102 protein-coding genes and 4 pseudogenes (2 of these 106 cut by a window edge) are annotated in these 114,962 nt (G+C 59.7%); 70 read left to right on the top strand and 36 right to left on the bottom strand.

The annotated features are described in order from the left end of the window. Positions 1 to 476 (top strand): annotated as a pseudogene (locus ACYZTS_RS16800) (aldehyde dehydrogenase (NADP(+))); it begins 1,100 nt to the left of the window's first position. Between the two features lie 336 nt (positions 477 to 812). Here ACYZTS_RS16800 and ACYZTS_RS16795 read toward each other — a convergent pair. Then, positions 813 to 1,220 (bottom strand): hypothetical protein, encoded by a 408-nt coding sequence (locus ACYZTS_RS16795; RefSeq protein ID WP_461990593.1) that lies wholly within the window; start codon positions 1,218 to 1,220, stop codon positions 813 to 815. Between the two features lie 241 nt (positions 1,221 to 1,461). Between ACYZTS_RS16795 and ACYZTS_RS16790 the strand changes: the two genes are divergently transcribed. Beyond that, positions 1,462 to 2,073, top strand: coding sequence for a LysE family translocator (locus ACYZTS_RS16790; protein WP_461990592.1), 612 nt, complete (start codon positions 1,462 to 1,464; stop codon positions 2,071 to 2,073). 128 nt (positions 2,074 to 2,201) lie between these two features. Here the strand turns inward: ACYZTS_RS16790 and ACYZTS_RS16785 are convergent, their stop codons facing one another. The 6 genes and pseudogenes from ACYZTS_RS16785 to ACYZTS_RS16760 form a co-directional block, all read right to left on the bottom strand. After that, complete coding sequence (locus ACYZTS_RS16785) at positions 2,202 to 3,287, bottom strand: NAD(P)/FAD-dependent oxidoreductase (protein WP_461990590.1); 1,086 nt, start codon at positions 3,285 to 3,287, stop codon at positions 2,202 to 2,204. 376 nt (positions 3,288 to 3,663) lie between these two features. After that, a pseudogene (locus tag ACYZTS_RS16780) lies at positions 3,664 to 3,744 on the bottom strand (transposase); the annotation flags it as partial. Continuing rightward, on the bottom strand, positions 3,734 to 7,198 hold the full coding sequence (locus tag ACYZTS_RS16775) for a GAF domain-containing protein (protein ID WP_461996459.1): 3,465 nt from the start codon (positions 7,196 to 7,198) through the stop codon (positions 3,734 to 3,736). The pseudogene ACYZTS_RS16780 and the gene ACYZTS_RS16775, both read right to left, overlap by 11 nt. 307 nt (positions 7,199 to 7,505) lie before the next feature. Next, a pseudogene (locus tag ACYZTS_RS16770) lies at positions 7,506 to 7,601 on the bottom strand (adenylate kinase); the annotation flags it as partial. An 89-nt stretch (positions 7,602 to 7,690) separates the two neighbouring features. Further along, positions 7,691 to 8,704, bottom strand: a complete 1,014-nt coding sequence (gene ilvA / locus ACYZTS_RS16765) for a threonine ammonia-lyase, biosynthetic (protein ID WP_461990588.1) — start codon at positions 8,702 to 8,704, stop codon at positions 7,691 to 7,693. A 271-nt stretch (positions 8,705 to 8,975) separates the two neighbouring features. Further along, entirely contained in the window at positions 8,976 to 9,245 is a 270-nt protein-coding gene (locus tag ACYZTS_RS16760; RefSeq protein WP_461990586.1) for a hypothetical protein, read from the bottom strand. A 516-nt stretch (positions 9,246 to 9,761) separates the two neighbouring features. Here ACYZTS_RS16760 and ACYZTS_RS16755 point away from each other — a divergent pair. Together ACYZTS_RS16755 and ACYZTS_RS16750 are read left to right on the top strand one after the other, a co-directional pair. Further along, positions 9,762 to 10,244, top strand: coding sequence for an HIT family protein (locus tag ACYZTS_RS16755; protein WP_461990585.1), 483 nt, complete (start codon positions 9,762 to 9,764; stop codon positions 10,242 to 10,244). A gap of 35 nt (positions 10,245 to 10,279) precedes the next feature. Beyond that, complete coding sequence (locus tag ACYZTS_RS16750) at positions 10,280 to 10,954, top strand: NADPH-dependent F420 reductase (protein WP_461990583.1); 675 nt, start codon at positions 10,280 to 10,282, stop codon at positions 10,952 to 10,954. Positions 10,955 to 10,959: 5 nt separating this feature from the next. Here ACYZTS_RS16750 and ACYZTS_RS16745 read toward each other — a convergent pair whose 3' ends face one another. Continuing rightward, the gene (locus ACYZTS_RS16745; RefSeq protein WP_461990581.1) at positions 10,960 to 11,862 is read right to left on the bottom strand and encodes a LysR family transcriptional regulator; all 903 of its coding nucleotides are present in this window, start codon (positions 11,860 to 11,862) and stop codon (positions 10,960 to 10,962) included. A 128-nt stretch (positions 11,863 to 11,990) separates the two neighbouring features. On the opposite strand from ACYZTS_RS16745, the gene ACYZTS_RS16740 reads away from it, so the two are divergent. From ACYZTS_RS16740 to ACYZTS_RS16715, 6 genes are all read left to right on the top strand, one after another. Continuing rightward, the gene (locus tag ACYZTS_RS16740) at positions 11,991 to 12,830 is read left to right on the top strand and encodes an HTD2 family dehydratase (RefSeq protein WP_461990579.1); all 840 of its coding nucleotides are present in this window, start codon (positions 11,991 to 11,993) and stop codon (positions 12,828 to 12,830) included. Positions 12,831 to 12,893: 63 nt separating this feature from the next. Next, the gene (locus ACYZTS_RS16735; RefSeq protein ID WP_461990577.1) at positions 12,894 to 14,057 is read left to right on the top strand and encodes an acyl-CoA dehydrogenase family protein; all 1,164 of its coding nucleotides are present in this window, start codon (positions 12,894 to 12,896) and stop codon (positions 14,055 to 14,057) included. Between the two features lie 10 nt (positions 14,058 to 14,067). After that, on the top strand, positions 14,068 to 15,417 hold the full coding sequence (locus ACYZTS_RS16730; protein ID WP_461990575.1) for an MmgE/PrpD family protein: 1,350 nt from the start codon (positions 14,068 to 14,070) through the stop codon (positions 15,415 to 15,417). 22 nt (positions 15,418 to 15,439) lie between these two features. After that, positions 15,440 to 16,639 (top strand): CaiB/BaiF CoA transferase family protein, encoded by a 1,200-nt coding sequence (locus ACYZTS_RS16725; protein WP_461990573.1) that lies wholly within the window; start codon positions 15,440 to 15,442, stop codon positions 16,637 to 16,639. Between the two features lie 28 nt (positions 16,640 to 16,667). Next, positions 16,668 to 17,492, top strand: coding sequence for an HpcH/HpaI aldolase/citrate lyase family protein (locus tag ACYZTS_RS16720; protein WP_461990571.1), 825 nt, complete (start codon positions 16,668 to 16,670; stop codon positions 17,490 to 17,492). A gap of 165 nt (positions 17,493 to 17,657) precedes the next feature. Beyond that, positions 17,658 to 18,656 (top strand): TRAP transporter substrate-binding protein, encoded by a 999-nt coding sequence (locus tag ACYZTS_RS16715; protein WP_461990569.1) that lies wholly within the window; start codon positions 17,658 to 17,660, stop codon positions 18,654 to 18,656. Between the two features lie 63 nt (positions 18,657 to 18,719). On the opposite strand, the gene ACYZTS_RS16710 is transcribed toward ACYZTS_RS16715, so the two are convergent. Further along, positions 18,720 to 19,544 carry an alpha/beta fold hydrolase gene (locus tag ACYZTS_RS16710; RefSeq protein WP_461990567.1) on the bottom strand — a complete coding sequence of 275 codons (825 nt, stop codon included), beginning with the start codon at positions 19,542 to 19,544 and terminating at the stop codon, positions 18,720 to 18,722. A 593-nt stretch (positions 19,545 to 20,137) separates the two neighbouring features. On the opposite strand from ACYZTS_RS16710, the gene ACYZTS_RS16705 reads away from it, so the two are divergent. Both ACYZTS_RS16705 and ACYZTS_RS16700 read left to right on the top strand, forming a co-directional pair. Continuing rightward, positions 20,138 to 20,437: a hypothetical protein gene (locus ACYZTS_RS16705; protein ID WP_461990565.1), complete on the top strand. Its 300-nt coding sequence runs from the start codon at positions 20,138 to 20,140 to the stop codon at positions 20,435 to 20,437. 104 nt (positions 20,438 to 20,541) lie between these two features. Next, a complete protein-coding gene (locus ACYZTS_RS16700; protein ID WP_461990563.1) occupies positions 20,542 to 22,107 on the top strand; it encodes a methyl-accepting chemotaxis protein in 1,566 nt (521 codons plus the stop codon). A gap of 147 nt (positions 22,108 to 22,254) precedes the next feature. Here the strand turns inward: ACYZTS_RS16700 and ACYZTS_RS16695 are convergent, their stop codons facing one another. Continuing rightward, entirely contained in the window at positions 22,255 to 23,124 is an 870-nt protein-coding gene (locus ACYZTS_RS16695; RefSeq protein ID WP_461990561.1) for a LysR family transcriptional regulator, read from the bottom strand. 99 nt (positions 23,125 to 23,223) lie between these two features. On the opposite strand from ACYZTS_RS16695, the gene ACYZTS_RS16690 reads away from it, so the two are divergent. The 4 genes from ACYZTS_RS16690 (at position 23,224) to ACYZTS_RS16675 (ending at position 25,646) form a co-directional block, all read left to right on the top strand. Further along, positions 23,224 to 24,186 carry a DMT family transporter gene (locus tag ACYZTS_RS16690; protein ID WP_461990560.1) on the top strand — a complete coding sequence of 321 codons (963 nt, stop codon included), beginning with the start codon at positions 23,224 to 23,226 and terminating at the stop codon, positions 24,184 to 24,186. A 125-nt stretch (positions 24,187 to 24,311) separates the two neighbouring features. Next, the gene (locus ACYZTS_RS16685) at positions 24,312 to 24,725 is read left to right on the top strand and encodes a response regulator (protein ID WP_461990558.1); all 414 of its coding nucleotides are present in this window, start codon (positions 24,312 to 24,314) and stop codon (positions 24,723 to 24,725) included. 47 nt (positions 24,726 to 24,772) lie between these two features. Next, complete coding sequence (locus ACYZTS_RS16680) at positions 24,773 to 25,390, top strand: LbetaH domain-containing protein (protein WP_461990556.1); 618 nt, start codon at positions 24,773 to 24,775, stop codon at positions 25,388 to 25,390. A 130-nt stretch (positions 25,391 to 25,520) separates the two neighbouring features. Continuing rightward, the gene (locus ACYZTS_RS16675; RefSeq protein WP_461990554.1) at positions 25,521 to 25,646 is read left to right on the top strand and encodes a hypothetical protein; all 126 of its coding nucleotides are present in this window, start codon (positions 25,521 to 25,523) and stop codon (positions 25,644 to 25,646) included. A 109-nt stretch (positions 25,647 to 25,755) separates the two neighbouring features. On the opposite strand, the gene ACYZTS_RS16670 is transcribed toward ACYZTS_RS16675, so the two are convergent. Beyond that, the gene (locus ACYZTS_RS16670) at positions 25,756 to 26,253 is read right to left on the bottom strand and encodes a YciE/YciF ferroxidase family protein (protein WP_461990552.1); all 498 of its coding nucleotides are present in this window, start codon (positions 26,251 to 26,253) and stop codon (positions 25,756 to 25,758) included. Positions 26,254 to 26,481: 228 nt separating this feature from the next. Here ACYZTS_RS16670 and ACYZTS_RS16665 point away from each other — a divergent pair, with 228 nt between their 5' ends. From ACYZTS_RS16665 to ACYZTS_RS16640, 6 genes are all read left to right on the top strand, one after another. After that, a complete protein-coding gene (locus ACYZTS_RS16665; RefSeq protein ID WP_028624430.1) occupies positions 26,482 to 26,874 on the top strand; it encodes a low affinity iron permease family protein in 393 nt (130 codons plus the stop codon). 182 nt (positions 26,875 to 27,056) lie between these two features. Beyond that, positions 27,057 to 28,556, top strand: coding sequence for a glycolate oxidase subunit GlcD (glcD, locus tag ACYZTS_RS16660; protein WP_028624431.1), 1,500 nt, complete (start codon positions 27,057 to 27,059; stop codon positions 28,554 to 28,556). Beyond that, positions 28,556 to 29,620 (top strand): glycolate oxidase subunit GlcE, encoded by a 1,065-nt coding sequence (gene glcE / locus ACYZTS_RS16655; RefSeq protein ID WP_461990549.1) that lies wholly within the window; start codon positions 28,556 to 28,558, stop codon positions 29,618 to 29,620. The genes glcD and glcE overlap by 1 nt, the downstream gene beginning before the upstream one ends. A 3-nt stretch (positions 29,621 to 29,623) precedes the next feature. After that, entirely contained in the window at positions 29,624 to 30,865 is a 1,242-nt protein-coding gene (gene glcF / locus ACYZTS_RS16650; protein WP_461990547.1) for a glycolate oxidase subunit GlcF, read from the top strand. Beyond that, a complete protein-coding gene (locus ACYZTS_RS16645) occupies positions 30,862 to 31,263 on the top strand; it encodes a heme-binding protein (RefSeq protein WP_461990545.1) in 402 nt (133 codons plus the stop codon). Before glcF ends, ACYZTS_RS16645 begins: the two co-directional genes overlap by 4 nt. 374 nt (positions 31,264 to 31,637) lie before the next feature. Then, positions 31,638 to 32,132, top strand: coding sequence for a PaaI family thioesterase (locus tag ACYZTS_RS16640; RefSeq protein ID WP_461990543.1), 495 nt, complete (start codon positions 31,638 to 31,640; stop codon positions 32,130 to 32,132). Between the two features lie 157 nt (positions 32,133 to 32,289). Here the strand turns inward: ACYZTS_RS16640 and ACYZTS_RS16635 are convergent, their stop codons facing one another. Continuing rightward, entirely contained in the window at positions 32,290 to 33,174 is an 885-nt protein-coding gene (locus tag ACYZTS_RS16635; protein ID WP_461990541.1) for a LysR family transcriptional regulator, read from the bottom strand. Positions 33,175 to 33,307: 133 nt separating this feature from the next. On the opposite strand from ACYZTS_RS16635, the gene ACYZTS_RS16630 reads away from it, so the two are divergent. Both ACYZTS_RS16630 and ACYZTS_RS16625 read left to right on the top strand, forming a co-directional pair. Next, entirely contained in the window at positions 33,308 to 34,096 is a 789-nt protein-coding gene (locus ACYZTS_RS16630; protein ID WP_461990539.1) for an SDR family NAD(P)-dependent oxidoreductase, read from the top strand. A gap of 83 nt (positions 34,097 to 34,179) precedes the next feature. Then, entirely contained in the window at positions 34,180 to 34,797 is a 618-nt protein-coding gene (locus tag ACYZTS_RS16625) for a nitroreductase family protein (protein WP_461990537.1), read from the top strand. Between the two features lie 73 nt (positions 34,798 to 34,870). Here the strand turns inward: ACYZTS_RS16625 and ACYZTS_RS16620 are convergent, their stop codons facing one another. The 4 genes and pseudogenes from ACYZTS_RS16620 to ACYZTS_RS16605 all read right to left on the bottom strand — a co-directional run bounded on the left by ACYZTS_RS16620 (position 34,871) and on the right by ACYZTS_RS16605 (position 40,143). Next, positions 34,871 to 35,920, bottom strand: a complete 1,050-nt coding sequence (locus ACYZTS_RS16620; RefSeq protein WP_028624439.1) for an NAD(P)H-dependent flavin oxidoreductase — start codon at positions 35,918 to 35,920, stop codon at positions 34,871 to 34,873. 114 nt (positions 35,921 to 36,034) lie between these two features. Next, positions 36,035 to 38,284 (bottom strand): annotated as a pseudogene (locus ACYZTS_RS16615) (ATP-binding protein). Beyond that, positions 38,281 to 38,895 carry a biliverdin-producing heme oxygenase gene (locus ACYZTS_RS16610; protein ID WP_461990534.1) on the bottom strand — a complete coding sequence of 205 codons (615 nt, stop codon included), beginning with the start codon at positions 38,893 to 38,895 and terminating at the stop codon, positions 38,281 to 38,283. The pseudogene ACYZTS_RS16615 and the gene ACYZTS_RS16610 overlap by 4 nt, the downstream one beginning before the upstream one ends. A gap of 192 nt (positions 38,896 to 39,087) precedes the next feature. Further along, positions 39,088 to 40,143 (bottom strand): GlxA family transcriptional regulator, encoded by a 1,056-nt coding sequence (locus ACYZTS_RS16605; protein WP_461990532.1) that lies wholly within the window; start codon positions 40,141 to 40,143, stop codon positions 39,088 to 39,090. A 107-nt stretch (positions 40,144 to 40,250) separates the two neighbouring features. Between ACYZTS_RS16605 and ACYZTS_RS16600 the strand changes: the two genes are divergently transcribed. The 6 genes from ACYZTS_RS16600 to ACYZTS_RS16575 all read left to right on the top strand — a co-directional run bounded on the left by ACYZTS_RS16600 (position 40,251) and on the right by ACYZTS_RS16575 (position 46,479). Continuing rightward, positions 40,251 to 41,303, top strand: coding sequence for an ABC transporter substrate-binding protein (locus ACYZTS_RS16600; RefSeq protein ID WP_461990530.1), 1,053 nt, complete (start codon positions 40,251 to 40,253; stop codon positions 41,301 to 41,303). 15 nt (positions 41,304 to 41,318) lie between these two features. Further along, complete coding sequence (locus tag ACYZTS_RS16595; protein ID WP_461990528.1) at positions 41,319 to 42,377, top strand: ABC transporter ATP-binding protein; 1,059 nt, start codon at positions 41,319 to 41,321, stop codon at positions 42,375 to 42,377. Next, entirely contained in the window at positions 42,374 to 43,216 is an 843-nt protein-coding gene (locus ACYZTS_RS16590) for an ABC transporter permease (RefSeq protein WP_461990527.1), read from the top strand. The genes ACYZTS_RS16595 and ACYZTS_RS16590 overlap by 4 nt, the downstream gene beginning before the upstream one ends. Then, entirely contained in the window at positions 43,213 to 44,001 is a 789-nt protein-coding gene (locus tag ACYZTS_RS16585) for an ABC transporter permease (protein WP_028624446.1), read from the top strand. Before ACYZTS_RS16590 ends, ACYZTS_RS16585 begins: the two co-directional genes overlap by 4 nt. Before the next feature lie 57 nt (positions 44,002 to 44,058). Then, complete coding sequence (locus tag ACYZTS_RS16580; protein ID WP_028624447.1) at positions 44,059 to 45,072, top strand: proline racemase family protein; 1,014 nt, start codon at positions 44,059 to 44,061, stop codon at positions 45,070 to 45,072. A 339-nt stretch (positions 45,073 to 45,411) separates the two neighbouring features. Then, entirely contained in the window at positions 45,412 to 46,479 is a 1,068-nt protein-coding gene (locus tag ACYZTS_RS16575) for an alpha/beta fold hydrolase (protein WP_028624448.1), read from the top strand. Positions 46,480 to 46,539: 60 nt separating this feature from the next. On the opposite strand, the gene ACYZTS_RS16570 is transcribed toward ACYZTS_RS16575, so the two are convergent. The 3 genes from ACYZTS_RS16570 to ACYZTS_RS16560 all read right to left on the bottom strand — a co-directional run bounded on the left by ACYZTS_RS16570 (position 46,540) and on the right by ACYZTS_RS16560 (position 53,568). After that, positions 46,540 to 47,565, bottom strand: coding sequence for a UV damage endonuclease UvsE (locus ACYZTS_RS16570; RefSeq protein WP_461990523.1), 1,026 nt, complete (start codon positions 47,563 to 47,565; stop codon positions 46,540 to 46,542). 1,215 nt (positions 47,566 to 48,780) lie between these two features. Continuing rightward, complete coding sequence (gene treS, locus ACYZTS_RS16565) at positions 48,781 to 50,847, bottom strand: maltose alpha-D-glucosyltransferase (protein ID WP_461990522.1); 2,067 nt, start codon at positions 50,845 to 50,847, stop codon at positions 48,781 to 48,783. Positions 50,848 to 50,994: 147 nt separating this feature from the next. Next, complete coding sequence (locus ACYZTS_RS16560; RefSeq protein WP_033050970.1) at positions 50,995 to 53,568, bottom strand: bifunctional diguanylate cyclase/phosphodiesterase; 2,574 nt, start codon at positions 53,566 to 53,568, stop codon at positions 50,995 to 50,997. 195 nt (positions 53,569 to 53,763) lie between these two features. On the opposite strand from ACYZTS_RS16560, the gene ACYZTS_RS16555 reads away from it, so the two are divergent. Next, positions 53,764 to 55,083, top strand: coding sequence for an SDR family oxidoreductase (locus ACYZTS_RS16555; protein WP_461990520.1), 1,320 nt, complete (start codon positions 53,764 to 53,766; stop codon positions 55,081 to 55,083). Between the two features lie 77 nt (positions 55,084 to 55,160). Here ACYZTS_RS16555 and ACYZTS_RS16550 read toward each other — a convergent pair whose 3' ends face one another. Continuing rightward, a complete protein-coding gene (locus ACYZTS_RS16550) occupies positions 55,161 to 55,562 on the bottom strand; it encodes a VOC family protein (RefSeq protein WP_028624383.1) in 402 nt (133 codons plus the stop codon). Between the two features lie 187 nt (positions 55,563 to 55,749). Beyond that, entirely contained in the window at positions 55,750 to 57,543 is a 1,794-nt protein-coding gene (locus ACYZTS_RS16545) for a thiamine pyrophosphate-requiring protein (protein ID WP_461990518.1), read from the bottom strand. 162 nt (positions 57,544 to 57,705) lie between these two features. On the opposite strand from ACYZTS_RS16545, the gene ACYZTS_RS16540 reads away from it, so the two are divergent. Then, positions 57,706 to 59,130, top strand: a complete 1,425-nt coding sequence (locus ACYZTS_RS16540) for a M15 family metallopeptidase (RefSeq protein WP_461990516.1) — start codon at positions 57,706 to 57,708, stop codon at positions 59,128 to 59,130. 3 nt (positions 59,131 to 59,133) lie between these two features. Here the strand turns inward: ACYZTS_RS16540 and ACYZTS_RS16535 are convergent, their stop codons facing one another. Both ACYZTS_RS16535 and ggt read right to left on the bottom strand, forming a co-directional pair. Continuing rightward, a complete protein-coding gene (locus ACYZTS_RS16535) occupies positions 59,134 to 59,673 on the bottom strand; it encodes a cysteine hydrolase family protein (RefSeq protein ID WP_461990514.1) in 540 nt (179 codons plus the stop codon). A gap of 103 nt (positions 59,674 to 59,776) precedes the next feature. Next, complete coding sequence (gene ggt / locus ACYZTS_RS16530) at positions 59,777 to 61,504, bottom strand: gamma-glutamyltransferase (protein ID WP_461990512.1); 1,728 nt, start codon at positions 61,502 to 61,504, stop codon at positions 59,777 to 59,779. Positions 61,505 to 61,637: 133 nt separating this feature from the next. Between ggt and ACYZTS_RS16525 the strand changes: the two genes are divergently transcribed. After that, positions 61,638 to 62,153 carry a methylated-DNA--[protein]-cysteine S-methyltransferase gene (locus ACYZTS_RS16525; protein ID WP_461990510.1) on the top strand — a complete coding sequence of 172 codons (516 nt, stop codon included), beginning with the start codon at positions 61,638 to 61,640 and terminating at the stop codon, positions 62,151 to 62,153. 109 nt (positions 62,154 to 62,262) lie between these two features. Here ACYZTS_RS16525 and ACYZTS_RS16520 read toward each other — a convergent pair whose 3' ends face one another. Together ACYZTS_RS16520 and ACYZTS_RS16515 are read right to left on the bottom strand one after the other, a co-directional pair. Beyond that, complete coding sequence (locus ACYZTS_RS16520) at positions 62,263 to 62,856, bottom strand: NUDIX domain-containing protein (protein ID WP_461990509.1); 594 nt, start codon at positions 62,854 to 62,856, stop codon at positions 62,263 to 62,265. 40 nt (positions 62,857 to 62,896) lie between these two features. Then, entirely contained in the window at positions 62,897 to 63,340 is a 444-nt protein-coding gene (locus tag ACYZTS_RS16515) for a hemerythrin domain-containing protein (protein ID WP_028624376.1), read from the bottom strand. A gap of 141 nt (positions 63,341 to 63,481) precedes the next feature. Here ACYZTS_RS16515 and ACYZTS_RS16510 point away from each other — a divergent pair, with 141 nt between their 5' ends. Continuing rightward, positions 63,482 to 63,913 carry a GNAT family N-acetyltransferase gene (locus ACYZTS_RS16510; protein WP_028624375.1) on the top strand — a complete coding sequence of 144 codons (432 nt, stop codon included), beginning with the start codon at positions 63,482 to 63,484 and terminating at the stop codon, positions 63,911 to 63,913. Between the two features lie 147 nt (positions 63,914 to 64,060). Here ACYZTS_RS16510 and ACYZTS_RS16505 read toward each other — a convergent pair whose 3' ends face one another. Then, entirely contained in the window at positions 64,061 to 64,411 is a 351-nt protein-coding gene (locus ACYZTS_RS16505; protein ID WP_461990506.1) for a hypothetical protein, read from the bottom strand. 163 nt (positions 64,412 to 64,574) lie between these two features. Between ACYZTS_RS16505 and ACYZTS_RS16500 the strand changes: the two genes are divergently transcribed. The 9 genes from ACYZTS_RS16500 (at position 64,575) to ACYZTS_RS16460 (ending at position 69,600) form a co-directional block, all read left to right on the top strand. After that, on the top strand, positions 64,575 to 64,820 hold the full coding sequence (locus tag ACYZTS_RS16500) for a hypothetical protein (protein WP_028624373.1): 246 nt from the start codon (positions 64,575 to 64,577) through the stop codon (positions 64,818 to 64,820). A gap of 20 nt (positions 64,821 to 64,840) precedes the next feature. Further along, complete coding sequence (locus ACYZTS_RS16495) at positions 64,841 to 65,170, top strand: DUF6388 family protein (RefSeq protein WP_461990504.1); 330 nt, start codon at positions 64,841 to 64,843, stop codon at positions 65,168 to 65,170. 28 nt (positions 65,171 to 65,198) lie between these two features. Beyond that, a complete protein-coding gene (locus ACYZTS_RS16490; protein ID WP_461990502.1) occupies positions 65,199 to 65,903 on the top strand; it encodes a YoaK family protein in 705 nt (234 codons plus the stop codon). Between the two features lie 225 nt (positions 65,904 to 66,128). Then, positions 66,129 to 66,521: a sulfurtransferase complex subunit TusD gene (gene tusD, locus ACYZTS_RS16485; RefSeq protein ID WP_461990500.1), complete on the top strand. Its 393-nt coding sequence runs from the start codon at positions 66,129 to 66,131 to the stop codon at positions 66,519 to 66,521. 1 nt (position 66,522) lies between these two features. Beyond that, positions 66,523 to 66,885: a sulfurtransferase complex subunit TusC gene (gene tusC, locus ACYZTS_RS16480; protein WP_461990498.1), complete on the top strand. Its 363-nt coding sequence runs from the start codon at positions 66,523 to 66,525 to the stop codon at positions 66,883 to 66,885. Then, the gene (tusB, locus tag ACYZTS_RS16475) at positions 66,885 to 67,178 is read left to right on the top strand and encodes a sulfurtransferase complex subunit TusB (RefSeq protein WP_461990496.1); all 294 of its coding nucleotides are present in this window, start codon (positions 66,885 to 66,887) and stop codon (positions 67,176 to 67,178) included. Before tusC ends, tusB begins: the two co-directional genes overlap by 1 nt. Next, complete coding sequence (locus ACYZTS_RS16470) at positions 67,175 to 67,510, top strand: TusE/DsrC/DsvC family sulfur relay protein (RefSeq protein ID WP_028624367.1); 336 nt, start codon at positions 67,175 to 67,177, stop codon at positions 67,508 to 67,510. Before tusB ends, ACYZTS_RS16470 begins: the two co-directional genes overlap by 4 nt. Further along, complete coding sequence (locus ACYZTS_RS16465) at positions 67,507 to 68,508, top strand: glycosyl transferase family protein (protein ID WP_461990494.1); 1,002 nt, start codon at positions 67,507 to 67,509, stop codon at positions 68,506 to 68,508. The genes ACYZTS_RS16470 and ACYZTS_RS16465 overlap by 4 nt, the downstream gene beginning before the upstream one ends. A gap of 90 nt (positions 68,509 to 68,598) precedes the next feature. Next, on the top strand, positions 68,599 to 69,600 hold the full coding sequence (locus ACYZTS_RS16460; protein ID WP_461990492.1) for a glutathione S-transferase family protein: 1,002 nt from the start codon (positions 68,599 to 68,601) through the stop codon (positions 69,598 to 69,600). A gap of 157 nt (positions 69,601 to 69,757) precedes the next feature. Here the strand turns inward: ACYZTS_RS16460 and cysG are convergent, their stop codons facing one another. From cysG to ACYZTS_RS16430, 6 genes are all read right to left on the bottom strand, one after another. Beyond that, positions 69,758 to 71,152 carry a siroheme synthase CysG gene (cysG, locus tag ACYZTS_RS16455; protein ID WP_461990491.1) on the bottom strand — a complete coding sequence of 465 codons (1,395 nt, stop codon included), beginning with the start codon at positions 71,150 to 71,152 and terminating at the stop codon, positions 69,758 to 69,760. Next, positions 71,153 to 72,433: a serine--tRNA ligase gene (gene serS, locus ACYZTS_RS16450; protein WP_461990489.1), complete on the bottom strand. Its 1,281-nt coding sequence runs from the start codon at positions 72,431 to 72,433 to the stop codon at positions 71,153 to 71,155. 15 nt (positions 72,434 to 72,448) lie between these two features. Next, positions 72,449 to 72,823, bottom strand: a complete 375-nt coding sequence (crcB, locus tag ACYZTS_RS16445; protein ID WP_461990487.1) for a fluoride efflux transporter CrcB — start codon at positions 72,821 to 72,823, stop codon at positions 72,449 to 72,451. Beyond that, positions 72,823 to 74,145 carry a replication-associated recombination protein A gene (locus ACYZTS_RS16440; RefSeq protein WP_461990485.1) on the bottom strand — a complete coding sequence of 441 codons (1,323 nt, stop codon included), beginning with the start codon at positions 74,143 to 74,145 and terminating at the stop codon, positions 72,823 to 72,825. The genes crcB and ACYZTS_RS16440 overlap by 1 nt, the downstream gene beginning before the upstream one ends. Positions 74,146 to 74,346: 201 nt before the next feature. Continuing rightward, positions 74,347 to 74,970 (bottom strand): outer membrane lipoprotein periplasmic chaperone LolA, encoded by a 624-nt coding sequence (gene lolA, locus ACYZTS_RS16435; RefSeq protein WP_028623973.1) that lies wholly within the window; start codon positions 74,968 to 74,970, stop codon positions 74,347 to 74,349. Positions 74,971 to 75,036: 66 nt separating this feature from the next. Further along, positions 75,037 to 77,448: a DNA translocase FtsK gene (locus tag ACYZTS_RS16430; RefSeq protein ID WP_028623972.1), complete on the bottom strand. Its 2,412-nt coding sequence runs from the start codon at positions 77,446 to 77,448 to the stop codon at positions 75,037 to 75,039. Positions 77,449 to 77,948: 500 nt separating this feature from the next. Here ACYZTS_RS16430 and aat point away from each other — a divergent pair, with 500 nt between their 5' ends. The 3 genes from aat (at position 77,949) to infA (ending at position 79,711) form a co-directional block, all read left to right on the top strand. Continuing rightward, positions 77,949 to 78,629: a leucyl/phenylalanyl-tRNA--protein transferase gene (gene aat, locus ACYZTS_RS16425; RefSeq protein WP_461990483.1), complete on the top strand. Its 681-nt coding sequence runs from the start codon at positions 77,949 to 77,951 to the stop codon at positions 78,627 to 78,629. 55 nt (positions 78,630 to 78,684) lie between these two features. Then, a complete protein-coding gene (locus tag ACYZTS_RS16420; RefSeq protein WP_028623970.1) occupies positions 78,685 to 79,392 on the top strand; it encodes an arginyltransferase in 708 nt (235 codons plus the stop codon). 100 nt (positions 79,393 to 79,492) lie between these two features. After that, positions 79,493 to 79,711 carry a translation initiation factor IF-1 gene (infA, locus tag ACYZTS_RS16415; protein WP_002553999.1) on the top strand — a complete coding sequence of 73 codons (219 nt, stop codon included), beginning with the start codon at positions 79,493 to 79,495 and terminating at the stop codon, positions 79,709 to 79,711. Between the two features lie 232 nt (positions 79,712 to 79,943). Here the strand turns inward: infA and clpA are convergent, their stop codons facing one another. Both clpA and clpS read right to left on the bottom strand, forming a co-directional pair. Beyond that, the gene (gene clpA / locus ACYZTS_RS16410; RefSeq protein ID WP_461990481.1) at positions 79,944 to 82,214 is read right to left on the bottom strand and encodes an ATP-dependent Clp protease ATP-binding subunit ClpA; all 2,271 of its coding nucleotides are present in this window, start codon (positions 82,212 to 82,214) and stop codon (positions 79,944 to 79,946) included. A 30-nt stretch (positions 82,215 to 82,244) separates the two neighbouring features. Then, on the bottom strand, positions 82,245 to 82,628 hold the full coding sequence (gene clpS, locus ACYZTS_RS16405; RefSeq protein ID WP_020799529.1) for an ATP-dependent Clp protease adapter ClpS: 384 nt from the start codon (positions 82,626 to 82,628) through the stop codon (positions 82,245 to 82,247). Positions 82,629 to 82,853: 225 nt separating this feature from the next. Here clpS and ACYZTS_RS16400 point away from each other — a divergent pair, with 225 nt between their 5' ends. Then, positions 82,854 to 83,147: a cold shock domain-containing protein gene (locus ACYZTS_RS16400; protein WP_461990479.1), complete on the top strand. Its 294-nt coding sequence runs from the start codon at positions 82,854 to 82,856 to the stop codon at positions 83,145 to 83,147. Between the two features lie 54 nt (positions 83,148 to 83,201). On the opposite strand, the gene icd is transcribed toward ACYZTS_RS16400, so the two are convergent. Then, the gene (icd, locus tag ACYZTS_RS16395) at positions 83,202 to 84,458 is read right to left on the bottom strand and encodes an NADP-dependent isocitrate dehydrogenase (protein ID WP_461990477.1); all 1,257 of its coding nucleotides are present in this window, start codon (positions 84,456 to 84,458) and stop codon (positions 83,202 to 83,204) included. Between the two features lie 493 nt (positions 84,459 to 84,951). Between icd and ACYZTS_RS16390 the strand changes: the two genes are divergently transcribed. The 23 genes from ACYZTS_RS16390 (at position 84,952) to ACYZTS_RS16280 (ending at position 114,525) form a co-directional block, all read left to right on the top strand. Next, complete coding sequence (locus ACYZTS_RS16390) at positions 84,952 to 87,177, top strand: NADP-dependent isocitrate dehydrogenase (protein ID WP_461990475.1); 2,226 nt, start codon at positions 84,952 to 84,954, stop codon at positions 87,175 to 87,177. A 227-nt stretch (positions 87,178 to 87,404) separates the two neighbouring features. Then, positions 87,405 to 87,851, top strand: a complete 447-nt coding sequence (locus tag ACYZTS_RS16385; protein ID WP_461990473.1) for an NUDIX hydrolase — start codon at positions 87,405 to 87,407, stop codon at positions 87,849 to 87,851. 59 nt (positions 87,852 to 87,910) lie between these two features. Continuing rightward, positions 87,911 to 89,056 (top strand): tRNA 2-thiouridine(34) synthase MnmA, encoded by a 1,146-nt coding sequence (gene mnmA / locus ACYZTS_RS16380; RefSeq protein ID WP_461990472.1) that lies wholly within the window; start codon positions 87,911 to 87,913, stop codon positions 89,054 to 89,056. Further along, positions 89,053 to 89,676: a high frequency lysogenization protein HflD gene (gene hflD, locus ACYZTS_RS16375; protein ID WP_461990470.1), complete on the top strand. Its 624-nt coding sequence runs from the start codon at positions 89,053 to 89,055 to the stop codon at positions 89,674 to 89,676. Before mnmA ends, hflD begins: the two co-directional genes overlap by 4 nt. A 115-nt stretch (positions 89,677 to 89,791) precedes the next feature. Further along, positions 89,792 to 91,162, top strand: coding sequence for an adenylosuccinate lyase (gene purB, locus ACYZTS_RS16370; RefSeq protein ID WP_461990469.1), 1,371 nt, complete (start codon positions 89,792 to 89,794; stop codon positions 91,160 to 91,162). Between the two features lie 86 nt (positions 91,163 to 91,248). Beyond that, positions 91,249 to 92,418 (top strand): ribosomal protein uL16 3-hydroxylase, encoded by a 1,170-nt coding sequence (locus ACYZTS_RS16365; protein WP_461990467.1) that lies wholly within the window; start codon positions 91,249 to 91,251, stop codon positions 92,416 to 92,418. Further along, a complete protein-coding gene (locus tag ACYZTS_RS16360; protein ID WP_028623960.1) occupies positions 92,411 to 92,836 on the top strand; it encodes a GNAT family N-acetyltransferase in 426 nt (141 codons plus the stop codon). Before ACYZTS_RS16365 ends, ACYZTS_RS16360 begins: the two co-directional genes overlap by 8 nt. A gap of 288 nt (positions 92,837 to 93,124) precedes the next feature. Then, positions 93,125 to 93,886 carry a secretin N-terminal domain-containing protein gene (locus ACYZTS_RS16355; protein ID WP_461990464.1) on the top strand — a complete coding sequence of 254 codons (762 nt, stop codon included), beginning with the start codon at positions 93,125 to 93,127 and terminating at the stop codon, positions 93,884 to 93,886. Positions 93,887 to 94,360: 474 nt separating this feature from the next. Next, complete coding sequence (gene aceA / locus ACYZTS_RS16350; protein ID WP_028623958.1) at positions 94,361 to 95,686, top strand: isocitrate lyase; 1,326 nt, start codon at positions 94,361 to 94,363, stop codon at positions 95,684 to 95,686. A gap of 627 nt (positions 95,687 to 96,313) precedes the next feature. Beyond that, on the top strand, positions 96,314 to 96,727 hold the full coding sequence (locus ACYZTS_RS16345; RefSeq protein WP_003223812.1) for an NADH-quinone oxidoreductase subunit A: 414 nt from the start codon (positions 96,314 to 96,316) through the stop codon (positions 96,725 to 96,727). Positions 96,728 to 96,737: 10 nt separating this feature from the next. Further along, the gene (locus ACYZTS_RS16340; RefSeq protein ID WP_008146035.1) at positions 96,738 to 97,412 is read left to right on the top strand and encodes a NuoB/complex I 20 kDa subunit family protein; all 675 of its coding nucleotides are present in this window, start codon (positions 96,738 to 96,740) and stop codon (positions 97,410 to 97,412) included. A gap of 72 nt (positions 97,413 to 97,484) precedes the next feature. After that, positions 97,485 to 99,269, top strand: coding sequence for an NADH-quinone oxidoreductase subunit C/D (nuoC, locus tag ACYZTS_RS16335; RefSeq protein WP_461990462.1), 1,785 nt, complete (start codon positions 97,485 to 97,487; stop codon positions 99,267 to 99,269). A gap of 2 nt (positions 99,270 to 99,271) precedes the next feature. After that, on the top strand, positions 99,272 to 99,769 hold the full coding sequence (gene nuoE / locus ACYZTS_RS16330) for an NADH-quinone oxidoreductase subunit NuoE (RefSeq protein WP_461990461.1): 498 nt from the start codon (positions 99,272 to 99,274) through the stop codon (positions 99,767 to 99,769). Beyond that, a complete protein-coding gene (gene nuoF, locus ACYZTS_RS16325) occupies positions 99,766 to 101,124 on the top strand; it encodes an NADH-quinone oxidoreductase subunit NuoF (protein WP_461990460.1) in 1,359 nt (452 codons plus the stop codon). Before nuoE ends, nuoF begins: the two co-directional genes overlap by 4 nt. Before the next feature lie 138 nt (positions 101,125 to 101,262). Next, entirely contained in the window at positions 101,263 to 103,977 is a 2,715-nt protein-coding gene (gene nuoG, locus ACYZTS_RS16320) for an NADH-quinone oxidoreductase subunit NuoG (RefSeq protein WP_461990458.1), read from the top strand. After that, the gene (gene nuoH, locus ACYZTS_RS16315) at positions 103,974 to 104,981 is read left to right on the top strand and encodes an NADH-quinone oxidoreductase subunit NuoH (RefSeq protein WP_028623953.1); all 1,008 of its coding nucleotides are present in this window, start codon (positions 103,974 to 103,976) and stop codon (positions 104,979 to 104,981) included. Before nuoG ends, nuoH begins: the two co-directional genes overlap by 4 nt. A gap of 9 nt (positions 104,982 to 104,990) precedes the next feature. Continuing rightward, positions 104,991 to 105,539, top strand: coding sequence for an NADH-quinone oxidoreductase subunit NuoI (gene nuoI / locus ACYZTS_RS16310; protein ID WP_028623952.1), 549 nt, complete (start codon positions 104,991 to 104,993; stop codon positions 105,537 to 105,539). A 9-nt stretch (positions 105,540 to 105,548) separates the two neighbouring features. Further along, positions 105,549 to 106,052 carry an NADH-quinone oxidoreductase subunit J gene (gene nuoJ, locus ACYZTS_RS16305; RefSeq protein ID WP_028623951.1) on the top strand — a complete coding sequence of 168 codons (504 nt, stop codon included), beginning with the start codon at positions 105,549 to 105,551 and terminating at the stop codon, positions 106,050 to 106,052. 2 nt (positions 106,053 to 106,054) lie between these two features. Continuing rightward, a complete protein-coding gene (nuoK, locus tag ACYZTS_RS16300; RefSeq protein ID WP_010458852.1) occupies positions 106,055 to 106,363 on the top strand; it encodes an NADH-quinone oxidoreductase subunit NuoK in 309 nt (102 codons plus the stop codon). Continuing rightward, entirely contained in the window at positions 106,360 to 108,213 is a 1,854-nt protein-coding gene (gene nuoL / locus ACYZTS_RS16295) for an NADH-quinone oxidoreductase subunit L (RefSeq protein ID WP_461990456.1), read from the top strand. The genes nuoK and nuoL overlap by 4 nt, the downstream gene beginning before the upstream one ends. Before the next feature lie 40 nt (positions 108,214 to 108,253). Beyond that, positions 108,254 to 109,786, top strand: coding sequence for an NADH-quinone oxidoreductase subunit M (gene nuoM, locus ACYZTS_RS16290; protein WP_028623949.1), 1,533 nt, complete (start codon positions 108,254 to 108,256; stop codon positions 109,784 to 109,786). A 7-nt stretch (positions 109,787 to 109,793) separates the two neighbouring features. After that, positions 109,794 to 111,257, top strand: coding sequence for an NADH-quinone oxidoreductase subunit NuoN (gene nuoN / locus ACYZTS_RS16285; protein WP_461990454.1), 1,464 nt, complete (start codon positions 109,794 to 109,796; stop codon positions 111,255 to 111,257). Positions 111,258 to 111,843: 586 nt separating this feature from the next. Beyond that, a complete protein-coding gene (locus ACYZTS_RS16280) occupies positions 111,844 to 114,525 on the top strand; it encodes an RHS repeat domain-containing protein (protein ID WP_461990452.1) in 2,682 nt (893 codons plus the stop codon). 378 nt (positions 114,526 to 114,903) lie between these two features. Here ACYZTS_RS16280 and ACYZTS_RS16275 read toward each other — a convergent pair whose 3' ends face one another. After that, on the bottom strand, positions 114,904 to 114,962 hold the final stretch of the coding sequence (locus tag ACYZTS_RS16275) for an ABC transporter substrate-binding protein (RefSeq protein ID WP_028623941.1). 1,684 nt of this gene lie beyond the right edge of the window; 59 of the gene's 1,743 nt are visible here — the last part of the coding sequence; the start codon falls outside the window, past its right edge; it ends in the stop codon at positions 114,904 to 114,906.

The raw sequence follows: 114,962 nt of genomic DNA, 5'->3' as shown, positions 1-114,962 counted from the left end.
GGGGCATCCGCAAGTAGGCAGTCAAGCTTACCCTGATCAACAATGACAAACTCCTTCAGCACGAGGTGTTTGGCCCGGTTGTCATCGTCGTGGTGGTAAATGACCGACAGCAACTGCAGCAAGCACTGCAAGGTTTGCAGGGACAACTGACCGCCACCTTGATTGCCGAACCTGCGGATCTGGTCGAATTCGCCGAGCTGATTCCTGAGCTGGAACTGAAGGCTGGACGCCTTTTGCTCAATGGGTACCCGACCGGCGTCGAGGTCTGCGATGCGATGGTTCATGGCGGCCCCTACCCTGCCACCTCAGATACCCGAGGCTCGGCTGTGGGAACGCTGTCGATCAACCGCTTCCTGCGGCCGATCTGCTTCCAGAACTACCCTGTCAGCATGCTCCCTGACGCTTTAAAAAACGCCAATCCGCTCGGTATTCAGCGCCTGGTAGACGGCGTGAGCACAAATGAGAGTTTGCGTTAATGATCACGCGGGGGCATTTGAAAACTACAAATCTCCCACTGCATTCATGTAATGGGTAAAGACTGCTGCGTCCAACGTCAAGCTAGTGCAGGTACCCCTGCTCTAGACCCGTAATTTCATCTACAGCCGTGGAGTCTAGCGCGACCCGCGCAGGTCATGGAGGGAGGAGTGACTTGGCAACGTAACATTCTGAACCAACAGCCTTGGGCTTCGTAAGCACTTACCTCAAGCCGCTATGGGTCGATTGCGGCCCGTCCTCAGGGGCATCTACCGACCCATAGAAAACGTTCAAACAATCGATGACATATCCGTCCCCGCCGGGTGATTGCCCGTGAATCAAAGCGTCAGATTGTTTTTTGTCAGCCTGATGGCTGTAGTCATATGCGGTACAGCGTAGGCCTTGTACCAATGATTCATTCCTGCAATGGCTTTCTGAGCTGGTGCCGTGTCTGCCGCCCCGACTAATTCCGCACAAGCCTGCGCCATTGAGACAATAATGCGGGCTGCTTCGGGAACATAGGGGAGGTCATTTCCAGCTTCATGACGCTCACGAATGATCTGGTAGCGAATGTTCTCTGGGAGTGTCCACGCACTGATTAAAAACTGCTGAACGGAGTAATGAACGCCTTTTATTTCCACGGTCGCTGAGCGATGTTCCTCACGGAATCCTGCCGTTTCGATCTGCTCACAGCTATCGATAACGGTGTTCATCATTTCTCGGATTTGTTGCCAATCAGTTTTCATTTGAACTCCTTTTCATTGTTGTCTTTCAGCAGGATATGTTGCGCGTGTTTCTGTTGTCAGCGTTGAAAGGCAGCTTCTGGCCGTAAGGTTCATTGGGATGAGGCTTATTTGGCCGCTTGCATTCGACCATCACGACTGTGTGCATTGCCATGCATAGCGAGCAAACGACCGTATTGTTTTCCGGGCCCACCAAGTGCGAATATTCCGCTTTGGATACCAAGACAACATGGAGACTTCGCACATGAGCGCCACCTCTTCGCTATGGTTTTTTGTCGTGCCATTCGCAATTGCAGCAGCGATCCCCGGCCCGGCTCAGGGAGCCCTGTTAGGTCAAGTGGTGTCGCGCGGCGCAAGATCTACGATACCCTTCATCGGAGGTATGGTCCTGGGTAATGCTGTCTGGCTGTTGGTCGCCACCCTCGGTCTTGCGGCACTGGCACTACAGTTCGAGCATGTTTTCATCGCGGTGAAATGGCTGGGTGTTGCCTTTATCCTGTTCATCGCATGGAACCTTTGGTCGAAGAATACCGAACAACTTCAAGCACCTCTGAAGCGCTCAGTTGGTCGAGGCCTTCTTGCAGGAACTGTGCTGACCCTGAGCAATCCAAAGGCAGTAATATTTTTCGGTGCGGTGTTGCCTCATGCATTTGATTTGACGGCCCTCTCCGGGGCAGAAGTTATCTTTATTACCGCCCTCGGAATCGGAATCGATCTCACCATCCAACTGGCTTACCTCGTTACCGCATCGCGAATCAAACGCGCCATCCAGTCACCGAAGGCGATGAAACATTTGAACAGAACGTCAGCCGGCGTAATGACTGGTTGTGCGGGTTGGATGGCCTTTGCACACTGATCGTCTTAACTCTACCCCGTTGCCCGAACCGGGATCGCCAATACCGGCCGAAAGCGGGCGTTTCTGCAGCGCCGCTTTAAACTATCACTGTTCCGTGAGGCCTCGTTCATGGTGTCAACCAGCACTGACTAAGGTTGAAAGAACCTGTCGGGGCGGCAAGGGCCGAGGGCAGGAGCCACAGTTGCGTCCATGATCTCTTCGCTGGCAAGACGCCCTACAATCGGGGCAAGGATAACGCCAGGGTGCATCGTGCAAATATACACACCGCTGACTTTTGGCAAGTAACCGACAATGGGAATGCCATCAGCGGGAAATGGTCTTAGCCCTATGCATGCCAATTCCGGCTCAATGGAATCAGCTCCATGAAGTTCCTCCTGGATGGCCTGGGCTGTTCGTAGCGCAATCGCTTCTGGCTGGTTTTCCAAGGCATCACCCAGATAATCCTCCGCGGCTAGCAACGTACCATCCCTCGCTTGCCTTACTTCCATTGCGGGGCTGGAAATAATGGTATGCACTAGGTTGGCGGGTGCCTTGTAACGAATGAAAATTGCTGGAGATTCTTCTATAGGAAGAGAAACGTTAAGCATGTCTGTGAGCTTTTTGGTACCAATCCCCGCCGCGATTACAACGACATCGGCGTCAATTATTCCCGTTGCAGTTTTGAGTCCCGTAACCCGGTTATTCAGCGTTGTGAAACCGAGAACCCGAGTATGCGTTAATACATTAGCTCCATGAGCTCTGGCGCCTGCAATCAAGGCGTGCGTTGTTCGCACCGCATCCAAAGCACCCGCTTCGGTTTCATATAAGGCATGCTCAGGGGGATGCTTGAGATTTGGTTCAATGTCGAGAATCCGGGCACGGGACACCCAATTTTCCGCAGTTTCATTACCTGACATTTGTAGAGTTTCATCCAAGTTCGTGCCGTAAGTCAGGGCGCCTGTCCATCGAATTTTCAGGTCGGGCAACTCCACCTCGAGTCGACGGAACTCATTGATAACTAAGCTGCGCAGTTGTGCAATCGGGTCGAGCCCGGTGTGAGATACATTGATCCATGCGAATGAGGTACCCGTCACTCCGCACGCTATATCTCCAGCGTCTACCAAAGTAACATCTGCGCCTTTGCCTGCCAGGTGATAAGCCAGGGACGCGCCGACTATGCCTGCGCCTATGACGACGACTCGACTATGCTTACGATCCTTCACATCAACCTCCATTTTGTCGATCTCATGATTGTAAGAGCGTTGGAAGATGCATGATGTGAAACGATGTAAAAAAATGGCCGTCCGGGACTAATTCTGGCATCCATTTCAATCGGCTTCTGCGAAGACTGAGAAGCTGTAATGGGTCCGATAGCGACCATCGCGCGCCGCCCCTGATCCCCCTTGTCGTTACCCAACATAGAGCATGAATAGCCCAGTATTTGCGAGACGCTCCCGCAAATAGTTTTGGTCGGAGGCTTTCTAAGTCATTGTCCGCTTCTGGCCCAGAGTGTGTAAAAAAGCGCTGATGCACTGTCGGCGCCCAGCGCCGACGGTTGTTAGCTGAGTAATTGTTCGCAACAAGCCCCGCGTATCATCACTAGGCCCCGGGAATGCGGTATAGATAGCCGTAGATGTAGATCGTCAGCAGGATCGCGGGATGGTAAGCCGGCCGGCCAGTATCAGCCGGTATGGCGCTCTCCAGACTCGCCATAGAGGTAGGATAAACTTGCCGCAAGCTCACTCTCCCGGAACGGCTTGGTAAGGCGCCGCAGATCCGGATCAAGCCCTTCATGGTCAGCGTAGCCAGAAACCAGGAGAATCGCAGTCTCCGGCCGGGAGGCGCGGACCACCCTGGCCAAATCGGTCCCACTGATTCCGGGCATGAGGTGGTCCGTCACGAGCAGGTCAAATTGCTGCCCGGAGTCCAGCAGCTGCAGAGCCTCCTCACCTGAGGCGGCCTCGATCACGTGGTAGCCCAGGTCGGCCAGCATGTATGACGTGCTTGCGCGTACAAGCTCCTCATCGTCGACCAGCAGCACAATCCCTCGTGTCGAACGCTGCTCTGGAGCCTCGACATCGGTTGAATCCGCTACCGGCGCTGCCAGGCTGCGCGGAAGCCAAAGCTCAACATTCGTCCCCAGTCCTGGCGTGCTCTGAATCGTGAGTGCGCCATTCAACTGGGCTGCCAGTCCATGTGCCATTGAGAGACCCAGACCAGTCCCCTTGCCGATGCCCTTGGTTGAAAAGAACGGTTCTACCGCCCGAGCGAGCGTGGCCGTGTCCATACCCGCGCCGGTGTCCGCGACAGACAGGCATAAATAATTGCCTGCTGGAAGCTTCGAACGGTGATCTTGGCGGACCACCTCCGTGCGTGCAGAGATTCGGATCGTCCCCCCCTCAAGCATTGCGTCGCGCGCATTCACGGAGAGATTTAGAAGTGCCATCTCGAGTTGGTTCGGGTCCGCGATTGCCGCAGGCAGATCCTCCGGGGCATCGACGACCACCTTGATTTGCGGGCCGGTAGTGCTGGCCACGAGATCGCCCATACCGCTTACCAGCTTCGCCACGTCAACCGGAACTATCTGCAGGGGTTGGCGGCGCGCGAAGGCAAGTAGCCTCTGCACGAGAGTCTTCGCGCGATCCGCCGACTGCATGGCCCCGGAGATCAGACGCTGTTCTCGTTCGCCGCCCACGCCTCTTCGTTGAAGCAAGTCGAGCGTGCCGACGATGGGGGTGAGAAGGTTGTTGAAATCGTGAGCCACGCCACCGGTAAGCTGACCCATCGCGTCCATCTTCTGACTCTGGCGCAGCGCCGCTTGGACTTCTTCCCGCTCAGCAACTGCCTGGACTATCCTCCCTTCGAGAGTGGCGTTGAGCTTTCGCAGCTCTTCCTCGGCGATCTTTCGGGTCGTGACCTCGACCACGGTGCCCGTGACGCGCAGGCAGCGACCGCTCGTATCGAATACCCCCCGACCCTTCGCAGCCAGCCAACGAACAATGCCATCCTCCCGGCCAATCGTACGATACTCGACTTCGTAGAGCGCGCGGCGTTCAGGGTCGCTGGCCGCCGCGAAGGCATCGATCGTCGCCTCTCGCTCTTCGGGATGCAAACCTTCATAGAAGTCACGCATCGTGACCGGGACGTCGGCCGAGATGCCGAACATCGCCTTGGTCTGTGGCGGCCAGATCAGCGTGTCATGAACGATGTCCACGTCCCAGAAGCCAATATCGGCGTGGTCAACCGCAAGGCGCAGTCGCTCCTCGCTCTCGCGCAGACGCATCTCGGCCCCCACTCGTTCGACATGCGCCCAGCAGCGCTCAACGACTTCCCTAACCAGGGAGATTTCGAACTGCAACCAGCCACGAGACTGATTTTGATGAACCGCCATCATTGCCGTCAGACGGCCGTCCTTCACAAGCGGGCAGCAGATGATCGCGTTCACACCGATGGCTTCAAAAGTCTCACGACCCTCGCCCCGGCTAAGCTCCGAGATGACGTCGCGAACGATTAATGGGCGGCCGGCGCGCATGTCAGCTGCAGCCCTTGGGCCAAAAAGGTCGAGGCTGTACGTTCCAACCGAGCTCTGGATGCCGGGCGCACTGTAGTCACTGCGAATCCAGAATCGGTCGTGATCAATGTCGACATCCGCATAGGCGCAGCGCGACGCGTTCAGCTGTCGCCCAAGCAACTCGGTGGCTGCCTGCATCGCGTCTTCGGCACGGCGGATGTTAAACAGACGGTTGTCGAGTTGGTCAAAAAAGCGCAGTCGCTCCGCGCGCTCCTGCAGCGCAGCTTCCGCCTGGTGCTCGGCCGTACGGTCACGGAAGATCTTCACGAAACCGCCATGATCCATGGCGAGCGGCATCATCAGTCCCGAACCCCAGAAGCGTGTACCGTTCTTGCGAACGTGCCAGCGTTCGTTGACTGCCCGACCTTGATCTTGGGCGAGTTCAAGCTCGTCGTAGAACACCCGCTCGGCCCGGTCCATGTCTGTGTAGAAAAGGTCGCCCTCGCGGCCCGCTACTTCCTCGGCGCGGTAGCCGACGACGCGCTGAGCACCCGTGTTCCAACTCGTTACCGCTCCTTGCGCATCGAAGGTGATAATCGCGAAGTCCTCGGCGCCCTCGACGATCTGGCGGTAGCGAGCCTCGCTGGTTCGGATCACAGCCTCCGCTCGAGCGCGTTGCGCGATGAGACCTACCGTATGAACAACGAAGTCGACGATCTCGGTATCCGCCGACAGTGGAACGCGCGACTCATGGTGGTACAGGACGAAAGTGCCAAGCACCGTCCCCTGCGCCGAACGAATGGGGATCGACCAGCAGGCATGCAGACCATGACCGATGGCCAGCTTTCGCAGCTCGTTCCAGAGGGGGTCGTCCGGGATGTCAGACGCAAGCACTGGCTCATTTTGGAGGAGCTTGGCGCCGCGTGAGCTGCCGCTTGGGCCAATAGCGATGCCTCTGACGGCGCTGTTGTATGTGGAGGGCAGGCTCGGCCCTGCGCAGTACTGGAAATGCTGGCGGTCCTCACTCAGCAGCAGAATGCTGCCCAGAAAGCCCGACGTGGACAACGCTTCCACCTCGCGGACGATTGTATCCAGCGCGACCTTGAGGGAAGTCCCGTCAACGGCCAGTTCCAGGATACGGGTCTGTGCCGCTCCAAGTGCTGCTGCGCGATTGCGTGCTTGGGTAAGGCGTGCATTTTCAATGGCAATCGTCGCCAGACGCGCCAGGCTCTCCAGCCGTTGGATCGTATCTTCGCCATGCGTACGAACCTCCGACCAGTAGGCTCCGAGCGCTGCGACCGCATCAGGCCTACCGATGGGCACCATGACGAGGCTACGGACGAAAGTCGGCGCATATGCGTTCTGTGGGATGCGCGGATCGAGCCGAATGTCACGAATCGCGACCGTCTCCCCGCGACGCATCACCCATCCCGAAATGCAGTGTTCGGCCGGGTAAGTCTGGCCTTGCCAAAGCGGCGATACACTGTCTTCTGCTACATAAGAACAGCAATCGTCATTTTTGATAACGATCGCGATGCCCTCCGCCCCGACAGTGGCTCGTGCCGTGTCGCGGAGTACGGCGACGACCTCGTCCGCCGATTCGGCACTGACGAGCCGCTCGCTAGCGTTCAGCACGTGAGACAAGCGCTCATCACTGTATAGATCTAGCGGAACAGTAACCAAACGTGTCTCCCAACGAGGGCCACAGCATATCTATGCGCAGGATGGCTCAAAATGGATGTAGCGAGGGAGGAATTGTATAGGGCGTTTCCTCGCTTGGCATGGTCCTGTTTGAGCTTCTCACAAAATGAGACCAGTGGGCATCTCACCCGGGGCCTTGGCGACGATCACCCAACCTGAAACTGCCCATCGGTAGCACCGGAGCAATCAGCTTCGGGACTATATGGGAGGCCGCATCTATGCAGGGATAAAGGCACCGTACATCGACATCAATATGTCGTACATCAAGCAGAGGGGCTACGTTTTTACCCAAAGTGGTCACAACCGCACACGAAGCACCTGTCATGTAAATCCGCAATTTTTTCCTCCATGGATAAGAGTCTGTTTCGAGGTGAGCAAGATATCCCAGTCCCTGAATCTGTGAAGCTACTCACATCAGCAGTGCCATCAAGCCAATGCCTCACTCAACGCAGCGCGCTCAGCCACATGCCGTAACGTATCAAAATTGATATTGGCCCCGGAGTCGATAGCGATCAGGGTCTGACCGTGAACCCCCATTTGCGCCACATATTTCTTGATCCCGGCCACCGCCAGGGCACCGGAAGGCTCGGTGATTGAGCGTGTGTCGTCGTAGATATTCTTCATTGCGATGCAGAGTTCATCGTTACTGACAGTGATCACATCATCAACGCAGAACCGACATACTTCGAAACCATGAGCACCGATCTGGGCGACCGCTACGCCATCGGCGAAGGTGCCCACGCTTGGCAGGACTACTCGCTCATCGGCTTGCAAAGCCGCATACAAACAGGCGGAGTGTTGCGACTCAACGCCAATGATGCGCACCTCTGGCCGCAGATATTTGACGTACGCGGCAATGCCGGCAATCAAACCGCCACCGCCCACCGGGACGAAAATTGCGTCTAACGGCCCTTGATGCTGACGCAGAATTTCCATGGCGACAGTGCCCTGCCCGGCAATGACATCCTGATCGTCGAAGGGCGAAACAAAGTGCTTGCCGGTTTGCTCGGCCAGCTTCAGCGCATGGGCCAGGGCAAAGGGAAAACTGTCCCCGTGCAACAGCGCCTCCGCGCCACGACTGCGTACGCCCAGCACCTTCAACTCCGGCGTGTTGGCGGGCATGACAATGGTGGCGTCGATGCCCAGTTCCCGTGCCGCCAGTGCTACGCCTTGGGCATGATTGCCGGCTGAAGCGGTGATCACGCCGCGTTGCTTCTGCGCAGCACTGAAATTCACCAGCTTGTTGTAAGCGCCCCGGATCTTGAAGGAAAACGTCGGCTGCAGATCCTCACGCTTGAGCAAGATCTGATTGCCCAAGGCGAGGGACAACGCCGGTGCCGGTTGCAACGGTGTGCATATGGCGAGTTCGTAGACCGGCGCAGCGAGGATCTTTTTAACGTAATACTCGAGCAAGGTTTGTTGGGCGGGCGTACCGAGCATGAAGGTCTCCTGACATTGATCAGAACCCCGAGACAGAAAAACAAAACCCGCCTCTAGGGCGGGTTGGGTGCTGCAGTCGTGAGCTAGCCCGCCAAATAAGGAATGGCGGTAATAATGCTTGGCTGGCAGCGCAGTACGGTGGAAGTCATGTACGGAAATTAGCCGGACGATGGGGCCCAAGTCAATGGGCGATTTCCTTGCTCCGCCTTGTTCATGCACTACACAGACTGCGAGGGTTTTGACGCAATCTGACTGTTGTGGCTTTCTCATTTCAGCGGGAGGATTTTTCCAGCGTCCAACGCAGGACATCCAAGGCATCGCAGCCATCCTGAATCAATATGTGTGCAGCGTTAGCAAAATGCTCAAGATCGTGACCCTCCGCTTCTCTCACACACAGGCAGGCGATGCTGTTGAGCAGATTGCGCGCGGCTTTGAGTCGGTGGACGGCGGTTTCGAGAAGATCGGAAGCGCGGGCATCAGTGTCGATGTACAGGGTCGGACCGACACTGAAGTTGCCTTGGAGCGGATGGAAATTCGACATGTTTTGAATCTCATCTGATGGGTGAAGCTCTCACCCGTTCGCGGCTAAACGAATCAGGGTGGTAGCCGTACGCGGGTTAGCCGACCGGCCAGATGAAACCGGCACACCCGAAGGTGTCCCACGCACAGCCACCATAAACACGTACATGCAAGGCAGCCAAAAGCGCCACGATTATACCGGCGCTTGTGCATCATCTGTTACGACCGGCTAAGGTCGATCACCGATTTGTCGGCGACGAACAAACTTTAGATGAGCTTTCTAAGGACTGATACCGGTTTTTGCGTTTCGGAGACGTCCTACACCTTTCTCGGAAATCCCCTGTTCTCCAATTTTTGACCGAGCGCAGCATCCGCTTGCGGCGAAATTTCGACGTCCATTCAGCACCTCCACATCGCCGCGTAATTGCAGGCTCGTGTCAATCAGCGCTTCATTCAAAGCCCTCATACCCGTGAAGCTTCTGACCCGCGCCGCAATGGCATATTCTGCACATGGCCGTTCAATCACAGGTGTTCACGCATGGAAATACCAGCAAACTTCATCGTCCATGAAACCACCCACTGGATCGTCAATCACCACATGTCATCCGCCCTCCCCGGTTACCTGATGCTTGGGTCGAGGGCTCACGTCAACTCATTGGGCGACCTTCCCGGTGAAGCGCTCGCTGAGCTGGGCGGGCTGATGGCAACCGTGCAGAAAACCCTCGAAACGCGACTCAAGCCAAAATGGCTCTACATCAGCCGCTTCGGTCACGATCCAGGTCATGCCATCCATTTTCATTTCATTCCGGTGTATCACTGGGTGGAAGAGCTATTCTGGAACGATCCGCGCTACAGGCTTTTGAACACGTTCGCGTCGAAGGAAAACGCCCAGTCGCTGACCGACGGCGCGGAGATGACACTGTTCGTCTGGCGCGAATTTGGCGAGAGCCCTGAGCCACCCGCTATTCAGGGCCCCTCGGTCGCTGCAGTCATTAAAGAGTTGCGTCAGGCGTTCAAATAGCAGAACACCCTGTGTGCAACCGGGAGTCAAAGCGCATGTGCAGAATCCGCTTCTTGATAGTTGCCGTGCTGATCGCGTGCACGGGGCAAGTGATGGCCGACACCTTGAAAATCGCCGTGATCGGCGCCGGGAAAGTCGGCGGCACACTGGGCACGCTTTGGGTCAAGGCGGGTCACGAGGTGATGTTTTCTTCACGTCACCCTGAGCAATTGCAGACGCTGGTCGACGCCGCTGGCCCGAAAGCGCGGGCAGGCTCGGTGAGCGATGCGGCCGCGTGGGGCGACGTTATTGTGCTGAGCGTTCCCTATGGCGCGATGCCGGTATTGTCGGAACAGTTGAAAGGCAAGCTGGAGGGCAAGGTCGTGTTCAGCACCAGCAATCCCTTCAGCGGCCGCGATGGCGAGGTCGGGCAGAAGGCGCTGGATCAGGGTGTCGCGCTCGCCGATCAGCATTACCTGCCCGGCGTGCATCTGGTGCGTGCTTTCAACGCCATCGGTGCCGCATCGATGAAGAGCCAGTCCGGCACCGGCAAAGCGATTGCGATGTTCGCTGACGACGCGCAAGCCCGGGATATGGGTGCCCGACTGGTGCGCGACGCCGGTTTCGTGCCGGTGCTGTTGCCGTTGTCGCGGGCCAACGAAGGCTTGCCGGGCGGCCCTGCCAGCGGCGTATTGAGCGAGGCGCAAATCCGACAAAAGCTCGGCCTGTAGCAGGGCTACTCTTGGCTCAATGGCGCGGGCGGCATCAACGTCGCAATCAACGCCCTCACCGTCCCCGGCAACGCATCGAGCTCACGCACCAGAATACTGCGCTCGCGCACGGCCCACGGCTCGTCGAGCTGGATCGTCACCAGCTGCATCGTGCGGCTGTGACGCAGGGCTGCGGATTCGGGAATGACGCCGATGCCGACGCCCGCCTCCACCATGCGGCAGATCGCTTCGAAGCTGGACACCTGGATTCTCAGCGACAGGTTCTGGCCCATCCGTTCGACGTGATCACGCAAGAAACTCAACAACGTGCTGCCTTCATGCAGACCGATGTGCTGAAACGCCAAGGTCTGTTTCAAAGTGATTTTTTTCTGCTTCGCCAGCTCATGCCCCACCGGCACGATCAGCACCAGGCGATCGGTGCTGAAGTGAAGGACTTGCAGGCCGGCGGCCTCGACCGGCCCCGCAATAATGCCCATGTCGGTGCTGCCATCGAGCACGCCACGCACGATGTCGCGCGATAAGCGCTCTTGCAGGTCGACGGTCACGCCGGGGCGTTTGGCGAGGAAACCGGCGAGCACTTCCGGCAGGAATTCGGTGACGGCGGTGGTGTTGGCAAAGATGCGGATGTGGCCGGAAGAGTCGGTGCCGAAGTGGGTGAATTCGGCTTTCAGGTAGTCCACCTGCGTCATGATCAGCCGTGCGTGCTTGAGCAATTTATGCCCGGCTGGCGTCAGCTCGACGCCGCGACTGTCGCGGTACAGCAGGCGAGTGTCGAGCTGACCTTCGAGGGCTTTGATGCGCGCACTGGCGGCAGCGGGTGACAGAAAGGCGCGGCGCGCGCCCTGGGTCAGGCTCGGCGACTCACCGATATGGATGAAAAGACGCAGGTCAGCCAGGTCGAAATGCATGGTCGTGTCCGGCAATACAAGACGCGTTCAGCATACATGAACGCCGGTATACGCAAATGCAAATTCTCAGAATGCCGAGGGGCTCGCATGATCGGTGCATAAGAACGAATGCAGAGGCTGCCCCTGATATGAACCCTTCAAGTTCGCCTACGGATCTCAGTGCGTGGATCGGCCGCACGGAAGAAGCCCATGACGTGCTCAGCCGCAACCTGATCAAGCGCATCGCCGCGACGTTCGGCGAAGCGGCACCGGCCGATGGCGAGGCGCTGCCGGCGCTGTGGCAATGGTGTTTTTTCCAGGAGCCGCTGTTCGAAACCGAGCTCGGTGGCGATGGTCATCCGGCGCGTGGCGGCTTCCTGCCCCCGGCCGACAACCGTAATCGCATGTGGGCCGGTGGCCGGGTCGAGTTCATCGAGCCGCTCATCATCGGCGCCGAAGCACACCGTTTATCGACCCTCGTGCGCGTTGAAGAAAAACACGGCCGCAGTGGTTTGCTGCTGTTCGTCACGGTGCGCCATGACTATTCGCAAAACGGCCAACTGTGCGTGCGCGAAGAACAGGACATCGTCTACCGCGAACCCAATCCGCCCAAACTCGACAGCGGCGCAGCACCGGAAGCAGGCGACTGGAGCGAAACCATTTCACCCACGCCGACCCTGCTCTTTCGATACTCCGCCGTCACCTTCAACGGCCACCGCATTCACTACGACTACCCCTACGTGACCGAGACCGAAGGCTACCCGAACCTGGTGGTGCACGGGCCGATGATCGCCACGTTCAACCTGCGCGCCTTTATCCGCGCCAACCCGGACAAACGCGTGCGGCATTTCGTTTATCGCGGCGTGCGCCCGTTGAACGTGCCAACGCCGTTTCAGGTGGGCGGGCGCATCGTCGACGCCGGTACAGCGCAGTTGTGGGCCGGCAATGCAGCCGGCGTTGCCCAGACCGCCGAGGTCGTTTTCGACTGAAACCTTTTCCGTGAACGCTGCCCTTCGCCGGGCGGCGCGCTGATTGATCCAGAGAGCCTGACCATGAACCCTTATGACGACGAAGACCTCAATGCCATCCGCGACGGCGTGCGCGCCCTCTGCGCGGAATTCGATGCAGCTTACTGGCGGCAGATCGACGAACAGAAAGGTTTCCCGGAAGCGTTCGTCAAAGCCCTGACCGATGCCGGTTGGTTGTCGGCGATGATCCCCGCCGAGTACGGCGGCTCGGGCCTGGGGCTGGCTGAAGCCTCGGTGATTCTGGAAGAAGTGAACGCCTGCGGCGGCAACTCCGGCACCGTGCATGGCCAGATGTACAACATGTTCACGCTGCTGCGCCACGGCAGCGAGGCGCAGAAAAGTCACTACCTGCCCAAACTCGCCAACGGCGAATTGCGCCTGCAATCGATGGCGGTGACCGAGCCTTCCACCGGCACCGACACCACCAAGATCAAGACCACAGCGGTCAAGCAGGGCGACAAGTACATTATCAATGGCCAGAAAGTGTGGATCTCGCGGGTGCAGCATTCCGACCTGATGATCCTGCTGGCCCGCACCACGCCGCTGGCCGAGGTGAAGAAAAAATCCGAAGGCATGTCGATTTTCATCGTCGACCTGCGCGAAGCCATCGGCAAAGGTTTGACCGTTCAACCGATTGCCAACATGGTCAATCACGAAACCAACGAGCTGTTCTTCGACAACCTCGAATTGCCGGCTGACAGCCTGATCGGCGAAGAAGGCAAAGGCTTCAAATACATCCTCGACGGGCTCAATGCCGAACGTACGCTGATCGCCGCCGAGTGCATCGGCGACGGGCGCTGGTTCATCGAAAAAGCCAGTGCCTACGCCCGTGATCGTGTGGTGTTCGGCCGCCCGATCGGGCAAAACCAGGGCGTGCAGTTTCCCATCGCCGAAGCGCACATCGAGATCGAAGCCGCCGACCTGATGCGCTGGCGCGCCTGCGAGGAATACGACAACGGCAAGAACGCCGGGGCCAGCGCCAACATGGCCAAATACCTCGCCGCCAAAGCTTCATGGGAGGCCGCCAACGCCTGCCTGCAAACCCACGGCGGCTTCGGTTTCGCCTGTGAATACGACGTCGAACGCAAGTTCCGCGAGACCCGGCTCTATCAGGTGGCACCGATCTCCACCAACCTGATTCTTTCCTACGTCGCCGAGCACCTGCTCGAACTGCCACGCAGCTTCTGAGGCCCCGCCCATGCACCACACCGATGCTTTGGCCACGTTCCTGGCCGACCTGAATTACGCGCAGATTCCCGACGCTGTGCTCGCCCGTACCGAAGACCTGTTTCTCGACTGGATCGGCTCAGCGCTGGCCAGTCAGGGCGCACGGCCGATCCCGCTGTTCGAGCGCTACGCCGAGCGCATGGGCCCGGCCGACGGCAACGCAAAAATCCTCGTCAGCGGGCGCGGTACGTCGGCCTATTTCGCCGCCTTCGTCAACGGCGCCTCTTCACATCTGGTGGAGCAGGATGACCTGCACAACAGTTCCGTGCTGCACCCGGCCACGGTGGTTTTTTCCGCGGTGCTGGCGGCGGCTCAGGACTTGAACAAGTCCGGCAAGGACCTGCTGCTGGCGTCGGTCGCGGGCTACGAAGCGGGCATTCGCATCGGCGAATTCATGGGCCGTTCGCATTACCGCATCTTCCACACCACCGCCACCGTCGGCACCCTTGCTGCCGCGGTGGGCGTTGGTAAATTGTTGGGTTTCGACAAGGAACACTTCATCAATGTGCTCGGCAGCGCCGGTACTCAGGCGGCCGGTTTGTGGGAGTTTTTGCGCGATGCCGCAGACTCTAAACAGCTGCACACGGCCAAGGCTGCTGCTGATGGTTTGCTCGCCGCTTACCTGACCGAGGACGGTTTGACCGGCGCGCGCAATATTCTTGAAGGCGAGCAAGGCATGGCGGCCGGCATGTCGACCGACGCCGACCCGAGCAGGTTGTCCGATCGACTCGGCACGCGCTGGGCGTTGGCAGAAACCTCGTTCAAGTTCCACGCCTCCTGCCGCCACACGCACCCCGCCGCGGACGCCTTGCTGCAGTTGATGCAACGCGAAGGTTTGCGCCACGACCAGATCGCCAAGGTGGTCACTCGCGTGCATCAGGGCGCCATAGACGTGCTGGGTCGCGTGGTGAAACCGAGCACCGTGCATCAGGCCAAATTTTCCATGGGCGCCGTGTTGGGGCTGATCGCCGTGCACGGCAGCGCACAGTTGATCGAGTTTCGCGATCTGGCCCTGACCGATCCGGATGTCGACGCCTTCCGCGAAAAAGTCAGCATGGAACTCGACCCCGCCGTCGACAGCGCTTACCCGGCGCGCTGGCTCGGCCGCGTGATCGTCATCACCACCGACGGCCGCACCCTGACCGCCGCCATCGACGAACCGAAAGGCGACCCTGGCAACACGCTGACCCGCCCGGAATTGGCCGCGAAGTTCCAACGCCTGCTGGCGTTTTCTGGAGCGCGCACGCCGGAGCAAGGCGAAGCACTGATCGACAAGGTCTGGCATTTGCGCGATGCGCAGGTGTTGGCGGATCTGATTTAACCGTTGCGAACAGGTGACCGAAATGACTCAGCTCAATCCCCGCCCATTGGACGGCATCACCGTCATCAGCCTGGAACACGCGATTGCTGCGCCCTTCTGCACGCGACAACTGGCCGATCTGGGCGCTCGTGTGATCAAGGTTGAACGCCCCGGCACCGGTGATTTCGCCCGCGGCTACGATCAGCGGGTCGACGGTCTGGCCTCGCATTTTGTCTGGACCAACCGCTCCAAGGAAAGCCTCACCCTGGACCTGAAACAGGACGCCGCCAGCGGTATTCTCGAATCGCTGCTGGGCAAGGCCGACGTGCTGGTGCAGAACCTGGCACCGGGCGCGGCTGCACGCATGGGCCTGTCGTTCGAAGCGTTGCAGGCGCGTTTCCCGCGGCTGATCGTTTGCGATATCTCCGGCTATGGCGAAGGCGGACCTTACGAAAAGAAAAAGGCTTATGACCTGTTGATCCAGAGCGAGGGCGGCTTCCTCTCGGTGACCGGTGGTCCTGGCGAGGACGAGATGGCGAAGGCCGGTTGTTCGATTGCCGACATCGCTGCGGGCATGTACGCCTACACCGGGATTCTTTCGGCGCTGATGCTGCGCGAAAAAACCGGCGTGGGCAGCCGCATCGACGTGTCGATGCTGGAAAGCCTGGTCGAATGGATGGGCTACCCGATGTACTACGCCTACCAGGGTGCACCGCCGCCAGCCCGGGCCGGCGCCTCCCACGCGACTATCTATCCGTACGGGCCGTTCCCCACCGGCGGTGGCGGCACGATCATGCTCGGCCTGCAAAACGAGCGCGAATGGGCGTTGTTCTGCGAGAAGGTTTTGCTGGACCAGACCCTGGCGACGGACCCGCGTTTTTCGGCCAACTTCAAGCGCTCGGAGAATCGCGAAGCGTTGCGGCAGATCATCGTCGACGGCTTCGCGGCGTTGTCGGTTGATGAGGTGGTCGCACGTCTGGAAGACGCGCAGATTGCCAACGCCCGGGTCAATGACATGCAGGGCGTCTGGGAGCATCCGCAACTCAAGGCCCGTGATCGCTGGCGCGAAGTCGACAGCCCCTGCGGGAAATTGCCGTCGCTGCTGCCGCCCGGCCAGAACAGCGCGTTCACACCGCGCATGGACGGCGTGCCGGACCTCGGGCAGCACAACCGCGAGATCCTCGCGGAGCTGGGTTTTTCTGAGGAAGAACAGGCTCGGTTGACGGCCACCGGAGTGATTTGAAGAGTTCACCGTTCAAGAGGATTCATGCATGCGCCAAACCATCGTCCGCTCTGCCCTGTTTGTGCCCGGCAGTCGCCCCGAGCGCTTTGACAAGGCCCTGGCCGCTGGCGCCGACGCGGTCATCGTCGATTTCGAGGACGCTGTGGAGGAGTCGCTGAAACGCCAGGCGCGCGAAAATCTGGCGGACTTCTTCAACAAGCAATCAGAGGCCTCGGTGTGGGTGCGCGTTAATGCGCCGGATCATCTGGAGCACGCGGCAGACCTGACGTTCTGTGCGCATCACAAAGGCGTCGTCGGCGTGCTGCTGCCCAAGGTTGAAAGCGCCGCGCATGTTGCTGCCGTGTGGCAGACCGGCAAACCGATTTGGCCGATTATCGAAAGCGCCAAAGGCCTGCTGGCGCTGCAGCAAATTGCCCACGCCGAGGGGGTCGAGCGCTTGTCATTTGGCAGCCTCGACCTCGCCCTGGATCTGAACCTGAACACCGGCACCGCCGCCGCGCTGCTGTTTCTCGATCAGGCGCGCATGGCCGTGCAACTGCACTCGCGCGGCGCCGATTTGCTGCCGCCGCTGGATGGCGTGTTCCCGGCCATCGGCGATCCCGACGGTTTGCAGCGGGCCGTCCGTCACGCCTACGACATGGGTTACGGCGGCGCGCTGTGCATTCATCCCAATCAAGTGGCGGTCATTCATGCCGCCCTCGCCCCCAGCGCCGACGACCTCGAGTGGGCGCGCAAAGTCGTGCAAGCCAGCGCGGCGGCAAACGGCGCCGGTGCTTTTCAGCTGGACGGGCAAATGATCGACGCTCCGGTGTTGCTGCGCGCGCAACGTCTTCTGGCCCTGGCTGAGAACTGAGCGCGTTCACCGCGCCCGAACGCTGGGTTACGCAAAAGCTGATTCAGCAAACGCCTGCGATTGGGCATCTTGGGATGGGAGAAACTTCGAAACCGCCTCACCCGCGAGGGCCGGAATACGTCCTCAACGACTGACTTCCCTTACAACAATAACAAGGTGATCACGATGTTGAAGCTGACCAAGGCGCTGCTCTGCGCCGCCGCTGTTTCCATGGCAGGCCTCGCACAGGCAGCCGACCCGATAATCATCAAGTTCGCGCATGTGGTAGCCGACAACACCCCCAAAGGCCAGGGCGCACTGATGTTCCAGAAACTGGTGGCCGAACACCCAATGCTCAAGGACCGGGTGAAAGTCGAGGTGTATCCGAACTCGGCCTTGTTCGGCGACGGCAAGGAGATGGAAGCGCTGTTGGTCGGCGATGTGCAGATGCTCGCGCCGTCACTGGCCAAGTTCGAGCAGTACACCAAAAAGGTGCAGATTTTCGACCTGCCCTTCCTGTTCAACGACCTGGCTGCCGTCGACCGCTTCCAGCAAGGTCCGCAGGGCAAAGCGTTGCTGTCGTCAATGAATGACAAGGGCATTCATGGCCTGGCGTATTGGCACAACGGCCTCAAGCAGTTGTCCGCCAACAAGAAAGTGATTCTGCCCAAGGATGCACGGGGCCTGAAATTCCGCGTGCAGGCGTCAAGTGTGCTTGAAGAGCAGTTCAAGGCGATCCGCGCCAATCCGCGCAAGATGAGTTTTGCCGAGGTGTACCAAGGCCTGCAGACCGGCACCGTCAATGGCACTGAAAACACCTGGTCCAACTACGAGAGCCAGAAAGTCTACGAAGTGCAGCCGTTCTTCACCGAAACCAACCATGGCCTGATCGACTACATGGTCATCACCAACGCAAAATTCTGGAACGGCCTGCCGGAAGACGTGCGCGGCGAACTGCAAACCATCATGGATCAAGTCACCGTCAAGGTGAACGAACAGGCTGAAGCCCTCAACCGCACGGCCAAACAGACGATCATCAACGCCAAGACCAGCGAGATCGACCCGCTGACGCCTGAGCAACGCCAGCAATGGCGCGACGCGATGCGCCCGGTGTGGGACAAGTTCTCGGATGAAATCGGCGCCGACCTGATCAAGGCGGCGGATGAGTCCAACAAGGCGTCGTGAGTCTCAGGCGTCTTGCATGACAGTGAGAGCCGCGCCCGGGCTCTCACCTCATTCGGTTAGAAACTACGACTGCACGAATGCCAGCAGGTCGGCGTTGAGCCGTTCCTTGTGGGTGTCGGTGATCCCGTGCGGCGCACCTTCGTAAACGATTAGTTTGTTGTCCTTGATCAGTTTCGCCGAGGCACGTCCGGCGGCATCGATGGGCACGATCTGATCGTCATCGCCGTGGATGATCAGCGTTGGTACGTCGAACTTTTTCAGGTCCTCGGTGAAGTCAGTTTCGGAAAACGCCTTGATGCTGTCGTAAGTATTCTTGTGGCCGCCGCGCATGCCCTGCAACCACCAGGCATTGATGACGCCCTGGGACGGCTTGGCGTCCGGCCGGTTGTAGCCAAAAAACGGCCCGCTGGGGATGTCGATGAACAGCTTCGAGCGGTCCGCCAGCAAGCCTTCGCGAATACCGTCAAACACTGACACCGGCAGCCCGCCCGGATTGGCGTCAGTCTTGACCATCAGTGGCGGCACGGCAGAAATCAGCCCGGCTTTTTTCACCCGGGCAGTGCCGTGACGGCCGATGTACCGCGCCACTTCACCGCCGCCTGTGGAGAAACCGAACAAGGTCGCATCGCGCACATCAAGATGGTCGAGCAATTGCGCCAGGTCATCGGCGTAATGGTCCATGTCGTTGCCGTCCCATGGCTGACTGGAACGACCATGCCCACGGCGGTCATGAGCGATGCAGCGACAGCCATTGGCAGCCAGGTGATACATCTGCGATTCCCAACTGTCGGCGTCCAGCGGCCAGCCATGGCAGAAAACGACAACCGGGCCGCTGCCCCAATCCTTGTAGTAGATGTCCACGCCTTCTTTGGTGGTGAAAGTACTCATGGTTTGCGCACTCCTCGGTTTTTCATGGATGGGAAATTATCGTCGCGTGCGGTTACAGCGGCGGGATCCGGGACAGCCGTCTGCCTGCAGCAGCTTGCGCAACACCAGCGCGACGCAGCTACGTAAAACCGGCAAGCAGCTGCGCACCGAGCTTGCTCGGCTGCGTCCGACGGCGCAGCCGTCATCAAACTTGAACACGCGGTTTACCTGACAGAGAGGGTAGTCCGAATCTACGACGGCTGCGCCGCCAGACGCAGCCGAGCAAGCTCGACAGCTGCTACAGGTAGTGTGTTGTTCTGTGCAAATTTGCCTGTTTTACGTAGTGCCTTGCGCTGAGTCGTGAGCCGTTAACGGAAAGCTCAACGCAGAAGAAACGATCAAACACGATAAACCTCGCATGCCCTGCCCCTCGGATGGAATGGTCGGCTGGTGCTTCGTGAACGCCGGCATGATGGTTAAATGCGGGGCGGTGGACTACGTACATACGGCAAATCGAAAGCGGCAATAGCGGGTCTGGCCGATGCATTCGGTCGGACCTCGCCCAACACGGTCTAAACTGAAAGAGCACGACGACCTGAATCAGGGGAACCGGCATGACCAGACTTTCAGCGGCGCACTGCTCGTCATGGGTCCCTCTGATCCTGCTCGCGACGGTGCTGGGGCTGACCGCTGGATGCGCCGGCAACGCCGCCAAGTCTCGTTATTCCGCTTCAACCATCGGATCAAGCTGCTACGCGAAAGCGCTTCCGACCGTGGGCGAAGGTGGTCTGGCCTGGGGCGATACCTTGAACATGGCCCGCAAAAAATCCATGAATAATTGCGTACGCTATGCCGGGCGTTCCGGTGGCACCCCGAACACGTGCCAAGTGGTATTGGCACAGTGCCGAAAATGACAGTATTGCTATCACCCGACGAACAACCCGGTCTTTTGGCGATTGTTATTAACCTTTCATTCTGTGCGGCCGATGTCTTGAGCTTAGGCAAAGGAGCAACACAGATGAGAAACAACCAGCCCGTCACGCAGCGCGAGGTTTCGCTTGGACCTCAGCAAAAACTCATCTCGACCACGGATGCCCGAGGCAACATCACGTATTGCAACGACGCGTTTGTCGAGATCAGCGGTTTTCTCAGGGAAGACTTGATCGGCGCGCCGCAGAATATCGTCCGCCACCCCGACGTGCCGCCCGCGGTGTTCGCCCATATGTGGGCCGCGCTGCAGCAGGGCAAGCCGTGGATGGGCATCGTCAAGAATCGCTCGAAAACCGGCGATCACTATTGGGTCAACGCTTACGTCACGCCTGTTTTCGAGGGCAGCCAGGTGATCGGTTATGAATCGGTGCGGGTCAAACCGACCGCCGAACAGGTCCGTCGCGCTGAAGCGCTTTACAAGCGGATCAGTCTGGGCAAGGCCGCCGTTCCCGCCAGCGATCAATGGCAACCCGCCCTGCTCGCCTGGCTGCCGGTGCTGGCGATGGGTCTGGTCGGCACCGCGGGCGGCATCTGGCTGGGCGCCACTGAAGCGGCCCTCCTGACGATTGCCGCTTCGGTGCCGATCGGTCTGTTCATTTCCCGCCGGCAGAATCGAGGCGCGCTCAAACTGCTGGCGTTGGCTGAATCTTCCACCTGCGACGCGCTGCTCAGCAAAATGTACAGCGATGAACGCGGCCCTCAGGCGCGTCTGGAAACGGCGTTTGTCAGTCAGGCCGCGCGCCTCAAGACCTGCCTCACGCGCCTGCAGGATACCGCCGAGCAATTGACCAGCCTGGCGGGCAAATCCGACGGTCTGGCCGCTGACAGTTCGCGTGGACTTGATCGTCAGCGTGTTGAAACCGAGCAGGTCTCGGCAGCGGTCAATCAGATGGCGGCGACCACACAGGAAGTCGCCAGCCACGTCCAGCGCACTGCCGATGCAACGCAGGAAGCCAATGTGCTCACCGCGCGCGGGCGCGATGTCGCGCGTGATACCCGCGAGTCGATCCAGCGCCTCTCTGTAGTGGTGGGCGAAACGGGGTTGACCGTGGCGCAACTGGCCAAGGACAGCAATGAAATCGGCACGGTGGTCGACGTCATCAAAGGCATTGCCGACCAGACCAACCTGCTCGCGCTGAACGCCGCCATCGAAGCCGCTCGCGCGGGTGATATGGGTCGCGGCTTTGCGGTGGTGGCGGATGAAGTGCGGCAGCTGGCACAACGCACCACTGAGTCCACTGCGCAGATTCATGGCCTGATTTCCAAACTGCAGGTGTCGTCCAGCAACGCCGTGAAAACCATGGAAAGCGGCCATCGTCAGGCAGAGGAAGGCGTGGCCTGGGTGCTTGAGGCCGATAAAGCCCTGGTCGGCATCAGCGCGGCGGTCGCAAACATTACCGACATGACCACCCAGATCGCCGCCGCGACCGAAGAGCAAACGGCGGTGGCCGAGGAAATCAGCCGCAACATCACCACCATCGCGCATCTGGCCGACCAGACGTCTGAACAGGCCAGGCACTCGGCCCAGCTGAGCACCGAACTGACGCAGACCGCAAAAACCCAGTACTCGCTGGTGGAGCGGTTCAACCGGTAGTCGCTGGCCTGTGTAGCAGCTGGCGAAGCCTCGGGCCGCGTTCGGACGTCCGGCTGCGAAGCAGTCGTAAAATTCGTCAACTCTGCGACTGCTTCGCAGCCGGACGCAGGCTGCGCCAGCTGCTACAAGAAGACAGGGATTGTCGACTCAACGATGAAAATCATGGCCGATCAATCCCACCAGCACTTCAGCCGCCCCACTCAACTCGCCGGGCGCTGACATCAGACGCAATTCATGCATTGGCAATTCGGGAAATCCGTCCGCCAGCGTCAGCATGCGCATGCCTTCACCGACCCGGGCGCGGTCGACAATGCCAATTGCCAGACCGGCCTCGATGGCGGCGTCAAGCGCGGTGACGCCCGCGCTGATGATCACCGTTCGCCAGCGTCGACCCAGCCGCGACAGGTTGTCGATCGCCACTGCGCGATACGGGCAGCCCTTGCTGTGCAACGCCAACGGCACCGGTTTGCTCGGGGCCAGCGTGTAGTCGTGCGCGGCGACCCAGACAGGTTCAGTAACCCCGAAGGTTTTCAGGCAACGCGCGTCCGCTGCCGCCACGTCAACCGGCTCGACCAGCAACGCCATGTCCAGCTGCCCGCGCTCCAGGCGTGCGCTCAAGCGCCCACTGTTACCGGTTTCCACTTCCAGTTCGATGCCCGGAAAATCCGCGGTCAGGTGCGGCAACGTACAGCCCAGCACGGCTGCGGCGTATTCCTCGGAGATTCCCAGCCTGATCCGCCCACTGGCCACCGGCGCGGTAAAGCCGGCCAGCAGGCGATCGTGCAGTTGCAACAGTTCGGCGGTTTGCAGCGCGAAGCGTCGACCCAGTGGCGTCAGTGTCACGGTCTGGTTATCACGCTCCAGCAGCCGCCCTCCCGCCAGCGCTTCCAGGCGCCGAACGTGCAGGCTCACCGCCGAAGGACTTTTGTTCAGAAAATGCGACGCCGCGAGAAACTGACCAAAGCGCACGATGGCGTGAAACGTTCGCAGCAGATCAATCTCGAGGGTCTCGGACATGGTTCTGGATTCCTGCATCAGTCGTGCTGATCGTATCGTTTGATTGCACCAGCGGTTCATTCATACCATCGAATCAAGCCCACTGTCAGGTGCCACGCGATGAACGTTGCCATACCTCGAGTTTCACTACTGGGAAGCGCCCTGCTTCTGCTCGCCATGGTCGTCAGCTGGAGTTCCGGTTTTATCGGATACCGCTACGCGGCCGATCAGGGCGGCGTCTACCTCGCTTCACTGTGGCGTTTCATTCTCGCCGCGGCCGTGTTGCTGCCCTTTGCCTGGAAGGGATTGCGAGCACTGCGCCGCCGCGATGTCATCCATCAAAGTCTGCTGGGACTGTTCGCCATTGGCGGCTACATCGGCCCGATCGCCGGCGCCATTCAGCTGGGCGTTGCACCTGGCACGGCTGCAGTTATCGCCAACCTTTTGCCATTGACGATTGTGGTGCTGGCCGGTTGCGTACCGGGGCAACGCACGCGTGGCTGGCAATGGCTGGGCCTGGCCCTGTGTGTGCTCGGCATGCTGGTGGCGAGCAGCGCCAGCGTCGAATGGGCGGCGGCCAATCTGTGGGTTTACGTTTTGCCCCTGCTGGCGGTGTTCTCGCTGGCAGCAGCGACGCTGTACCAGAAAGCCACCCCCGGTGTCTCGATGCCAGCGTCGACTGCGTTGTTCATTCAGGTCTGTGCCGTGACGCCGGTATTCGCCGTGCTGGCGTACTTTGAAGGTGGGCTGCTGCCACCGGCCAGTGCGGGTTTCGCTGCGGGCGTCGCGTGGCTGGTGATCTTCGCTACGGTTGGAGGCTACGGTTTTTACTGGCTGTGCCTGCAACGCTTCAGCGTCCAGCGAATCAGCGGCGCTCTGTTTCTGGCGCCGCCGATCACGCTGCTGTGGGCGTGGCTGCAGTTCGGCGACCCGCTGCCCATCAGCGCATTGGCCGGTATCGGCCTGACGTTGCTGGGTTTGCCCCTGCTGGGGATGAACCCAGCGGACAAACGTGTGAGCCGTCAGTACGGGGTGAATGAATGCGGTGAAAAGGCCCGGTCTCCGGGAGAGGTGGCGCAATAAACCCATTCGTTGACCTGGGACATAAAACGAATGATTTTTTCATCGAGCACATTGCCCAATCGCACATACACTCAGACACTGACTTCAGTGACGTCGGCCGCCGGGCCTGGCTAAGGAATCAATGAGTGAATGTAAATTGGGAAGGAATATTGCCGATCAAGGGCGAAATCATCATCGTCGAAGACGATCCGACACTGCGTTCGTTGATGGTAGACATCGTTGAGGAAATCGGCGCCAAGGCCACCGCTTTCGACACGGCCGATGAGGCCTTGACCTACCTGCTGCATGCGCATGAACAGTGCCGTCTGGTGATCGCCGATCACGGCGTGCCCGGTCAGGTACAAGGGACGGAATTCATCGAGATGGTGCGCGGACAATGGCCACACATCGCCGCCATTCTCACCTCTGGTTATTTGCTGGATCCGCAGACACTGCCCGCCTCGACGTTGTACCTGCACAAACCGTGGTCGCTGGACGATCTGGTGCTGGCAGTGACGCAACTGCTTCAACCGGACAAGCCAGTACACAAGCCCGGTTAGCGACCTGTCACCCACCTCCTCCACGGCCCGACCAGAGGTTTTTTGCATTGACTGAAACTGACATTTCCCGATTCGTTTCCCGTTGGCAGGATCTCGGGTTAGCCAACAAGGCTGCGCAGGCCTGGCATATCACCCAGGCCGCCGAACAGCATGTGCTGACGCTCCTCGGGAGACTCGGCTCCGGTTACCGTCTGCAGGGGAACGTCGCGGTCCACGAGACCGCCACGGTTGAGCCGGGGGCAATCCTCAAAGGGCCAGTGGTGATTGGCCCGCATTGTTTTGTTGCATCAGGCGCGTACCTCCGCGGCGGCACTTACCTGGGAAGCCACTGCATCATTGGCCCCGCCTGTGAGCTCAAGAGCAGCTTCATGCTGGACGGCAGCAAGCTGGCGCACTTCAATTTCGTGGGCGATTCGCTGCTGGGCGAGAACGTAAATGTCGAGGCCGGCGCCGTGATAGCCAACTACCGCAACGAGTTCGAGGGTGCGAACATCACGATTTTGTTCAATCAAAGCATTATCGAAACCGGCGTCTGCAAGTTCGGAGCACTGGTGGGTGACGGCGTGCGGATCGGCGCCAACGCGGTGGTGGCGCCGGGTGCTCTGCTGGAGCCACGGTCTATTGTGCCCCGGCTGGGGCTGGTCGATCAGTGGGGCGCTCGGTGAATTGCGGGGTAACGTCTGAACCTGCGCGGCAGATACGTGCCTAATGGAAGAATCCAGAAAAGCGAGTTACCCCATGCATATGTCCGAGGCGTACCAAATTATGGAAGCCCTATCTACCAATGACGCCAACATGAAAATTCGTGAAGGCTGGAAACTGCTCTCAGTCGTGGTCACCACGCATCCCAATGGCCAGCTTCACCCCTGCTACATAATGGCTAAAGGGCAGCCCAACGACGAGAAGTCTGCCGCAGACTGAGGTTTGCGCCAGCTTCAAAACGTCCAGCCTGCTAGAGATGCAGTTTTTTTGTGCGGTGAGTCGGCGGCGGCGATTTTTACCGCCACCGTTCATGTGCACGGGGCGACGCTTATTTTTCTAACGTAGCGGCCTGATTACCGCCCTGCTCGGCGATTTTCGACAGCTTTTCATCGGCGCCTTTTTCTTCCGCCAGCGTCGCCGCCAGCAAGGCTGCGGCGTCATCCAGCTTAAGGTGCTTGGCCATCGCAACCAGCGTGCCGTAACTGGCGATCTCATAGTGCTCGACCTTTTGCGCAGCGCCGATCAGTGCTGCGTCGAGCACCGCGCCCTTGTCGATCTCTTCCAGCAGTTCCTTGGACTCTTCAACCAACCCTTCCATGGCCACGCATTTCATTCTTTTGAGCTTAAGGCCGGTCAATTGCACCAATTGATCAATACGCTCGATCTGGCCATGGGTTTCCTCAAGGTGCGAGGTGAACGCTTCAGCCAGCAGCGGATTGGTCGCGGCCTTCGCCATGCGAGGCAGCGCTTTGGTGATCTGCTTTTCCGCGCTGTAAACGTCGGATAGCTCGTGAACAAAAAGGTCTTCAACAGTTTTTCTGGCCATTTTCAGTCTTCCTGTCGGTCAAAGGATGCGTCGCCCGGAGGGCGCCCGTTGTCGCGGGCACACGGCAGTCAAAACCGTCGTGCCAGAAGAGTGACCAGGGCTGGGTTCCGGTTGTTCCAAGTTTTTTCTGCAGGACGGATGAAGTGTCCAGGACCGTGGCAGATTTGTAAGAAAGAATTTCACAGGCGAGCTGTGGTCAGACTGAAACCACAAGCTAGAGCTCGTCTCATGAAATTTTCAAAATTCTGCCAAGCCCTCTCCAACCGCGCCGGCAGTTCGAAGACCTTTTTGACTGCCATCGTGCTGATCATTGCCTGGGCGGTGACGGGTCCGTTGTTCAACTACAACGACACCTGGCAACTGATCATCAACACCTCGACCACGATCATCACCTTTTTGATGGTGTTCCTGATCCAGAACACGCAAAACCGCGACAACGACATTCTGCATCTGAAAATCGACGAGCTGATTCGCGCTACCCATGAAGCGCAGAACGCGATCTTGTCGCTGGACCAAATGGGCACCCGGGACTTGCGCAAACTGCGCAAGCATTACAGCTCGCTGGGTGATCCCGAGCAGATCCGCTTCGAGACTGAGTCTGCAGATGATCAGCGTCCTTGAGCTGAGCACGATAACGTCCTGATCGGCCTGATGTTTTTCCAGGGGCGCGGTTGAGCCCCTGAAAAAACCTGTTGCAACAGGCAACAACGCATGGACAGCTGACCGCCTCGGGCCAATGATGCATAGGTGCGCAATACCGGAAACACACCTCGAACAACAATAACCGAGTGCCGTGACCGCCTATGAACATCCTCTACGACGAACGCGTCGACGGTGTGCTGCCGGATGTCGACAGAGCCGCGTTGATTCAGGCAATGCACGAGCGAATGCCCAACCTGGACGTGCTGCATCAGCCGGAAGAGCTGCGGCCGTACGAATGCGACGGCTTGTCGGCCTATCGCACCACGCCGATGCTGGTGGTGTTGCCGCGCCACCTCGATGAGGTGCAAGGCGTGTTGCGCTTGTGTCACGAAAGGCATGTGCCGGTCATCGCCCGAGGCGCCGGCACCGGGTTGTCCGGTGGCGCCTTACCCTTGGAAAAAGGCGTGCTGCTGGTGATGGCGCGCTTCAACGATATTCTCCACATCGACCCGGCTGCACGCACTGCGCGGGTTCAGCCGGGGGTGCGCAATCTGGCGATCTCGCAGGCCGCCGCACCGTTCGGCTTGTATTACGCGCCGGACCCGTCTTCGCAGATTGCCTGCTCGATTGGCGGGAACGTCGCCGAAAACGCCGGTGGCGTGCATTGCCTCAAGTACGGCCTGACCGTGCACAACCTGCTCAAAATCGACGTCCTCACTGTCGATGGTGAACAGTTGAGCCTGGGCTCCCAGGCCCTGGACTCTCCCGGGTTTGATCTGCTCGCATTGTTCACGGGCTCCGAAGGCATGCTCGGCGTGATCACCGAAGTCACGGTCAAACTGTTGCCGAAACCGCAAACCGCCAAGGTGCTGCTGGCAGCGTTCGATTCCGTCGAAAAAGCCGGCCGCGCAGTCGGCGACATCATCGCCGCCGGCATCATCCCGGGCGGTCTGGAGATGATGGACAACCTGGCGATCCGCGCGGCCGAAGATTTTATTCACGCCGGTTACCCGGTCGAGGCCGAAGCCATTCTGCTGTGCGAACTCGACGGCGTCGAAGCCGATGTCCACGCTGATTGCGACCGCGTGCGCGAAGTACTGCAACAGGCCGGCGCCACCGAAGTGCGGCTCGCCAAAGACGAGGCCGAGCGCGTGCGTTTCTGGGCCGGACGCAAGAATGCCTTTCCCGCAGTGGGCCGGCTCTCGCCAGACTATTACTGCATGGACGGCACCATCCCGCGCCGCGCCTTGCCCGGAGTTCTGCAAGCGATTGCGGCGTTGTCAGCCGAATACAATCTGCGTGTGGCCAACGTTTTCCACGCTGGGGACGGCAACATGCATCCACTGATTCTTTTCGATGCCAATCAGCCCGGCGAACTCGATCGCGCCGAAGCGCTGGGCGGCAAGATTCTCGAGTTGTGCGTGAAGGTCGGCGGCAGCATCACCGGAGAGCACGGGGTCGGTCGCGAGAAAATCAATCAGATGTGCGCGCAGTTCAACAGCGATGAACTGACGCTGTTCCATGCCGTCAAAGCCGCGTTCGATCCGAGCGGCCTGCTCAACCCCGGGAAGAACATCCCGACGCTGCACCGCTGTGCCGAATTTGGCGCGATGCACGTGCACATGGGTCAGCTGCCCTTCCCCGAACTGGAGCGCTTCTGATGCCCGGCGAACACGATCTCGATGACAGCGGCGCACTGCTGGAGCAGGTCAACCAGGCGCTGCAAAACGCCACGCCGCTGCGCATCCAAGGCTCCAACAGCAAGGCTTTTCTGGGTCGCATTACCGCAGGCGAAGTGCTCGACACACGTTCGCACCGGGGCATCGTCAGCTACGACCCGACCGAGCTGGTGATCACTGTCCGTTGCGGTACGCCGCTAGCCGAGCTCGCGCAAGCGCTTGACCAGGCGCAGCAGATGTTGCCGTGCGAACCCCCTGCTTTCGGTGATGGCGCCACGGTCGGCGGCATGATCGCCAGCGGCTTGTCCGGACCGCGTCGGCCATGGTCGGGGTCGGTGCGTGATTTCGTCCTGGGGACGCGGGTGATCACCGGGCTCGGCAAGCACTTGCGCTTCGGTGGCGAAGTGATGAAAAACGTCGCCGGTTACGACCTGTCACGCCTGATGGCGGGCAGCTTCGGCTCACTGGGCGTGATCACCGAGGTATCACTCAAGGTGCTGCCGAAACCGCGCCAATGCCTGAGCATCAGCCTCGAAATGGACGCCGACCGCGCCTTGCTGCGTCTGGCAGAATGGGGCCAGCAACCGTTGGCGATCAGCGCCGCCTGCCACGATGGTCAGCGTCTGCATCTGCGTCTTGAAGGTGGCGAAGGTTCGGTATCGGCGGCCCATGACCGGCTTGGCGGCGAGCGGCTGGACGCTGGTTTCTGGGCTGATCTGAATGAGCACCGGCTGAGTTTCTTTGATGAGGATCAGCCGCTTTGGCGCCTGTCCGTGCCGAACAACACCGCGCGGCTGTCGTTGCCAGGCCGGCAACTGCTCGATTGGGGCGGCGCCCAGCGCTGGTTGAAGTCGGATGCAGAAGGGGCGTTCATTCGCAGGGTGGTTGATGAGGTCGGCGGGCACGTGACCTGCTACAGCCACGGGCTCAGCGACTGCCCTTTTCAGCCATTGCCCGAGGCGTTGATGCGCTACCACCGCAGCCTTAAACAGCAACTCGACCCTCAACAGATTTTCAACCCCGGACGCCTGTATGCGGAGCTCTGAACCATGCAGACAACCCTGAGCGAAGCGTCGCGCCAACTGCCCCGCGCCGAGGAAGCCGAAAGTATCCTGCGCTCTTGTGTGCATTGTGGATTTTGCAACGCGACCTGCCCGACCTATCAGCTGCTCGGCGATGAACTGGACGGGCCGCGCGGCCGCATCTATCTGATCAAGCAAGTGCTGGAAGGCAATCAGATTACGCGCAAGACGCAGTTGCATCTGGACCGCTGCCTGACCTGCCGCAATTGCGAAACCACCTGCCCGTCCGGCGTTGATTATCACAACCTGCTCGACATTGGCCGGGCGGTGGTGGATGCAGCGGTTGCGCGCCCGCTTGAACAACGTCTGTTGCGCGAAGGCTTGCGCGGCGTGGTGCCCAACCCTGGTCTGTTCAAGGCGTTAATCGGCAGCGGCCAGGTATTCCGCGCGTTGTTGCCTGGCGGCCTGCGGGGCAAGTTGCCGCGCCACGTTGTTTCGGCGAAACCGCGCCCGACCATGCAGCACGCCCGACAGGTGTTGATGCTCGAAGGCTGTGTGCAACCGAGCCTGTCACCCAATACCAATGCGGCGACGGCGCGGGTTCTGGATCGTCTGGGTATCAGCGTGATCCCGGCCCGTGAAGCCGGTTGCTGCGGCGCCGTGGATTATCACCTAGACGCGCAAGCTGCCGGCCTCGACCGCGCCCGACGCAACATCGATGCGTGGTGGCCGGGCATTGAAAACGGGGCCGAAGCGATTGTGCAGACGGCCAGTGGCTGCGGGGCGTTTATCAAGGATTACGGACATTTGCTGCGCGCCGATCCGGCTTACGCGGACAAGGCTCACAAGGTCAGCGCGCTGGCCCGCGACCTTGTGGAAGTACTGCGTGAAGAACCGCTGGAAAGGCTTGCACTTCACAGTGATCAACGTTTGGCCTTCCACTGCCCTTGTACGTTGCAGCACGCGCAGAAACTCGGCGGTGCGGTGGAAGCGCTGTTGATTCGTCTGGGCTTCAACCTCACCGTCGTGCCTGACGGCCATTTGTGTTGCGGCTCGGCGGGAACGTATTCGATCACGCAACCGGTGTTGTCGCGGCAACTGCGCGATAACAAACTCAACGCGCTGGAAAGCGGCCACCCCGACGTCATCGCCACCGCCAATATTGGCTGTCAGTCTCATCTCGATGGCGCCGGCCGTACGCCTGTTAGGCATTGGATCGAGCTGGTCGAAGACGCCCTGTCATCCCCCGACACAGGAGCAACCCGATGAACAGTAAAGCCATATTGAGCCAGGCTGAAGTCAGCCGGATTCTCGCCGCCGCGCGCAGCGAAGCGCAAAACAATCAGTGGGCCGTGACCATCGTGGTTGTTGACGATGGCGGCCATCCTCTGGCATTGGAGCGCCTCGATGGTTGCGCCCCGAGCGCCGCTTATATCGCTACCGAAAAAGCGCGGACTTCGGCACTTGGACGCCGCGAATCGAAAGGCTACGAAGACATGGTCAACGGCGGACGCTTCGCTTTCCTTTCTGCCCCATTGCTCACCTCCCTGGAAGGCGGTGTGCCTATTGTTCATGACGGGCAAGTGATCGGCGCAATTGGCGTATCGGGGGTGAAGGCCGAGCAGGACGCGCAGGTGGCCAAGGCAGGGGCTCAGTGCCTTAAGTGAGGCGATTGGCGGCGTGCTTCGTTTTCGTGCCTGGCCAAGTCAACTGTAGGAGCCAGCCTGCTGGCGATAGCGGTGTATCGGTCGCAGATATCTGGCGTCTGTACCGGCCTCATCGCGAGCAGGCTCGCTCCCACAGGGGATCGAGGGCGCGGTTACATTTCGTGCCTGGCCGGGGTCAACTGTGGGAGCGTGGCTTGCCCGCGAAGGCGGTGTATCGGTCGCAGATATCTGGCGTCCGTACCGGCCTCATCGCGAGCAGGCTCGCTCCCACAGGGAATGGGCGGCGTGCGCGCATTTCGCGTTTGGCCGATGTATCGGGTCTTCGGATTCGGCGCTAATATCCTGAGGTTTTTTCCTTTAGAGATGAACTTGTCATGTCCACTCCCGAGACTTCCCTGCAGGACAGTGCCGCGCCGGAGGGCGTTTGTTATGGCTGTGGCAGTCGCAATGTCGATGGGTTGCATATCAAGAGTTTCTGGCACGAGGACGGTGTGCATGTGATGGCGGAGCACGTGCCGGACGCTCGCTATTGCGGCTGGCCGGATCTGGTCTACGGCGGGCTGATCGCGATGTTGGTGGATTGTCACTCCAACTGGACGGCGATGGCTTATCACTACCGAGCGGAGAAGCGCGAAGCTACCAGCCTGCCGCGCATCAACTGCGTCACCGGCAATCTGGGCATCAAGTTCATCAAGCCGACGCCGATGGGTTTGCCCTTGACGCTGAAGGCAAGGGTCGACGGTGAAGTCGGACGCAAGACCCGCGTTATTTGTGAGGTGTACGCGGGCGATGTGCTGACGGCGGTGGGTGATTCGGTGTTTGTTCGCGTGGATACCGAGCAATTGGCAGCGGCGGCTCACGGGCAGTGAGGCTTGAAGGCCGAAGCGCGAGTCCTTCGGCCTCGGACGCAGCCTCGCAGGCTCGGCAGCTGCTACAGAAGCTTATTCACACCGGCCTCGGACGCGGTCTCGCGGGCTCGGCAGCTGCTACATGAGCGCGCTCACTCCGGATACAGAAGCATGTGGATCAGTCGTCGTGCAGTTGTTCGGCGAGAAAGTCCACTAGCGCCGAGACGCGTCTGCTTGAAGTGCGGCCGGTGGTTACCGCGTACAGATCGACGTGCGCGGGAACGAATTCATCAAGGACCGTTTCAAGCAATCCCGCTTCAATTTCGTGACGGACCTCCCAGCGGTTCTTGATCATCACGCCGTGCCCCTGCACGGCCCAATGGCGCAATACCCCGCCGTCGTTGGCGATACGGTTGCCGGACACCCGAACAGCGATCGGCTTGCCTTCAACGACGAAGGGCCAGGTGGAAAACGGCACGCCCGGGCGATGCAGTATCAGGCAGTTATGCGCCGCCAACTGCTCGGGATGATCCGGTCTGCCATGCGCATCCCAATAGGCGGGTGCCGCGCAGATGATCCGCTGGCTGCGCACCAATGCTCGGGACCGCAGGTTCGAATCCACCAGCGGCCCATTGCGCAGCGCCAGGTCAAGGTTGTGATCGATCAGGTCGATGACGCCATCGCCCAGATGCAGGGTGACCTGGATACCCGGGTGCAACTGCATGAACCGATCAATCGCAGGCACAAGTTGCACACGGCCGAAATCGCTGGTCGCGGTGATGCGGATCGGTCCCTTCAATGGCCCGGTCTGGCGGATCCCGTCGATCGCCCCCTCCCACTCCGCCAAAAATCGCCGGGCATAAATCAGAAACTGCTCACCTTCGTGGGTGAAGGTCAGCTTGCGCGTGGACCGCGCGATCAGGCGCGCTGACAGCCGTTCTTCCAGCTGCTGCAACGCGAGGGTGACCGTCGAGGTGGCCACCGATTCCTGACGCGCCGCTGCCGTCAGGTTGCCGGCCTCAGCAATGCTGACGAACAGGCGCAAGGCATCGAGTGTGTCCATGAGCATTTGATCCGAAGGGAGCGTGCGTCGACGATAATTCGGCAGACTCGAAAAGTCATCTCGAATCCGGCCGGATTATCGATGGGACGAAAATACTTCAGGATTCGCTCATCCACAGAATTGCGAGGTCATCATGAACATCGACTTTACCGGCCGGAAAATTCTGGTCTCAGGCTCCACCAGCGGCATCGGTTTTGCGACGGCTAAAGGCTTTCTGCAGGCGGGTGCGCATGTGGTCATCAATGGGCGCAGCCAGGACAGCGTCGACAATGCCTTGCAACGTCTGGGCGCACTGGCCGCGAACGCCACAGGGTTTGCCGGCGATCTGGGCAGCGAGTCCGGCTACCAGAAACTGGTGGCAGAGCATCGCAACTTCGACGTCGTCATCAACAACCTGGGCATCTTCAATCCGCAGGATTTCTTCGAGACACCGGACAGCGAATGGCAACGGTTTTTCGACAACAATGTCATGTCCGGCGTGCGCCTCTCGCGGGCCTATGCACAGGGCATGGTGGAGCGAAAATGGGGTCGGATCGTGTTTATCTCATCCGAATCGGCGCTGAACATCCCGGCTGACATGATCCATTACGGCTTCACCAAAACCGCTCAGCTGGCCATTTCGCGCGGCCTGGCCAAACGCCTGGCCGGCACCGGGGTGACAGTCAACTCAGTGCTGCCAGGCCCGACGCTCTCTGAAGGCGTCGCTGAAATGCTCCGGCCCGCCGTCGAAAGCTCCGGCGACAGTCTGGAGAAGGTAGCAGCCGATTTCGTCAATGCCCATCGCGGCTCATCGATCATTCGCCGTGCAGCCAGCGTTGAGGAAGTGGCCAACATGATCATCTACGTCAGCTCGGAACAGGCGTCCGCCACAACGGGCGCCGCGCTGCGCGTCGATGGCGGCGTGATCGACAGCATCGTCTGAATAAACCATTCCAATCATTGCGCTGGCGGTTCGTCACCGATCCAACACGACGGCCGTCAGCAACCAAATAGAGAGAACTTGCGATGAAAGACCCGATCATCAGCGCCATCGAGGCGCGTCGTACCGTCAACCTGTTTGATGCCTCGCGGGGTATTGAGGAAGCGCAAGTCGTTGAGCTGATTCGCCTGGCGACCACCGCGCCCACAGCGTTCAACCTGCAGAACTGGCGTTTTATCGCTGCGCATACAGCCGAGGCGAAAGCGCGCCTGCGCAAGATTGCCTGGGATCAGGCCAAGGTGACCGAGGCGGCGGTGACGTTCATCGTGTGCGGGCAGTTGGCGGACTACAAAACCATTCCTGACCGCTTGGCGCCGTCGGTTGAGGCCGGGTTGATGCCGGAGCAGATGGTGCCTGGCTGGGAAGGCGCGGCGAAGAGTCTCTACCATGATCAGCCGCTGAGGCAGCGTGATGAAGCGGTTCGCACAGCGACTTTCGGCGCTGGCACGCTTATTTATGCGGCGCAGGCGATGGGTTTGGGTTCGTCACCGATGATCGGCTTTGATGCCGAGGCGGTGGCTGAGGAATTTGGCCTGGCTGAGGATGAGATTGCGGTGATGCTGGTGGCTGTCGGGGAGCCGCTGCCGGAAAACTGGCCGCAGAAACCGCGTCGTCCGTTGGCGCAGGTATTAAGTGTTGTGTGATTGCCAAAAATATCCGTAGCCACACAATCCCTGTAGCAGCTGCCGAAGGCTGCTACAGGGTTTGTGCCGTTTCTTAGACGTTCATTTCTGCCGCCAACAATCTCACCAACTCGCCAGCAGGCAGTTCGCGCGCCAGCGGCGCGCCCTGCCCCGCCCATTGCACGGCGAAGTCACTGTTGTTTTTCGCGCTGGCGGCAACGTTCAAGGCTTTGTTGGCGTCGTAGGCAATCGGATAGTCCGGCACGTTCGCGCCGCTGATTTGCAAATCGCTGAAGTTTCGATTGACCATGCCCCGCGCCGGCCGTCCGGAGATGGCGCTGGTAATTTGGGTATGGTGCGCCCGTGGGCCTTTGAGTGCTTCGCGCCACGCCGCGTTGGCCGATGATTCCGGGCAGAGGATGAATGCCGTACCCAGTTGAGCTGCGCTCGCACCTAACTGCAGAACGGCGTTGATCCCCGCACCGTCCATGATCCCACCGGCGGCGATCACCGGTAGCGAGCTCGCCGCGCAGAGGACGCGCACCAGGGCGAAGGTGCCCATTTCGCCGTCCTGTTGCGGATCAAACACCCCGCGGTGCCCGCCCGCTTCAAACCCTTGCGCCACCAGCGCATGCACGCCGGCCTGTTCCGCCAGACGTGCTTCCGCCAGACTCGTTACCGAGCAAAACAAAACGATGCCGGCATCCTTCAGCGCATCCACAGCTGCCTGTGACGGCAGACCAAAATGGAAGCTGACCACCGCCGGTTTTTCTTCCAGCAGCATCTGCAGCATGGCCGGATCGGTAACGAATGAGGTGTAGATCTCGCGCAGCGAAGCGGGAGGAGCCGCGTCGAACTCCGCGAAATACGGCGCAAGCGCTTTCAGCCACTGCGCTTCACGATCAACGTCCTGAACGGCCGGCGCGTGGCAGAACAGATTCACGTTGAACGGCTTGTCAGTCAGCGCCGCCGTCTCGCGCAGCATCGCCCGCGCCTGTTCGACGATGCTCGCACCGATACCGATCGCGCCCAGGCCGCCGGCATTCGACACCGCTGCGGCCAGTGCGGGAGTCGACACGCCGACCATCGGCGATTGCAGGATCGGCAGTTCAATGTTCAGCAGGGACAGCAGTGAACGGGACATGGGATCACCTGAAAGGGTCAGAGCATGCAGCATAACCGGTCGACGAGTGTTCGCCACAGTGCTCGGACCCGGCCGATGCGCTGCATCCAATGCAGGCCTCGCGGGCAGTGGAGTTTACCGAACCGCCGAGTGACCCGACTTCGGCACAGTGAAGCGAAACTCCGTGCCACGCCCGACTTCGCTCTGCGCTTCGATATGCCCGCCGTGCGCGTTGACAATGCCTTGAGTGATGTAAAGACCGAGCCCTGTGCCCGTAGGGTTGCCTTCCTTGACGGTCCAGTAGCGATCAAACACGTGCGGTAGCTGATCCTGCGGGATGCCCTCGCCGGTGTCACTTACGCTGAAGACGATCTCGTCCCCCGCTGACATGGCCGCGACACCAATCCTGCCGCTGCGCGGGGTGAACTTGATCGCATTGCCCACCAGGTTCGACAGCACCTGGAACAGCCGCTCGGGATCGCCATGGATGGAGAGCTGCGGTTCGGAGGTGAAGGAAATTTCGATGTCCTTGTCCATCGCCAGCGGCGACAGCAATGAATCGGCCTCTTCAAACATCTCTTCGACGGCGATGCGTTGCGGCGTAATGGAGTAGCGCCCAGCGTCGATCTTGGATGTATCGAGCAGGTCTTCCAGCAGCGTGTTCATTCGCCCCGCCGCCTGCTGCATGGTGTCGATGGCTCGACTGATGCGCCGCGAGGTGTGCGGACCCTCAGAGCTGAAGGCTTTTTGCATCATGCCGCAGAGCATCGAAATGACTGTCATCGGGTTGCGCAAATCGTGGGACACCACCGCCACCAGATCATCACGGGCCTGAACCGCACGCTGTTCGCGCACCACCTGACGAGCCAGATCGGACTCCAGCGCGAAGCGTCGCAGGTCGTTGGCCGCGAACAGATCACCGTTGCTCCATTTGTTGGAAATGCCGGCCATTTCCACTTTCCAGATCTCGAACGAGGTGCGTGGACGCAAGCGCATCCCCGTGTCGGAATCTTCCAGGTTGAGCGGTTTGTCCGGGTCGCCGCTCCAGCTGATGTTTTCCTTCACTTCCGGGCGGAACCACAGCACGCCATTGTCGACCGGCTTGGGCAGGCTCATCGCAAGCACGCCGCTGGCAACTTGCGCAAAGGCCGCTGCAGGCGGATAGACCTTCGACAGCTCATGGCTGGAAAAAACCTGCTGAGAGGACGATTGCAGCCATTTGTGCAGCGCCCGAATGTCGTCCGGCTCGGGGCAGTTGCCGTAGCGATGTAGTTTGTTGTCATCGATGATCGCCACGCCGCCGGCATTGGCCAGCGCTAACAACACCGCCGGCTGCGCCGCCAGCCCGTCGAAGACCGTGTCTGGTGAATCGACCATCGCCTGATTGAGCAGCGCCAGCGCTTCAATTTTCTCGTCACGCTGGCGGCTGATTTCCAGCGCTTCCATGGCACTGATCTGCAGCGACAAAACCTGGCCGATGGTCTGGCAGGCGCTACGCAATTCGTGCGGCACGTGCAGCGGCTGGCGATTGCCGCAACTGATCAGGCCCCAGAGTTTATCGCCCTTGAGCAACGAGATGCTCATGGAGGACAACACGCCCATATTTTTCATATATTGGCAGTGGATCGGCGACACACTGCGCAGGCTGGCAAAGCTCAAATCCAGCGGCTGGCCGGTGTCCGGGCGCAGTTTCGGTACCAGCGGCACTGGCTGGTAATCCGCATTGGGAATAATCCGCAGCCAATTGGTGCGATAGAGTTCGCGGGCCTGTTCGGGAATGTCCGAGGCCGGGAAAAACAGCCCCTGAAACACCTCCATGGACGGCGACGTCGCCTCGGCGATCACCTGACCGTGACCCTCTTCTTCGAAGCGATAAATCAGCACGCGGTCGTAACCGGTGATCGCCTGGATTTCCTGAACACTGATTTCGTACAACGCCTGCAGGGTTTTCGCCGCTTGCAGACGCTGCAGCATGCGCCCCAAATTATTGCCCTTGCCGTCGACAACGGGTTGCGCCGGCTTGGCCTGAACTTCCAGTTCCAGCACCAGCACGCCCTAGTGCCGATGGACGAAACCTTCGAACGCTGCGCCATTGAGGGTGAAATACAGGCTGGGGATGTCGAGTGGATTTTCATGCTGCGCGGCCTGCTCGACCTCGCGTGCATAGACGTCGCCGATGAGCTGAGCCAGGGTCGAGCCCAACAGGGCCTGTGGCGCTTGGCCGAGCAAGGTTTCGACGTTGGCGCTGACCTGCACGATGCACATGCCGGGCTCCGACAAGGTCAGCAGCACGCCGTGCGGCTGGATGGCGCCGGGGGTACGAATCGGTTCATCGTCACAATTGGCCAGCAGTTCATCAAAAGCGTCTTTGTCCAACCGCTTCATAACAATACCTCGGTGCTCTCGAGCCAGCTTTCGAAGCAGGCGAATGTCGTTTGGGCGGCGCTCACCACGGACTGCCGCGCGGCATCATCCAGTGGGAAAGTGGCCAGGTAGTCGATGAATTCACGCCAGCGTCGGCCAGTTGCGTCACCATAAACATCAAGAAAAGCCGCGCCACTGGCCGCATCCAGATCAAGACGGGCGGCGATTTCTCGACGCAGGATCTGACCGCCCAACGTAGCGCCCTCCAGCACATAAAGAACGCCCAGGCAGGCTGCGGGCGAGTCGATCACCGGCAAAGACTGGCACAGCGGCAGTTCAGCGATCTTGCGTTCGGTCAGCCCCAATGCCAGCAGGTCGCTGTACAAGGTGGCGGTCTTGAGTCGCTCGGGCAAAAGGAAATCGGGCGGCACTTGATGGCTATCCAGCAGACGTCGTTCCAGAGGCTGGTAAAAACCATAATACGCCTGGATCAGTCGCTGATAGTGAACGTGGTCAAGCACCGGGGAGAAAAACGGCAGGCGTTCTTCCAGGGCGATGTGCAGGGGCGCGGTTTGCGCCCGCAAATTTTGAAGCACCAACGGAACACCGACGCTGCGGCCTTTTGATTGCATGTAGTGAGCTCTAGCGGTCGGGCCTCATCACGGCCATGGGGGAGGAAAATCAGCCAGGAATGGTACACAGGAACAGGGTTTTGCAGAAAAAACCTGACCGGACGTTCACATTTCAGGGCGCTGTTTCCTTTTTGCTCTGAGTCGAGCGGCGGCAAAAAATTCCACTATCCCTCCGATAAACGGCGCCAACCTTCAATCAGCAACTGGCACGCCAGGCAGTTGCTGACGTTGATATTGGCGCGGGCACACACCGAAGCGACTGCGAAACTCGCGGGAGAAATGCGCGCCGTCGGAGAAGCCGCAATCCATGGCGATCTGAGTGATGCTGCTGTGACTGTTGGTGAGCAGCCAGCCGCCATACTCGATCCGCAGCGAGCGCTGGAACTCCATGGGCGACAGACCCAGCGACTGCTGGAATGCCCGGGTCAGCTGACGTCTTCCCAGGCCCACATACCGGGCGATGGCATCCAGCGTCGGCAAGCTGTCCATGCGCTGTTCGATGTAATGCGCCGCCTGGCGCACCCGCTCATCCTTGATGTCCGCCAGGTTGGCGTAAAAATGCGCCTGCGGTTGCCGCCCTTGGCGAATGCCCTGCAACATCATGTGCCGCACCGCCTGCTGGGCTTTTTCGCGCCCGCAATGGCGGGCCACCAGATACAGGCCCAGATCGATGGCGGCCGTGGAGCCGGCGCAGGTGATCAGGTCGCCCTCGTCGATAAACAGATGATCGACCGCTGCCGGTGTCTTGGGGAAGCGTGCGCGAAACGCATCCAGCACGTTCCAGTGCACGCACACCGCACGGCTGCCGACCACGCCCGCCTGCGCCAGGGCAAAGGTGCCCGTGCAGATGCCGAGCAAGCGTGTGCGGCTCTTGGCCGCGCGCTGCAACCAGTCCCGCAGATTATTCGGCAAATGGGTGTTGAGGTAGTCGTTACCGCCGCAGATGGCCACGTAATCAAACTCGTCGAGGTCCTGTGCCAGGCCACCGGACACTTCCAGGGTGATTCCGGCACTGGAGGTGCGCGGCAATCCGTCGACACTCATCACCCGCCACGCCGTATGGATCTGCCGGCTGCCTCCACCGAGGTCGGCAGACAAGCGCAACACATCGACAAAACCGGAAAACGCGGCCAGTGTGAATTGATCAAGCAGGACCAGCCCAATCGACAGCTGCGGGCGCCCTTTCGACGCGCCGTTGAGCGAGTCAGGCAGGGCATTGTCCGGATGAGTCGAAGTGAGTGTGCGCATGACCTAACTATTCAACTTTAAGGCCCCGCAGTGCAAGCGCTCCAATCACTGACGCGAGCAAGATGCAACGAAGGGGAAACGTCCACCCACGCCCCTGGGGACACACGATGAAACTGAAGACAGGCAAGAAAATCACCGCTGCTCTTTTGGTTACCGGCTGCATCTCCTCACCCGCCGTCCTGGCTGAACCGCAAAAGCTGACCGTTGCGTTGTACGGCGGCAACTGGGGGGAGGCGTTCCTTAAATGTGTTGCAGAACCTTTCACGCAGGCCACCGGTGTTGCGGTGGCAGCGGAAGTCGGCACGTCGACCACCACGCTGGCAAAACTCCAGCAACAAAAATCCAGCCCGACCATTGATGTGGCGTGGATGGATGGCGGCATCAGCGAACTGGCCTACGCCGCCGGCGTTATCGCTGACCTTGATGCTGCAGCCATTCCCAACCTGAAAAACGTCGAAGCAAAAGCGGTCTACGCCGAGGGCGGTCATACCTTCGCCGTCAGCAGCGGTTTCTATTCCCTTGGGCTGACGTACAACACCAAGGAAATCAAGGAAGCGCCCACCAGCTGGAAAGACCTGTGGAATCCGGAATACGCCGGCGCCATCGCCCTGCCCTCGCCGGCCAACTCCTCCGGGGTGCCGTTCGTGTTTTTCATGGCGGACGTGTGGGGCATCGACCGCAAAAATCTCGATCCGCTTTACAGCAAATTGGGCGCACTCGACACCGCGCTGTTTTTTGACAGTTCGGGGGCTGCCACCAACGCTTTTCAGAGCGGCGAAGCGATCATTGGCGCGCACTTCAACGTCGGCGCCTGGGACTTGATCGACAAGGGCGCACCGATCGCTTTCACCATTCCCAAGGAAGGCGCCTGGGCCACCGATGCGCGCTTGCACCTGATCAAGGGGGCGAAGAACAGCAAGGCCGGCGAACAGTTCATCAATACCGCGCTGACCAAGGAAGCGGCGTCCTGCCTGGCCGGCAAGCTGTACCTGGGGCCGGCGGTGAAAGGCGTCGAAGTGGCGGATGACGTGGCGCGCAAGTTGCCTTGGGGTGTCGGCGGTTCGATTGACAACCTGCGGCTGTTCGACTGGAGCCAGATCAATGCCCAGCGCGCCAGCGTAACCGACGACTGGAACCGCAAAGTCACCGCCAAAAACTAGCTCAAGAGGTCTGCAATGTCAGTTTTGTTGAGCATCGACAGCGTCTGCAAAAGCTTCGGGCCGTTCCAGGCGCTGGACAACATCCACCTGGAGATCGAGCAAGGCGAATTTATCGTGCTGCTCGGCCCCAGTGGCTGTGGCAAGACCACCCTGCTGCGCTCGATTGCCGGCTTCATGCAGCCCGATTCCGGCAGCATCGCGATCGAGGGTCAGGACGTCAGTCGCCTGCCGCCGTACCGTCGACCGCTCAACACGGTGTTTCAGAATTACGCGCTGTTTCCGCACTTGACCGTGCTGGAAAACGTCGCCTACGGCCCGCGCCGTCAGGGCATCAACCGCACCGAAGCGAAGCTCAAGGCGCGTGAAGCCCTGGCCATGGTCGGCCTGGAAACCCTGGAAGAGCGATTCCCTCGCGGCTTGTCCGGTGGCCAGCAACAGCGCGTGGCCCTGGCTCGCGCCATCGTCAATCAACCGAAACTGCTGTTGCTTGATGAGCCGCTGTCGGCGCTGGACATGAAACTGCGCAAGCGCATGCAGCTCGAGCTCAAGCACCTGCAGGCCAAGCTCGGCATCGCCTTCATTTTTGTCACCCACGATCAGGAAGAAGCGATGACCATCGCCGACCGCATCGTGGTGATGAATGCCGGCCGCATCGAGCAGGTCGGGGCGTGCAGCGAGATTTACAGCGCACCGGCCTCACGCTTCGTCGCCGACTTTATCGGCGAGGCCAACCTGATCGGCTATCAGGTCAGCGAAAATGGCGAGATTCGTCTGGGCATCGGGCACACACCCATTATCCACCCGGCAAAAGACCTGCTGCCGCGTGGCGTGGCTGTGCTGCGTCCCGAGCATCTGGAGGTGCTGGATGCGTCGAGCAGCCGCGCCTGCGAAATCCACGGCACGGTGACCGATATCGTTACCGTCGGCAGTCATACGCTGGTGCATGCCTTGATCGACGGGCAAGCGATCGTTGCGCGCACGATGGGTTTCCCGCGCGCCGATCTGGTCACGGGGAGCAGCGTGCGCTTGGGCTTCAATCCTGCGCACCTGCACCTGATTGGTGAAGCGCTATGAAACGCCAGGTGCTGGCTCCGGCGTTAATGCTGTTCGGCGCTCTGGCGTTTTTCGCCGCGTTCTTTCTGGCGCCGTTCGCCGTGGTGATCTTCGCCAGCCTGACCCAGGGTGCCGATCAAACGTTCACCCTCGAACACTACATCCGCGTGCTGGGCGATCAGTACCACTGGGATGTGATTCTGGTGACCTTCCGCATCGCCGCGCTGACCACCCTGATTTCCTTAATGCTCGGTTACCCGCTGGCCTGGTATCTGGTGCGCGTGGTCAAGTGGCGAGCGTGGCGCCGGGCCTGTGTGATTCTGCTGGTGGTGCCGATGTTCACCAGCAATATCGTCCGTTCCTTCGGCTGGATGGTGTTGCTGGGGCGCAAAGGCCTGGTGAATCAGAGCCTGCTGGAGACGGGCCTGATTGAAACGCCGATCCGCTTCCTCGGCACCGAACTCGGCATCCTCATCGGTATGGTCTACATCCTGCTGCCGTTCATTGTGCTCGCCGCCGGTAACGCGCTGGCGCAAGTCGACCCGGCATTTGAGCAGGCCTCCGAGGACCTTGGCGCCAGCCCACGCTCGACGTTTTTCCACGTGGTGCTGCCGCTGACCATGCCTGGGATCATCTCCGGTTCAATCATGGTGTTCACCCTGGCGGCGAGCGCTTACGTAACCCCGGCGCTGCTGTCCGGCGGACGAATTTCGGTGCTATCGATGCTGATCTTCCAGCAATACAGCTCGGTCTTCGATTTCAATTACGGCGGCGCGCTGAGCGTGGTGCTGCTGATTTTCACCCTGATCATGGTCGGCCTGGCCGGACGGGTCGGCAGCATTCGGGGGAGCAATCAATGATCACTAAAATGCTGGTCAGACTGGTGTCATGGGCCGTGCTCGGTTACATGCTGCTGCCTCTGGTGGTGATCCTCGGCGTGTCCGTTACCGCGACTTCCTTCCTGGCCTTCCCGCCGCAGGGCTGGACGCTGGATTGGTACGCAAAAATGCTCGGTGACCCCAGCTATGTGGCGTCATTTGCCACCAGCACCCTGCTCGCCCTGGTCGCGACGTTGGTGGCAGTGCTGCTCAGCGTGCCGGCCGCGCTGGCAATGGCACGCTATGACTTTCCCGGCAAGGGCACGATCCTCGCGGCGCTCACCTCACCGCTGGTATTTCCGCACATCGTGCTCGGCGCAGCGCTGCTGCAATTTGGCGGTTACTTCGGTTTGACCCGCAGTTTTCTGGCGTTGTTGATCGGCCACACCATCATCATTTCGCCCTTCGTGCTGCGTTCGGTGCTGTCGATGCTGACGCCGGAACAGCGCGCCCTGGAAGAAGCGTCCAGCGATCTCGGCGGTACGCCTTGGGCGACCTTCTTTCTGGTGGTGCTGCCGCAGATTCGTCCGGGCATTGTCACCGGCTCGATCTTCGCGTTCATCTCGTCGTGGATCAACGTCGAGCTGTCGATCTTCAACACCACGCCAGACCTCAACACCATCCCGGTGAAACTCTTCAACTACGTGCAGTACACCGTCGACCCGACCATCGCCGCCGCCTCCGGCGCGACCATTATCGTCGTGGTGCTCGCGGTGATCATTCTCGACCTCTGTATCGGTCTCGACCTTTTGTCAGAACGCAAATAACCGTCCACTTCCAGCCATACATAGCCATAAATCCGCCCGTCAGCCAGGAGTTCAGTCATGCGCATGCAAGACACGTTCGATGTCATCTATACCCATACCGAAGGCGAACCACTGTGCATCGTGCACAGCGGCATTCCCTACCCCGCCGGTTCGAGCATTCTCGCCAAGCGCGCCTTTCTCGAGCAGAACTACGATTGGTTGCGCAAGGCCCTGATGCAGGAACCGCGTGGCCACAAGGACATGTTCGGCGTGTTCCTCACGCCGCCATCGAGCAGCGAATTCGACGCCGGCCTGATCTACATGGACGGCAGCGTGTATTCGCACATGTGCGGTCACGGCACGATTGCCGTGAGCATGGCGATGGTCGCGCTGGGCCTGGTGCCGCGCGGTGCCGATGGCATCACCAAAATCCGCTTCGAAACCACCGCCGGCCTGGTGGTGGCCGAGGTCGCTTCCGAAGGCGATAAAGTACTGTGGACCCGTTTTGAAAACGTGCCGGCCTACGTCGCCGCTCAGGACATCCCGATCACACTGCCCGGCTACGGTGACCTCAAGGCTGATCTGGTCTGGGGCGGCAACTACTTCGGCATCATCGACCTGAGCGATTGCGACCTGCGCATCAGCCCCGACAACGGCAGCGAACTGTCGCGTCTCGGCCTGCTGGCGCGTGACCAGATCAACCGGCAACTGAAGATCCAGCACCCCACCGAGGCGCACATCAATGACCTCAACTTCATCACTTTCTGGCACCCGGCGACCATCGAAGGCGCGTTCTATAAGAACGTCCACGTGTTCAGCGCCGGTCAGCTCGACCGTTCGCCCGGCGGCACGGGCACCAGCGCGATGATGGCGATGTTCGAGGCTCGGGGAAAACTCGGTTTGAACCAACCGATTCTGTCCGAAGGGTTGTTGGGTAGCGGCACCTTTGAAGGCTGCCTGCTGGGCGAAGTCGACCTCAATGGCACCCGCGCAGTACGCCCGACGGTCAAAGGTACGGCGAGCATCCTCGGCACTTCGCGCTGGGTGATCGAACGCAATGATCCGGTGGGCGCGGGGTTTGTTATTAACTGATGGGCGCTGCGGCAACCGCCGCGGTCCTGGTTGACTGATCGATCGCCAGCGCGGTCCCCGTTTTAACCGATCGATTGCCAGCGCGATCCCTGTAGCAGCTGGCGAAGCCTGCGTCCGCACGCGGCCCCGAGCCGGACGCAGGCTGCGCCAGCTGCTACAGGTTTGTGCGGCAATGCTCCTGCGGTGTATCAGTGTGTATATGGCTGCTATTTTGATACATGGGTTTTCACCGGGCTGGGGATTCGACACAGCCCGGATACGTCACCGCGTTGAAATGGGCGCCAGGTTTGAAGGGCAGCAGTCAGCCCTTCGATCATTGGCTCGCAACGGAGACTTCACATGAAAACGGCACTGCAGAACAACAAACCCAATAAAACTCGCCGGCACTTGGCCGGCTCGTCAATCCTCGCACTCGCCCTGTTCGGCGTGCTCGGCGTGGCCCAGGCGCAGACCGCAGCGACCGCCCAGCCCGCGGCAAATAACGCGCAAGCTTCATATACGAGCCCTTCCCCGTTCGGCCCGCTCAAGCACGTCAAGGCTGGCCTGCTCGACGTGGCCTACGCCGAAACGGGTCCTGCCAATGGCCCGGTGGTGATTCTGCTGCACGGCTGGCCGTACGACATTCACAGTTACGACGAGGTCGCGCCGTTGCTCGCGGCCAAGGGCTATCGCGTGCTGATGCCGTATGCGCGAGGCTATGGCGACACGCATTTCCTTTCCGATAAAACCTTGCGCAACGGTCAACCGGCGGCGCTGGCCAGCGACGTCATCGACTTCATGGACGCACTGCAAATCAAACAGGCGGTGCTCGGCGGCTACGATTGGGGCGCGCGTTCAGCCGGCATCGTCGCCGCGTTGTGGCCGGAGCGGGTCAAGGCGCTGGTGGCGGTCAGTGGTTACCTGATCGGCAATCAAGCGGCCGGGCAAAATCCGCTGCCGCCCAAGGCTGAATTGCAGTGGTGGTATCAGTTCTACTTCGCCACCGAGCGCGGCCGTGCCGGGTATGCGAAGAACACCCATGATTTTGCCAAACTGATCTGGCAACTGGCTTCGCCGAAATGGGCGTTCGACGACGCCACGTTCGAGCGCAGCGCCAAGGCGTTGAGCAACCCCGATCATGTCGACATCACCGTGTTCAACTATCGCTGGCGCCTCGGCCTGGTTCAGGGTGAAAGCCAGTACGAGGCGCTCGAGCAGAAACTCGCCAAGGCGCCGTCCATCAGCGTGCCGACCATCACCCTCGAAAGCGATGCCAACGGCGCACCACACCCGGCGCCCGAGGACTACGCCAAGCGCTTCACCGGCAAATACGAATTCCGCCTGATCAGCGGCGGCATCGGCCACAACCTGCCGCAGGAAGACCCGCGGGCGTTCGCCAAGGCGGTGATTGATGCGGATCACCTGTAAGGCTTGCCTGAGTTTCTCGCCACATAAAAAAACGGCCTGATGGGCCGTTTTTTTTGTGCTTCACGCCCCGGGCGCGAACTCTTTATAGAAGGCCAGCGCCGCGAGGTTCTTGTCCTTGGCTTCGAGCATGATGTCGAACCGATCCATGAACAGCTGTGCGTAAGTGTTGGTCCAGCGATTCCACATCTGCGCGCTGTGGCCGTAGAGGTCGCGCTTGGTCACCACTTGCAGCAACTCGGGCATTTCCAGCTTGCGGTCGGCGTCGAAACCCAACTCCTGCAAGCGCTCCGGGGGCTGCGAGTAATGCATCGTCGGCCGGACCCCGCGCCAGCTGTCGATGACCTGTTGCACACGCGCGGAATCCGGGGCGATGTAGTCGTTTTCGTTAATCCAGCAATGATGGATGTCGAGCACCACCGGGGCCAGATCCGCCAGTTGCAGGCAGTCGTCGACGCCGTAGGTTTTCTCTTCGTTCTCGAAGGTGATGCAGTTGCGCGCCACTTCCGACAGCCGCGGCCAGACCGCCCGAATGCCCTCGCCCCCCAAGCGACCGGCAATGTGTACGTTGCATTTGAAGTCCTGAAAACGCTGACCGTAGCCCATCATCCGGATCATGTCGGCGTGGTATTCGAACTCGGCGAGGCTGTTTTCCACCACGTTCGGCTTGTCCGAACCCAGCACGCAGTATTGGCCGGGGTGAAACGACAAGCGAATGTCCGCCGCCCGCGCCAGCGTACCGATGGCAGCGAAGCGCTCGGCGAGCTGATCTTGAATAGCCGGGTCCTGATAGAACGCAGCCACTTTCGGGTGACTGTAGAACGGCAGTAAATCGCTGCTGAGCCGCAGCATGCGCAAGGTTGGCGGCAACTCGGCGACGTAGGCCAGCAAGCGCAGTTGCGCCTCCAGATTATGCGCGATCACTTCCAGCAAACGGTCCCGAGCCACCTGTGGCTCGACGCCGTCCATCCAGCGCAGGGTGGTGGTTCGTGGGTTGAACGGGCTCTCGATGAGTTTCAAAGCACTGAGCGAAAGGTCGCGCTCGGGATGCTTGAACTGGCAGGCGAAACCGATTCGTGGGTGGGTCATGGGGAATCCTGGTTGTGAGGCTTGATTCGGAATAGACACCGGGATGAGGCAGACTTTCCAAGCGATTTTGGCAATGCGCCGGTTAATGAGTCTGGCTCATCAGACGGTGTACATATCCGTTGCTGCGGTTAGGGCTGCTATTGGTTCCGCCCTTACGGCGGGTTACTTGGAAAAGCCTGCGCGGCCCGGCGCCAAGTAACCAAGCGCCTGCGCCCCTGACGTACGGTGGCTCGCTCCGGTCCAGCTCCGTGGGCCCGCTGCCATCGGCCATCCATGGCCGGCGGCAGCTAACCCGGCATCCTTGCCGGGTTGCCCACTGCGCAGAACCTGCGCTCGGCCTTCCGACGGGGCAGATCAAAGTCGAAGTCAAAATCAAAAGCAAAATCAAGATCTGAAGCAAAGCAAAGCAGCGGCTGCGCCATCTGGGCAGGATCACTTCATGCCGACACGACACAGGACCTGTAGCAGCTGGCGCAGCCTGCGTCCGGCTGCGCAGCAGTCGTCAATTGGGCGCTCGCGGCTGCCCTGAAAAACCGCGCCGCCTGATTTTACGACTGCTGCGCAGCCGGACGCAGGCTACGCCAGCTGCTACAGGGTTTTGTGTTGCTGCGCAGATTTGGCGCAACGCCTGCGAGCCAGGTCGGCTATCAGGCCGCCTCGGCGCGCTGTGGCTGTGAGTGCCCCCTCGGGAGGCCGAGCGCAGGTTCTGCGCAGTGGGCAACCCGGCATGGATGCCGGGTTAGGCGCGCACGGCCAAGGATGGCCGATCGCGCCGGGCCCACGGAGCAGGACCGGAGCGAATGCATGGCGAGCACTAGCGAGCCACCGTACGTCAGGGGCAAGAGCACTTGGTTACTTGGTGCTTTTCCAAGTGACTCGCCGTAAGGGCGAAACCAATATCAGCCATCGCAGCAGAAACGGATATGTACACCCTCAAAACAACCGTGGCCCTAGACATAGCCATCGCTGGCAAGCCAGCTCCTACAGTTGACCGAGTTCAACCTCAATGATCATGCAAAAATCCAATTCTGCTATCACCGTGGCAAAGGATATGTACACCCGCAAAAACACGGTCGCCCAACATAGCCATCGTCGGCAAGCCAGCTCCTACAGTTGACCGAGTACAGAGGAGAAAATCCAGCAGGATTCAAGTCCGCTATCGAGAGCAAGCAATGCTCCACCTGGCCCCCACAGGCTCACCAACCACCTGCCCAATCAAATCAACGGCGAACTGCTCACCACCCGCAACGCCAGCCCCTCATAGGCATCCAGGGTAATGGTGAATTCCCCCTCCGCCGTCAAATCCCCTTCAACCCGCTCATTGATGATGTCCACCACCGGACCCGGCGCAATGTTAGGCAGGTGCAAGGTTTCAACGATGGCCTGGGCGCTGAAGTTGAGCGCAGTGATCTGCGTGCCCTTACCTGCCGGCAGTTCGTGAACCATGATCAGCAGCCCCGGATTCTCGACATCGGGAATCAGGATCTGCTTGCTGGCCGCGATGTCGTACGAGCGACGCACGGCGAGGATGCGCTTCAGTTGCGAAGCAAAAGAATCCAGGTCCTTGAGCTGAGTCGGCAGGCTGCCATACAAGGTTTTCGGACGCGGCATTTGCCCCGCCGACAGCGGCGCATCCGGATTCAAATCGACAAGGTCATAGGCCCCACGATGAATCCAGCGCGTGTCGCCATCCTGCATCAGGTGCGCCACTTGCTCGGCCGGCAGCGGCAACGCGCCGACCAGGTCCCAACCCGACAGCGCAAACACCCCGGGCTGCATGGCGTTGTACATGACCAACAATAGGTGAATCTGGCGGATCTGGTCGATGTCGGACTTGCTGATCAGGTCCAGGTCGCGGATGCCCAGCGCAGCCGTGATGATGCTGGCCGTGGTGCAGGACACGCCGTTGGTAACGAACTTGAGGTTGTAAGGCGCATGTTCGCCGGCGAGACGCTCATACATCTGCTCGCGAATGTGCTCGCGCAGAATGTTGCCGGGGAACGTCTGACCTTGATAAAGGAAGGTGTCGTGGGCATGCAGCGTCCAGAAGTGCACCAGTTCCAGGGTCAGCTCATCGTGGTTCTGCAACGCGTGAATCAGCGAGGCCGGGTCGATGCCATAGGTGTGGACCTGACGCAGCATCAGGCGCAAAAACTCGGCATCGCCCATCAACAAGGCGTGCTGGTACGCCGGCCGGGTGATGAAGTCATAAGACAGGTCGGCGCCGCCGTGGGACATGGAAGCGATGTCGTCGATGGTCAGGTTCAATTCCTGAAAACTGAAACCGCCGGCCTTGCGAATCGCGCCACCGAGTAACTGGTTGCCGGTGATCGACAATGGATGGCTCTCGGACCAGGCCGTGCCATCGAGTTTGCGTTCCACACCGAGGAAGCCATTGGCATCCAGCCGAAGGATTTTCGCGCCCATCACATCGATGGCATGCAGCGCGTCGCCGATGATCATCTGCTGTGCGGCGAAGCTTGGGTCCAGCCAGTTGAGGGACGGCTGGCCTTCCTTGAAATAATGCAGATACACCCAGCGTCGCGGCTTGCCGTCCACGCCGATGACTACCGCGGTCGCGCTCCAGTCGGTCTCTTTGACGCCCGGCTCGAAGAAGATCACCCGCTGCAACTGACCGACAATATAGTGCTTGTCGCGCAAGGCATCGACCTGCAGCGGCGTGAGGTTCTGCGCATCGCGTCCTTCGAGCACGTCGGGCAGCAACGGCCAGTCTTCCTCACGGATTTCCACCATGTGGTAGAGACCCGGATAATCTTCGTAAGCCATTTCGGCCAGACGGAAGTCCGCGCCTTTGCCGGTGTGCGACGGGATCACGTCATCGATGATGACCGCGTTGTGCGCGGCGGCGATGCGGCTCAGGCCCTGCAGCTGTGCTTCGGTGCCCAGTTGTGGGTCGATGCCGAAGCTGATGCGGTCGAAATTGCCGTCGATGGTGGGCGTGTGCTCGCGCCCCTGCAACCCACCGGAGGTTTTCAGCGGGCCGTTGTGGATGCCCTGAATGCCGATTTCGGACAGAGCATGCCACAGCGTTTCATTGCCGAGCGCTTCCAATACCGTGCCGTCTTCGGCGGTGATGATGGAAGCGGGATAAGCGGTGAACCATACCGAAGCCAGCGCCGACGCATCTCTGGGACGGGTATGAGCGAAAGGTTGCTGCCAGAGTCGTCCCTGTCCGGAATACAGTTTCGCCCGTTGCCGGGCTGCATTCAGCATCGATTGCTCGACCAACCAGTTCACATGCTCGTTGCTCTCTTTCGCCATAAGTACAGTCGCTCGCAGTCAGATTCAAACATTCGATCCGCCCCATGGAGCACTGTCTTGCCTGTACCAACGGCGCGGGTAGTGTGTATATGAGCCCGCGAGGCGCCATTCGTTGCATGTAATCGCCACAAGCGCAGCGCCGCAGCTTCAGCTGCCTGCCGTTTCCTCAACACCTATCAGCGCGTTGAACGTCTCGTTATCCAGTGGCCGGCTGAGGAAATACCCCTGACCTTCGTCACACGACACTTCTTTGAGCATCTGCAAGTGCTCGACCGTCTCGACGCCTTCCGCCGTCACCGTCAGCGACAGCGCGCGGCCCAGGCCAACAATCGCCTGAATGATGGATCTGTCATCCTCGCTGCCGACCAGTCGATTCAGAAAGCTGCGGTCAATCTTCAGCCCGTCGAACGGAAAGGTGCGCAGGTAGCTCAGCGACGAATACCCGGTGCCGAAGTCGTCCATTGCAATACGCACGCCCAGGCGTTTGAGGGTTCGCATGATCTCCAGTGCACCGGTGGCATCTTCGAGCATGACGTTTTCGGTGATTTCCAGCTCCAGGCGCGCAGGGCTGATGCCCGATTCGTCCAGCGTTTGCTGCACACGCTCGATGATATTGCCCCGCTTGAACTCGCTGGGCGACAGGTTAACCGACACGAACAGCTCTTCCGGCCACTGTGCCGCGCAGGCGCAGGCAGTCTCCATGACCCAATTGCTCAAGGCCAGAATCAGCCCGCTTTCTTCGGCGATCGGAATAAAGGTGTCGGGTGGAATCAGCCCGCGTTCCGGGTGCTGCCAGCGCACAAGCGCCTCGGCGCCGACCATGTGACCGTCGGCGATGCGATAGCGCGGCTGGAAATGCAGCCGCAGTTCTCCGTGCTTGATCGCATAACGCAGATCACTTTCCAGGCGCCGCCGCTCGATGATCCGGGCGTTCATGTCACCGGCGTAGAAGCGCCAGGTGTTCCGCCCGGCCGCCTTGGCTTCGTACAAGGCAATGTCGGCGTAGCGCAGCAACTCGGTGGCCTCGCAGGCATCATTCGGCGCCATCGCGATGCCGATACTTGCACTGACAAACACTTCCTGCTCTTCGACTTCCACTGGCCGCTCGATGGACTCGATCAGGCGACGGCAGAGCGCTTCGACTTCTTCCTGCGAGCTGACATCGGTCAGAATCAAGACAAACTCGTCACCCCCGATCCGTGCCACCAGGTCGCCGTGACGCACGCAATCGGCCAGCCGATTGGACACTTCATTGAGCACCAGATCCCCCGCCGCATGCCCCAACAAATCGTTGACCGGTTTAAAGCGGTCAAGGTCCAGGCTGAGCATCACAAGCGGCTGATCTGCCGTCGGCATTGCCTTGAGTTTGCCGTCCAGGAATTCCTGCAGACGGGTCCGGTTGGGCAGACCGGTCAGGGCGTCATGCTGCGAGAGGAATTCGATGCGCCGGCGCGCTTCGACTTCTTCGGTAACGTCGGTTGCGGTGCCGCGGAAACCTCGGCCGTCCATTTCCCGGGCCGAAAGACGCGTGATTCGTTCGCAGCCTTTGGTATCGACATAGCGACACTGGACGCTGATATCCGGTCGCCGGTTGGGAATGCTCAGCCACTGCGACAGTGCGCCCATTTCCGTGTGCAACAGATCGTCCATTTTCGCGCCGCACCATTCGTCTCTGGACAGCCCTGTCACCGCCTCGAAACGTTCGGACAGATAGGTGAAACGGCCGTCGGTGGAGATTTCCCAGACCCAGTCCGAGCTCGCCTCGACGACATCGCGAAAGCGCGCTTCACTGGTGGCCAGCGCAGCCTGACTGCTGTGGATCGACTCAAAGCTGGCGTCCAATGCCTGGGCGGCCGCCGTGGTGCGCCGCAGGATCACCCAGATCATCAGCCACACCAGCAATGCGGCGAGACCAAGCAAAGGCAGGCCGACGCCGAGCAAGTGCAGGCCTGGCCTCGGTGGATTCCAGTGCAAACTGCCGGCGGTGCCATCTTCGCCCAGCGGGTGAACAAGTTTCTCTTCGGGTTCTCTGGCGCTCGCGACGTGCAGGCCGTTGATCCCGTAATCCTTGCCGATGGCGGCAAGTTTGGTGCTATCGAGCATGTCCACAAAAATAAGCACCGACGACGTCCGCTCATCAGCCTCCACCGTCGGGTCAGTGCCGGTCGTCAGTGCTGCCGCTGCTATCAATGCAGGCACGCCGTTGACATTGATGAACCGTGTAACCGGCGTTTCCTCTTCCGCGCCGGCACGGGCCTCATCGAGAATCGCGCTGACGGACTGGCCCAGCCATGTGGAAATCTCAATATTTTCCAGCTCACCGTTGATCACGGAATACACCGTGCGATCAACGTCGTTAACGACAAACAGACCCTGAAAACCGAAATCGGAGTACAACGTCGGCCCGATATTCTTTCGCACATAGGCCCAGTCAACGTCTACCCGAGTATGCAGGTGCTCGTAGGCGTCACCCCAGTACGCGTAATCCTTGACCGTGATGCGCAGGGACTTTTCCAGCGATTGCATCGCCTTGTTGGTGTAGAAGGCACTTTCGACCTCCTCTGTGCGATCCAGATCATGCGCCAGGTAAATAAGCGCATAGCTGGCGAGCAGAAAGACCCCGGCCAGTAAACCGACGAATTTGTACAGAGAGGCACGCGCCAGTGCCACGCTTGAGCGATTGGACAAGGGACAGGCGATGGGGTGAAGATCGGTCGGCATATATTCCCGCTTGGCGTGGTGCATGTCGGTTGCATACCAAGCTATCGACCGGCATGACAGAAATGTGAATCGCAACCCGCACACCCGATGTGTCAGGCGACGAACTGCACTCCACGAGCCAGGCGCTCAGTCATTTCGATGGAACCCGCTCGCCGCCCGATCCTCTATCGCAGATCAGCACAGGAGGATTTCCCCATGTTTGATCGAGCAACCGGCATGAAGCCAGGCGAACGCTATGCCTTCAATCGCAACAGCGGAGAGCGCGCGCACCAGTTTCCGGGCTTCTTCCTCGACGGCAAATATTACTTGGCGGCCGAGCTGCAAACCGCAGTCGGCTGGCTTGAAGGCTGCCAGTTCATGTACGACGAGCTCGACCTCGACGGTGAGCCGGTATTCCCTGATCGATTTGCCGGCACCATTGAAGACCTGACCCTGACGATGGTCGACGGGGAACGCCTGAAGCTCGAGGAATTGCCCTATCGCGCTTATCTCGATTCGTCTGCGCAAAAATCCGATGTCACTCACCGGCCGCCGTCTCGCATTCGCCGGCTTGAGGGCAAACTGGTGGTCATCACCGGCGCCTCCAGCGGCATTGGCCGCGCGGCCGCCCATGCTTTCGCTGACGAAGGTGCGCGCCTGGTATTGGCGGCCAGGGATACGACAGCCTTGGCGGAGGTCGTCGAAGAATGTGCGGAACGCGGCGCCGACGCGCTGGCGGTGCGCACCGATGTCACCAGCAGCGAAAACATGCGAGCGCTGGCGGAACAGGCTGCTGACTACGGTGACGGTCGCATCGACATCTGGATCAACAACGCCGGTGTCGGCGCAGTCGGCAATTTCGAGGACACACCGCTGGAGGCGCACGAGCAGGTGCTGCAGACCGACCTGCTTGGTTACCTGCGCGGCGCTTACGTGGCCTGGCCGTATTTCAAGGCGCAGCAGCGCGGGATTTTGATCAACACATTATCCATCGGCAGTTGGGTCGCGCAGCCGTACGCCGCCGCCTACTCGGCGAGCAAATATGGCTTGCGCGGTTTGAGCGAGGCATTGCGCGGGGAATTGACCGGGTTTGCCGATATCCATGTATGCGACATTTACCCGGCAGTCATGGACACGCCCGGCTTTCGCGACGGTGGCAATTTCACCGGCCACGCGCTCAAGCCACCACCGCCGGTCTACGATCCGCAGCGCGTGGCCGAGGCGATGGTCGCCCGGGCGCTGCATCCGCGTCCGACCACCACGGTGGGCAGTGCCGCTGTCGTCGGGCGACTGGCGCATTTTCTGCTGCCGGGTTTCGAGCGGATGTCAGGCTGGTTGACGCGGCTTGGCGTGAATCGCAGTTCACCGTCGGCGAAATCATCAGGCAACCTGTTCGAGCCGCCGAGCGGCGAACGCCGGGTCAGCGGTGGCTGGCGTGGCAAAGTACAAACGCCTTCGCTGGTCTGGGCAGCGGGCGCCGCAGTGTTGCTGGGCGGGTGTCTGGTAGCGCTGAAACGTTATCGCGATCGTCACTAGGTTTGCGCAATCGCGCGCGTCATCGCCGGTCTGCAACTGACGGCGATGGCGGGTCACGTCAAATGGATCGCAGCCGTTCACTCCAGACCTTCGGCGTGTACAAAGCACAACTTGTTGCCTTCGGGATCCCGGCAATATGCGCCGAAATAATCTTGCGAATAGTTCGGCCTCAGCCCCGGCACGCCCTCATCCGTACCGCCCATGGCAATCGCCGCCGCCCATGCCGCCTCGACATGTTCCTGAGAGCTGCAGGCGAAGCTGATCTGAGTGCCATTGCCCCAGGTTGCCGGCAATCCGTTGAACGGCTGCTGGATAAAAAATTGCGGCCAGCGCTGCCCCGGATAATGCCAACCCGCACCCGGCGGGCCGCCGTCGTTCTCGTCCGGCATGCGTTTAAGCCCCAAGGGCGCCAGCACCGCCTCGTAAAAAGCCAGCATCACGCTGAGGTCACGCGCACCGACGATGATATGGCTGAACATGTTTTTCCTCCGATAAGCTGTGACTCTGAACTGCCCCCCAAATGCTGGATATCGATACTGTCTTTGCGGGATAGAAGACTTTGTAGGAGCCGGCTTGCTGGCGATCCAGGCGGCACGGTTAACCCGATGCACCAAGTTGCCTGGATCGCCAGCAAGCCGGCTCCTACGGCTGGAGACGCAGTTAGCGTTATTTCTTCGATCCCCCGGGCAACACCGAGCTCAGCACTTGCTTGGCCGTCTGCACGATAATGCCCGCCTGATCCGGATCGCCCCGAAGCAACGTCGTGGCGAATTTCTTTGCCTGTTCCAGCTTGATATGCGGCGGCAACGGCGGCACGTTGGGGTCGGTCTTGAACTCGATCACCACCGGCACTTCCGAAGCCAGCGCCTGCTCCCAGGCAGCGGCGACGTCCTCTTCGCGATCGACGAAAATGCCTTTCAACCCGATGGAAATCGCGAACAGGTGATAAGGCACATCGGGGATGTTCTGCGACGCTTCGAACTTGGGATCGCCCTCCATCACCCGCTGTTCCCAAGTGACCTGATTGAGGTCCTCATTGTTGAACACCGCACAGATCCACTTGGGGTTTTGCCACTGCCGCCAGTATTTGGCGACGGTGATCAACTCCGCCATGTTGCTCATCTGCATCGCTCCATCGCCGACCAGCGCGATCACCGCCCGTTGCGGGTAAGCGAATTTGGCCGCAATCGCGTAGGGCACCGCGGCGCCCATCGAGGCCAACCCGCCCGACAGCGAACACATCATGCCGCGACGAATTTTCAGGTCCCGGGCGAACCAGTTGGCGCACGAGCCGGAATCACAGGTGATGATGGCTGCGTCAGGCAGGCGGGGCGACAACTCGTGCACCACACGCTGCGGGTTGACCGGGTCCGCCTTGACCAGCGCGCGCTTCTCCAGGGTTTTCTCCCAGCTCGCGTGCCAGCCTTCAATTTTCTTGCGCCATTTGCGCGGGGTCTTGTGTTGCAGCAAAGGTAAAAGCGCCGCCAGGGTCTCGGCGGAATCCCCCACCAGATTGACTTCCATCGGATAGCGCAGACTGAGCATGTCCGGCTGCAGATCAATCTGTACGCCACGTGCATGGCCTTCCTTGGGCAGGAATTCGGAATACGGGAATCCCGAGCCGATCATCAGCAAGGTGTCGCACTCCATCATCAGCTTGTAGCTGGGCTCGGTGCCCAACAGACCGATGCTGCCGGTGACCCAAGGCAAATCGTCCGGCAACACCGCCTTGCCGAGCAGCGCTTTGGCCACGCCGGCGCCGAGCTTCTCTGCGACGGCAATGACTTGATCGGTGGCCTGCAATGCCCCGGCGCCCACCAGAATCGCGACCTTCTCACCCGCATTGAGCACGTCCGCAGCGCGCCGCAGATCCGCGTCATACGGCACGACTCTCGGCTTGCTGTAACCGACGCCGGAATGCACGGTGCCGTGCGCCCTCTCCGGCTCCTTGTACTCGGCGTCCTGCAAATCGTTGGGCAGGATCAACGCTGTGACTCGCCGTTCACCCACGGCCGTGCGCACCGCGCGGTCGACCAGGTGGCGGACTTGCGAAGGTTCTGACGCCTGCTGCACAAACGCGCCGGCGACGTCCTTGAACATCGAGAGCAGATCCAGCTCTTGCTGATAATGACCGCCAAGCGCCGCACGTGCCTGCTGACCAACAATGGCCAGCACCGGCATGTGGTCCATCCGCGCGTCATAGAGGCCTGTGATCAAGTGCGAAGCGCCGGGGCCGGAGGTGGCAATGCACACACCCAGCTCGCCGGTGAACTTGGCATGCGCCGACGCCATGAAGGCGGCCATTTCTTCATGCCGGGCCTGGACGAATTCGATCTTGCCCTGAGCACGGCTCAGCGCTCCGAATACGCCGTTGATGCCGTCGCCCGGATAACCAAAAATCCGCGTGACGCCCCACTGGCTGAGTCGCTCAACCAGAAAATCGCCTACTGTCGTTGTCATGTCGTTCCTCGCCTTGGGTGCTCAGAGGTGTAAGGTCTGGACATCCCGGCGGGCTGCGAAGTTTCGACGGATTGACCTGACGCGCTTGCATCGGCCACTGGCGCGGCGCTGGAGAGCGGCAGCTGATACGATCCAGAGACTCGCATCCAAGGAAGTTTTCACATGCGCTCATTTCGTAACTGCTGGCACTTATGGCTGCTGCTGAGCCTTGTCTCGCCGGCCATGGCAGATACCCAACAACCGCCTGAACACATGGTTTATCTGCGCACGATTGCGCCCGGGATCGAGCAGGACATTCGTTACGCCGGCGCGCACAACTTCACCGGTCACCCGCTCGACGGTTATGCAGCGTCAGAATGCCTGTTGTCACTGGACGCCGCGCAGGCGTTGGCACGAGTGCACACAACCTTGCAGGCGCAAGGCTACGGGTTGAAGGTTTTCGATTGCTATCGCCCCAGCCGCGCTGTGGCCGACATGGGCCGCTTCGCCACCGAACCTGGCGACCCGCGCAAGGCCGAGTTCTACCCGCGCGTCGACAAACAAGACTTCTGGCGGTTGGGTTACGTCGCGCGCGTGTCGAACCATTCCCGAGGGTCCACCGTTGACCTGACATTGACGGGCCCAAACGCCCTCCCCGCCGACACCTGGACGCCGTCAGCGGCACAAACGGATTGCACCGCACCTTACGGCCAGCGTTGGCGCGACGGCGCGCTCGACATGGGCACCGGTTATGACTGCTTCGATGAACGCGCTCACACCGCCAACCCGACCATAGGCGCGGCGGCGAAGGACAATCGCCAGCGCCTCAGCCGTGCCATGGAGAAAGAAGGCTTCAGCGGCTATGACAAAGAATGGTGGCATTTCACGTACGCGTCGGGGGCCGCCCGCAAGGACGTCATGGATTTCCCGATCACCGCGCTCAGCGCCCGCGACGTGCTCGGCAACAGCCGGCAATTGATCGTGGTCACCAGCAAAAACTGGACCGACGTGCAGGGCACCGCCCAGCGCTATGAGCGTGACGGTGACACCTTTCGCAAACGCGGTGATGCATTCGCGGTGGTGGTCGGCAAAAACGGCATGGCCTGGGGCAAGGGTCTGATCGGTGTCGAGCCGGGCGCAGACCCGGTCAAGCGTGAAGGCGATGGCAAGGCCCCCGCCGGTGTGTTCAAGCTCGGCACGGCATTTGGTTTCGAAAAAACGGCCAACACCCGACTGTCTTACCTCGCGCTGACACCGACTACCGAATGCGTGGACGACGGTCGCTCAACCCATTACAACGCGCTGGTCGACGGTGCCACGACGAGTAAAGACTGGAACAGCTCCGAGCAGATGCGCCAGGAAGCGGGTTACCAACAGGGCATTTTCATCGAACACAACACGCCGGCCTCTCCAGCGGCGGGCTCGTGCATCTTCTTCCACATCTGGCGCAGCCCCACCTCGCCGACGGCGGGCTGCACGGCGATGGAGCCGGCCAACATTGCCGGTTTGTTCGGGTGGCTCGACCCGGCACTGTCGCCGTTGCTGGTGCAAATGCCCGAGGCGCAATATGAGCGCTACCGTGACCTCTGGCATTTACCGCAACGCTGAACCTTAGTGCTTGAAGCTGATGTCCGCTGCAGGTTTGACATCGATGCGCGCCACCGATCCGGTCAGGCGCGCAAGGTCCTTGTTGTGTTCGGCAATAATGTCTTCGGCGCGCAGATTGCCGTTGTCGACGGTGGAATGCGCATCGCCGGCCAGCACCACGTCGTAACCCAACTGAAGCGCCTGGCGCACGGTGGCGTTGACGCAATAGTCAGTCTGCAGACCGCAGATTACCAGCCGTTCGAAATCCTGTACCGGCAGCAATTTACGCAATGACGTCTGATAGAACGAATCCGGCGTGGTCTTGCGCACGCGCTTGTCTTGCGGATCGGTGACCAGTGCTTCGGCCAATTGCCAGTCGGGTGTGCCATGCACAAACGGGCCGGTGAGCTCCTCGTGCTGGATGAGCACCACCGGAAGGCCCGCCTCGCGAGCCCTGGCGCTGAGGCCGTTGATGTTGTCGATGACGCGTTCGATTTCGAAACATTCGTAGTCGCCGGTGCACAGCGCTTGTTGAACATCAATGATTAACAGTGCGGTGGTCATGAGCTTTCCTTGCCAGTCGAAAAACGAAGAACCGCCACGCCTGCGCGCCGATCCCTTGTAGCAGCTGCCGAGCCTGCGAGGCTGCGTCCTCGATCTTCGCTAATTAATACCCCAACGACAACCCGGTATTACGCCGCGGATCGTTCGCCCCATAAAACCGGTTCTTGCCCACAGGCTTGCCCTCCAGCGACGGCGCACCGACCAGAATCGCCGCGAGATGATTGGCATCCTGAGGCCCGGCAAACTTGTGCCCCCAGCTCTCCAGCATCTTCACCGTGTCCGCACTGGTGGTGAAGGTTTCCAGATTGGTTTCCTCCGGCAGCCACTGCTGGTGGAAGCGTGGCGCATCGACCGCTTCCTGAATGTTCATGCCGTAGTCGATCACGTTGAGCATGGTCAGCAAAGTTGCCGTAATAATGCGACTGCCGCCCGGCGTGCCGACGACCATCACCACTTTGCCGTCCTTGGTGACGATGGTCGGGCTCATGGAAGACAGCGGCGCCTTGCCGGGCGCAATGGCATTGGCTTCGCCCTGCACCAGGCCGTACATGTTCGGCACGCCGACCTTGGAGGTGAAGTCGTCCATTTCATCATTGAGCATGACCCCGGTTTTGCTGGCCATGACCCCGGCGCCGAACCAGTCGTTGAGGGTGTACGTCACCGACACCGCGTTGCCCCATTTATCGACGATCGAATAGTGCGTGGTGTTGCTGCCTTCATGGGGCGCGACGCCGGGCTTGAGCTCGCTGGACACCGCCGCTTTTTGCGGGGCGATGGCGGCGCGCAGCTTGGTCGCGTAGTTTTTGTCGAGCAGATGCTCGATCGGGTTTTTCACAAAGTCCGGGTCGCCGAGGAAGCTGTTGCGATCCACATAAGCGTGGCGCATCGCTTCGATCTGATAGTGCATGCCTTGGGCCGAATGGTAGCCCAGGTCTTTCATTGGATAGCCTTCGAGAATGTTCATGATCTGGCAAATCACCACACCGCCAGAGCTCGGTGGCGGCGCCGACACCACATGGTAGCCACGGTAGTCGCACTCGATGGGCGCCAGTTCCCGGGTCTTGTAGTTGTCGAGATCAGCCTGGCTGATGATGCCTTTGTTAGCCTGGCTGGACGTGACAATCGCGTCCGCCACCCAGCCTTTGTAAAAACCGTCAGCGCCCTTCTCGGAGATCTCACGCAGGGTTTTGCTCAGGTCTTTTTGCACCAGTTTTTGCCCGACCTGCATCGGCTCGCCGTTGCGCAGGAAGATCGACCCCGAGTCGCGCATGTCTTTCTTGAACATATCGGTCGCGTATTCGAGCATCTCAAGATCGCCCTGCTCCAGCACAAAACCGTCTTCCGCCAGTTTGATCGCCGGGGCGATGATTTCCTTGCGCGGTTTGGTGCCGTACTTCTGCAGCGCCAGTTCCATGCCGGACACGGTGCCGGGCACGCCGACTGCCAAATGGCCGCGGGTACTGAGTTCCGGAACGACATTGCCCTCTTTGTCGAGGTACATGTCGGCGGTGGCTTTCAGTGGGGCCTTTTCACGGAAGTCGAGGAAGGTCTTGCGCCCGTCCGCCAACTGAATCGTCATGAAACCGCCACCGCCGAGGTTACCCGCTGCGGGATACACCACCGCCAGCGCATAGCCTACGGCCACGGCGGCATCGACGGCGTTGCCGCCGTTCTTCAACACATCGACACCTACGTGGCTGGCCAGATGCTGCGCCGTCACCACCATGCCGTTTTCGGCGGCGACCGGGGCGACAGAGGCCGCGTGGGCAGACACGCAGCTGAATGCCAGGGAAGTCGCTATGAGCGATTTGGCGAGAGGTTCGAACTTCATGGGTCGGTCTCTTTTTGTTTTTGAGAGAAAACGCGTCAAGAGCAGTAGCCAAGTATGGTCGGGATTACGTTTTGCGCCTCCCCGCCGACGCAGTATGCTGGACGCCGAACAGCCATCTGCGGAGTCCATCTGCATGACTTTTACCTGCATGACGCTGGCCTCTCCGGTCGGCGAGTTGAAGCTGGTCGCGAATGGCGAGCGACTGGTGGCCATCCTCTGGGAAAACGACAAGCCGAACCGCGTGCGATTGGGGCCGATGAGTGAAGTGACGGACTCACCGATCCTTGTGCGCACGGCGCAACAACTGACGGAATATTTCGCGGGGACGCGGGAGCGTTTCGAGCTGGAGCTGGACTTTATCGGGACACTGTTTCAGAAGAAAGTGTGGCATGCGTTGCTCACCATCCCGTTCGGCGAGACGCGCAGCTACAGTCAGATTGCCGTGCAGATCGGCTGTCCCGGTGCGGTGCGGGCGGTCGGTGCCGCTAACGGCAGGAATCCGATTTCCATCGTGGCGCCGTGTCATCGGGTGATCGGGGCGTCGGGCAAACTCACTGGTTTCGCCGGTGGGCTTGAGGCGAAGGAATTTCTGTTAACGCTGGAAGGCTGCGATTGGACGGGCGCCAATCGCACGGGAAACCTTTTCTGAACCGCACACAATCCTGTAGCAGCTGCCGAGCCCGCGAGGCTGCGTTCGGCTCAGGTCCGCTGGACGCAGCCTCGCGGGCTCGGCAGCTGCTACGTTGACCGTGGTGGATTCAGAGTGTGGCGAAGAGGTTTTTCATGGCCGCGTACTGCAGCAGCATGATGGTTTTCGCGTCGCAGATTTCGCCTCGATAAAAAGCCTGGAGTGCTTCGTCGAACGACCACTCCAGCACTTCCAGCTCTTCGGTCTCCGCTTCCAGCCCGCCACCCTCGCTCACCTTGGATGAAGCGTCATACTCGGCGATGAAAAAATGCAGCTTTTCCGTCACCGAGCCGGGGCTCATGTACGCCTCGAAAACTTTCTGCACGTGATGCACGCGATAACCCGTTTCCTCTTCAGCTTCATCGCGAATTCGTTCTTCCGGCGCTGCCCCTTCGAGTAGCCCCGCTGCCACTTCGATCAGTAAACCGTCGTGACCGTTAACGAACACCGGCAAACGAAACTGACGCGTCAGCACGACGGTTTTCTTTTCCCGGTTGAACAGCAGAATCGCCGCGCCATTGCCTCGGTCGTAAACCTCGCGGGTCTGACGTTGCCATTCGCCGTTGTTGCGCAGGTAATCGAAGGTGATTTTCTTCAGCAGGTACCAGTCGTGGGACAACACCTGAGACTCGAGGATGTTGACCCGCTCGGCTGTATTGGCCATCTATCCATTTCCCGTCAAATGAAGCGCATGTTGGATGACATCACGCTAACTTGAGCTGCTCGTCGAACTCCTTCAGATAATCTTTGGCAAGGCTGATTTTCTGTTTTTCATCGAGCAGTTTGCCGGCGCTCTGGAAGAACTTCTGTTCTTCTTCCTTGAGATGGTGATGGACCTTATCCGAGAGCTTTTTCGCCGTCGCCAGCCAAGACGGGCTGGACATCTCGGTCTCGTCGAGCTCTTCCATCATTTCGTCCATCTCGTGATGCTCGGAGATCGCATGACGGCTCAGGTCAACGCCATTATCGAATTGCATCAGCGGAATGTAGAAATGCCGTTCTTCAGCGGTCTCGTGCGCTTGAAGTTCGGCTTTGAGTCGTTCGTACGCTTCTTTACGCTCCGGGGTGTCGCCACTGGTCTGGACAACCGCTTCGGCGTAGGTGCGTTGGCGCTCGTGGCTTTCGCGCAAGGCTTCAAAAATGTTCACTGGCAATCCTCATCGGCCGCGTTCTGAAATGACGCTGTAATGCCTAGACATCTGCGCACTCGCGAGGGTTCCACGTGCGGGGATGGAACATTCACGGCGACCCGGATACGCTCAAGCATCAACGCCAAAAGGATGTAGCCGATGACTTTACGCATAGAAATGACCCAGGAGCCGACGCCCGAGGATCGAGAAGCGATCCTTGCACCGTTGCGCGCCTATAACCTTGCGCAAGCGGGTGACGGCAAGTCCGAATTGCTCGCGCTACTGGTGCGCGATGACAACGATGTGATCCTCGGCGGCCTGTACGGCCGGTTCTTCTATCAATGGTTGTTTATCGAATTGCTGTCGGTGCCGGATGAGGCGCGTGGCCAGGGCATGGGTTCACGGCTGATGAAGATGGCCGAGGACCTGGCCAGGGAAAAGGGGTGCGTGGGCATCTGGCTGGACACCTTCGACTTTCAGGCGCCGGAGTTTTACAAGAAGCTGGGCTTCAGCGAAGTAGGCCAGATCGCTGACTACCCACCGGGCCATCGGCGCTTCTTTCTACAGAAACGCCTGCTCAACCACGTCTGACACATTGTTGCGATTTAAATGCTTCCAGTAGGAGCAAGCTTGCTCGCGATGGCGGCAGTGAAATTGTGGGAGCAAGTCTTGCCCGCGATGGCGGCAGTGAGACAGACCGGGTAATAGTTCATCGCGAGCAAGCTTTGCTCCCACAGCTCAGAGGCAGGTCGCCAGCGCCGCTAACCGGCGTTTGGCAACGAAGTCGTCACGCTGGGCGTAATAGCTCAATTCTGTTCCCGTCACCGCTGTCGTCAGATCGACAAACGACTCCGCCGATCGCGTGTAAACCGTGGAGCCGCCCTTCTTGCCGGGCTGCAGATACGCGCCGGCGTCAACGCCGAATACCGCCTCATCCTGCCAGGCAAACTGCACGCACTGCGCCACGACCTTTTCCGGTTTTTCCGAGGTCAGGGTTTTGTACGGGGTGCCCATGCGGGCATCATTCATCGCCGAACCGGCGCATCCCGCCAGCAACGTCACGGCCAGCGCCACCATCAGAATTCGCATTGCTTGTTGCTCATCAAGAAAAAACGGACTGTATCATCGTGGCGCGGCGTATCGTTCTGCTTTACTTCATTTATAGCGCGACACCGCGCAATGATTCGCGCACCCTGTCGCGCCGAATGCCACATCGCCCGTGTTACCCGGGCCTATTTTTCTGGAACGTCCCATGACACCCAATGCCGAATTTTACAAACCGACCGCTGAATATGCCGACAAGCTGATCAGTCAGATCGGACAAACGCCATCGTGGATCGCCAAACGCATCGGCGTCACCGACAAGCGGATTCGCTACATCCTCGAAGGTGAAAGAACCGTCAAAGGCGAGACCACGCCGATCCAGATGACCTACCCGGAGCAATTCGCCCTCGAATGCCTGGCGGCGGCGGCCAAGGCCAAGAAGCAGTCTTCGTAATAATTCCTCAAGGAGCGACCATGCCGGCAAGCGAACAGCAGCACGAACAGGCCCTGCAGAAATTTCTCGATGAGCGCCCCGAACTGCGCCATGAACTGGACAATCTCAATCCGTTATTGGCGCAGGCCAAGGGTGAAACCGCTGCGCAGTACCGCGATGAGCGTTTGCACGAAGCCTTCGAGGCTGAAGCGGAACGCCTGGACGTATTTGCCTGGGAATTGACCTTGCAACTGACCGCTGCGAGCGCCGAAGACTATCAGGCGCAGCGCATGGAAGTGCACAAGGAAGTGGCCGAGATGGCCGGGATGGACTGGCTGGAGTATTGCGAGTTATATGGATTGAACAAGTGACCGTCGCCGCTCCAGGATTTATCTAACGATGCTGCCCTCGTCCCCCAGTACCCACGCCAGTCCGGGCCATCTGCATAGCCAGAAATGGCGCGGACGCGTCGGCCTGTCGCTGGTGGCCGCACTCTCGGTACTGGCGGGGATGACCGATGCCATCGGCTTCATGGCCAGCGGCGACTTCGTTTCCTTCATGAGCGGCAACACCACCCGTCTCGCCGTGGCCATCAGCGACGGCGACACGGGCCTGACCCTGCGCCTGCTGATCATCGTGGCCACGTTCATCATCGGCAACGCCCTGGGCATCGTCGCCAGCCGTCTTGGCGGTCGGCGGGCGCTGCCTTTATTGCTGTGCATCGCCACCCTGCTCTGCGGCGCTGCTGCCTGGCCGTATGAGGAAAAACTGCCGGCGTTGCTGGCGGCGATCATCGCCATGGGCATGCTCAATGCCGCCGTGGAGGAAGTGAATGGCCTGCCGGTCGGCCTGACCTATGTCACCGGCGCCCTGTCACGCTTCGGCCGCGGCCTGGGACGCTGGATGCTCGGCGAACGGCGCAATGGCTGGCGGGTGCAGTTGATTCCCTGGGCCGGAATGTTTGCCGGCGCGGTGCTGGGTGCGGTGCTGGAGCATCATCTTGGGCTCAGTGCGTTGTTTGTCAGCGGGTTGCTGGCGGGCGGGATCGGGTTGCTGTCGTTGAAGATTCCACGGCGGTGGCAGTTGGGGTATATGCCACGTTGATCGGGTGCTTACCTGCAATATTGTTGTTGTCTGACTGGACGCTTTCGCGAGCAGGCTCGCTCCCACAGGGTGCTGTGGTGAATTTCAATGATATGTACGGCACAACTCCCCCCTGTGGGAGCGAGCCTGCTCGCGATGGCGGCGACCGGCTCTTGAGCAAACCCACTTCGCCGCCCCACCCATAAAGCTTTATCATGGCCGCAGTTCCGTTGACCCGAGTCCGTCATGAAGTTCGCCATCGCGCTGTTTTCCGCTGCCCATGCGCCCTCCTCGCGCCGCGCCTTGCTGTTCGCCCAGGCCGCGCTGGCGGGCGGTCATGAAATTGTCCGGCTGTTTTTTTATCAGGATGGCGTCTACAACGCGTCCGACAGCGTGGTTACGCCGCAGGATGAACAGGATTTGCCCAAACAATGGCGCGCCTTTGTCAGCGAGCATCAACTCGACGGCGTCGTGTGCATTGCTGCCGCCCTGCGCCGTGGCGTGTTGAACGCAGAAGAAGCCCGCCGTTATCAGCGCGAAGCGGTTGCCGTTGGTGCGCCGTGGGAATTGTCCGGTCTGGGCCAGTTGCACGACGCGGTGCAGGATGCCGACCGTCTGATCTGTTTCGGAGGCGCGTGAAATGCCCAAATCCTTGCTGATTATCAGCCGCCAGTCACCGTGGTCGGGACCGGGTGCCCGCGAAGCTCTGGACATCGTGCTGGCCGGCGGCGCCTTCGATCTGCCGATCGGCCTGCTGTTTCTCGATGACGGTGTGTTTCAACTGGCCGCGAAGCAAGACGCCAAGGCTTTGCAATTGAAGGACCTGAGCGCCAATTTGCAGGCCTTGCCGATGTTTGGTGTTGAAGACCTGTTCGTCTGCGCCGACAGCACCGCCGAACGCGGGCTCGACCCGGCCGGTTTGTCCCTCGAAGACGCCCAAGTGCTGACCGCGCCGCAAATCACCGCACTCATTGACCGTTACGACCAGGTGATCACCCTCTGATGTCGACTTTGCACGTGTTGTCTCATTCCCCGTTCGGCGATGACCGACTGACCAGCTGCCTGCGCGTGATCGGCGCCAACGATGCAGTGCTGCTGACCGGCGACGCCGTGTATGCGCTGCAACCCGGCACGGCGCCGTTCACTGCGCTAGCCGCCGCAAGCCCGACATTGTTCGTGCTGGCCGAAGACGCTCAGGCCCGCGCACTGGCCATCCCCGACGCAGCCACCGCCGTTGACTACCCGGCCTTCGTCGAACTGTCGATCCACTACGACAAGGTCAACAGCTGGCTATGAATTCCCTGACGGTAGGCGCGCGCGCCATCGAGTTGGACAAGGACGGTTTTCTGCTGGAACTGAGCGACTGGTCCGCCGACGTCGCCAGCGCCCTGGCCGCCGCCGAGGGCATCGAGTTAAGCGCCGAGCACTGGGAAATTCTCGAATTGCTGCGCAGCTTTTACGCCGAATTCCAGTTGTCGCCAGCGACCCGTCCGCTGATCAAATACACCGCGTTGAAGCTCGGCCCGGAAAAAGGCAACAGCCTGCACCTGAACCGACTGTTCAAAGGCACCCCTGCCAAACTCGCCGCGAAACTGGCGGGCCTGCCCAAACCGACGAATTGCTTATGACCGACTACACCGCGCTGACCCTCGAAACGCCCGCCGAACACCCTTTCGCCGAGTTCGTGCGCATTCTTGGCAAAGGCAAACGGGGAGCCCGCGACCTGACCCGCGAAGAAGCCCGGGTCGCCATGGGCATGGTGCTCGACGACCAGGTCGAGGCCACCCAGCTTGGTGCGTTTCTGATGTTGCTGCGGCACAAGGAAGAAAGCGCCGAAGAAATGGCCGGGTTCACCGAAGCCCTGCGTCAGCGGCTGCAAGCGCCGGCATTAAATGTGGACCTCGACTGGCCGACCTATGCCGGCAAGAAGCGCCATCTGCCTTGGTATCTGCTGGCAGCCAAGTGCCTGGGGCAAAACGGCTTGCGCATCTTCATGCACGGCGGCGGCGCACACACGGCCGGGCGCCTGTACAGCGAGCAACTGCTCAATGAACTGAAAATCCCCCTGTGCCGCAACTGGCAACAGGTCGGTTCGGCGCTGGATAACGGCGGACTGGCGTTCATGCCCCTGATCGATTGGGCGCCGCCCTTGCAGCGCATGATCGACTTGCGTAACACACTGGGCCTGCGCTCGCCGATTCATTCCCTGGCGCGAATTCTCAATCCACTGGGCGCCCGCTGCGGCCTGCAAAGCATTTTTCACCCCGGTTACCAGGCCGTGCACCGCGATGCCAGCGGCTTGCTCGGTGACACCGCGATTGTGGTCAAGGGCGACGGCGGCGAGATTGAAATCAATCCGGATGCTGCCAGTCATTTGTATGGCACCACCGGCGGCGTGAGTTGGGACGAGGAATGGCCGCAGATGTCGAGCCAGCGTCACGTCAAACCTGCTTCGCTCGATCCTCAACAGCTGAAGGCGGTGTGGCGCGGCGATGTGGTCGACAGCTATCCGCAAATGGCACTCATCGCCACCATGGCCTTGGCGCTGCGTGGCCTCGGACAACCGCGCGAACAGGCTTTCCAGACCGCCCAGCAATACTGGGACGCGCGAGACAAATCGATTTAACCGATCATAAGCGCCCAACCTTTGCGCTATTTTATCGAACCTATGCGAATAGACTCTTCTCCAACGCTTATTGGTTGAGGAGTCCTGAACATGGGTTTGTTAGTTGAAGGTCGCTGGCATGACCAGTGGTACGAAAGCAGCAAGGACGGCGCATTCCAGCGCGAGCAAGCACAGCGCCGCAATTGGGTGACCGCAGACGGCACGCCAGGACCCAGCGGCGTCGGTGGTTTTGCAGCCGAACCCGGCCGCTATCATCTTTACGTCTCCCTCGCCTGTCCGTGGGCGCATCGCACGCTGATCCTGCGCAAACTCAAAGGCCTCGACAGCCTGATCGACGTGTCGGTAGTCAGCTACCTGATGCTGGAGAACGGCTGGACCTTCGACCAATCCCACGGCTCCACCGGCGACAAACTGGATGATCTGAGCTTCCTGCACCAGCGCTATACCGCCGACACCGCCGACTACACCGGCCGCGTCACCGTGCCAGTGCTCTGGGACAAGCAGCAGAACCGCATCGTCAGTAATGAATCGGCGGAAATCATCCGCATGTTCAACAGCGCCTTTGATGAGTTGACCGGCAATAAACTGGACTTCTACCCCGCACCGCTGCGAGCCGAGATCGATGCGTTGAACGACCGTATTTATCCAGCGGTGAACAATGGCGTGTATCGCGCCGGGTTTGCGACGTCACAGCAGGCTTATGAAGAAGCGTTCGATGAGGTGTTTGCCGAGCTGGATCGACTGGAGCAGCTGTTAGGCGCCAATCGTTATCTAGTCGGCGAATACCTGACAGAGGCAGGCGTGCGCTTGTTTACCACGTTGATTCGCTTTGACGCGGTGTACCACGGTCACTTCAAGTGCAACCTGCGGCGGATCGCCGATTATCCGAACCTGTCGAACTGGCTGCGGGAAATGTACCAGTGGCCGGGAATTGCCGAGACGGTGGATTTCACCCACATCAAGAATCATTACTACGGCAGTCACAAGACCATCAATCCGACAGGGATTGTGCCGAAAGGGCCGGCGCAGGATTTTGCGGCGCCGCATGATCGGGCGCGGTTGAATGGGAAAGGGGTTTGGCAGAAAAGCTGATCAAAGCCTTCACGGCGAAGGAAATCATGGGTGGCGATGGCATTAATTTGTGGCGAGGGGATTTATCCCCGTTGGACTGCGCAGCAAGTCTCCTCCTGGAAACTCAAGGGCAAGGGCCGCTGCGCGCCCCAACGGGGGCAAGCCCCCTCGCCACAGTTTAGAGCTGTGCCTGAGCCCCTTCGAACCACGCCAGTTTCTCGCGCAGCTGCACCACCTCACCCACAATCACCAGCGTCGGCGCATGCACTTCATGCTCCGCAACCAGCCGCGGCAGATCGGCCAACGTGCCGGTAAACACTCGCTGGTTGACCGTGGTGCCCTGCTGAATCAGCGCCGCCGGCGTGTCGGCTGAGCGGCCGTGTTTGATCAACTGCTCGCAGATCACCGGCAACCCCACCAGGCCCATGTAAAACACCAGGGTCTGCGCCGGCGCGACCAGATCGGCCCACGGCAAATCGGTGGAACCGTCTTTCAAGTGACCGGTGACAAAGCGTACTGACTGGGCGTGATCGCGGTGGGTCAGCGGAATCCCGGCATAAGCCGCACAACCGCTGGCAGCCGTGATGCCCGGCACCACCTGGAACGGAATGCCATGAGCCGCCAGTTCTTCGATCTCTTCACCGCCACGACCGAAGATGAACGGGTCGCCGCCCTTCAACCGCACAACGCGCTTGCCGGCCTTGGCCAGATCGACCAATTGCTGATTGATCTGATCCTGTGGCACCGCGTGTTCAGCGCGACGTTTGCCGACGTAAACCCGCTCGGCATCGCGACGGCACAAATCGAGAATTGCCGGCGCTACCAGACGGTCATACAACACCACATCAGCTTGCTGCATCAGGCGCAACGCGCGGAAGGTCAGCAGGTCAGGATCACCCGGGCCAGCGCCCACCAGATAAACCTCTCCCGTGGTGGCCGGTGCTTCGCCGGCAATCTTGGCCAGCAACAGGCGCTCTGCTTCCGTGCCCTGTCCGGCCAGTTGCCGATCGGCAATCGGACCCTGGAAAACATCTTCCCAGAACGCCCGGCGCTGCTGCACATCCGGGAACAGACCTTTGACCTGACTGCGAAAACGCGCAGCCAGGCCGGCCAGTTGCCCGTAAGTGGAAGGAATCCAGGTTTCCAGCTTGGCCCGAATCAACCGCGCCAACACCGGCGCATCGCCGCCGCTGGAAACCGCGATAATCAATGGAGAACGATCAACGATCGCCGGGAAAATCACGCTGCACAGCGCCGGCGCATCGACCACGTTGACCGGCACACAGCGCCGATGAGCATCGGCGGAGACCCGCGCATTCAACGGTTCATCATCAGTGGCGGCAATCACCAGCCCGCAACCGTCAAGATCCGCTTCGACGTAGCCACGCAACAGGCAATCGCCACCGCTGCCGACCACCAGCTCGCGCAGTTGCGGTTCGATTTCAGGTGCGACGACCCGCAGCAGCGCACCGGCTTCGGCCAGCAGGCGGGATTTGCGCAAAGCAATCTCCCCCCCGCCGACGACCAACACACGACTGCCGCGCAGGTTGTGAAACAGCGGCAGATAGTCCATTTAGCCGATGACCTCAAGGCCACCCATGTACGACTTCAACACGTCCGGCACTCGAATCGAACCGTCGGCCTGCTGGTAGTTTTCCAGCACCGCCACCAGCGTACGACCCACCGCCAGGCCGGAGCCGTTCAAAGTGTGCACCAGTTCCGGCTTGCCGGTTTCCGGGTTGCGGAAGCGCGCTTGCATGCGTCGGGCCTGGAAATCGCCGCAGTTGGAGCACGAGGAAATTTCGCGGTATTTGTCCTGGCTCGGAATCCACACTTCCAGGTCATAGGTCTTGACCGCACTGAAGCCCATGTCGCCAGTGCACAGAGCCAGTGTCCGATAAGGCAATTCAAGCAATTGCAGGACCTTCTCGGCGTTGGCGGTCAGGCCTTCCAGCGCTTCCATCGATGTCGACGGCTCGACGATCTGGACCATTTCGACCTTGTCGAACTGGTGCTGACGAATCATGCCCCGGGTATCGCGACCCGATGCGCCAGCTTCACTGCGGAAGCACGGGGTGTGCGCGACGAATTTGATCGGCAGCAATTTCGCATCGACGATTTCACCGGCAACGATATTGGTCAGGGAGACCTCAGCGGTCGGGATCAAGTACAGATCGGCTTCGCCTTCGCGGGCGATCTTGAACAGGTCTTCTTCGAACTTGGGCAACTGACCGGTGCCTTGCAGCGCCGGTGCCTGGACCAGATAAGGCGTGTAGGCCTCTTCATAACCGTGCTCGCTGGTGTGCAGGTTGATCATGAACTGCGCCAGTGCGCGGTGCAGACGTGCGATCGGGCCGCGCAACAAGGCGAAACGTGCGCCGGACAACTTGGCAGCGGTTTCGAAATCCAGCCAGCCGAACTTCTCACCTAGGGCGACGTGGTCCTGAACCGGGAAATCAAATGCGGTCGGCGTGCCCCAGCGGCGCACTTCGACGTTGTCGTCTTCATCCTTGCCGACCGGCACGGATTCGTGCGGCAGGTTCGGAATACCCAGCAGGATCGAGTCCAGATCGGTCTGGATCGCGTCCAGCTCGACTTTACCGGCGCTCAATTCATCGGCCATGCGCTCGACGTCCGCCATCAACGGCGCGATGTCTTCGCCGCGCTGCTTTGCCTGACCGATGGATTTGGAACGCGCATTACGTTCAGCCTGCAGGGCTTCGGTGCGGGTCTGGACGGTCTTGCGCTGTTCTTCCAGCGCTTCGATGCGCGCAACATCCAGCGTATAGCCACGGGATGCTAGGCGGTCCGCTACGTCCTGAAGGTTGCTACGTAACAGTTTGGAATCGAGCATGTCGGTCTCTCGTTATCAAAGTTTGGTCAGGGACAGGCCGGCCCAGGTGGCAAGCAGCCCGCCGAATACGCTGATGGCCGCATAGCCCAGGGCCAGCGGCACCTGCCCGCTTTCCAGCAGGCGCACCGTATCCAGTGAAAAGGATGAAAATGTCGTCAGGCCCCCGAGGAAGCCGACCATCAGCCCGGCACGGACCTCGATGGGCACCTCCGGGCGGAGCAAAAACAGACCGTAAAGAACGCCGATCAGCAAACAGCCCACGATATTAACGGCCAGCGTCGCGCTATAGAAGTGCCGCGGCCAATTCGCGTTGATCCAGTTGCCGGTGGCAAAGCGCAACAGCGTACCGGCGACGCCGCCAATGGAAACTGCAACGATCAATGGGAGCACTATTTTCTCCGCTGCCGGGGACTGAGACGGTCGAGTTGAGCGAGGTGGTTCAGTTTCTCGCCGATCTTCAGCTCGAGGCCGCGCGGCACCGGCTGATAGAACGGCTGAGGGTCGAGTTCATCCGGGAAGTAATCTTCGCCGGCCGCATAAGCGTCCGGTTCGTCATGGGCGTAGCGGTATTCGTCGCCATAACCCAATTGCTTCATCAGCTTGGTCGGGGCGTTACGCAGGTGCAGCGGCACTTCCAGCGAACCGTGTTCGGTGGCGCTGCGCATCGCCGCTTTGAAACCCATGTAAACCGCATTGCTCTTCGGCGCGCAGGCCAGATAGGTGATGGCTTGTGCAACAGCGAGCTCGCCTTCGGGGCTGCCCAGCCGTTCCTGCACTTCCCACGCTGCCAGGCACAGGCTCAGGGCGCGCGGGTCGGCGTTGCCGATGTCTTCGCTGGCCATGCGCACTACGCGCCGAGCCAGGTACAGCGGATCGCAACCGCCGTCGATCATCCGCGCGAACCAATACAGCGCGCCGTCGGGGTTGGAGCCGCGTACCGATTTGTGCAGGGCGGAAATCTGGTCGTAGAAGGCTTCGCCACCCTTGTCAAAACGCCGACGGGTGTCGCCGAGCAGACTCTGCAGCAAGTCGGTGCCGATCTCGCTGTCATCTTCCGCCAGGTCCGAAGCATTTTCGAGCAGGTTGAGCAGGCGCCGGCCATCGCCATCGGCGGCTGACAGCAGCATCTGAAAGCCCTCATCGCTGAGGGTCAGCTGCCGTTTGCAGAGACCACGCTCTTCAGTAAGCGCGCGATGGACCAATTTGCGCAGCGCCGCTTCGTCGAGGCTCTTGAGTACGTAGACACGCGCCCGCGAGAGCAAAGCGTTGTTGAGTTCGAAAGAGGGGTTTTCAGTGGTCGCGCCGATGAAAATCAGCGTGCCGTCTTCGACGTACGGCAGGAACGCATCCTGCTGCGATTTGTTGAAGCGATGCACTTCATCGACGAAGAGGATGGTGCGCTTGCCGTATTGCCCCGCTTGCTGCTTGGCAATTTCCACGGCCTGGCGGATTTCCTTGACCCCGGCGAGTACCGCCGAAACGGTCTCGAAGTGCGCGTCGGAGACTTCTGCGAGCAAACGCGCCAGGGTGGTTTTACCGACACCCGGCGGCCCCCAGAAAATCATCGAGTGCAGAGCACCCTGCTCCAGCGCTTCGCGCAAAGGCTTGCCGCGAGCGAGCAGGTGTTCCTGACCGACGTACTCGTCCAGGTTAGCCGCACGCAAGCGCGCGGCCAATGGCTGAGCAATCGGGGCACTGCGAAACAGGTCCATCACGTACTTTCAAAACCTCGCTTTATCACGTAGTGCCCAAGCCTGGTGAAATCCTGTGGCGAGGGAGCTTGCTCCCGCTGGGCCGGGCTGGCGCCCCAGTGCGAAACGCCCGCTCTTTTCTACCTGAACAAAAAGGGACTGCTGCGCAGTCCAGCGGGAGCAAGCTCCCTCGCCACAAAAGCCCGCTTTTCGACTTGTGTTTTATTCCTGAATCACGTCCGCACCCTTCGGGATGTCGAACTTGAATTTGGACGCAGCGATCGGTTCGTTGGCCTTCACACCGGTGAACAGGATGTTGGTGCGCTGACCGACGCTGTCGATCATCTGCATGTCATTGACCAGACCATTGCGGAACGACAGGCGCAGGCTGTCGAACAGGGTGTCTTTGGTTTTCGGCTTCAGGGTGAAATCAATCACGCCGCCGGCTTCCTTGGCGCTGATGTCGAAACTCTGGCTGATCTTCGACACGTCGCCAGACAGCAGCAAGGCCGGCGTCTGGGTCAGGCGCTGATCAAGGTTCTTGATGGTGGCTTGCTCGAGATCCGGATCCCACAGCGTCACTTTCTTGCCATCGGAGACCATGGTCTGCTCGGCTGGCGCATCGGTGTGCCAGTAGAACAGGCCCGGACGCTGCAGCGACATTTCGCCGGTGGTTTCCTGCAACTGAGTGCCGCTGCCATCGAGGGTCAGCTGCGAGAAACGTGCGGACAGGGTCTGGGATTTCTCCAGCAGTTGGGTCAGACGCGTCACGTCCTTGTCATCGGCGTGGGCCGAAAGCGTGGTCAAAGCCAGTACCGGCAGCAACAGCATGCGGATAAGACGCATGGGAGTCCTCATAACATTCGTGGGAGTGCGGGTGGCGCCACAGGGCGCCACCCCTTCAATTTCAGATCAGTCGCGAACCGGGCCCGGAGCCAGGACTTCACGCGAGCCGTTTGTGTTCATGGAGGTCACGACCCCGGCCATTTCCATGGCCTCGATCATGCGTGCGGCGCGGTTGTAGCCGATTTTGAGCTTGCGCTGCACCGCCGAGATGGACGCCCGACGGCTTTCCAGGACGAACTGCACGGCTTCGTCGTAGAGCGCATCGGTTTCCGCATCGTCGTCACCACCGCCGCTGCCACCATTTTCGAAACCGCTGCCGGCTTCTTCGACACCGGCGAGGATGTCATCGTTGTATTCCGGTGCACCGCGCAGCTTCCAGGCTTCCACCACACGGTGGACTTCGTCATCAGAGACGAATGCGCCGTGCACTCGAATCGGCAGACTGGTACCTGGCGGCATGTAGAGCATGTCACCGTGACCCAGCAATTGCTCGGCGCCGCCCTGATCGATGATGGTCCGCGAATCGATCTTGCTCGACACCTGGAAGGCCATACGCGTCGGAATGTTCGCCTTGATCAGACCGGTGATCACGTCCACCGACGGTCGCTGGGTGGCGAGAATCAAGTGAATACCGGCCGCACGCGCCTTCTGCGCAATACGGGCGATCAGCTCTTCAACCTTCTTGCCGACGATCATCATCATGTCGGCAAATTCGTCGACGACCACGACGATGGTCGGCAGCTTGGTCAGCAGCGGCGCTTCGTCGTGAATGCTTTCGCGTTTGTACAGAGGATCGGTCAGCGGTTCGCCGGCGTCCTGGGCTTCCTTGATCTTGGCATTGAAACCGGCAAGGTTACGTACGCCCATTTTCGCCATCAGTTTGTAGCGACGCTCCATCTCCGCCACGCTCCATCGCAATGCGTTGGCCGCGTCTTTCATGTCGGTTACGACCGGGCAAAGCAAATGCGGAATGCCTTCATAGATCGACAATTCAAGCATTTTCGGGTCGATCATGATCAGTTTGGCGTCTTCCGGCCCGGACTTGAACAGGATCGACAGGATCATCGCGTTCACGCCCACGGACTTACCGGAACCGGTCGTACCGGCCACCAGCAAGTGCGGCATTTTCGCCAGATCGGTGATGACCGGCTTGCCGCCGATGTCGTGGCCGAGGGCCAACGTAACCGGGGATTTGAAGTTGTCGTACTCGGGGGTCGACAGCACTTCGGAGAAGCGCACGATCTGTCGGTCTTCGTTGGGAATCTCGATACCGACAGTGGTCTTGCCCGGAATCACTTCCACCACCCGCACGCTGGTCACCGCCAGCGAACGCGCAAGGTCTTTGGCCAGGTTGGAAATGCGGCTGACCTTGACCCCGGCAGCTGGCTGAATTTCGTAGCGGGTAATCACCGGGCCTGGGTGAATCGAATCCACCGAGACTTCGACGCCGAATTCCTTGAGCTTGATTTCCAGCAGATGGCCAACGGCGGCCAGCGATTCCGGGGAATAGTTGAGCTGCTTCTTCTCCGCCGGATCGAGAATCGAGATCGGTGGCAAGGTGCCTTCGACCGCGCTGTCGACAAACAAAGGCGCCTGCTTCTCTTTTTCTACACGTTTGCTCGGTGCGGACGGCTTCGGCGGTGCGGGGGCGATCACCGGCGGCACCTGCTTTTCGCGGTCCGACATGTGCTTGCTCAGCGCCTGTTCGCGCTCGATCAGGCGTTCTTTGACTTTGGCTTGCTCGCGCTTGTCGGTCACCGTTGGCGCGACCACATCATGCACGCGATCGTCGACTTCTCGCAGTTGCGCGACCAGTTGTTTGCGCTCGACGCGCGCGGCCCACCAGCGATTGGCCGCACCCTGAAACAGTTCGAACAGATCAAGGGTGATCTTGCCGGTGACGTCCATCACCTTGAACCACGACAGGTCGGTAAACACCGTCAAGCCAAACAGGAACAGGGCAATGAGCAGCAAGGTGCTGCCCTGGATATTGAGCGCGTTGCGGGCCAGATCGCCCAGGCTTTCGCCCAGCGCACCACCTGCGCCGGCCGGCAAACCCGTCGCGGCGTGAAAATGGATATGAGCCAGCGCAGCACCGGACAGGACCAGAAACACCAGGCCGATCAGACGCCAGGAAAACAGCCAGCCGCTCCATTCCCAGGGTTGATGCCGCTGGCGGAAGATCTGATACGCCTTGACCGCCAGTAACAACGGGAAGATGTAGGCGAAGTAACCCAGCACCATAAACAGGATGTCGGCGCTGTATGAACCCGCGGGACCGCCGAAATTCTGCACGTCGTCGATCTTGCTGTTATGGCTCCAGCCCGGATCGTCCTTGCCGTAGGTCAACAAGGCCATCATCAGGAACAGGCACAGGGCGCCAATGGCGATCAATGCACCTTCCTTGAGTCGGTAGTGCAGTTGCTGGCGCCAGAGCGGCACGACGGCTGGTTTAGGTGCTGCGGTGGATTTCTTCAAAACGCTTCTATTCCTGCGCCAACGGCGCGTCCATCTGTTGAATGACTATGAAAAACTGCCCAATCAAGGCAGGCGAACAGTGAACCGGGGCAACCCGGAATACTTTTAACACTGCGTTCAGACTTTTAAAAACACAGTGCGCACTGAATATTCTGTAACAAGCCGGCATTGTACGGGTTTGCTCGCCGGATGCCATGGTTCGGCTGCCGTGTACGCCCGGTCCAATGAACCTCAATCAGCGGTTCAATTTGATCACGCATTTTCTTTTGTGACAAAGGCTTATGAGGTGAAGTTATAGACGAAGCGATGCGCGGCCGCTGCAGCAAGACACCTCTGGCACTCTGCCGCCGAGCCCGTTTACGACCTTGTTGATGCGGCCAAGTTGCGATTGCATCCTGTTATGTCGCGATTATCCTGAAGGACATTCCGTACGTTTGACGGCACACTGACGACGGGCCCTGGCCCGTCACCCGCCCTCCCCTTCTGCAAGCCTGAATGCCATGCTGACTTGGTTACAACGCAATACCCTGAGTTTCCCGCCGCTGGACAAAGCCATGCGCGATCCCAACGGGTTGCTCGCTGCGGGAGGCGACCTCAGCGCTGATCGTCTTATTCAGGCTTACCGGCACGGCTGCTTCCCATGGTTTTCCGAGGGCCAGCCAATTCTCTGGTGGTCGCCCGATCCGCGCACGGTGCTGTTTCCCGACGAATTGCATGTTTCGCGCAGTCTCAACAAATTGCTCCGCCAGCAACGCTATCGGGTGACCTTCGATCAGGATTTCGCGGCGGTCATCCGCGCCTGCGCCGCGCCCCGGGACTATGCAGACGGCACCTGGATCACGGAGGCCATGCAGGACGCCTACCTCCAATTGCACACGCGTGGTTATGCGCATTCTGTCGAGGTCTGGGACGGTGAACTGCTGGTCGGCGGACTTTACGGCTTGGCGATGGGGCAGCTGTTTTTCGGCGAATCCATGTTCAGCCGCGCGGACAATGCTTCAAAATTTGGCTTCGCCACACTGGTGCGCCATCTGAAAAACGCGGGTTTCGTCCTGATCGATTGCCAGATGCCGACAGACCATCTGCACAGTCTTGGCGCCCGGGCGATTGCACGCAGGGAATTTGCCGGCTATCTGGCCCGCCATCTCGACCAGCCCAACGGCGCCAGCTGGGTTTGCTGAGCGACTTTGGCGTGCGTGGCTTACACTTAACAAAAGCTTATCCCGAGGGTTGATCATGACCGAGTTGGCGCGGTTGAAGTTCTATGCCACTCAGCCTCACTCTTGCAGCTATCTGCCTGAAGAGCAGGCGACGACCCTGTTCCTTGACCCTAGCCAGCCCATGGATGTCCATGTCTACGCGGACCTGTCGGAAATGGGTTTTCGGCGCAGTGGCGATCATCTCTATCGGCCGCATTGCCAGAACTGCAATGCCTGCGTCCCGGCGCGTATTCCTGTGGCGCAGTTCGCGCCCAATCGTCAGCAAAAACGCATATTCAAGCGCAACGTCGATCTGCAAGTGCGTCCGGCCAAGCCGAAGTTCAGTGAAGAGTACTTCGACCTTTACCAGCGTTATATCGAACAGCGGCACGCCGATGGCGATATGTATCCGCCGAGTCGCGATCAGTTTTCGACGTTCCTGGTGCGCGATTTGCCGTTCTCGCGATTTTATGAGTTTCGCCTTGAGGGCCGGTTGCTGGCTGTGGCGGTGACGGATTTGCTGCCCAACGGCATGTCGGCCGTGTACACCTTCTATGAGCCCGACGAAGAACGCCGCAGCCTGGGGCGTTACGCGATCCTCTGGCAAATCGCCGAAGCTCAGCGACTGCAACTGGAAGCGGTCTACCTGGGTTACTGGATAAAGAACTGCAAGAAGATGAGCTACAAGACGCAATATCGGCCCATTGAACTGCTGATTAATCAGCGTTGGGTCATCCTGAACTAGAACCCCTTGGCTTAAACCCCATTTTTCGGGCACAATGCACGCCGCTTTTGCCTGGCGCAGTTGCACCGGGCCATTCATTGGACACCGAGGGCTTTACTGCATGTCGAAAGAAGACAGCTTCGAAATGGAAGGCACTGTCGTCGACACCCTGCCCAACACCATGTTTCGTGTGGAGTTGGAAAACGGGCACGTCGTAACCGCGCATATTTCCGGCAAGATGCGCAAGAACTACATTCGTATTCTTACCGGCGACAAAGTGCGCGTCGAGCTGACGCCCTATGACTTGAGCAAAGGGCGCATCACTTACCGCGCTCGCTAATCAAGTCAATACAAAACGCCCGGTTATGCCGGGCGTTTTTGTGTGTGCAAGGTTTGAGATTGCACACAGGGCGATGTGGGAGCGGGCTTGCTCGCGAAAGCGGTATGTCAGTGACGCCAATATTGGCTGGCATGAGGCCATCGCGAGCAGGCTCACTCCTACAGGGATCGCGGTGATTTGATGGACAGCAAAAAGGCGCCTTGCGGCGCCTTTTGCATTGTTGCGGTAAACGTCAGGCCATCTCAGCCGTCGTCTCGAAGTCAAACGTCAACTCGCCGTCCTTGATGTCGATGTGAACCACACCGCCATGCTCGGCCAGTTCGCCAAACAGAATTTCTTCCGCCAGCGGACGCTTGATCTTTTCCTGAATCAGACGAGCCATTGGTCGAGCACCCATTGCCGCATCATAACCTCCCGCCGCCAGCCAACTACGCGCAGCATCGGTCACTTCCAGCAATACGCGCTTGTCTTCCAGCTGCGCCTGAAGCTCGGTGAGGAACTTGTCCACCACGCTCTTGATAACCTCATGACTGAGGCGACCAAACTGGATAATGGTGTCCAGACGGTTGCGGAATTCCGGCGTGAAGCTCTTCTTGATCACTTCCATCGCATCAGACGAGTGGTCCTGATGGGTGAAACCGATCGACGCACGCGCTGCAGTCTCTGCACCGGCGTTGGTCGTCATGATGACGATCACGTTACGGAAGTCCGCCTTGCGCCCGTTGTTATCGGTGAGCGTGCCGTGGTCCATCACCTGCAGCAGCAGGTTGAAGACTTCCGGGTGCGCCTTTTCGATTTCATCGAGCAACAGCACGCAGTGAGGCTGCTTGGTGATGGCTTCCGTCAACAGGCCGCCCTGATCAAACCCGACATACCCCGGAGGCGCACCGATCAGACGCGATACGGTGTGGCGCTCCATGTACTCGGACATGTCAAAGCGAACCAGCTCGATCCCCAGCGCCTTGGCCAGCTGACGCGCCGCTTCGGTTTTACCGACGCCGGTCGGCCCTGCGAACAGGAACGAACCGACTGGCTTGTCAGGCGACTTGAGACCGGCACGGGACAGCTTGATCGCGGTCGACAACGAGTCGATCGCAGCATCCTGGCCAAATACGGTTAGCTTCAGGTCACGCTCAAGGTTACGCAGCAGCTCTCTATCAGAGGTATTGACGTGCTTAGGCGGAATCCGCGCGATTTTCGCAACGATGTCCTCTACCTGCGGCACTTCAATGCGCTTCACACGCTTCTCGACCGGTTGTAGACGCTGATAGGCGCCCGCCTCGTCGATCACATCGATTGCCTTGTCCGGCATGTGCCGGTCATTGATATAACGCGAAGCGAGTTCGGCAGCGGCACGCAAGGCTTCATCACTGTATTCGATGCTGTGATGCTGCTCGAAACGACCTTTCAGCCCGCGCAGGATGCCGATGGTGTCTTCCACCGACGGCTCCGACACGTCGACTTTCTGGAAGCGCCGGGCCAACGCGCGATCCTTCTCGAAGATTCCGCGAAATTCCTGGAACGTAGTCGAACCGATGCAGCGAATGTCGCCGGACGACAGCAAAGGCTTGAGCAGATTCGAAGCATCCATCACGCCACCAGACGCGGCACCCGCACCGATGATGGTGTGGATCTCGTCGATGAACAGGATCGCCTGCGGGCGTTTTTTCAACTCATTGAGCAACGCCTTGAAGCGCTTCTCGAAGTCACCGCGGTACTTGGTCCCGGCCAGCAATGCGCCCAGATCCAGCGAATACACCACGCTGTTGGCCAGCAGGTCCGGCACCTGGTTGTCGACAATGCGCTTGGCCAGGCCTTCGGCGATCGCGGTCTTGCCCACGCCCGCTTCGCCGACCAGCAACGGATTGTTCTTGCGCCGGCGCGCGAGAATCTGCGCGACACGCTCGACCTCCAGCTCACGGCCAACCAATGGATCGATTCGACCCTGGCGCGCGAGTTCGTTGAGGTTGCTGGCATAAGCATCCAGAGGATTGCCTGAAGAAGAAGACTCACCGCCCTCGTCGTCCTGCATATCTTGTTCACCTTCAGAGTGATCGCCATGCCCCGGCACTTTCGAAATGCCGTGAGCGATGTAGTTGACGACATCGATGCGCGCAACGCTCTGCTGTTTCAGCAGGAACACCGCCTGACTCTCTTGCTCACTGAAGATTGCAACCAGCACATTGGCACCGGTTACTTCACGCTTGCCCGAGCTCTGCACGTGAAACACTGCACGCTGCAAAACGCGCTGGAAGCCCAGGGTTGGCTGGGTCTCGCGATCCTCGTCATGAAGGGGGATCAACGGCGTAGTGGAGTCGATGAACTCTTGCAGATCATGCTTGAGTTTGTCGAGGTTGGCGCCGCACGCACGCAATACGGTGGCGGCAGCCTCATTATCCAATAGGGCCAGCAAGAGGTGTTCGACGGTCATGAATTCATGACGCTTCGAACGTGCCTCTTTGAAGGCAAGATTGAGGGTGACTTCGAGCTCGCGGTTTAACATAGCTTCACCTCATACCCAAGTGGTCGGCGATTAACCGTCCTTCTCGATTTCACAGAGTAGCGGATGCTGGCTTTCCCTGGCGTACTGGTTGACCTGCATGGCCTTGGTCTCGGCGATGTCGCGGGTAAACACTCCACATACTGCCCGTCCTTCTGTATGGACGGCCAGCATGACCTTGGTCGCCAGCTCACGATTCAGGTTAAAAAACACCTCGAGCACTTCGACGACGAAATCCATCGGTGTGTAGTCATCATTAAACAAAACCACCTTGTACATCGGCGGCGCCTGTAAAGCAGGCTTGGCCTCCTGAACAGCAATGCCTGCGGAATCGTCGTCGTGTTCCTCCGGGCGATCTTTTTGGAGAGTCGGGCGATCCTGATTGAATGTTAGTCGAATCTGGCTGATTGCATGCATGGAAAGAAAGGTTCGTCAGTTGTGCGAATACAGTAGTGGGGACGGCTTTGAACGATTTCAACTCCGACTGCCTGGTCACCTTGACTATCAGCAAAACGGTGTTACAACCAATAGAGCCCACAGTGGGTAAAAAAGGTCCGCGGAGTCAAACTTATTTCACAGGTTCGACTGCGGATGTACTGGATGATACTCCAGTGATGGAGTCTGTTGCAGAGGGATATGAGCATGTCAGTCGGTAAGGTCAAGTGGTTCAACAACGCCAAGGGGTTCGGGTTCATCAACACTGATGCCGCCGAAGGCCGCTACGAGGATGGTTGTACCATTGATTTCTTTGCTCATTATTCGGCTATCGAAATGGATGGCTACAAAACCCTCAAGGCCGGGCAGCTCGTCAATTTCGAAATCGTCCAGGGCCCTAAAGGGCTGCATGCGGTGAAGATCATCGCTGCCGAGCAACCGAGCAAACCGAGCAAACCGGAGACAAAAATTGCCATTCAAGCGGAGAAGGTGTCGAGCTGACATCAACCTGTCATGAAAAAACCGCCCGAAGGCGGTTTTTTTTCACGCGTTCGCTTACATGTGCGAGATCAACGCATCACCGAACCCGGAAGACGACACCAGCTTCGCACCGTCCATCAGACGTTCGAAGTCATAGGTCACGGTTTTGGCGGAAATCGCGCCGTTGGTGCCCTTGATGATCAGGTCAGCTGCTTCAGTCCAGCCCATGTGACGCAGCATCATTTCCGCAGACAGAATCAGCGATCCCGGGTTGACCTGGTCCTTGCCGGCGTATTTCGGCGCGGTACCGTGGGTGGCTTCGAACATGGCCACGGTGTCGGACAGATTGGCACCCGGCGCAATACCGATGCCGCCCACTTCCGCCGCAAGAGCATCGGAGAGGTAATCGCCGTTCAGGTTCAGGGTCGCGATCACATCGTATTCGGCCGGGCGCAGCAGGATCTGCTGGAGCATGGCGTCGGCGATGGCATCCTTGACGACAACGTTCTTGCCGGTTCTAGGGTTCTTGAACTGCATCCACGGACCACCGTCGAGCAACGTCGCGCCAAACTCTTCAGCTGCCACTTCGTAGGCCCATTCCTTGAAGGCACCTTCGGTGAACTTCATGATGTTGCCTTTGTGCACGATAGTCAGCGAGTCGCGGTCATTGTCGACCACATACTGCAGGGCCTTGCGCGCCAGACGCTTGGTGCCTTCCAGCGAAACCGGCTTGACGCCGATACCGCAGTTTTCGTCGAAACGGATCTTGGTGACGCCCATTTCCTCTTTGAGAAACTTGATGACTTTGGTCGCTTCCGGCGAGCCGGCCTTCCACTCGATACCGGCATAAATGTCTTCCGAGTTTTCGCGGAAGATCGTCATATCGACGTCGCCTGGCTTTTTCACCGGGCTAGGCACGCCTTCGAACCAGCGCACCGGGCGCAGGCACACATAAAGGTCGAGTTGCTGACGCAGTGCCACGTTCAGCGAACGGATGCCGCCACCGACCGGCGTGGTCAGCGGGCCTTTGATGGAAACCACGTAATCCTTGACTGCGTCGAGGGTCTCCTGAGGTAGCCAGGTGTCCTGATCGTAAACCTGAGTCGCTTTCTCCCCGGCGTAGACTTCCATCCAGGAAATTTTGCGCTCGCCGCCGTAAGCCTTCTTAACAGCAGCATCGACAACCTTGATCATGACCGGGCTGATATCAACACCAATACCATCACCTTCAATGAAGGGGATGATCGGGTTGTTAGGAACATTGAGAGAATGGTCCGCGTTGACGGTGATTTTGTCGCCGACGGCTGGAACCTGAATCTTCTTGTATCCCATGCTGAACTCCATTGTTTGGATTGAACATCTGGCTTCGTCCGAGCGTACCCCAGTTGAATCAGCACGCAAACCCTATGTTCCACCCATCTGCCGCAAAGCTGCGACGTTCGCGACGTACAAGCCTGAAAGCAAAGGGAAAAGCGCCAAACTCAAGCACGTTCGACGACTCTACGCACCCCGCTGCCCTGCGACCTTTAGACCAATGGACGAGAATGGTTACCTATGAACCATCGGCAGATTGCCAGCTACCTATGTATAATGCCGCCCGCTGACCACAGAGTCACGACGGCCGACCTCTCTACGACGAGACTTCCAGCCTGAAAAGCAGGACTGTTACCGCAGTCCACCCGCTTGCCGCTCGACTGATGCACCCAACATCACCGCGCACAAAACTCGACATTCGGCTCATGGATGACTTTGAACGAACGCGCTTACCCGGCGCCCCTCGAGTTTCTGCGCACGCTTTAGCAAAGAAGAGAGAGTTAATCCGAATATGCCCACCCGCTCGAAGATCATCTATACCTTCACCGACGAAGCCCCAGCCCTCGCCACCTATTCACTGTTGCCTATCGTAGAAGCGTTCACCGCTTCGGCTGATATCGCCGTTGAAACCCGCGATATCTCTCTTGCAGGGCGCATTCTGGCCAGCTTCCCCGAGCAATTGGGTGACAAAGCCGTAGCCGACCACCTCGCCGAACTGGGCGACCTGGCCGTTACGCCTGAAGCCAACATCATCAAGCTGCCGAACATCAGCGCATCGGTTCCGCAACTGCAAGCCGCGATCAAAGAGCTGCAAGCCCAGGGCTTCGCGCTGCCGGACTACCCGGAAACCGTGACCAGCGACGCTGACAAAGAAGCCAAATCGCGTTACGACAAGATCAAGGGCAGCGCCGTGAACCCGGTTCTGCGCGAAGGCAACTCCGATCGCCGCGCGCCGCTGTCGGTCAAGAATTACGCGCGCAAGCACCCGCACAAAATGGGCGCCTGGGCCAAAGACTCCAAGTCGCATGTGGCGCACATGAGCACCGGTGATTTCTACGGCAGCGAGAAAGCGGCCCTGATCGACGCGGCCGACGCTGTCAAAATCGAACTGATCGCTCAGGACGGCACCACCACCGTCCTGAAAGAAAAGACCACTGTGCAAGCCGGTGAGATCCTCGATTGCGCAGTGATGAGCAAAAACGCGCTGCGCAGCTTCATCGCAGCGGAAATCGAAGACGCCAAGTCCAAAGGCGTATTGCTGTCGGTTCACCTCAAAGCCACCATGATGAAGGTCTCCGACCCGATCATGTTCGGCCAGATCGTTGTCGAGTTCTATAAAGACGCACTGGCCAAGCACGCTGACGTGCTGGCGCAGATCGGCTTTAACCTGAACAACGGCATCGGCGACCTGTATGCTCGCATCAAGGCCCTGCCGGCCGAGCAGCAAGCGCAAATCGAAGCAGACATCCAGGCGGTCTACGCTGTGCGTCCGTCGCTGGCGATGGTCAACTCCGACAAGGGCATCACCAACCTGCACGTGCCGAGCGACGTCATTGTCGACGCCTCGATGCCGGCGATGATCCGTGACTCCGGCAAGATGTGGGGCACCGACGGCCAGTTGCACGACACCAAGGCGGTGATCCCGGATCGCTGCTACGCGACCATCTACCAGGCAGTGATCGAAGACTGCAAGATCAACGGCGCCTTCGATCCGACCACCATGGGCAGCGTGCCAAACGTGGGCCTGATGGCGAAAAAAGCCGAAGAGTACGGCTCGCACGACAAGACCTTCCAGATCAAGACCAACGGCGTTGTTCGCGTCACCGACAGCAAAGGCACTCTGCTGCTGGAGCAATCGGTTGAAGAAGGCGACATCTTCCGTATGTGCCAGACCAAAGACGCGCCGATTCAGGACTGGGTCAAACTGGCCGTGAACCGCGCTCGCGCGAGCAGCACGCCGGCGATTTTCTGGCTCGACCCGATGCGCGCTCACGATGGCGTAGTGATCGAGAAAGTTCAGGCTTACCTGAAGGATCACGACACTGCCGGTCTGGATATCCAGATCATGGCGCCGGTCGACGCGATGAAGTTCACGTTGAAGCGCACTCGCGACGGCAAGGACACCATCTCGGTGACCGGCAACGTGCTGCGCGACTACCTGACTGACCTGTTCCCGATCATGGAACTGGGCACCAGCGCCAAGATGCTGTCGATCGTACCGCTGATGAATGGCGGTGGTCTGTTCGAAACCGGCGCTGGTGGTTCGGCACCGAAGCACGTTCAGCAACTGCTGGAAGAAAACTTCCTGCGCTGGGATTCGCTGGGTGAGTTCCTCGCCCTCGCCGCATCCCTTGAGCATCTGGGTGTGACGTACAACAACCCGAAAGCGCTGGTGCTGGCCAAGACCCTGGATCAGGCCACTGGCCAGTTCCTCGACAACAACAAGTCGCCTTCGCGCAAAGTCGGCAACATCGACAACCGCGGCAGCCACTTCTACCTGGCGCTGTACTGGGCTCAGGCCCTGGCCGCCCAGACCGAAGACGCGGCACTGCAAGCGCAGTTCGGCGATCTGGCCAAGACTCTGACCGAGAACGAGGCGACCATCGTTGCCGAGCTCAATGCCGTTCAGGGCAAGCCAGTAGACATCGGCGGTTACTACCACGCCAATGCCGAGCTGATCAGCAAGGCCATGCGCCCGAGCAACACCTTCAACGCGGCGATTGCTGCGCTGGTGTAAGGTTGTAAGGATGCAAAGAAGCCCCGGCCCAGTGCCGGGGTTTTGGTTTCTGCCTTCTACCCAACCTAACTGGCAAAACCCTCCCTGTGGGAGCGAGCCTGCTCGCGAAAGCGATATATCATTCAACACCGGTTCGTCTGACCCAGCGCTTTCGCGAGCAGGCTCGCTCCCACAAGGGCCGGTTCCTGCATTGAAATTTTTTGCGCATTTGAAATCGAGGATTTTTTATGGACTGGAAACCCCACATCACCGTCGCCACTATAGTCGAAGACAACGGCCGCTTCCTCATGGTCGAAGAACTCAAAGGCGGGCGCGTTGTGCTCAATCAGCCCGCAGGCCACCTCGACCCTGATGAAACCCTGATCGACGCCGTCGTCCGCGAGACCCTCGAAGAAACCGGCTGGGACGTCGAACCCACCAGCGTCGTGGGCATTTACCTTTACACCGCACCGAGCAACGGCGTGACCTATCAGCGGATTTGTTTCACCGCCAAGCCAATCAGGCATCATCCCGACTATCAGCTTGACGACGGCATCGTCGGCGCCAAGTGGCTGACGCGGGAGGAATTAATCGAACAGCGGGGCAATTGGCGCAGTGAGCTGATCATCCGCTGCATCGATGATTATCTGGACGGCAAACACTTCGGCCTCGAATTGATCCGCCCTTCTCTTTAGCCTTGTGGCCTTGGGCCTGCTAGAATCGCGTCCTTTTTCAAGACACTCGTTGAATCCCTATGCGTGATCCAGCCCCTTCTGACACACAAAAGAAGCGCGTCATTGTCGGTATGTCCGGCGGCGTGGACTCTTCCGTTTCCGCTCTCCTGCTGATCGAGCAGGGTTACGAAGTGGAAGGCCTGTTCATGAAGAACTGGGAAGAAGACGATGGAACGGAATACTGCACCGCGATGGACGACCTGGCGGACGCTCAGGCCGTGTGCGACAAGATCGGTATCAAGCTGCACACCGCCAACTTCGCCGCCGAGTACTGGGACAACGTGTTCGAGCACTTCCTGGCCGAATACAAGGCCGGTCGCACGCCAAACCCGGATATCCTCTGCAATCGCGAGATCAAGTTCAAGGCGTTCCTCGACTACGCGATGGTGCTTGGCGCCGACCTGATCGCCACCGGTCACTACGTGCGCCGTCGCGATATTGATGGCCGTACCGAACTGCTCAAGGGGCTGGATCCGAACAAGGATCAGAGCTATTTTCTGCACGCCGTCGGCGGCGAACAGATCGCCAAGACGCTGTTCCCGGTCGGCGAGCTGGAAAAACCCGAAGTGCGCGCGATCGCCGAGAAACACGACCTCGCCACCGCGAAGAAAAAGGACTCCACCGGCATCTGCTTTATCGGCGAACGCCGCTTCAGCGATTTCCTCAAGCAATACCTGCCGGCCCAGCCCGGCGAGATCAAGACCACCGAAGGTGAAGTGATCGGCCGTCACCACGGCTTGATGTATCACACCATCGGCCAGCGTCAGGGTTTGGGCATCGGCGGCTTGAAAGACGCCGGTGACGAGCCGTGGTACGTGCTGATCAAGGATCTGGAACACAACGAACTGATCGTCGGCCAAGGCAACGATCACCCGTACCTGTTCTCCCGCGCCCTGCTCGCTTCGGACATCTATTGGGTCAACCCGATCGATTTGAGCGAGCCGCGCCAGCTGACCGCCAAAGTACGTTACCGCCAGAGCGACCAGCCCTGCACGCTGGAAAAAACCGCCACCGGCTACCGCGCTACCTTTGATGACCCGCAGCGCGCGGTCACCCCGGGTCAGTCCGTGGTCTTCTACGACGGTGAAATCTGCCTCGGCGGTGGCGTGATCGAAGTGGCAGAGCCGTGGACCAGCAGCCAGCCTTCCCAGAGCCAAGCCCAATGAATCCGACTCAGGAGCAACTGACGGCGCTGGGCGGCGTCTTCCTCGCCGCCGTGCTGGTCGACAAGATCGCCAAGACCGGGCAGACCACTGAAGCCGGGCTGACCTGCATGCTCGGCAGCCTGCTGATTCGCGACCCCAAGGACACGCTGGAAGTCTACGGCGGCGACGACCTCAATCTGCGCGAGGGCTATCGCGCACTGATCGGCGCCCTCGAGCGTGATCCGAGCACCTTGCAGCGCGAACCGTTGCGTTACGCCCTGGCGATGCTCGGCCTCGAACGGCAATTGGCCAAGCGCGACGACATGCTGGACGAGATCGGCAAACGGCTGCCGCAGATCCAGTCCCAGGTCGAGCACTTCGGGACGGCGCACGAAAACGTCATCGCGGCCTGCGGCGCGCTGTATCAGGACACCCTGAGCACCCTGCGCCAGCGAATTCAGGTGCACGGTGACATGCGCAACCTGCAGCAACCGAGCAATGCTTCCAAGATCCGCGCCCTGCTGCTCGCCGGGATTCGTTCGGCACGCCTGTGGCGGCAGCTGGGTGGTCATCGCTGGCAATTGGTGATCAGCCGTCGCAAATTGCTCAAAGAGCTGTACCCGCTGATGCGCAACAGCTGAACCAGCTTTTGTAGTCTGTAACGCGTACGACGCTGGTCAGTTGGCAACGGACCGGCGAATTTTTTCATGTATGATACGCGCCCCATTTCGTTGCCCGACTGTCCGAGAACACCCCATGCAGCTTTCTTCGCTCACTGCGGTTTCCCCTGTTGACGGCCGCTACGCCGGCAAAACCCAGGCCCTGCGCCCAATTTTCAGCGAGTACGGCCTGATCCGTGCTCGCGTTCTGGTTGAAGTGCGCTGGCTCCAGCGGCTGGCCGCTCACTCTGCCATCAGCGAAGTGCCGGCGTTCTCCGCCGAAGCCAACGCTGTCCTGAATACCCTGGCGGAAAACTTCTCTCTGGATCACGCCGAACGCGTCAAAGAGATCGAGCGCACCACCAACCACGACGTCAAAGCGATCGAATACCTGCTCAAAGAGCAAGCGGCCAAGCTGCCGGAACTGGCCGCTGTCAGCGAATTCATCCACTTTGCCTGCACCAGCGAGGACATCAACAACCTGTCCCACGCATTGATGCTGCGCGAAGGCCGTGATGATGTGATGCTCCCGCTGATGCGCCAGACCGCTGAGGCCATCCGCGAGCTGGCCATCCGTTTCGCCGACGTGCCGATGCTGTCGCGCACCCACGGTCAGCCGGCGTCGCCGACCACCCTGGGCAAAGAGCTGGCGAACGTGGTTTACCGTCTGGAGCGTCAGATCGCTCAGGTCGCTGCAGTTCCGCTGCTGGGGAAGATCAACGGCGCTGTCGGCAACTACAACGCACACCTGTCGGCCTATCCGGAAATCGACTGGGAAGAAAATGCCCGCGCGTTCATCGAAGACGAGTTGGGCCTGGGCTTCAACCCGTACACCACGCAGATCGAACCGCACGACTACATCGCTGAGTTGTTCGACGCGATCGCGCGCTTCAACACCATCCTGATCGACTTCGACCGCGACATCTGGGGCTACATTTCCCTGGGTTATTTCAAGCAGCGCACCATCGCTGGGGAAATCGGTTCGTCGACCATGCCGCACAAGGTCAACCCGATCGACTTCGAAAACTCCGAAGGCAACCTGGGCATCGCCAACGCGCTGTTCCAGCACCTCGCGAGCAAGCTGCCGATCTCGCGCTGGCAGCGTGACCTGACCGACTCCACCGTGTTGCGCAACCTCGGTGTCGGTTTCGCGCACAGCGTGATTGCCTACGAAGCCAGCCTCAAAGGCATCAGCAAACTGGAGCTCAACGCGCAGAAGATCGCCGCTGACCTGGATGCGTGCTGGGAAGTACTGGCCGAGCCGATCCAGACGGTCATGCGTCGCTACAACATCGAAAACCCGTACGAAAAGCTGAAAGAATTGACCCGTGGCAAGGGCATCAGCCCTGAAGCGCTGCAAACTTTCATCGACGGTCTGGACATGCCAGCCGCGGCCAAGGCCGAGCTGAAGTTGCTGACCCCGGCCAACTACATCGGCAACGCTGTGGCACAAGCCAAACGCATCTGATCGACCGCTGTACCCGTTTGAGACGCCCGGCTGCGCCGGGCGTTTTTATTCCCGTCTGAAAAGTACTTTTTTTCAATAGGTTACACATGAATCCTGATATTCCTCTTCAACTTCTGGGTGGCATCACGGCGCGCGAATTCCTGCGCGACTACTGGCAGAAAAAACCGCTGCTGATCCGCCAGGCAATCCCTGATTTCGAAAGCCCGATTGATGCCGACGAACTGGCCGGCCTGGCGCTGGAAGAAGAAGTTGAATCGCGCCTGGTGATCGAGCACGGCGAGCGTCCCTGGGAATTGCGCCGCGGCCCGTTCGCTGAAGACGAATTCAGCAAGTTGCCGGAAACCGAGTGGACCCTGTTGGTACAAGCCGTCGACCAGTTCGTGCCAGAAGTCAGCGAGATGCTCGAGCAGTTTCGCTTTCTGCCGAGCTGGCGCATCGACGACGTGATGATCAGCTTCGCCGCTCCCGGTGGCAGCGTGGGTCCGCACTTCGACAACTACGATGTGTTCCTGCTGCAGGGCCACGGCAAGCGCAACTGGAAAATCGGCCAGATGTGCGATTCCGAGAGCCCGCTGCTGGAACATGCCGACTTGCGCATTCTTGCCGATTTCCAGGCCACCGATGAATGGGTTCTGGAACCGGGCGACATGCTTTACCTGCCGCCGCGCCTGGCCCATTGCGGCGTAGCGATCGATGACTGCATGACGTATTCGGTGGGTTTCCGTGCGCCGAGCGCCGCTGAAGTACTGACCCACTTCACCGACTTCCTCAGCCAGTTCCTGACTGACGAAGAGCGTTACACCGACGCCGATGCGCTGCCTGCCGTCGACCCGCACCAGATCCAGCACGATGCCCTTGATCGTTTGAAGAGCCTGCTGGCAGAACACATGAGCGACGAGCGCTTGCTGCTCACCTGGTTCGGCCAGTTCATGACCGAACCGCGTTACCCGGAGCTGGTGGTCGGCCCGGAAGAAATCGAAGAAGAAGACCTGCTCGCCAGCCTTGAACAAGGTGCTGTACTGATCCGCAACCCGAGTGCGCGCCTGGCCTGGTCCGAGGTCGATGATGACTTGCTGCTGTTCGCCAGTGGTCAAAGCCGTTACCTGCCGGGCAAACTGCGCGAGCTGCTGAAGTTGATTTGCGCCGCTGATGCGCTGCACATCGACAACCTTGGCGATTGGCTGAACGATGAAGACGGTCGCGGCCTGCTGTGTGAACTGATCAAGCAAGGAAGCCTGGGGTTTGCTGATGAATAAAATTCACGTACGTGTCGCAGACTGGCAAAAGGACAACGCCGAGATCCGGCGCATTCGTGAGACGGTGTTCATCGCCGAGCAATCCGTTCCGCCTGAACTGGAATGGGATGCTGACGACGCGACAGCGGTGCATTTTCTGGCCTTCGAAGGCGACTTCCCGATCGGCACGGCTCGCCTGCTGGCCGATGGTCACATCGGGCGGGTGTCGGTGCTGAAAGACTGGCGCGGTTTGAAGGTTGGCGATGCGCTGATGCAGGCAGTGATCGGTGAAGCCGAGAAGCGCGGCTTGAAGCAGCAGATGCTCAGCGCACAAGTGCAGGCCACGGCCTTCTATGAGCGCCTGGGCTTCAGCCTGGTCAGTGAGGAGTTTCTGGAAGCAGGGATTCCGCATGTGGACATGGTGCGGCATTCCGGCTGATACCGAGTCGCGGCCTTCGCGAGCAGGCTCACTCCCACAGTGATTGATGGTGAATTGGAGATTGCAGCAACACCATCAATCCTGTGGGAGTGAGCCTGCTCGCGATGAGGCCCGGAACAACACCACAAAACGCCCCGCCATCCACCGATGCCGGGGCGTTTTGCTGTGTGCAATTCAACTTGCCCCACGCCGGGCCGACAAACTGGCAATATCAATCGAAGGGCAAGATCAAAGATCGCAGCCTTCGGCAGCTCCTACGGGCTAATTTATTTGTTGGAGATAACGGACATGTCGCTACGCACCCTGCTCACTACATTGCTGCTGACCTGTAGCTTTCCGGTCGTGGCTGCCACCGAAATCGTGCCGCTGAACTATCACACCAGCGCCGACATGCTGCCGATGGCGCAGGATTTCATCGGCAAGGATGGCCAGGTCAGCGCTTACGGCAACCAGCTGATCGTCAACGCCGATCAGCGCAAGATCGACGAACTTAAAGCCCTCGTCGCCCAGCTCGATACCGCACCAAAGCGCTTGTTGATCACCGTCGACACCAATGAGAACAACGTTCAGGGCGATCAAGGCTACTCGGTGAACGGTGCCAGACCGAGCCAGACCCGAATCATCAATCGCAGCACCAGCAGCCGTGACGGCGGCATTCAGCAAATCCAGGCCAGCGAAGGTGCGCCGGCGCTGATCCAGGTCGGCCAGAGCGTGCCGCTCACCAGCAGCCGCACCGATTCCTATGGCGATCTGCAAAGCCAGACCGAGTACCGCAACGTCACCCAGGGTTTCTATGTGACCGCCAGCGTCACCGGAGACATCGTTCACCTGTCCATCAGCACCAATCGTGACCGCATGAGCCAGGAACGTCCTGATGTAGTGAACGTGCAAAGCACCGACACAACCGTCACCGGACGTCTCGGCGAATGGATCATGCTGGCCGGTGTAAACCGCCAGAACCAGGCCGACAAACAGGGCGTGGCCCGCAGCTACTCGACTCAAGGCCGGGACGACATGACGTTGCGGGTCAAAGTCGACACCTTGGACTAAACCACCGAAAACTGACTGATTAGTCGTATTAGACCAAAGATGTAGTGCCTGAAAAAAAGCACTACAAAACGTTTGACGAGCCAAAAAAGCAAAGGCATGATGGCCTCGCTCCCGCTAATCAGAGGCCCTGGCAAGGGCCTTCGAAGCGATGCTCGCACCTACCCCCGCGAGCCGTTTCGTGTCTGTACCGCCCACAAGGTGTGTTTGACGAGGTTGCCGACTGGAACGAAGTTGTCCCGAGGGACGGAAGCGTAATTAGGTAACCCGGCTCCACGCTGATGTTTGCACCAAGGCCCACGACGCCCGAATGCGCTCGCCAGTTCGCCCTTACCTGCTCACTTCCCCTCGAGCCCATCGTTCATCCCGTCGCCACCCCCGCCAAATCCGACTTGACCGCCTAAGCTTCTGGTCAGCGAGCGCATAGCTTCCACCGCAGAACAACTTTCCATACAAGACGCGACGAGGTTTTTCCCCATGGCACTGACACGCGAACAGCAAATTGCAGCCCTCGAAAAAGACTGGGCTGAAAACCCGCGCTGGAAAGGCGTGACACGCGCTTACTCCGCTGCCGACGTCGTCCGTCTGCGTGGCTCGGTCCAACCTGAGCACACCTTTGCAAAAATGGGCGCAGAGAAGCTCTGGAACCTGGTCACCCAAGGTGCCAAGCCGTCCTTCCGTCCCGAGAAAGATTTCGTCAACTGCATGGGCGCCCTGACTGGCGGCCAGGCTGTACAGCAAGTCAAAGCCGGTATCCAGGCCATCTACCTGTCGGGCTGGCAAGTGGCTGCGGACAACAACTCCGCCGAATCGATGTACCCGGATCAGTCGCTGTACCCGGTGGACTCGGTTCCAACCGTGGTCAAGCGCATCAACAACTCGTTCCGTCGTGCTGACCAGATCCAGTGGAAAGCCGGCAAAGGCCCGGGCGACGAAGGCTACATCGACTACTTCGCACCGATCGTGGCTGACGCTGAAGCCGGTTTCGGCGGCGTTCTGAACGCTTACGAACTGATGAAGAGCATGATCGAAGCAGGCGCCGCCGGCGTTCACTTCGAAGACCAACTGGCTTCCGTGAAAAAATGCGGCCACATGGGCGGCAAGGTACTGGTTCCCACCCAGGAAGCTGTGCAGAAGCTGACCGCTGCTCGTCTGGCTGCAGACGTTGCCGGCACGCCAACCATCATTCTGGCGCGTACCGATGCTAACGCTGCCGACTTGCTGACGTCCGATTGCGACCCGTACGACCAGCCGTTCGTGACTGGCGAACGTACTCAGGAAGGCTTCTACAAAGTGCGCGCCGGTCTCGATCAGGCCATCGCTCGCGGCTTGGCTTACGCACCGTACGCTGACCTGATCTGGTGCGAAACCGCCAAGCCGGATCTGGACGAAGCCCGTCGTTTCGCCGAAGCGATCAAGAAGGAATACCCGGACCAACTGCTCTCGTACAACTGCTCGCCTTCCTTCAACTGGAAGAAAAACCTGGACGACGCGACCATCGCCAAGTTCCAGCGCGAACTATCCGCCATGGGTTACAAGCACCAATTCATCACCCTGGCCGGCATTCACAACATGTGGCACAGCATGTTCAACCTGGCGCACGACTACGCCCGCAACGACATGACTGCCTACGTGAAACTGCAAGAGCAGGAGTTCGCTGACGCCTCCAAGGGTTACACCTTCGTGGCTCACCAGCAGGAAGTCGGCACCGGCTACTTCGACGACATGACCACCGTGATCCAGGGTGGCTCGTCTTCGGTCACCGCGCTGACCGGTTCGACTGAAGAAGAACAGTTCCACTGATCTGATTCGCTTGAGCAAACGGCCGCTGCGGACCGAATAGAAAGCTAACCGCAACGTCGCACTACTGACGCCCCGACTGGTTCGGGGCGTTTTTTTGCCCGCGATTTACCCACAACACAACTCCTTTGTAGCAGCTGCCGAAGGCTGCGTCCGACTGCGAAGCAGTCGTAAATCCGTATCTGCGCATCAGGCACGATGCGCAGACTGGTCTTGCGAGGACTTAGTCCTCGAACGCAGCCTTCGGCAGCTGCTACGAGTGAATGCGCGGCCAATCGACCTCTCGTGCTACTTGCAATAACCGCTATATAAGACAACTTCCCACTTACGCACCCGATAAAAAGTTACAAAACTCGCCCAAACAGTAGTGATTATCATTTAGCGAGAACTATATCCGTTACATCTACAACAAAACTTAATTGATGAAAACCCGGCTAATGCCCGCATCGCATGGTCTGCACGGTTTTGACAGGGCGGTATGCGCTTATTCCGCTAAATAATTTCGCTACAGGAATTTTACTTGCACCGTGTTGTGCCATAAAATCAGCGGGATTGATTGCTGCGACATATCGTCACTGCGTTGTTTTATTCAAGCTCAGAGACCTTTGCTCTCTGTTAAGGATTATCAGCATGCCCGAAGCGACAGGACTCATGGCCCACAACTGGGGCTTTGCCATTTTCCTTCTGGGCGTTGTCGGCCTCTGCGCCTTCATGCTGGGCGTCTCCAGCCTCCTTGGGTCAAAAGCCTGGGGCCGCAGCAAAAATGAACCGTTCGAGTCCGGCATGCTCCCTACAGGTGGCGCCCGCTTGCGGCTCTCAGCCAAATTCTATCTGGTCGCGATGCTCTTCGTGATCTTCGATATCGAAGCCCTTTTTCTCTTTGCCTGGTCTGTGTCCGTCCGCGAAAGCGGCTGGACCGGATTCGTCGAAGCTCTCGTTTTCATAGCAATTCTGTTGGCAGGTCTTGTCTACCTGTTCCGAGTGGGTGCCCTTGACTGGGCTCCGGAAGCTCGTCGCAAGCGGCAGGCGAAGCTGAAACAATGAGGCTTTGGCAATGCAATACAATCTCACCAGGATCGACCCCGATGCTCCTAACGAGCAGTATCCGATTGGCGAGCGGGAAACCGTTTCCGATCCGTTAGAAGATCAAGTTCACAAAAACATTTTCATGGGCAAGCTCGAAGACGTGCTTAACGGCACGATCAACTGGGGGCGCAAGAACTCCCTGTGGCCGTACAACTTCGGCCTTTCGTGCTGCTACGTGGAAATGACCACCGCCTTCACGGCGCCCCACGACATCGCGCGCTTTGGCGCCGAAGTTATCCGGGCATCGCCGCGTCAGGCGGATTTCATGGTTATCGCCGGTACCTGCTTCATCAAGATGGCGCCGATCATTCAGCGTCTCTACGAGCAAATGCTCGAACCCAAATGGGTTATCTCCATGGGTTCGTGCGCCAACTCCGGTGGCATGTACGACATCTACTCTGTCGTTCAAGGGGTGGACAAGTTCCTGCCCGTGGACGTCTACGTGCCTGGCTGCCCGCCCCGTCCCGAAGCTTTTCTGCAAGGCTTGATGCTCTTGCAAGAGTCGATTGGACAGGAGCGTCGTCCGCTTTCCTGGGTCGTGGGTGATCAAGGCGTTTATCGCGCCGAGATGCCTTCGCAAAAGGAACAGCGCCGCGAACAGCGAATCGCAGTCACCAACCTGCGCAGCCCCGACGAAGTCTGATCCAGCTCTGCTTCTTATATAGAACGAGAACCTGGCTTCATTCTTTACGTTGACCGAAAGCGATAAATAACCATGACTACAGGCAGTGCTCTGTACATCCCGCCTTACAAGGCAGACGACCAGGATGTGGTCGTCGAACTGAACAACCGATTTGGCCCCGAAGCGTTCAGCGCCCAGCCTACCCGCACCGGCATGCCGGTGCTTTGGGTTGCCCGCGCCAAACTCGTCGAAGTCCTGACCTTCCTGCGCAACCTGCCCAAGCCGTACGTCATGCTCTATGACCTGCACGGTGTGGACGAGCGTCTGCGCACCAAGCGTCAAGGGCTGCCAAGCGGCGCCGACTTCACTGTGTTCTATCACCTGATGTCGATCGAACGTAACAGTGACGTAATGATCAAGGTCGCCTTGTCCGAGAGCGATCTGAACGTGCCAACCGTTACCGGTCTGTGGCCGAACGCCAACTGGTACGAGCGTGAAGTGTGGGACCTGTACGGCATCAACTTTGCCGGCCACCCCCACCTGACCCGCATCATGATGCCGCCAACCTGGGAAGGTCACCCGCTGCGCAAGGACTTCCCGGCCCGCGCCACCGAATTCGATCCGTACAGCCTGACGCTGGCCAAGCAGCAGCTTGAGGAAGAAGCCGCGCGCTTCAAGCCTGAAGACTGGGGCATGAAGCGTTCCGGGGCGAACGAGGACTACATGTTCCTCAACCTCGGCCCTAACCACCCTTCCGCGCACGGTGCCTTCCGCATCATTCTGCAGCTGGACGGTGAAGAGATCGTCGACTGCGTGCCGGACGTTGGTTACCACCACCGTGGCGCCGAGAAGATGGCCGAGCGTCAGTCGTGGCACAGCTTCATTCCGTACACCGACCGTATCGACTACCTCGGCGGCGTGATGAACAACCTGCCGTACGTGCTCTCGGTCGAGAAGCTGGCCGGCATCAAGGTGCCCGAGAAGGTCGACGTCATCCGCATCATGATGGCCGAGTTCTTCCGGATCACCAGCCACCTGCTGTTCCTGGGTACTTACATCCAGGACGTCGGCGCCATGACTCCGGTGTTCTTCACTTTCACCGATCGTCAAAAGGCGTACACGGTGATCGAAGCGATTACCGGTTTCCGTCTGCACCCGGCCTGGTACCGCATCGGCGGCGTCGCGCATGACCTGCCACGCGGCTGGGAAAAACTGGTGAAAGACTTCGTCGAGTGGATGCCAAAGCGTCTGGACGAATACCAGAAAGCCGCACTCGACAACAGCATTCTCAAAGGCCGCACCATCGGCGTCGCCGCCTACAACACCAAGGAAGCCCTGGAATGGGGCGTCACCGGTGCTGGCTTGCGTTCGACCGGTTGCGACTTCGACCTGCGTAAAGCGCGCCCGTATTCCGGCTACGAGAATTTCGAATTCGAAGTGCCGCTGGCCGCCAATGGCGATGCCTACGATCGTTGCATCGTGCGCGTGGAAGAGATGCGCCAGAGCATCAAGATCATCGAGCAGTGCATGCGCAACATGCCGGAAGGCCCGTACAAGGCGGATCACCCGCTGACCACGCCGCCACCGAAAGAGCGCACGCTGCAGCACATCGAGACCCTGATCACGCACTTCCTGCAAGTTTCGTGGGGCCCGGTGATGCCGGCCAACGAATCCTTCCAGATGATCGAAGCGACCAAGGGCATCAACAGTTATTACCTGACGAGCGATGGCGGCACCATGAGCTACCGCACCCGGATTCGTACTCCAAGCTTCCCGCACCTGCAGCAGATCCCTTCGGTGATCAAAGGCAGCATGGTCGCGGACTTGATTGCGTACCTGGGTAGTATCGATTTCGTTATGGCCGACGTGGACCGCTAAGCATGAACAGCACGCTTATCCAGACAGACCGTTTCACCCTCAGTGAAAGCGAGCGCTCGGCCATCGAGCACGAGTTGCATCACTACGAAGACCCGCGCGCGGCGTCGATCGAAGCCTTGAAGATCGTCCAGAAGGAACGTGGCTGGGTGCCTGACGGCGCGCTCTACGCGATCGGCGAGATCCTCGGCATCCCGGCGAGCGACGTTGAAGGCGTGGCGACTTTCTACAGCCAGATCTTCCGTCAGCCGGTTGGCCGACACATCATTCGCGTCTGCGACAGCATGGTCTGCTACATCGGCGGCCACGAGTCGGTGGTCAGCGAAATCCAGAGCAAGCTCGGCATCGGCCTCGGCCAGACTACCGCCGACGGTCGTTTCACGCTGCTGCCGGTCTGCTGCCTCGGCAACTGCGACAAGGCGCCGGCGTTGATGATCGACGACGACACTTTCGGTGATGTGCAGCCTGCCGGCGTTGCCACACTGCTCGAGGGCTACGTATGACCCTGACTTCCTTTGGTCCTGCCAACCGCATCAAGCGTTCGGCCGAGACTCATCCGCTGACCTGGCGCCTGCGTGACGACGGCGAGGCTGTGTGGCTCGACGAGTACCAGGCCAAGAACGGTTACGCCGCTGCGCGCAAGGCTTTCGCCGACATGGCCCAGGACGACATCGTCCAGACCGTGAAAGACGCCGGCCTCAAGGGTCGCGGCGGTGCAGGCTTCCCCACGGGCGTGAAGTGGGGCCTGATGCCCAAAGACGAATCCATCAACATCCGCTACCTGCTGTGCAACGCGGACGAGATGGAACCGAACACCTGGAAAGACCGCATGCTGATGGAGCAACTGCCCCATCTGCTGATCGAAGGCATGCTGATCAGTGCCCGCGCACTGAAAACCTACCGTGGCTACATCTTCCTGCGTGGCGAATACACCACTGCCGCCAAGCACCTCAACCGTGCCGTGGAAGAAGCCAAGGCTGCAGGCCTGCTGGGTAAAAATATCCTGGGCAGCGGTTTCGATTTCGAGCTGTTCGTCCACACCGGCGCCGGGCGTTACATCTGCGGTGAAGAAACTGCACTGATCAACTCCCTCGAAGGTCGCCGCGCCAACCCGCGCTCCAAGCCGCCCTTCCCTGCCGCCGTGGGCGTGTGGGGCAAGCCGACTTGCGTAAACAACGTGGAAACCCTGTGCAACGTGCCGGCGATCATTGCCGACGGCGTTGACTGGTACAAATCGTTGGCCCGTGAAGGCAGTGAAGACATGGGCACCAAGCTCATGGGCTTCTCCGGCAAGGTCAAGAACCCCGGCCTGTGGGAATTGCCATTCGGCGTCACCGGTCGCGAGTTGTTCGAAGACTACGCCGGTGGCATGCGCGATGGCTTCACGCTCAAGGCCTGGCAACCAGGGGGCGCCGGTACCGGTTTTCTCTTGCCGGAACACCTCGACGCGCAAATGTACGCCGGCGGCATCGCCAAGGTCGGCACCCGGATGGGTACCGGCCTGGCCATGGCGGTGGACGACAGCGTCAACATGGTTTCCCTGCTGCGCAACATGGAAGAGTTCTTCTCCCGTGAGTCGTGCGGTTTCTGCACCCCGTGCCGTGACGGTTTGCCGTGGAGCGTCAAGCTGCTGCGCGCAATCGAAAACGGCGAAGGCCAGGCCGGCGACATCGAGACCCTGCTGGGTCTGGTCGGTTTCCTCGGCCCGGGCAAGACGTTCTGTGCTCACGCACCGGGCGCCGTGGAGCCGTTGGGCAGCGCAATCAAATACTTCCGCCACGAGTTCGAGGCCGGCATCGCGCCAACCCGCGCAGGCGACCTCAATCAAGTGGTAACGCCGACCATGGTCGGCGTGTAAATGCTTAACAAGGCGAAGGGTCCGTGCCCTTCGCCTTCTCGTTCGATGACGCCTTTGACGGGCTGTTTTGATTCGTGCGAACAACAAGATTCCATTAGCCACGCCCGCTGACACCGGGCCAACGAAGAACTTTGAACCATGGCCACTATCCACGTAGACGGCAAAGAGCTCGAAGTCGACGGGGCAGACAACCTGTTACAGGCATGTCTGTCGCTAGGCCTCGATATCCCGTATTTCTGCTGGCACCCAGCCCTAGGCAGCGTTGGCGCTTGCCGCCAGTGCGCGGTCAAGCAGTACACCGACGAGAACGACAAGCGTGGTCGGATCGTCATGTCCTGCATGACTCCTGCCACCGACGGCAGCTGGATCTCCATCGACGACGAAGAGGCGAAGGTATTTCGCGCCAGCGTCGTCGAATGGCTGATGACCAACCACCCGCACGACTGCCCGGTCTGTGAGGAAGGCGGTCATTGCCACCTGCAAGACATGACGGTGATGACCGGCCACAACGAGCGCCGTTATCGCTTTACCAAGCGCACTCACCAGAATCAGCAACTGGGCCCGTTCATTTCCCACGAGATGAACCGCTGCATCGCTTGCTACCGCTGCGTGCGCTTCTATAAGGACTACGCTGGCGGCACCGACCTCGGTGTGTTCGGCGCCCACGACAACGTGTACTTCGGTCGCGTTGAAGACGGCACCCTCGAAAGCGAGTTCTCCGGCAACCTCACCGAGGTCTGCCCGACCGGTGTGTTCACCGACAAGACTCACTCCGAGCGCTACAACCGCAAGTGGGACATGCAGTTCTCGCCGAGCATCTGCCATGGCTGCTCCAGCGGTTGCAACATCTCCCCGGGCGAGCGCTACGGTGAACTGCGCCGGATCGAAAACCGCTTCAACGGTTCGGTCAACCAGTACTTCCTGTGCGACCGTGGCCGTTTCGGCTATGGCTATGTCAACCGCGAAGACCGGCCACGTCAGCCATTGCTGGTCGACGGTGCCAAACTGAGCCTCGACCAAGCGCTGGATAAAGCCGCCGACCTGCTGCGCGGTCGCAATATCGTCGGCATTGGTTCGCCGCGCGCCAGCCTCGAGAGCAACTACGCGTTGCGCGAGCTGGTCGGCGCCGAGCACTTCTACTCCGGTATCGAAGCCGGGGAGTTGGCGCGTATTCGTCTGGTCATGCAGGTGCTGAAAGACAGCCCGCTGCCGATTCCGAACATGCGCGACATTGAAGACCACGACGCCATTTTCGTCCTCGGCGAAGACCTGACCCAGACTGCTGCGCGCATGGCGTTGTCCCTGCGTCAATCGGTCAAGGGCAAAGCCGAAGACATGGCCGACGCGATGCGCGTTCAGCCGTGGCTGGATGCTGCGGTGAAGAACATCGGTCAGCACGCGCTGAACCCGCTGTTCATCGCCAGCCTGGCTGAAACCAAGCTCGACGATATTGCCGAAGAATGCGTACACGCTGCACCTGACGATCTGGCCCGCATCGGTTTCGCCGTGGCACACGCCCTCGACGCCAGTGCGCCAGCGGTTGAAGGCCTCGACACGGAAGCCCTCGACCTGGCTCAGCGCATTGCCGACGCCCTGCTCGCGGCCAAACGTCCGCTGATCATTGCCGGCACCTCGCTGGGTTCCAAGGCGCTGATCGAAGCGGCCGCCAACATTGCCAAGGCCCTGAAGCTGCGCGAGAAGAACGGTTCCATCAGCCTGATCGTGCCAGAGGCCAACAGCCTCGGCCTGGCCATGCTCGGTGGTGATTCGGTTGACGACGCGTTGCAAGCCGTGATCGACGGCAAGGCTGATGCCATCGTCGTGCTGGAAAACGACCTGTACACCCGCACGGACAAGGCCAAGGTCGATGCTGCCCTGAACGCCGCGAAAGTGCTGATCGTCGCCGACCATCAGAAAACCGCCACCAGCGATCGCGCGCACCTGGTTCTGCCCGCCGCGAGCTTCGCGGAAGGCGACGGTACGCTGGTCAGCCAGGAAGGCCGCGCCCAGCGCTTCTTCCAGGTGTTCGATCCGAAATACATGGACGCGAGCATCCTGGTTCACGAAGGCTGGCGCTGGCTGCATGCCCTGCGTGCGACCCTGCTGAACCAGCCGATCGACTGGACCCAGCTGGATCACGTCACCGCTGCCGTCGCTTCGAGCACGCCGCAACTGGCGCGCATTGTCGACGCTGCACCGTCGGCCGCATTCCGCATCAAGGGCATGAAACTGGCCCGTGAACCGCTGCGTTATTCCGGGCGTACTGCCATGCGCGCCGACATCAGCGTGCATGAACCGCGTACGCCGCAGGACAACGACACCGCGTTCAACTTCTCGATGGAAGGTTACTCGGGTTCGGCTGAGCCGCGTCAGCAAGTGCCGTTTGCCTGGTCTCCGGGCTGGAACTCGCCGCAAGCGTGGAACAAGTTCCAGGACGAAGTCGGTGGTCACATCCGCGCTGGCGACCCGGGCACCCGCCTGATCGAAAGCAACGGTGATTCGCTGAACTGGTTTGCCGCCGTACCGCGTGCGTTCAACCCGGCACCGGGCACCTGGCAGGTCGTGCCGTTCTTCCACCTGTTCGGCAGCGAAGAAAATTCTTCGAAAGCCGCACCGGTTCAGGAACGCATCCCTGCCGCTTATGTGTCGCTGGCCAAATCCGAAGCTGATCGCCTGGGCGTCAATGACGGTGCGCTGCTGAGCCTGAATGTTGCCGGCCAGACCTTGCGTCTGCCGCTGCGCATCAATGAAGAGCTGGGCGCGGGCCTGGTGGCATTGCCGGCGGGCATCGCCGGCATTCCGCCTGCGATCTTTGGCAAATCCGTTGACGGTCTGCAGGAGGCAGCTCAATGACCTGGTTCACGCCTGAAGTGATTGACGTGATCATCGCGGTCCTCAAGGCCATCGTGATTCTGCTCGCCGTGGTGGTGTGCGGTGCGCTGCTGAGCTGGGTCGAGCGCCGTCTGCTCGCCCTCTGGCAGGACCGTTACGGTCCGAACCGCGTCGGCCCGTTCGGTGCGTTCCAGATCGCGGCCGACATGATCAAGATGTTCTTCAAGGAAGACTGGACGCCGCCGTTCGCCGACAAGATGATCTTCACCCTGGCACCGGTGGTGGCGATGAGCGCCCTGCTGATTGCCTTCGCGATCATCCCGATCACCCCGACCTGGGGCGTGGCGGACATCAACATCGGCATCCTGTTCTTCTTCGCCATGGCCGGTCTGTCGGTCTACGCGGTGCTGTTCGCTGGCTGGTCGAGCAACAACAAGTTCGCCCTGCTGGGCAGCTTGCGGGCCTCGGCACAGACCGTGTCGTACGAAGTGTTCATGGGCCTGTCGCTGATGGGCATCGTGATCCAGGTCGGCTCGTTCAACATGCGCGACATCGTTGAATATCAAGCGCAGAACCTATGGTTCATCATCCCGCAGATCTTCGGTTTCCTGACCTTCTTCATCGCCGGCGTCGCCGTGACTCACCGTCACCCGTTCGACCAGCCGGAAGCGGAGCAGGAACTGGCCGACGGTTACCACATTGAATACGCCGGCATGAAATGGGGCATGTTCTTCGTTGGCGAGTACATCGGCATCGTGCTGATTTCGGCGCTGCTGGTGACCTTGTTCTTCGGTGGCTGGCATGGCCCGTTCGGTATTCTGCCGCAGATCCCGTTCATCTGGTTCGCGCTGAAAACCGCGTTCTTCATCATGATCTTCATCCTGTTGCGCGCCTCCATTCCGCGCCCACGGTATGACCAAGTGATGGATTTCAGCTGGAAGTTCTGCCTGCCGCTGACCCTCGTCAACATGCTGGTGACCGCTGCGATCGTGTTGCTCAACACGCCCGCCGTCGCGGCTCAGTGAGGATAGAGAATCATGAAGTACATAATTGACATCGTGCATGGCTTCTTCACCCAGCTTCGCAGCCTGGTGATGATTTTCGGCCATGCCTTCCGCAAGCGCGACACGCTGCAGTACCCGGAAGAGCAGGTTTACCTGCCGCCGCGTTACCGTGGCCGTATCGTCCTGACCCGCGACCCTGATGGCGAAGAGCGTTGTGTAGCCTGCAACCTCTGCGCCGTGGCGTGCCCGGTGGGCTGCATCTCGCTGCAGAAAGCCGAAACCGAAGACGGTCGCTGGTACCCGGACTTCTTCCGCATCAACTTCTCGCGCTGCATTTTCTGCGGCCTCTGCGAGGAAGCCTGCCCGACCACCGCAATCCAGCTGACACCGGATTTCGAAATGGCCGAGTTCAAACGTCAGGACCTGGTTTACGAGAAAGAAGATCTGCTGATCTCCGGCCCCGGCAAAAACCCTGATTACAACTTCTATCGTGTTGCAGGTATGGCGATTGCCGGGAAGCCGAAAGGCGCCGCGCAAAATGAAGCCGAACCGATCAACGTGAAGAGCTTGCTGCCTTAAGGAAGAAAGATGGAATTCGCTTTCTATTTCGCATCGGGTATCGCTGTGGTTTCCACGCTTCGCGTGATCACTCACACCAACCCTGTGCACGCCCTGCTCTACCTGATCATTTCGCTGATTGCCGTGGCGATGACGTTTTTCGCCCTTGGCGCACCCTTTGCCGGTGTGCTGGAAGTGATCGCCTACGCTGGCGCCATCATGGTGCTGTTCGTGTTCGTGGTGATGATGCTGAACCTCGGCCCGGCCTCGGTTCAGCAGGAACGCGTGTGGCTCAAGCCAGGCATCTGGCTCGGCCCGGTGATCCTCGGCACCTTGCTGCTGGTTGAACTGCTGTACGTGCTGTTCAGCGATCAAAGCGGTCAGGCCATCGGCCACACCACCGTAGACGCCAAGGCCGTGGGCATCAGCCTGTTCGGTCCGTATCTGCTGGTGGTCGAACTCGCCTCGATGCTGCTGCTCGCTGCAGCCGTGACGGCGTTCCATCTCGGCCGTAACGAAGCCAAGGAGCAATGACGATGCCTGCTATCCCTTTGGAGCATGGTCTGGCGGTCGCCGGCATCCTGTTCTGCCTCGGTCTGGTCGGCCTGATGGTCCGCCGCAACATTCTTTTCGTGCTGATGAGCCTGGAGATCATGATGAATGCCTCCGCACTGGCCTTCATTGTTGCCGGTAGCCGTTGGGGTCAGCCGGATGGACAGATCATGTTCATCCTGGTGATCAGCCTCGCGGCCGCCGAGGCCAGTATTGGCCTGGCGATTCTGTTGCAGCTGTATCGCCGCTTCCACACTCTCGATATCGACGCTGCCAGCGAGATGCGCGGATGAATCTTCTCTATCTGACTTTCGTATTCCCTCTGATTGGTTTTCTGCTGCTGTCGTTCTCTCGGGGACGCTTCTCGGAAAACCTTGCCGCGCTGATCGGCGTCGGCTCCATCGGCCTGTCTGCCATCGTCACCGCTTACGTGATCTGGCAGTTCAACGTTGCCCCGCCGGAAGGCGGTCACTACACCCAGGTGTTGTGGCAGTGGATGGCGGTGGAAGGCTTCACGCCGAACTTCGCGCTGTACCTGGATGGCCTGTCCGTGACCATGCTGGGCGTGGTGGTTGGTGTCGGCTTCCTGATTCACCTGTTCGCGTCCTGGTACATGCGCGGTGAAGCGGGTTACTCGCGCTTCTTCGCCTACACCAACCTGTTTATCGCCAGCATGCTGTTCCTGATCCTGGGCGATAACCTGTTGTTCCTGTACTTCGGCTGGGAGGGCGTGGGCCTGTGCTCGTACCTGTTGATCGGTTTCTACTACAGCAACCGCAACAACGGTAACGCCGCACTCAAAGCCTTCATCGTGACCCGGATTGGCGACGTGTTCATGGCCATCGGCCTGTTCATTCTGTTCCAGCAACTGGGCACGCTGAACATTCAGGAACTGCTGGTGCTGGCACCGCAGAAATTCCAGGCCGGCGACTTCTGGATGGTTATGGCCACCCTGATGCTGCTGGGCGGCGCTGTCGGTAAATCGGCGCAACTGCCGCTGCAAACGTGGCTGGCAGACGCGATGGCTGGCCCTACCCCGGTTTCGGCACTGATTCACGCCGCGACCATGGTGACCGCCGGTGTCTACCTGATCGCCCGTACCCACGGTCTGTTTGCGCTGGCTCCGGACATTTTGCAACTGGTCGGCATCGTTGGCGGTGTGACCCTGGTCCTGGCCGGTTTCGCCGCACTGGTGCAGACCGACATCAAACGCATCCTCGCCTACTCGACCATGAGCCAGATCGGTTACATGTTCCTGGCGCTGGGCGTCGGTGCGTGGGATGGTGCGATCTTCCACCTGATGACCCACGCCTTCTTCAAGGCGCTGCTGTTCCTTGCGTCCGGTGCGGTGATCGTTGCCTGCCACCACGAGCAGAACATCTTCAAGATGGGCGGCCTGTGGAAGAAACTGCCGTTGGCCTACGCCAGCTTCATCGTCGGCGGTGCGGCCCTCGCGGCCCTGCCATTGGTGACCGCAGGCTTCTACTCCAAGGACGAAATCCTCTGGGAAGCGTTCGCCAGCGGCAACCACGGTCTGCTTTACGCAGGTCTGGTCGGTGCGTTCATGACCTCGCTGTACACCTTCCGCCTGATCTTCATCGCGTTCCACGGTGAAGCGAAGACTGAAGCCCACGCAGGTCACGGCATCGCTCACTGGCTGCCATTGTCGGTGCTGATCGTGCTGTCCACCGCCATCGGCGCGATGATCGTTCCGCCGCTGCACGGTGTGCTGCCGCAAAGCGTCGGGCACGCCGGCGGCGATGCCAAGCACAGTCTGGAAATCGCTTCGGGCGCCATTGCCCTGGCCGGTATCCTGCTGGCCGCGCTGCTGTTCCTCGGCAAGCGTCGTTTCGTCACTGCAATCGCCAACAGCGGCATCGGCCGCTTCCTTTCGGCCTGGTGGTTCGCTGCCTGGGGCTTCGACTGGATCTACGACAAACTGTTCGTCAAGCCATACCTTGCGATCAGCCACGTACTGCGCAAAGACCCGCTCGACCAGACCATCGGTCTGATCCCGCGTATGGCCAAAGGCGGTCACAACGCCCTTAGCCGTACCGAAACCGGTCAACTGCGTTGGTACGCGGCATCGATGGCAGCCGGCTCCGTGCTGGTCATCGGCGCCATCGTGCTGGTAGCGGTCTGAATATGAACCTTGCGAACTTGCGAAAGGAATTGAGCCCGTCATGATTCTGCCTTGGCTAATCCTGATCCCCTTCATCGGCGGCCTGCTGTGCTGGATGGGTGAGCGCTTCGGCGCTACCCTCCCGCGCTGGATTGCGCTGATCACCATGTCCCTGTTGCTCGCCATCGGCCTTTGGCTGTGGGCAACCGGCAATTATTCATTTGCCCCGGCGCCTGGCGCCGATCCGACCTGGGCGCTTGAGTTCAAGCACATCTGGATCGCGCGGTTCGGCATCAGCGTGCATTTGGCCCTCGACGGCCTGTCGCTGTTGATGATCATGCTGACCGGCCTGCTGGGTATCCTCTCGGTACTGTGCTCGTGGAAAGAAATTCAACGTCACGTTGGCTTCTTTCACCTGAACCTGATGTGGATTCTGGGCGGCGTTGTCGGCGTGTTCCTCGCCCTCGACCTGTTCATGTTCTTCTTCTTCTGGGAAATGATGCTGGTGCCGATGTATTTTCTCATCGCGCTCTGGGGTCACAGTTCTTCGGACGGCAAGAAAACCCGGATCTACGCAGCGACCAAGTTCTTCATCTTCACTCAGGCTTCCGGCCTGATCATGCTGGTGGCGATCCTCGGTCTGGTGCTGGTCAACTTCAACGACACCGGCGTGATCACCTTCAACTACGCCGATCTGTTGAAAACCAAGATGTCGCTGACCACCGAGTACATCCTCATGCTCGGTTTCTTCATCGCTTTCGCGGTGAAGCTGCCGGTCGTGCCGTTCCACTCGTGGTTGCCTGACGCTCACGCCCAGGCGCCAACGGCGGGTTCGGTCGACCTGGCCGGTATTCTGTTGAAGACGGCGGCCTACGGCCTGCTGCGTTTCGCCCTGCCGCTGTTCCCGAATGCCTCGGCCGAGTTTGCGCCGATTGCCATGACCCTGGGTCTGATCGGGATTTTCTACGGCGCGTTCCTGGCGTTCGCACAAACCGACATCAAGCGACTGATCGCCTTCTCGTCCGTTTCCCACATGGGTTTCGTGCTGATCGGCATCTACTCCGGCAGCCAGCTGGCCTTGCAGGGCGCGGTGATGCAGATGCTCGCGCACGGTGTTTCCGCCGCGGCACTGTTTATCCTCAGTGGTCAGTTGTACGAGCGCACTCATACCCGCGACATGCGGGAAATGGGTGGTTTGTGGTCGAAGATCGCTTACCTGCCGGCACTCAGCCTGTTCTTCGCAGCCGCCTCGCTGGGCTTGCCGGGCACTGGTAACTTCGTGGGTGAATTCCTGATCCTGATGGGCAGCTTTGCCGCCGCGCCATGGATCACCATCATCGCTACGACGGGTCTGGTTTTCGGTTCGGTCTACTCGCTGATCATGATCCACCGCGCGTACTTCGGTCCGGCCAAATCGGACGCGGTCATGCACGGTATGGACGGACGCGAAATGATCATGGTGGTCGGGCTGGCGGTGCTGCTGATTTATCTCGGCGTGTACCCGCAACCGTTCCTCGATACCTCTGCTGCGACGATGCATGGCGTGCAGCAATGGCTCGGCACCGCCTTCTCTCAACTCGCTTCGGCCCGGTAAGAGCGCTATGGAATTCACGACTCAACACTTTATCGCGCTGGCGCCGCTGCTCATCACCACCATCACGATCATCGTGGTGATGCTGGCGATCGCCTGGCGCCGCAACCACTCGCAAACCTTCCTGATTTCCGTGGCAGGTCTGAACCTGGCGCTGCTGTCGATCCTGCCTGCCTTGAAAGTCGCGCCATTGGCCGTGACCCCATTGCTGCAGATCGACACCTTTGCCTGTCTGTACATGGCGCTGATACTGGTCGCCACCCTCGCCTGTGTGACCCTCGCCCACGCCTACCTTGGCGATGGCGGTTCGGGTTACCCAGGCAACCGTGAAGAACTTTACCTGCTGATCCTGATGTCCGCCCTCGGCGGGCTGGTGCTGGTCAGCGCGCAGCACCTGGCGGGGTTGTTTATTGGTCTGGAGCTACTCTCGGTACCGGTTTACGGTCTGGTGGCCTATGCGTTCTTCAACAAGCGTTCGCTGGAAGCCGGCATCAAGTACATGGTGCTGTCGGCCGCCGGTTCGGCGTTCCTGTTGTTCGGTATGGCCCTGCTCTACGCCGATTCCGGCAGCCTGAGCTTCACCGGCATCGGTCAAGCGCTGGCGACCACCGGCCTGCCAAGCTCCCTGGCGCAGATGGGCCTGGGCATGATGTTGATCGGTCTGGCGTTCAAGTTGTCGCTGGTACCGTTCCACCTCTGGACCCCGGACGTCTACGAAGGTGCTCCGGCACCGGTGGCAGCGTTCCTGGCGACCGCCTCGAAAGTCGCGGTGTTTGCGGTGATGGTGCGTCTGTTCCAGATCTCCCCTGCTGCCAGCAGCGGTGTACTGAGCGACGTGCTGACCGTCATCGCCATCGCGTCGATCCTGTTCGGTAACCTGCTGGCCCTGACGCAAAGCAACCTCAAGCGTCTGCTGGGTTACTCGTCCATCGCTCACTTCGGTTACCTGCTGATCGCCCTGGTGGCGAGCAAGGGTCTGGCCGTGGAAGCGATCGGCGTGTACCTGGTCACCTACGTGATCACCAGCCTCGGCGCATTCGGCGTGATCACGCTGATGTCCTCGCCGTACAACGGCCGCGACGCCGATGCCCTGTACGAATACCGCGGCCTGTTCTGGCGCCGTCCGTACCTGACCGCCGTGCTGACCGTGATGATGCTGTCCCTGGCCGGCATCCCGCTGACCGCCGGCTTCATCGGCAAGTTCTACATCATCGCCACCGGCGTCGAGTCGCAGCAATGGTGGCTGGTCGGTTCGCTGGTATTGGGCAGCGCCATCGGCGTCTTCTACTACCTGCGCGTGATGGTTACCCTGTACCTGATCGAGCCGAACCTGCGCCGCCACGATGCGCAGTTGCATTGGGAGCAGAAGGCAGGCGGCGTGATGTTGCTGGCGATTGCTCTGGTTGCGTTCTTCCTGGGTGTGTATCCACAGCCGATGCTGACGCTAGTTCAGCAGGCGGGGTTGGCGGGTTGATGATTTAGCTGTATTGCGTGGTACAAAAACGGCACCTTCGGGTGCCGTTTTTTTTGCTTCAACATTGAAAGACCACTGCCTCGTTTCACTCGACAGCTCTTACGTTGAAATGCATCCGCTGCGGTATTGAGAGACGATTGAGATATGAGCTGAATGATCCACCCTCGCGCGGCATGAAAACCTCTAATAAACCAAACTATCAGGAACTATAGGTTCTATTCATCCGCCCTCAACTGTCATCTTTGACAGCTGACATCGCTATCCATTGTCGCTAGTTTGACTCTGCCTGCCATACACCAATGCCGCCTCCTCTGGCAGCGCCGGCCACGCATCTGCATCCCCCGCCGCGTTACATCAATGATCACTCCTTGCGGGGCACGCCTTTTACGATCAACAGTTCTAAGACGCGGCGGGCCGACCGCCCACCGAGACGGTGCTGGCAGAAATGCTGCAAGGCAATCCGCCGCAATTGAAGTCGTTACGCTGAGTGCTGCATTACCGCACCTGGGTACACCGAGGCCGTTGATGAGAACGACCTGTTTGGACCACCACCGAACAATGGCGAAGGAACTGGGGGGACAAGTTCTTGAACAGGGATTCGAATACGCCGTGTCTGACAGTTATCGACGGTCGCGGCTTGCCGGTGCGGCAGATTGCGTACTGGCGCCATAGTGTCGAAGCCGAAGCGCTGATCACACAGCAGCACCATGACGCGTGCGGATGGCTTGTGGCAAAGCGCGATCCACGATTGATGACTGATGCCTCGGCGCGCGCCAGCCTGGCCATATTTTACTCGCTGTCCGGCCAGGTGCTGAGTACGCTCAGCGTCGATGCCGGGTGGCGAGCCAGCCTGCTGGGGGAAGCGAATCAGCTTGTTCATGGCTGGGATGGCCGGGGCAGTCACCGTCGAATCGAGTACGACGATCAAGCGCGACTACTGGCCGTGTTCGACCAAGCGGCGGACAGCGAACAGCTGTGCGCGGAGCGTTATGGTTACGGCGCAAGTGATCCGGTATTTGCCCTGAATAACCAATGCGGACAACTGATTCGCCACGATGATCCGGCGGGCACGCAGCTGTTTACTCTGTTTGGAATGTCGGGCGGGGTTTCAGAGCAGACCCGGCACTTTCTGCGCGCACTGAGTTCCCCCGACTGGCCCGCGCTGGTGACCGAGCGTGACGCACTGCTCGAAACCGGCGCCGGCGCCATCAGCCGCTCGGTTTTCAATGCGCTGGGTGAAGCCGTCGTAAAGACCGACGCCAGGGGTAACCATCAGTTTTTCAGCCACACTCGCGACGGCCAATTGCACGAGGTTCGCCTGCAATTGGACAAGGACAGCGCGCCAAAAACTCTGGTCCGCGCCATCCAGTATAACGCTCAAGGCCTGACTGAACGGGAGACCAGCGGCAACGGCGTCGTCACTACGCTGCACCACGCCGCCGAAGATAGCCGCCTGACGCGGCTGCAAAGCCAACGCGGCAACGACGTCCTGCAAGACTTACGTTATACCTACGACCCGGTGGGCAATGTTCTGAGCATCGAAGACGCAGCCCTGCCCACCCGCTACTTCGCAAACCGTCGAATCGAACCGATCAGCCGCTATGTTTACGACAGTCTCTATCAGTTGATCGAGGCGACGGGATGGGAAACCGGCGGCCCCAATCAGGGTCCGCGGTTTTCGTCTTTCAACGATCCCGCAGCCTGCGCCCATTACACCCAGACCTACCGCTATGACCGCGCAGGCAACCTGCTGGAGTTGACCCACGAAGGTCCGCAAAACCATGGCCATCGTCTGCTCGCCGCCGCGCAAAGCAACCGCTGTTTACCAGTGGTTAATGGCGTGGAACCGGATGAGAACGAGTTTCGCAAGGGCTTTGATGACAACGGCAATTTGCTCAGCCTGCAACCGGGGCAGTCGCTGTACTGGAACCTGCGCAACCAGTTTCGCGAAGTGCGACCGGTTGAGCGTGATCCCGGCGCAGACGATAGCGAGCGTTACGTCTACGGCGCTGACGGCATGCGCCTGCGCAAAGTGCGCTCGACCCAGAGCCATGCCCGAACGCTGACTGCTGAAGTTCGTTACTTGCCGAATCTGCAAATCCGCACCCATAGCGGTACGGGTGAAGTGTTGCAGGTGATCAGCGTCCAGGCCGGGCGTAGCAGTGTGCAGGTATTGCACTGGGAGTCCGAGCCACCCAAAGACATTGTCCACGATCAGCAGCGATACAGCCTGAGCGATCATCTGGGGTCATGCACGCTGGAACTCGACGGCGCAGGTCAGATGATCAGCCACGAGCGCTATCACCCGTTCGGTACCACGTCCTGGTTTGCCGGGCGCGGGGAAGTTGAAGCGAGTTATAAAACGCTGCGCTATTCGGGGAAAGAGCGCGATGCGACGGGGCTTTATTATTACGGGTTCAGGTATTACGTGGCGTGGTGGCAGCGTTGGCTGAATCCGGATCCGATAGGATCAGTGGATGGTTTGAATGTGTTCAGTATGGTCAGAAATAATCCGCTGACCTATTTTGATAGTGATGGGCGAGTACGGGAGGAGTTTAATAACCATGATCCAATAGCAGAGTCTTCTGGAAGTTTGTCTTCGTTATTTTTAGAGACTCAGATTCCAACAACTGCGACGAATGCCGACAGTCACCCATCCATTCCACCGGACACATTCCGAAGTGCTGCAGAAGGTACCAGCAAGAATCAGCCCATCGACGGATTAATGAAAAAGCCTCAGCTGACGCCTGCAGACAGTTTCATTTCAATTACAGATGATATTGGTGGTCGCCCTCCCATCGCGGGAGGGGGTGAAGGAGCGATCTACGAGAGTTCCGACGGTAAATTTGTTTACAAAAAATTCATAAGCTTCGATAGGAAAAATAGTATTCCCGGCAGTGTCGCATACGAAGGAGAGATGTTTAATCAATATTACGGAGATGGATCGGCAACAGCGCTTCTAGAAGACAACCAGGTTTATCTCAAGATGATAAAACTGGATGGCATTCCCCTCGACGATATTGAAAAAGGCTCTATACCGGCACACTCCGCCGATGCCTTAAAAAAAATGTTCACGAAAATGGAAAAGAAAGATTTGTACCACCAAGATGTAAAGGGTAAAAATTTTCTTTATTCCGAAAAGGACAAAATAGTTTATCCCGTGGACATGGCAGCGCAGCCCTATGAGTTTGCGCAATACACGATCGACATCTACGAGCGAAACAAAAAAGAATTGCTTACGGAATTTTCGAGAAACGTCAAGCGCTGATTTTTACATCTGGATATCAGCGAAATTCGGAGAAATGTAAGTCGGTGTGAAATAAAACCTTAGGAAACAGCAGCCCGTGACAGTTCAGATGTTCACCTTAAGCAGTCATACCCCGACGCTGACAGTTTTCGGGCCGCGCAGCCTGGTGGTGCATTTGGTGAGTTATTGCTGCAGCTCCATCGCAGATTCTGCCGAAGCGTAGACCACGGCTCAGCAGCATGACGCCGCCGAACGCCTTGTGTCATAGCAGGATCCGTGACAGCTGACGACCACGTCGACGCCTGCCAACCTCGCGACGATTTATTCCCTGTCCGGCCATAACAGCCACCTGCAAAAACGGCACCTCCCGGTGCCGTTTGCGTTTCATAGTTCAGCTACTTACTTACGCGCCGCCTCCCACGACTTCAGCAGTTCTGCATAACCCACGGTCTCTCCTT

The organism is Pseudomonas sp. TMB3-21, from assembly GCF_054898145.1.
The sequence above is the reverse complement of the archived record's forward strand: the minus strand, read 5'-3'. Positions and strand labels throughout refer to the sequence as shown.

Coding starts and splice junctions, on each gene's coding strand:
- nuoJ (WP_028623951.1), top strand. CDS start 105,549: ATGGAATTCGCTTTCTATTTCGCATCGGGTATCGCTGTGGTTTCCACG.
- ACYZTS_RS16465 (WP_461990494.1), top strand. CDS start 67,507: ATGACCGACTACACCGCGCTGACCCTCGAAACGCCCGCCGAACACCCT.
- ACYZTS_RS16550 (WP_028624383.1), bottom strand. CDS start 55,562: ATGTTCAGCCATATCATCGTCGGTGCGCGTGACCTCAGCGTGATGCTG.
- nuoH (WP_028623953.1), top strand. CDS start 103,974: ATGACCTGGTTCACGCCTGAAGTGATTGACGTGATCATCGCGGTCCTC.
- ACYZTS_RS16645 (WP_461990545.1), top strand. CDS start 30,862: ATGAACAGTAAAGCCATATTGAGCCAGGCTGAAGTCAGCCGGATTCTC.
- purB (WP_461990469.1), top strand. CDS start 89,792: ATGCAGCTTTCTTCGCTCACTGCGGTTTCCCCTGTTGACGGCCGCTAC.
- ACYZTS_RS16665 (WP_028624430.1), top strand. CDS start 26,482: ATGAAATTTTCAAAATTCTGCCAAGCCCTCTCCAACCGCGCCGGCAGT.
- ACYZTS_RS16605 (WP_461990532.1), bottom strand. CDS start 40,143: ATGCGCACACTCACTTCGACTCATCCGGACAATGCCCTGCCTGACTCG.
- ACYZTS_RS16790 (WP_461990592.1), top strand. CDS start 1,462: ATGAGCGCCACCTCTTCGCTATGGTTTTTTGTCGTGCCATTCGCAATT.
- ACYZTS_RS16625 (WP_461990537.1), top strand. CDS start 34,180: ATGAAAGACCCGATCATCAGCGCCATCGAGGCGCGTCGTACCGTCAAC.
- ACYZTS_RS16560 (WP_033050970.1), bottom strand. CDS start 53,568: ATGCCGACCGATCTTCACCCCATCGCCTGTCCCTTGTCCAATCGCTCA.
- ACYZTS_RS16620 (WP_028624439.1), bottom strand. CDS start 35,920: ATGTCCCGTTCACTGCTGTCCCTGCTGAACATTGAACTGCCGATCCTG.
- glcF (WP_461990547.1), top strand. CDS start 29,624: ATGCAGACAACCCTGAGCGAAGCGTCGCGCCAACTGCCCCGCGCCGAG.
- ACYZTS_RS16635 (WP_461990541.1), bottom strand. CDS start 33,174: ATGGACACACTCGATGCCTTGCGCCTGTTCGTCAGCATTGCTGAGGCC.
- glcD (WP_028624431.1), top strand. CDS start 27,057: ATGAACATCCTCTACGACGAACGCGTCGACGGTGTGCTGCCGGATGTC.
- icd (WP_461990477.1), bottom strand. CDS start 84,458: ATGGGATACAAGAAGATTCAGGTTCCAGCCGTCGGCGACAAAATCACC.
- ACYZTS_RS16540 (WP_461990516.1), top strand. CDS start 57,706: ATGCGCTCATTTCGTAACTGCTGGCACTTATGGCTGCTGCTGAGCCTT.
- ACYZTS_RS16355 (WP_461990464.1), top strand. CDS start 93,125: ATGTCGCTACGCACCCTGCTCACTACATTGCTGCTGACCTGTAGCTTT.
- nuoG (WP_461990458.1), top strand. CDS start 101,263: ATGGCCACTATCCACGTAGACGGCAAAGAGCTCGAAGTCGACGGGGCA.
- ACYZTS_RS16340 (WP_008146035.1), top strand. CDS start 96,738: ATGCAATACAATCTCACCAGGATCGACCCCGATGCTCCTAACGAGCAG.
- ACYZTS_RS16525 (WP_461990510.1), top strand. CDS start 61,638: ATGACTTTTACCTGCATGACGCTGGCCTCTCCGGTCGGCGAGTTGAAG.
- ACYZTS_RS16575 (WP_028624448.1), top strand. CDS start 45,412: ATGAAAACGGCACTGCAGAACAACAAACCCAATAAAACTCGCCGGCAC.
- nuoL (WP_461990456.1), top strand. CDS start 106,360: ATGAATCTTCTCTATCTGACTTTCGTATTCCCTCTGATTGGTTTTCTG.
- ACYZTS_RS16640 (WP_461990543.1), top strand. CDS start 31,638: ATGTCCACTCCCGAGACTTCCCTGCAGGACAGTGCCGCGCCGGAGGGC.
- ACYZTS_RS16720 (WP_461990571.1), top strand. CDS start 16,668: ATGCGCCAAACCATCGTCCGCTCTGCCCTGTTTGTGCCCGGCAGTCGC.
- ACYZTS_RS16600 (WP_461990530.1), top strand. CDS start 40,251: ATGAAACTGAAGACAGGCAAGAAAATCACCGCTGCTCTTTTGGTTACC.
- infA (WP_002553999.1), top strand. CDS start 79,493: ATGTCGAAAGAAGACAGCTTCGAAATGGAAGGCACTGTCGTCGACACC.
- clpA (WP_461990481.1), bottom strand. CDS start 82,214: ATGTTAAACCGCGAGCTCGAAGTCACCCTCAATCTTGCCTTCAAAGAG.
- ACYZTS_RS16700 (WP_461990563.1), top strand. CDS start 20,542: ATGAGAAACAACCAGCCCGTCACGCAGCGCGAGGTTTCGCTTGGACCT.
- ACYZTS_RS16785 (WP_461990590.1), bottom strand. CDS start 3,287: ATGGAGGTTGATGTGAAGGATCGTAAGCATAGTCGAGTCGTCGTCATA.
- ACYZTS_RS16755 (WP_461990585.1), top strand. CDS start 9,762: ATGGAAATACCAGCAAACTTCATCGTCCATGAAACCACCCACTGGATC.
- ACYZTS_RS16740 (WP_461990579.1), top strand. CDS start 11,991: ATGAACCCTTCAAGTTCGCCTACGGATCTCAGTGCGTGGATCGGCCGC.
- ACYZTS_RS16520 (WP_461990509.1), bottom strand. CDS start 62,856: ATGGCCAATACAGCCGAGCGGGTCAACATCCTCGAGTCTCAGGTGTTG.
- ACYZTS_RS16690 (WP_461990560.1), top strand. CDS start 23,224: ATGAACGTTGCCATACCTCGAGTTTCACTACTGGGAAGCGCCCTGCTT.
- ACYZTS_RS16725 (WP_461990573.1), top strand. CDS start 15,440: ATGACTCAGCTCAATCCCCGCCCATTGGACGGCATCACCGTCATCAGC.
- ACYZTS_RS16490 (WP_461990502.1), top strand. CDS start 65,199: ATGCTGCCCTCGTCCCCCAGTACCCACGCCAGTCCGGGCCATCTGCAT.
- hflD (WP_461990470.1), top strand. CDS start 89,053: ATGAATCCGACTCAGGAGCAACTGACGGCGCTGGGCGGCGTCTTCCTC.
- ACYZTS_RS16385 (WP_461990473.1), top strand. CDS start 87,405: ATGGACTGGAAACCCCACATCACCGTCGCCACTATAGTCGAAGACAAC.
- tusB (WP_461990496.1), top strand. CDS start 66,885: ATGTCGACTTTGCACGTGTTGTCTCATTCCCCGTTCGGCGATGACCGA.
- ACYZTS_RS16710 (WP_461990567.1), bottom strand. CDS start 19,544: ATGAGTACTTTCACCACCAAAGAAGGCGTGGACATCTACTACAAGGAT.
- treS (WP_461990522.1), bottom strand. CDS start 50,847: ATGGCGAAAGAGAGCAACGAGCATGTGAACTGGTTGGTCGAGCAATCG.
- ACYZTS_RS16750 (WP_461990583.1), top strand. CDS start 10,280: ATGTGCAGAATCCGCTTCTTGATAGTTGCCGTGCTGATCGCGTGCACG.
- ACYZTS_RS16555 (WP_461990520.1), top strand. CDS start 53,764: ATGTTTGATCGAGCAACCGGCATGAAGCCAGGCGAACGCTATGCCTTC.
- ACYZTS_RS16760 (WP_461990586.1), bottom strand. CDS start 9,245: ATGTCGAATTTCCATCCGCTCCAAGGCAACTTCAGTGTCGGTCCGACC.
- ACYZTS_RS16390 (WP_461990475.1), top strand. CDS start 84,952: ATGCCCACCCGCTCGAAGATCATCTATACCTTCACCGACGAAGCCCCA.
- ggt (WP_461990512.1), bottom strand. CDS start 61,504: ATGAAGTTCGAACCTCTCGCCAAATCGCTCATAGCGACTTCCCTGGCA.
- ACYZTS_RS16345 (WP_003223812.1), top strand. CDS start 96,314: ATGCCCGAAGCGACAGGACTCATGGCCCACAACTGGGGCTTTGCCATT.
- ACYZTS_RS16715 (WP_461990569.1), top strand. CDS start 17,658: ATGTTGAAGCTGACCAAGGCGCTGCTCTGCGCCGCCGCTGTTTCCATG.
- ACYZTS_RS16360 (WP_028623960.1), top strand. CDS start 92,411: ATGAATAAAATTCACGTACGTGTCGCAGACTGGCAAAAGGACAACGCC.
- nuoE (WP_461990461.1), top strand. CDS start 99,272: ATGAACAGCACGCTTATCCAGACAGACCGTTTCACCCTCAGTGAAAGC.
- ACYZTS_RS16670 (WP_461990552.1), bottom strand. CDS start 26,253: ATGGCCAGAAAAACTGTTGAAGACCTTTTTGTTCACGAGCTATCCGAC.
- nuoC (WP_461990462.1), top strand. CDS start 97,485: ATGACTACAGGCAGTGCTCTGTACATCCCGCCTTACAAGGCAGACGAC.
- tusD (WP_461990500.1), top strand. CDS start 66,129: ATGAAGTTCGCCATCGCGCTGTTTTCCGCTGCCCATGCGCCCTCCTCG.
- ACYZTS_RS16510 (WP_028624375.1), top strand. CDS start 63,482: ATGACTTTACGCATAGAAATGACCCAGGAGCCGACGCCCGAGGATCGA.
- lolA (WP_028623973.1), bottom strand. CDS start 74,970: ATGCGTCTTATCCGCATGCTGTTGCTGCCGGTACTGGCTTTGACCACG.
- ACYZTS_RS16570 (WP_461990523.1), bottom strand. CDS start 47,565: ATGACCCACCCACGAATCGGTTTCGCCTGCCAGTTCAAGCATCCCGAG.
- nuoN (WP_461990454.1), top strand. CDS start 109,794: ATGGAATTCACGACTCAACACTTTATCGCGCTGGCGCCGCTGCTCATC.
- aceA (WP_028623958.1), top strand. CDS start 94,361: ATGGCACTGACACGCGAACAGCAAATTGCAGCCCTCGAAAAAGACTGG.
- ACYZTS_RS16460 (WP_461990492.1), top strand. CDS start 68,599: ATGGGTTTGTTAGTTGAAGGTCGCTGGCATGACCAGTGGTACGAAAGC.
- ACYZTS_RS16735 (WP_461990577.1), top strand. CDS start 12,894: ATGAACCCTTATGACGACGAAGACCTCAATGCCATCCGCGACGGCGTG.
- cysG (WP_461990491.1), bottom strand. CDS start 71,152: ATGGACTATCTGCCGCTGTTTCACAACCTGCGCGGCAGTCGTGTGTTG.
- ACYZTS_RS16795 (WP_461990593.1), bottom strand. CDS start 1,220: ATGAAAACTGATTGGCAACAAATCCGAGAAATGATGAACACCGTTATC.
- ACYZTS_RS16535 (WP_461990514.1), bottom strand. CDS start 59,673: ATGACCACCGCACTGTTAATCATTGATGTTCAACAAGCGCTGTGCACC.
- ACYZTS_RS16495 (WP_461990504.1), top strand. CDS start 64,841: ATGCCGGCAAGCGAACAGCAGCACGAACAGGCCCTGCAGAAATTTCTC.
- ACYZTS_RS16590 (WP_461990527.1), top strand. CDS start 42,374: ATGAAACGCCAGGTGCTGGCTCCGGCGTTAATGCTGTTCGGCGCTCTG.
- ACYZTS_RS16440 (WP_461990485.1), bottom strand. CDS start 74,145: ATGGACCTGTTTCGCAGTGCCCCGATTGCTCAGCCATTGGCCGCGCGC.
- ilvA (WP_461990588.1), bottom strand. CDS start 8,704: ATGCTCGGTACGCCCGCCCAACAAACCTTGCTCGAGTATTACGTTAAA.
- ACYZTS_RS16585 (WP_028624446.1), top strand. CDS start 43,213: ATGATCACTAAAATGCTGGTCAGACTGGTGTCATGGGCCGTGCTCGGT.
- glcE (WP_461990549.1), top strand. CDS start 28,556: ATGCCCGGCGAACACGATCTCGATGACAGCGGCGCACTGCTGGAGCAG.
- ACYZTS_RS16595 (WP_461990528.1), top strand. CDS start 41,319: ATGTCAGTTTTGTTGAGCATCGACAGCGTCTGCAAAAGCTTCGGGCCG.
- nuoK (WP_010458852.1), top strand. CDS start 106,055: ATGCCTGCTATCCCTTTGGAGCATGGTCTGGCGGTCGCCGGCATCCTG.
- ACYZTS_RS16545 (WP_461990518.1), bottom strand. CDS start 57,543: ATGACAACGACAGTAGGCGATTTTCTGGTTGAGCGACTCAGCCAGTGG.
- nuoF (WP_461990460.1), top strand. CDS start 99,766: ATGACCCTGACTTCCTTTGGTCCTGCCAACCGCATCAAGCGTTCGGCC.
- ACYZTS_RS16505 (WP_461990506.1), bottom strand. CDS start 64,411: ATGCGAATTCTGATGGTGGCGCTGGCCGTGACGTTGCTGGCGGGATGC.
- ACYZTS_RS16400 (WP_461990479.1), top strand. CDS start 82,854: ATGTCAGTCGGTAAGGTCAAGTGGTTCAACAACGCCAAGGGGTTCGGG.
- ACYZTS_RS16705 (WP_461990565.1), top strand. CDS start 20,138: ATGACCAGACTTTCAGCGGCGCACTGCTCGTCATGGGTCCCTCTGATC.
- ACYZTS_RS16630 (WP_461990539.1), top strand. CDS start 33,308: ATGAACATCGACTTTACCGGCCGGAAAATTCTGGTCTCAGGCTCCACC.
- nuoM (WP_028623949.1), top strand. CDS start 108,254: ATGATTCTGCCTTGGCTAATCCTGATCCCCTTCATCGGCGGCCTGCTG.
- tusC (WP_461990498.1), top strand. CDS start 66,523: ATGCCCAAATCCTTGCTGATTATCAGCCGCCAGTCACCGTGGTCGGGA.
- mnmA (WP_461990472.1), top strand. CDS start 87,911: ATGCGTGATCCAGCCCCTTCTGACACACAAAAGAAGCGCGTCATTGTC.
- ACYZTS_RS16610 (WP_461990534.1), bottom strand. CDS start 38,895: ATGCAATCAAAAGGCCGCAGCGTCGGTGTTCCGTTGGTGCTTCAAAAT.
- ACYZTS_RS16500 (WP_028624373.1), top strand. CDS start 64,575: ATGACACCCAATGCCGAATTTTACAAACCGACCGCTGAATATGCCGAC.
- ACYZTS_RS16365 (WP_461990467.1), top strand. CDS start 91,249: ATGAATCCTGATATTCCTCTTCAACTTCTGGGTGGCATCACGGCGCGC.
- ACYZTS_RS16580 (WP_028624447.1), top strand. CDS start 44,059: ATGCGCATGCAAGACACGTTCGATGTCATCTATACCCATACCGAAGGC.
- ACYZTS_RS16695 (WP_461990561.1), bottom strand. CDS start 23,124: ATGTCCGAGACCCTCGAGATTGATCTGCTGCGAACGTTTCACGCCATC.
- ACYZTS_RS16730 (WP_461990575.1), top strand. CDS start 14,068: ATGCACCACACCGATGCTTTGGCCACGTTCCTGGCCGACCTGAATTAC.
- ACYZTS_RS16675 (WP_461990554.1), top strand. CDS start 25,521: ATGAAAATTCGTGAAGGCTGGAAACTGCTCTCAGTCGTGGTCACCACG.
- ACYZTS_RS16420 (WP_028623970.1), top strand. CDS start 78,685: ATGACCGAGTTGGCGCGGTTGAAGTTCTATGCCACTCAGCCTCACTCT.
- ACYZTS_RS16745 (WP_461990581.1), bottom strand. CDS start 11,862: ATGCATTTCGACCTGGCTGACCTGCGTCTTTTCATCCATATCGGTGAG.
- aat (WP_461990483.1), top strand. CDS start 77,949: ATGCTGACTTGGTTACAACGCAATACCCTGAGTTTCCCGCCGCTGGAC.
- ACYZTS_RS16470 (WP_028624367.1), top strand. CDS start 67,175: ATGAATTCCCTGACGGTAGGCGCGCGCGCCATCGAGTTGGACAAGGAC.
- clpS (WP_020799529.1), bottom strand. CDS start 82,628: ATGCATGCAATCAGCCAGATTCGACTAACATTCAATCAGGATCGCCCG.
- serS (WP_461990489.1), bottom strand. CDS start 72,433: ATGCTCGATTCCAAACTGTTACGTAGCAACCTTCAGGACGTAGCGGAC.